General features: G+C 72.0%; 107 protein-coding genes and 1 pseudogene (2 of these 108 cut by a window edge). 55 read left to right on the forward strand and 53 right to left on the reverse strand.

Features of this window, described 5'->3' with window-relative positions; translation table 11 throughout:
- Positions 1-114, forward strand: the 3' end of a protein-coding gene (locus AB0F29_RS11255) for an acyl-CoA synthetase (protein ID WP_361870079.1). It extends 1401 nt beyond the left edge of the window; 114 of the gene's 1515 nt are visible here — the last part of the coding sequence; its start codon lies beyond the left edge, outside the window; it ends in the stop codon at positions 112-114.
- A gap of 64 nt (positions 115-178) precedes the next feature.
- On the opposite strand, the gene AB0F29_RS11260 is transcribed toward AB0F29_RS11255, so the two are convergent.
- From AB0F29_RS11260 to paaK, 4 genes are all read right to left on the reverse strand, one after another.
- Positions 179-952 carry an amino acid ABC transporter ATP-binding protein gene (locus AB0F29_RS11260; protein ID WP_361870082.1) on the reverse strand — a complete coding sequence of 258 codons (774 nt, stop codon included), beginning with the start codon at positions 950-952 and terminating at the stop codon, positions 179-181.
- Positions 949-1830, reverse strand: a complete 882-nt coding sequence (locus AB0F29_RS11265) for an amino acid ABC transporter permease (protein ID WP_361870085.1) — start codon at positions 1828-1830, stop codon at positions 949-951. Before AB0F29_RS11265 ends, AB0F29_RS11260 begins: the two co-directional genes overlap by 4 nt.
- Positions 1827-2705: an ABC transporter substrate-binding protein gene (locus AB0F29_RS11270; protein WP_361870087.1), complete on the reverse strand. Its 879-nt coding sequence runs from the start codon at positions 2703-2705 to the stop codon at positions 1827-1829. The genes AB0F29_RS11265 and AB0F29_RS11270 overlap by 4 nt, the downstream gene beginning before the upstream one ends.
- A gap of 110 nt (positions 2706-2815) precedes the next feature.
- The gene (gene paaK / locus AB0F29_RS11275) at positions 2816-4111 is read right to left on the reverse strand and encodes a phenylacetate--CoA ligase PaaK (protein WP_361870089.1); all 1296 of its coding nucleotides are present in this window, start codon (positions 4109-4111) and stop codon (positions 2816-2818) included.
- Between the two features lie 199 nt (positions 4112-4310).
- Here paaK and AB0F29_RS11280 point away from each other — a divergent pair, with 199 nt between their 5' ends.
- The 6 genes from AB0F29_RS11280 to AB0F29_RS11305 all read left to right on the forward strand — a co-directional run bounded on the left by AB0F29_RS11280 (position 4311) and on the right by AB0F29_RS11305 (position 14592).
- Positions 4311-5834 (forward strand): alpha/beta hydrolase, encoded by a 1524-nt coding sequence (locus tag AB0F29_RS11280; RefSeq protein ID WP_361870092.1) that lies wholly within the window; start codon positions 4311-4313, stop codon positions 5832-5834.
- 450 nt (positions 5835-6284) lie between these two features.
- Positions 6285-8405: a discoidin domain-containing protein gene (locus tag AB0F29_RS11285; RefSeq protein WP_361870396.1), complete on the forward strand. Its 2121-nt coding sequence runs from the start codon at positions 6285-6287 to the stop codon at positions 8403-8405.
- A 172-nt stretch (positions 8406-8577) separates the two neighbouring features.
- Positions 8578-10728, forward strand: coding sequence for a discoidin domain-containing protein (locus AB0F29_RS11290; RefSeq protein WP_361870094.1), 2151 nt, complete (start codon positions 8578-8580; stop codon positions 10726-10728).
- A 344-nt stretch (positions 10729-11072) separates the two neighbouring features.
- Positions 11073-12314, forward strand: coding sequence for a lycopene cyclase family protein (locus AB0F29_RS11295; protein WP_361870097.1), 1242 nt, complete (start codon positions 11073-11075; stop codon positions 12312-12314).
- Complete coding sequence (locus tag AB0F29_RS11300; protein ID WP_361870098.1) at positions 12311-13039, forward strand: class I SAM-dependent methyltransferase; 729 nt, start codon at positions 12311-12313, stop codon at positions 13037-13039. Before AB0F29_RS11295 ends, AB0F29_RS11300 begins: the two co-directional genes overlap by 4 nt.
- Positions 13039-14592, forward strand: a complete 1554-nt coding sequence (locus tag AB0F29_RS11305) for an NAD(P)/FAD-dependent oxidoreductase (RefSeq protein ID WP_361870399.1) — start codon at positions 13039-13041, stop codon at positions 14590-14592. Before AB0F29_RS11300 ends, AB0F29_RS11305 begins: the two co-directional genes overlap by 1 nt.
- 40 nt (positions 14593-14632) lie before the next feature.
- On the opposite strand, the gene AB0F29_RS11310 is transcribed toward AB0F29_RS11305, so the two are convergent.
- Genes AB0F29_RS11310 through AB0F29_RS11325 form a run of 4 tightly spaced genes read right to left on the reverse strand, consistent with a single transcriptional unit; the run spans position 14633 to position 19468 of the window.
- Positions 14633-15649: a DUF5914 domain-containing protein gene (locus AB0F29_RS11310; protein WP_361870101.1), complete on the reverse strand. Its 1017-nt coding sequence runs from the start codon at positions 15647-15649 to the stop codon at positions 14633-14635.
- Positions 15646-16674 (reverse strand): phytoene/squalene synthase family protein, encoded by a 1029-nt coding sequence (locus AB0F29_RS11315; RefSeq protein ID WP_361870103.1) that lies wholly within the window; start codon positions 16672-16674, stop codon positions 15646-15648. The genes AB0F29_RS11310 and AB0F29_RS11315 overlap by 4 nt, the downstream gene beginning before the upstream one ends.
- Positions 16671-18194, reverse strand: a complete 1524-nt coding sequence (locus AB0F29_RS11320) for a phytoene desaturase (RefSeq protein ID WP_361870105.1) — start codon at positions 18192-18194, stop codon at positions 16671-16673. Before AB0F29_RS11320 ends, AB0F29_RS11315 begins: the two co-directional genes overlap by 4 nt.
- Positions 18191-19468: a polyprenyl synthetase family protein gene (locus tag AB0F29_RS11325; protein ID WP_361870108.1), complete on the reverse strand. Its 1278-nt coding sequence runs from the start codon at positions 19466-19468 to the stop codon at positions 18191-18193. Before AB0F29_RS11325 ends, AB0F29_RS11320 begins: the two co-directional genes overlap by 4 nt.
- Before the next feature lie 462 nt (positions 19469-19930).
- Between AB0F29_RS11325 and AB0F29_RS11330 the strand changes: the two genes are divergently transcribed.
- A complete protein-coding gene (locus AB0F29_RS11330) occupies positions 19931-20170 on the forward strand; it encodes a hypothetical protein (protein ID WP_361870110.1) in 240 nt (79 codons plus the stop codon).
- A 421-nt stretch (positions 20171-20591) separates the two neighbouring features.
- Here the strand turns inward: AB0F29_RS11330 and AB0F29_RS11335 are convergent, their stop codons facing one another.
- Positions 20592-22214 (reverse strand): acyl-CoA synthetase, encoded by a 1623-nt coding sequence (locus tag AB0F29_RS11335; protein WP_361870112.1) that lies wholly within the window; start codon positions 22212-22214, stop codon positions 20592-20594.
- A gap of 167 nt (positions 22215-22381) precedes the next feature.
- Here AB0F29_RS11335 and AB0F29_RS11340 point away from each other — a divergent pair, with 167 nt between their 5' ends.
- The 7 genes from AB0F29_RS11340 (at position 22382) to AB0F29_RS11370 (ending at position 29050) form a co-directional block, all read left to right on the forward strand.
- Positions 22382-23182 carry a crotonase/enoyl-CoA hydratase family protein gene (locus AB0F29_RS11340; protein WP_361870114.1) on the forward strand — a complete coding sequence of 267 codons (801 nt, stop codon included), beginning with the start codon at positions 22382-22384 and terminating at the stop codon, positions 23180-23182.
- Between the two features lie 56 nt (positions 23183-23238).
- Positions 23239-24186: an OB-fold domain-containing protein gene (locus AB0F29_RS11345; protein WP_361870117.1), complete on the forward strand. Its 948-nt coding sequence runs from the start codon at positions 23239-23241 to the stop codon at positions 24184-24186.
- Positions 24187-25239, forward strand: a complete 1053-nt coding sequence (locus tag AB0F29_RS11350) for a thiolase domain-containing protein (RefSeq protein ID WP_361870119.1) — start codon at positions 24187-24189, stop codon at positions 25237-25239.
- Complete coding sequence (locus AB0F29_RS11355) at positions 25232-26398, forward strand: thiolase domain-containing protein (RefSeq protein WP_361870121.1); 1167 nt, start codon at positions 25232-25234, stop codon at positions 26396-26398. The genes AB0F29_RS11350 and AB0F29_RS11355 overlap by 8 nt, the downstream gene beginning before the upstream one ends.
- Positions 26399-26474: 76 nt before the next feature.
- Positions 26475-26975, forward strand: coding sequence for a hypothetical protein (locus AB0F29_RS11360; RefSeq protein ID WP_003971159.1), 501 nt, complete (start codon positions 26475-26477; stop codon positions 26973-26975).
- A gap of 213 nt (positions 26976-27188) precedes the next feature.
- Complete coding sequence (locus AB0F29_RS11365) at positions 27189-28436, forward strand: MFS transporter (RefSeq protein WP_361870125.1); 1248 nt, start codon at positions 27189-27191, stop codon at positions 28434-28436.
- Between the two features lie 56 nt (positions 28437-28492).
- Positions 28493-29050 carry a TetR family transcriptional regulator gene (locus AB0F29_RS11370; RefSeq protein WP_265603531.1) on the forward strand — a complete coding sequence of 186 codons (558 nt, stop codon included), beginning with the start codon at positions 28493-28495 and terminating at the stop codon, positions 29048-29050.
- A gap of 78 nt (positions 29051-29128) precedes the next feature.
- Here the strand turns inward: AB0F29_RS11370 and AB0F29_RS11375 are convergent, their stop codons facing one another.
- The 3 genes from AB0F29_RS11375 to AB0F29_RS11385 form a co-directional block, all read right to left on the reverse strand.
- Complete coding sequence (locus AB0F29_RS11375) at positions 29129-31342, reverse strand: germacradienol/geosmin synthase (RefSeq protein WP_361870127.1); 2214 nt, start codon at positions 31340-31342, stop codon at positions 29129-29131.
- 178 nt (positions 31343-31520) lie between these two features.
- A complete protein-coding gene (locus tag AB0F29_RS11380; protein ID WP_361870130.1) occupies positions 31521-32195 on the reverse strand; it encodes a transglycosylase SLT domain-containing protein in 675 nt (224 codons plus the stop codon).
- A gap of 582 nt (positions 32196-32777) precedes the next feature.
- Complete coding sequence (locus tag AB0F29_RS11385) at positions 32778-33914, reverse strand: aminoglycoside phosphotransferase family protein (RefSeq protein ID WP_361870133.1); 1137 nt, start codon at positions 33912-33914, stop codon at positions 32778-32780.
- Between the two features lie 231 nt (positions 33915-34145).
- Between AB0F29_RS11385 and AB0F29_RS11390 the strand changes: the two genes are divergently transcribed.
- On the forward strand, positions 34146-35645 hold the full coding sequence (locus AB0F29_RS11390) for a hypothetical protein (protein ID WP_361870135.1): 1500 nt from the start codon (positions 34146-34148) through the stop codon (positions 35643-35645).
- Between the two features lie 51 nt (positions 35646-35696).
- On the opposite strand, the gene AB0F29_RS11395 is transcribed toward AB0F29_RS11390, so the two are convergent.
- Complete coding sequence (locus AB0F29_RS11395) at positions 35697-37124, reverse strand: SpoIIE family protein phosphatase (RefSeq protein WP_361870137.1); 1428 nt, start codon at positions 37122-37124, stop codon at positions 35697-35699.
- 250 nt (positions 37125-37374) lie between these two features.
- A complete protein-coding gene (locus tag AB0F29_RS11400; protein ID WP_361870140.1) occupies positions 37375-38145 on the reverse strand; it encodes a dienelactone hydrolase family protein in 771 nt (256 codons plus the stop codon).
- Between the two features lie 198 nt (positions 38146-38343).
- On the opposite strand from AB0F29_RS11400, the gene rpmG reads away from it, so the two are divergent.
- Both rpmG and AB0F29_RS11410 read left to right on the forward strand, forming a co-directional pair.
- Positions 38344-38508, forward strand: a complete 165-nt coding sequence (rpmG, locus tag AB0F29_RS11405) for a 50S ribosomal protein L33 (protein ID WP_018956432.1) — start codon at positions 38344-38346, stop codon at positions 38506-38508.
- A 64-nt stretch (positions 38509-38572) separates the two neighbouring features.
- Positions 38573-38833 (forward strand): type B 50S ribosomal protein L31, encoded by a 261-nt coding sequence (locus AB0F29_RS11410; protein WP_361870144.1) that lies wholly within the window; start codon positions 38573-38575, stop codon positions 38831-38833.
- Between the two features lie 417 nt (positions 38834-39250).
- Here the strand turns inward: AB0F29_RS11410 and AB0F29_RS11415 are convergent, their stop codons facing one another.
- Positions 39251-39760, reverse strand: coding sequence for a tetratricopeptide repeat protein (locus AB0F29_RS11415; RefSeq protein WP_361870145.1), 510 nt, complete (start codon positions 39758-39760; stop codon positions 39251-39253).
- A gap of 147 nt (positions 39761-39907) precedes the next feature.
- Here AB0F29_RS11415 and AB0F29_RS11420 point away from each other — a divergent pair, with 147 nt between their 5' ends.
- A complete protein-coding gene (locus AB0F29_RS11420) occupies positions 39908-40630 on the forward strand; it encodes a VanZ family protein (RefSeq protein ID WP_361870402.1) in 723 nt (240 codons plus the stop codon).
- A gap of 112 nt (positions 40631-40742) precedes the next feature.
- Positions 40743-41573, forward strand: a complete 831-nt coding sequence (locus AB0F29_RS11425) for a DUF4389 domain-containing protein (protein WP_361870148.1) — start codon at positions 40743-40745, stop codon at positions 41571-41573.
- Here AB0F29_RS11425 and AB0F29_RS11430 read toward each other — a convergent pair.
- On the reverse strand, positions 41504-42532 hold the full coding sequence (locus AB0F29_RS11430) for a YafY family protein (RefSeq protein ID WP_361870150.1): 1029 nt from the start codon (positions 42530-42532) through the stop codon (positions 41504-41506). The two genes, AB0F29_RS11425 and AB0F29_RS11430, sit on opposite strands and share 70 nt — an antisense overlap.
- A gap of 100 nt (positions 42533-42632) precedes the next feature.
- On the opposite strand from AB0F29_RS11430, the gene AB0F29_RS11435 reads away from it, so the two are divergent.
- From AB0F29_RS11435 to AB0F29_RS11465, 7 genes are all read left to right on the forward strand, one after another.
- Positions 42633-43202: a DinB family protein gene (locus AB0F29_RS11435; protein WP_361870153.1), complete on the forward strand. Its 570-nt coding sequence runs from the start codon at positions 42633-42635 to the stop codon at positions 43200-43202.
- Between the two features lie 69 nt (positions 43203-43271).
- Positions 43272-44372 carry a winged helix DNA-binding domain-containing protein gene (locus AB0F29_RS11440; RefSeq protein ID WP_361870154.1) on the forward strand — a complete coding sequence of 367 codons (1101 nt, stop codon included), beginning with the start codon at positions 43272-43274 and terminating at the stop codon, positions 44370-44372.
- A 133-nt stretch (positions 44373-44505) separates the two neighbouring features.
- Positions 44506-45210: a DUF4230 domain-containing protein gene (locus tag AB0F29_RS11445; RefSeq protein ID WP_361870157.1), complete on the forward strand. Its 705-nt coding sequence runs from the start codon at positions 44506-44508 to the stop codon at positions 45208-45210.
- A 270-nt stretch (positions 45211-45480) separates the two neighbouring features.
- Entirely contained in the window at positions 45481-45996 is a 516-nt protein-coding gene (locus tag AB0F29_RS11450; protein WP_361870160.1) for a lytic polysaccharide monooxygenase auxiliary activity family 9 protein, read from the forward strand.
- Positions 45997-46183: 187 nt separating this feature from the next.
- The gene (locus tag AB0F29_RS11455) at positions 46184-46858 is read left to right on the forward strand and encodes a TNT domain-containing protein (protein WP_361870162.1); all 675 of its coding nucleotides are present in this window, start codon (positions 46184-46186) and stop codon (positions 46856-46858) included.
- Positions 46859-46864: 6 nt separating this feature from the next.
- Complete coding sequence (locus tag AB0F29_RS11460) at positions 46865-47098, forward strand: hypothetical protein (protein ID WP_361870165.1); 234 nt, start codon at positions 46865-46867, stop codon at positions 47096-47098.
- A gap of 160 nt (positions 47099-47258) precedes the next feature.
- The gene (locus AB0F29_RS11465; RefSeq protein ID WP_361870168.1) at positions 47259-48296 is read left to right on the forward strand and encodes an alpha/beta hydrolase; all 1038 of its coding nucleotides are present in this window, start codon (positions 47259-47261) and stop codon (positions 48294-48296) included.
- A 28-nt stretch (positions 48297-48324) separates the two neighbouring features.
- On the opposite strand, the gene AB0F29_RS11470 is transcribed toward AB0F29_RS11465, so the two are convergent.
- Positions 48325-48690, reverse strand: a complete 366-nt coding sequence (locus AB0F29_RS11470; protein ID WP_361870170.1) for a DUF1801 domain-containing protein — start codon at positions 48688-48690, stop codon at positions 48325-48327.
- Between the two features lie 83 nt (positions 48691-48773).
- Here AB0F29_RS11470 and AB0F29_RS11475 point away from each other — a divergent pair, with 83 nt between their 5' ends.
- The 3 genes from AB0F29_RS11475 to lepB all read left to right on the forward strand — a co-directional run bounded on the left by AB0F29_RS11475 (position 48774) and on the right by lepB (position 50495).
- On the forward strand, positions 48774-49283 hold the full coding sequence (locus AB0F29_RS11475) for a DUF664 domain-containing protein (RefSeq protein WP_361870173.1): 510 nt from the start codon (positions 48774-48776) through the stop codon (positions 49281-49283).
- 123 nt (positions 49284-49406) lie between these two features.
- Complete coding sequence (locus AB0F29_RS11480; RefSeq protein ID WP_361870175.1) at positions 49407-49697, forward strand: hypothetical protein; 291 nt, start codon at positions 49407-49409, stop codon at positions 49695-49697.
- Positions 49698-49790: 93 nt separating this feature from the next.
- The gene (gene lepB / locus AB0F29_RS11485) at positions 49791-50495 is read left to right on the forward strand and encodes a signal peptidase I (RefSeq protein WP_361870178.1); all 705 of its coding nucleotides are present in this window, start codon (positions 49791-49793) and stop codon (positions 50493-50495) included.
- Here the strand turns inward: lepB and AB0F29_RS11490 are convergent.
- The 6 genes from AB0F29_RS11490 to AB0F29_RS11515 all read right to left on the reverse strand — a co-directional run bounded on the left by AB0F29_RS11490 (position 50492) and on the right by AB0F29_RS11515 (position 55596).
- Complete coding sequence (locus tag AB0F29_RS11490) at positions 50492-50926, reverse strand: protein-tyrosine phosphatase family protein (protein WP_361870180.1); 435 nt, start codon at positions 50924-50926, stop codon at positions 50492-50494. The genes lepB and AB0F29_RS11490 overlap by 4 nt on opposite strands.
- Positions 50927-50987: 61 nt before the next feature.
- Positions 50988-51257, reverse strand: a complete 270-nt coding sequence (locus AB0F29_RS11495) for an HPr family phosphocarrier protein (RefSeq protein WP_361870182.1) — start codon at positions 51255-51257, stop codon at positions 50988-50990.
- A gap of 47 nt (positions 51258-51304) precedes the next feature.
- Positions 51305-53317, reverse strand: coding sequence for a fructose-specific PTS transporter subunit EIIC (locus tag AB0F29_RS11500; RefSeq protein ID WP_361870185.1), 2013 nt, complete (start codon positions 53315-53317; stop codon positions 51305-51307).
- Between the two features lie 139 nt (positions 53318-53456).
- On the reverse strand, positions 53457-54404 hold the full coding sequence (gene pfkB, locus AB0F29_RS11505; protein ID WP_361870187.1) for a 1-phosphofructokinase: 948 nt from the start codon (positions 54402-54404) through the stop codon (positions 53457-53459).
- Complete coding sequence (locus AB0F29_RS11510) at positions 54401-55162, reverse strand: DeoR/GlpR family DNA-binding transcription regulator (protein WP_361870405.1); 762 nt, start codon at positions 55160-55162, stop codon at positions 54401-54403. The genes pfkB and AB0F29_RS11510 overlap by 4 nt, the downstream gene beginning before the upstream one ends.
- A gap of 185 nt (positions 55163-55347) precedes the next feature.
- Positions 55348-55596: a DUF6296 family protein gene (locus AB0F29_RS11515; RefSeq protein WP_361870408.1), complete on the reverse strand. Its 249-nt coding sequence runs from the start codon at positions 55594-55596 to the stop codon at positions 55348-55350.
- A 197-nt stretch (positions 55597-55793) separates the two neighbouring features.
- Here AB0F29_RS11515 and AB0F29_RS11520 point away from each other — a divergent pair, with 197 nt between their 5' ends.
- Complete coding sequence (locus AB0F29_RS11520; protein ID WP_361870189.1) at positions 55794-56609, forward strand: PepSY domain-containing protein; 816 nt, start codon at positions 55794-55796, stop codon at positions 56607-56609.
- A gap of 79 nt (positions 56610-56688) precedes the next feature.
- Here AB0F29_RS11520 and AB0F29_RS11525 read toward each other — a convergent pair whose 3' ends face one another.
- The 3 genes from AB0F29_RS11525 to AB0F29_RS11535 all read right to left on the reverse strand — a co-directional run bounded on the left by AB0F29_RS11525 (position 56689) and on the right by AB0F29_RS11535 (position 60728).
- On the reverse strand, positions 56689-57993 hold the full coding sequence (locus AB0F29_RS11525) for a serine hydrolase domain-containing protein (RefSeq protein WP_361870190.1): 1305 nt from the start codon (positions 57991-57993) through the stop codon (positions 56689-56691).
- Positions 57994-58116: 123 nt separating this feature from the next.
- A complete protein-coding gene (locus tag AB0F29_RS11530; protein WP_361870193.1) occupies positions 58117-58620 on the reverse strand; it encodes a GNAT family N-acetyltransferase in 504 nt (167 codons plus the stop codon).
- 74 nt (positions 58621-58694) lie between these two features.
- Positions 58695-60728: a regulator gene (locus AB0F29_RS11535; RefSeq protein WP_361870195.1), complete on the reverse strand. Its 2034-nt coding sequence runs from the start codon at positions 60726-60728 to the stop codon at positions 58695-58697.
- A 245-nt stretch (positions 60729-60973) separates the two neighbouring features.
- On the opposite strand from AB0F29_RS11535, the gene AB0F29_RS11540 reads away from it, so the two are divergent.
- From AB0F29_RS11540 to AB0F29_RS11580, 9 genes are all read left to right on the forward strand, one after another.
- Positions 60974-61684, forward strand: coding sequence for an alpha/beta fold hydrolase (locus AB0F29_RS11540; protein WP_361870198.1), 711 nt, complete (start codon positions 60974-60976; stop codon positions 61682-61684).
- On the forward strand, positions 61681-61896 hold the full coding sequence (locus AB0F29_RS11545) for a hypothetical protein (protein ID WP_018956405.1): 216 nt from the start codon (positions 61681-61683) through the stop codon (positions 61894-61896). Before AB0F29_RS11540 ends, AB0F29_RS11545 begins: the two co-directional genes overlap by 4 nt.
- A 111-nt stretch (positions 61897-62007) precedes the next feature.
- Positions 62008-62547, forward strand: a complete 540-nt coding sequence (locus AB0F29_RS11550; protein ID WP_361870200.1) for a DUF6630 family protein — start codon at positions 62008-62010, stop codon at positions 62545-62547.
- A 163-nt stretch (positions 62548-62710) separates the two neighbouring features.
- Positions 62711-62872 carry a hypothetical protein gene (locus AB0F29_RS11555; RefSeq protein ID WP_361870202.1) on the forward strand — a complete coding sequence of 54 codons (162 nt, stop codon included), beginning with the start codon at positions 62711-62713 and terminating at the stop codon, positions 62870-62872.
- A 775-nt stretch (positions 62873-63647) separates the two neighbouring features.
- Positions 63648-65000 (forward strand): sugar ABC transporter substrate-binding protein, encoded by a 1353-nt coding sequence (locus AB0F29_RS11560; RefSeq protein ID WP_361870205.1) that lies wholly within the window; start codon positions 63648-63650, stop codon positions 64998-65000.
- Between the two features lie 7 nt (positions 65001-65007).
- Positions 65008-65976: a sugar ABC transporter permease gene (locus tag AB0F29_RS11565; protein ID WP_361870207.1), complete on the forward strand. Its 969-nt coding sequence runs from the start codon at positions 65008-65010 to the stop codon at positions 65974-65976.
- A gap of 17 nt (positions 65977-65993) precedes the next feature.
- Positions 65994-66947, forward strand: coding sequence for a carbohydrate ABC transporter permease (locus tag AB0F29_RS11570; RefSeq protein WP_361870209.1), 954 nt, complete (start codon positions 65994-65996; stop codon positions 66945-66947).
- A 163-nt stretch (positions 66948-67110) separates the two neighbouring features.
- Positions 67111-68712 carry a glycoside hydrolase family 13 protein gene (locus AB0F29_RS11575; protein ID WP_361870212.1) on the forward strand — a complete coding sequence of 534 codons (1602 nt, stop codon included), beginning with the start codon at positions 67111-67113 and terminating at the stop codon, positions 68710-68712.
- Positions 68713-68919: 207 nt separating this feature from the next.
- A complete protein-coding gene (locus AB0F29_RS11580; protein WP_361870214.1) occupies positions 68920-69585 on the forward strand; it encodes a lysophospholipid acyltransferase family protein in 666 nt (221 codons plus the stop codon).
- 27 nt (positions 69586-69612) lie between these two features.
- On the opposite strand, the gene AB0F29_RS11585 is transcribed toward AB0F29_RS11580, so the two are convergent.
- Entirely contained in the window at positions 69613-70197 is a 585-nt protein-coding gene (locus tag AB0F29_RS11585; protein ID WP_361870217.1) for a DinB family protein, read from the reverse strand.
- A gap of 254 nt (positions 70198-70451) precedes the next feature.
- On the opposite strand from AB0F29_RS11585, the gene AB0F29_RS11590 reads away from it, so the two are divergent.
- Positions 70452-71249 (forward strand): VOC family protein, encoded by a 798-nt coding sequence (locus tag AB0F29_RS11590; RefSeq protein ID WP_361870219.1) that lies wholly within the window; start codon positions 70452-70454, stop codon positions 71247-71249.
- 25 nt (positions 71250-71274) lie between these two features.
- Here the strand turns inward: AB0F29_RS11590 and AB0F29_RS11595 are convergent, their stop codons facing one another.
- From AB0F29_RS11595 to AB0F29_RS11610, 4 genes are all read right to left on the reverse strand, one after another.
- Complete coding sequence (locus tag AB0F29_RS11595) at positions 71275-72123, reverse strand: endo alpha-1,4 polygalactosaminidase (protein ID WP_361870222.1); 849 nt, start codon at positions 72121-72123, stop codon at positions 71275-71277.
- 74 nt (positions 72124-72197) lie between these two features.
- Positions 72198-73523 (reverse strand): HAMP domain-containing sensor histidine kinase, encoded by a 1326-nt coding sequence (locus AB0F29_RS11600; protein ID WP_361870225.1) that lies wholly within the window; start codon positions 73521-73523, stop codon positions 72198-72200.
- Positions 73523-74197, reverse strand: coding sequence for a response regulator transcription factor (locus tag AB0F29_RS11605; protein WP_361870228.1), 675 nt, complete (start codon positions 74195-74197; stop codon positions 73523-73525). Before AB0F29_RS11605 ends, AB0F29_RS11600 begins: the two co-directional genes overlap by 1 nt.
- A gap of 117 nt (positions 74198-74314) precedes the next feature.
- Positions 74315-75235 carry a LysR family transcriptional regulator ArgP gene (locus AB0F29_RS11610; RefSeq protein WP_361870230.1) on the reverse strand — a complete coding sequence of 307 codons (921 nt, stop codon included), beginning with the start codon at positions 75233-75235 and terminating at the stop codon, positions 74315-74317.
- A gap of 66 nt (positions 75236-75301) precedes the next feature.
- On the opposite strand from AB0F29_RS11610, the gene AB0F29_RS11615 reads away from it, so the two are divergent.
- The 3 genes from AB0F29_RS11615 (at position 75302) to AB0F29_RS11625 (ending at position 78041) form a co-directional block, all read left to right on the forward strand.
- Complete coding sequence (locus AB0F29_RS11615; RefSeq protein WP_361870232.1) at positions 75302-75913, forward strand: LysE/ArgO family amino acid transporter; 612 nt, start codon at positions 75302-75304, stop codon at positions 75911-75913.
- A 322-nt stretch (positions 75914-76235) separates the two neighbouring features.
- On the forward strand, positions 76236-77180 hold the full coding sequence (locus AB0F29_RS11620; protein WP_361870234.1) for a ScbA/BarX family gamma-butyrolactone biosynthesis protein: 945 nt from the start codon (positions 76236-76238) through the stop codon (positions 77178-77180).
- Between the two features lie 12 nt (positions 77181-77192).
- Entirely contained in the window at positions 77193-78041 is an 849-nt protein-coding gene (locus AB0F29_RS11625) for an NAD(P)H-binding protein (RefSeq protein WP_361870236.1), read from the forward strand.
- Positions 78042-78278: 237 nt separating this feature from the next.
- On the opposite strand, the gene AB0F29_RS11630 is transcribed toward AB0F29_RS11625, so the two are convergent.
- Positions 78279-79199 carry a helix-turn-helix transcriptional regulator gene (locus AB0F29_RS11630; RefSeq protein WP_361870239.1) on the reverse strand — a complete coding sequence of 307 codons (921 nt, stop codon included), beginning with the start codon at positions 79197-79199 and terminating at the stop codon, positions 78279-78281.
- Positions 79200-79361: 162 nt separating this feature from the next.
- Between AB0F29_RS11630 and AB0F29_RS11635 the strand changes: the two genes are divergently transcribed.
- Positions 79362-80402, forward strand: a complete 1041-nt coding sequence (locus AB0F29_RS11635; protein WP_361870241.1) for an NAD(P)-dependent alcohol dehydrogenase — start codon at positions 79362-79364, stop codon at positions 80400-80402.
- A 68-nt stretch (positions 80403-80470) separates the two neighbouring features.
- On the opposite strand, the gene AB0F29_RS11640 is transcribed toward AB0F29_RS11635, so the two are convergent.
- Positions 80471-80833 carry a metalloregulator ArsR/SmtB family transcription factor gene (locus AB0F29_RS11640; RefSeq protein ID WP_361870243.1) on the reverse strand — a complete coding sequence of 121 codons (363 nt, stop codon included), beginning with the start codon at positions 80831-80833 and terminating at the stop codon, positions 80471-80473.
- A gap of 137 nt (positions 80834-80970) precedes the next feature.
- Here AB0F29_RS11640 and AB0F29_RS11645 point away from each other — a divergent pair, with 137 nt between their 5' ends.
- From AB0F29_RS11645 to AB0F29_RS11655, 3 genes are all read left to right on the forward strand, one after another.
- Positions 80971-82086 (forward strand): NADH:flavin oxidoreductase/NADH oxidase, encoded by a 1116-nt coding sequence (locus AB0F29_RS11645; RefSeq protein ID WP_361870246.1) that lies wholly within the window; start codon positions 80971-80973, stop codon positions 82084-82086.
- A gap of 300 nt (positions 82087-82386) precedes the next feature.
- Positions 82387-84027 carry an alpha/beta hydrolase gene (locus AB0F29_RS11650; RefSeq protein ID WP_361870248.1) on the forward strand — a complete coding sequence of 547 codons (1641 nt, stop codon included), beginning with the start codon at positions 82387-82389 and terminating at the stop codon, positions 84025-84027.
- Between the two features lie 131 nt (positions 84028-84158).
- Positions 84159-85175 carry an alpha/beta hydrolase family protein gene (locus AB0F29_RS11655; RefSeq protein ID WP_361870251.1) on the forward strand — a complete coding sequence of 339 codons (1017 nt, stop codon included), beginning with the start codon at positions 84159-84161 and terminating at the stop codon, positions 85173-85175.
- A gap of 12 nt (positions 85176-85187) precedes the next feature.
- On the opposite strand, the gene AB0F29_RS11660 is transcribed toward AB0F29_RS11655, so the two are convergent.
- From AB0F29_RS11660 to AB0F29_RS11720, 13 genes and pseudogenes are all read right to left on the reverse strand, one after another.
- Positions 85188-86306, reverse strand: a complete 1119-nt coding sequence (locus AB0F29_RS11660) for an AI-2E family transporter (protein WP_361870254.1) — start codon at positions 86304-86306, stop codon at positions 85188-85190.
- Positions 86307-86399: 93 nt separating this feature from the next.
- Entirely contained in the window at positions 86400-88613 is a 2214-nt protein-coding gene (locus AB0F29_RS11665; RefSeq protein ID WP_361870412.1) for an AAA family ATPase, read from the reverse strand.
- Between the two features lie 175 nt (positions 88614-88788).
- Complete coding sequence (locus AB0F29_RS11670) at positions 88789-90048, reverse strand: phosphopentomutase (RefSeq protein ID WP_361870256.1); 1260 nt, start codon at positions 90046-90048, stop codon at positions 88789-88791.
- An 11-nt stretch (positions 90049-90059) separates the two neighbouring features.
- Positions 90060-91223, reverse strand: a complete 1164-nt coding sequence (locus AB0F29_RS11675; RefSeq protein ID WP_361870258.1) for a YhfX family PLP-dependent enzyme — start codon at positions 91221-91223, stop codon at positions 90060-90062.
- Positions 91224-91225: 2 nt separating this feature from the next.
- Positions 91226-92353, reverse strand: coding sequence for an aminotransferase class V-fold PLP-dependent enzyme (locus tag AB0F29_RS11680; protein ID WP_361870261.1), 1128 nt, complete (start codon positions 92351-92353; stop codon positions 91226-91228).
- A gap of 1 nt (position 92354) precedes the next feature.
- On the reverse strand, positions 92355-93311 hold the full coding sequence (locus AB0F29_RS11685; protein ID WP_361870263.1) for a phosphotriesterase: 957 nt from the start codon (positions 93309-93311) through the stop codon (positions 92355-92357).
- A 49-nt stretch (positions 93312-93360) separates the two neighbouring features.
- Positions 93361-94695, reverse strand: coding sequence for a YhfT family protein (locus AB0F29_RS11690; RefSeq protein WP_361870266.1), 1335 nt, complete (start codon positions 94693-94695; stop codon positions 93361-93363).
- A 44-nt stretch (positions 94696-94739) separates the two neighbouring features.
- Positions 94740-95096, reverse strand: a complete 357-nt coding sequence (locus AB0F29_RS11695) for a DUF2620 domain-containing protein (RefSeq protein WP_361870269.1) — start codon at positions 95094-95096, stop codon at positions 94740-94742.
- A 77-nt stretch (positions 95097-95173) separates the two neighbouring features.
- On the reverse strand, positions 95174-95560 hold the full coding sequence (locus tag AB0F29_RS11700; protein ID WP_361870272.1) for a PRD domain-containing protein: 387 nt from the start codon (positions 95558-95560) through the stop codon (positions 95174-95176).
- Between the two features lie 95 nt (positions 95561-95655).
- Positions 95656-96594 carry a GntR family transcriptional regulator YhfZ gene (yhfZ, locus tag AB0F29_RS11705; protein ID WP_361870274.1) on the reverse strand — a complete coding sequence of 313 codons (939 nt, stop codon included), beginning with the start codon at positions 96592-96594 and terminating at the stop codon, positions 95656-95658.
- A gap of 77 nt (positions 96595-96671) precedes the next feature.
- Positions 96672-96884 carry a hypothetical protein gene (locus AB0F29_RS11710; protein WP_018956374.1) on the reverse strand — a complete coding sequence of 71 codons (213 nt, stop codon included), beginning with the start codon at positions 96882-96884 and terminating at the stop codon, positions 96672-96674.
- A gap of 415 nt (positions 96885-97299) precedes the next feature.
- A pseudogene (locus AB0F29_RS11715) lies at positions 97300-97488 on the reverse strand (hypothetical protein); the annotation flags it as partial.
- A gap of 50 nt (positions 97489-97538) precedes the next feature.
- Positions 97539-98033 (reverse strand): hypothetical protein, encoded by a 495-nt coding sequence (locus AB0F29_RS11720; RefSeq protein ID WP_361870277.1) that lies wholly within the window; start codon positions 98031-98033, stop codon positions 97539-97541.
- A gap of 230 nt (positions 98034-98263) precedes the next feature.
- On the opposite strand from AB0F29_RS11720, the gene AB0F29_RS11725 reads away from it, so the two are divergent.
- Complete coding sequence (locus AB0F29_RS11725) at positions 98264-99175, forward strand: LysR family transcriptional regulator (RefSeq protein ID WP_361870280.1); 912 nt, start codon at positions 98264-98266, stop codon at positions 99173-99175.
- Here the strand turns inward: AB0F29_RS11725 and AB0F29_RS11730 are convergent.
- Positions 99164-100231, reverse strand: coding sequence for a MerR family transcriptional regulator (locus AB0F29_RS11730; protein ID WP_361870414.1), 1068 nt, complete (start codon positions 100229-100231; stop codon positions 99164-99166). The two genes, AB0F29_RS11725 and AB0F29_RS11730, sit on opposite strands and share 12 nt — an antisense overlap.
- A 93-nt stretch (positions 100232-100324) precedes the next feature.
- On the opposite strand from AB0F29_RS11730, the gene AB0F29_RS11735 reads away from it, so the two are divergent.
- A complete protein-coding gene (locus tag AB0F29_RS11735) occupies positions 100325-101857 on the forward strand; it encodes an alpha/beta fold hydrolase (protein WP_361870282.1) in 1533 nt (510 codons plus the stop codon).
- A 42-nt stretch (positions 101858-101899) separates the two neighbouring features.
- On the opposite strand, the gene AB0F29_RS11740 is transcribed toward AB0F29_RS11735, so the two are convergent.
- The gene (locus tag AB0F29_RS11740) at positions 101900-102310 is read right to left on the reverse strand and encodes an Ohr family peroxiredoxin (RefSeq protein WP_361870285.1); all 411 of its coding nucleotides are present in this window, start codon (positions 102308-102310) and stop codon (positions 101900-101902) included.
- A gap of 115 nt (positions 102311-102425) precedes the next feature.
- Between AB0F29_RS11740 and AB0F29_RS11745 the strand changes: the two genes are divergently transcribed.
- Positions 102426-102914, forward strand: a complete 489-nt coding sequence (locus tag AB0F29_RS11745; RefSeq protein ID WP_361870288.1) for a MarR family transcriptional regulator — start codon at positions 102426-102428, stop codon at positions 102912-102914.
- 27 nt (positions 102915-102941) lie between these two features.
- On the opposite strand, the gene AB0F29_RS11750 is transcribed toward AB0F29_RS11745, so the two are convergent.
- Together AB0F29_RS11750 and AB0F29_RS11755 are read right to left on the reverse strand one after the other, a co-directional pair.
- A complete protein-coding gene (locus AB0F29_RS11750) occupies positions 102942-103481 on the reverse strand; it encodes a TetR/AcrR family transcriptional regulator (RefSeq protein WP_361870291.1) in 540 nt (179 codons plus the stop codon).
- 91 nt (positions 103482-103572) lie between these two features.
- Positions 103573-105081 (reverse strand): MFS transporter, encoded by a 1509-nt coding sequence (locus tag AB0F29_RS11755; protein WP_361870293.1) that lies wholly within the window; start codon positions 105079-105081, stop codon positions 103573-103575.
- 153 nt (positions 105082-105234) lie between these two features.
- Between AB0F29_RS11755 and AB0F29_RS11760 the strand changes: the two genes are divergently transcribed.
- Complete coding sequence (locus AB0F29_RS11760) at positions 105235-105846, forward strand: hypothetical protein (RefSeq protein WP_361870296.1); 612 nt, start codon at positions 105235-105237, stop codon at positions 105844-105846.
- A gap of 81 nt (positions 105847-105927) precedes the next feature.
- Here the strand turns inward: AB0F29_RS11760 and thpR are convergent, their stop codons facing one another.
- Complete coding sequence (gene thpR, locus AB0F29_RS11765; protein ID WP_361870299.1) at positions 105928-106557, reverse strand: RNA 2',3'-cyclic phosphodiesterase; 630 nt, start codon at positions 106555-106557, stop codon at positions 105928-105930.
- A gap of 107 nt (positions 106558-106664) precedes the next feature.
- Between thpR and AB0F29_RS11770 the strand changes: the two genes are divergently transcribed.
- Positions 106665-107693, forward strand: coding sequence for an aminoglycoside phosphotransferase family protein (locus AB0F29_RS11770; protein WP_361870302.1), 1029 nt, complete (start codon positions 106665-106667; stop codon positions 107691-107693).
- Between the two features lie 23 nt (positions 107694-107716).
- Here the strand turns inward: AB0F29_RS11770 and AB0F29_RS11775 are convergent, their stop codons facing one another.
- Entirely contained in the window at positions 107717-108634 is a 918-nt protein-coding gene (locus AB0F29_RS11775) for a LysR family transcriptional regulator (protein ID WP_361870305.1), read from the reverse strand.
- Between the two features lie 156 nt (positions 108635-108790).
- Here AB0F29_RS11775 and AB0F29_RS11780 point away from each other — a divergent pair, with 156 nt between their 5' ends.
- The gene (locus tag AB0F29_RS11780; protein WP_032752572.1) at positions 108791-109402 is read left to right on the forward strand and encodes a helix-turn-helix domain-containing protein; all 612 of its coding nucleotides are present in this window, start codon (positions 108791-108793) and stop codon (positions 109400-109402) included.
- A gap of 154 nt (positions 109403-109556) precedes the next feature.
- On the opposite strand, the gene AB0F29_RS11785 is transcribed toward AB0F29_RS11780, so the two are convergent.
- Positions 109557-110693: a PQQ-dependent sugar dehydrogenase gene (locus tag AB0F29_RS11785; RefSeq protein ID WP_361870308.1), complete on the reverse strand. Its 1137-nt coding sequence runs from the start codon at positions 110691-110693 to the stop codon at positions 109557-109559.
- Between the two features lie 479 nt (positions 110694-111172).
- Here AB0F29_RS11785 and AB0F29_RS11790 point away from each other — a divergent pair, with 479 nt between their 5' ends.
- On the forward strand, positions 111173-111795 hold the beginning of the coding sequence (locus AB0F29_RS11790; protein ID WP_361870311.1) for a glycoside hydrolase family 6 protein. Its footprint extends 1498 nt past the window's final position; only the first 623 of its 2121 coding nucleotides appear in the window; its start codon is at positions 111173-111175; the stop codon falls past the right edge of the window.

Here is a 111795-nt window from a genome sequence, read left to right on the forward strand (position 1 = left end):
GCTTTCAAGGCGCCCAAGCGCGTCGTGTTCGTGGAGTCGCTCCCGCGTAACGCCAGCGGAAAGATCCTCAAGAGGCGACTGCGGGACGAACTGGGCTCGGACCGTCCTTCCTGAGACCGGCCGTTTCCTCGAACGGGCCGCGTCCTGAAGCCGGCGATCCGATCTCCCGAACCGGCCGCTACAGCCGCCCCGCCTCCACGATCCGCCGCAGGAACCGCTGGGTGCGCTCCTGGCGGGGTGCGCCGAACACCTCCTCGGGCGTGCCGCGTTCCAGTACCACCCCGGCGTCCAGGAAGCACACCTGGTCGGCGACCTCGCGCGCGAACGCCATCTCGTGGGTGGCGATGACCATCGTCATGCCGTCCTCCTTCACCTCCCGTACGAGACCCAGCACCTCGCCCACCAGTTCCGGATCCAGGGCGGCCGTGACCTCGTCCAGGAGGAGCAGCCGGGGGCGTACCGCCAGCGCCCGGACGATCGCGGCCCGCTGCTGCTGACCGCCGCTGAGCCGGTCCGGGTACTCGTCCGCCTTCGCCCCGAGCCCCAGCCGCTCCAGCAGCTCACGGGCCTCCGCCTCGGCCCGGGGCCGGGAGAGCCCGTGGACGCGGCGCGGGGCCAGCGTGATGTTCTGCAGGACGGTCAGATGAGGGAAGAGGTTGTACGCCTGGAACACCACGCCGATCCGGCGGCGCACCGCGTCCGCGTCGGCCCGGGGGTCCGTGATCTCCTCGCCCTCCAGCCAGATGGCCCCGTCGTCGATCTCCTCCAGGAGATTGGCGCAGCGCAACAGGGTCGACTTCCCGGACCCCGAAGCGCCGATCAGGGCGGTCACCGTGTGCGGGGCGACCTCCAGGTCGACGTCCCGCAGTACCGGCGACGCCCCGAACGACTTGCGGACCGCCTCCATCCGCAGTACCGGAGAGGCTGCTTCCGGGGCCGGTGTCACGCTCATACGATCCCTCCCTGGGCCCGCCGCCGGTCCATCCGGGCCGTCACCCAGTCGGTGAGCCGGGTCATCGGGATGGTCAACGCCACGAAGACCAGACCCGCGACGACGTACGGGGTGTAGTTGAAGTCCTTGCTCGCGATGATCTGCGCCGCGTACACGGCGTCCACCGCCCCGGCGATGGAGACGAGCCCGGTGTCCTTCTGGAGCGACACCAGGTCGTTCAGCAGCGGCGGCACCACCCGCCGCACCGCCTGCGGCAGCACCACGAAGCGGAGCGCCTGCCCGCCGCTCAGCCCCAGAGAACGTGCCGCCGCCCGCTGCGAGGGATGCACGGATTCGATGCCGGCCCGGAAGACCTCGGCGACGTACGCCGAATAGGTCAGCACCAGCGCGCCGCCGCCCAGCAGCACCGGATCGGTGGTCACCCCCTCCAGCCGCAGGGCGGGCACCCCGAACACCACCATCAGCAGGCAGATGATGAGCGGCAGCCCCCGGAAGAAGTCGGTGTACACGGTGGCCAGGGCCCGCACGGGGAAGAACACCGGCCCGCGCAGGGTGCGCGCCACCGCCAGCAGCAGGCCGAACACCAGGACGGCCGCACCGCACACAGCGAGCAGCCGGAGATTCAGCCACAGCCCCTCCATGACCTGCGGGAAGGCGACGCGCGCGTAATGGGCGCTGAAGAACGTCTCCTTGGTACGGGTCCAGCCGGGTGAGCCTGTGATCAGCAGGAACAACACCGCGCCCGTCACCAGGGTGCTGGTCGCGGCGATCGCGGTGGCCCGCCGGGTGCGGGCCCGCCGGTACCGCTCGCGGGCGATCCGGCGCTCGGAGGGGACGTAGCCGTCCTCGTGGACGGCCGGCGTCTTGTACAGGGTCACTTGAGCACCGGCGCGTCGACGGCCTCGGAGAGCCACTTCTTCTCCAGGGCCGCGAGCGTGCCGTCCTCCCGCAGGGCGTCCACCGCACCGCTGACACAGGAGGTGATCGTGCTCTCCCGGTCCAGGACCAGACCGAACTGCTCGGGATCACCGGCGGGCGCGGCGAACTGGCCCACCACCTCGGCCTCGGGCACCTCGGCCCCGGTGATGTAGAAGGCGGTCGGCAGGTCCACGACGATGGCGTCCACCTGACCGGTCTTCAGCGCCGATTTGGCGAAGTCGTTGCGCTGGTAGACGGCGGGCTTCTCACTCGGCTTCACCAGGTCGGTGATGAAGTCGAGGCTGGTGGTGCCCACCTGCGCGCCGAGCTTCACGTCCTTGAGGTCGGCCACCCGCGTCGCCTTCTCGGCCTTCGACGACTTCAGCGCGACGACGGCCTGGCGCACGTCGTAGTAGCCGGAGGAGAAGGCGACGGCCCTCTTCCGCTCCTCACTGATGGAGACCTGGTTGATGTCGAAGTCGAACTTCTTCGCGCCGGGCGCGAACGCGCTGTTGAACGGTGTGTGCTGCCACACCACCGCGTCGCGGCCGTAGCCGAGCCGCTTCGCCACGGCGTACGCCACCGCCGACTCGAAGCCCTTCCCGTTGGACGGTTCGTCGTCGGAGAACCAGGGGGCGTACGCGGGCTTGTCGGTGCCCACGGTCAGCTTGCCGGACACCTGGGTGGCGAGCTTGCCGGGGGCGCAGGACGCCGTCGCACCGGCGGCCCGGTCGGGTGCCTCCTCCTCCGCTTGCGGGGCACAGCCCGTGAGGGCGGCCAGGAGGGCGACGGCGGAGCAGAGGGCGGCGACCAGGGGCCGGTTGGCGAGACGCATAGCGGGAGACTGGCAGTGCCCGGCCCTCCCTGTCGAGACTTCCCGGCAGCTGTCCGCATCGTGGGAACGGGTGTTGCGGTGGTGTGAACACGCCGGTCACCGGCGCTGTCTCAGCCCGTGCCGGGCTCCCGCAGATCCACGATCCGCCGGATCTTGCCCACCGAGCGTTCCAGCGACTCCGGATCCACGATCTCGACGCTCACCGACACCCCGACGCCGTCCTTCACCGCCGCCGCTATGGCCCGCGCGGCCTTCTCCCGTTCGTCGGTCGTCGCGTCCGCCCGCGCCTCCGCGAAGACCGTCAGCGCGTCGAGCCGCCCGTGCCGGGTCAGCCGCAGTTGGAAGTGCGGGGCGACGGCCGGCGTACGCAGCACGATCTCCTCGATCTGGGTGGGGAAGAGGTTCACCCCGCGCAGGATCACCATGTCGTCGCTGCGGCCGGTGACCTTCTCCATCCGGCGGAACGTCCGCGCCGTCCCCGGCAGCAGCCGCGTCAGATCCCGGGTGCGATAGCGGATCACCGGCATCGCCTCCTTGGTCAGCGAGGTGAAGACCAGCTCCCCCTCCTCGCCGTCCGGCAACAGCTCACCGGTGAACGGGTCCACGACCTCCGGATAGAAGTGGTCCTCCCAGATGTGCAGCCCGTCCTTCGTCTCCACGCACTCCTGCGCGACCCCCGGGCCCATCACCTCGGAGAGCCCGTATATGTCGACCGCGTCGATGGCGAACCGGTCCTCGATCTCCCGCCGCATCCCCTCGGTCCACGGCTCCGCGCCGAAGATCCCGACCCGCAGGGACGTCGAACGCGGATCGACGCCCTGCCGCTCGAACTCGTCCAGCAGCGTCAGCATGTACGACGGCGTGATCATGATGATCTCCGGCCGGAAGTCCTGGATCAACCGGACCTGGCGCGCGGTCATGCCCCCGGAAGCCGGGATCACGGTGCAGCCGAGTCGCTCCGCCCCGTAGTGCGCCCCGAGCCCGCCGGTGAACAGCCCGTATCCGTACGCCACGTGCACCTTGTGGCCGGGCCGCCCGCCCGCCGCCCGGATCGAACGGGCCACCACGTCCGCCCAGGTGTCCAGGTCCCGTTCGGTGTAACCGACGACCGTCGGACGCCCCGTCGTGCCGCTGGAGGCGTGGATCCTGCGCACCTCGTGCTCCGGCACCGCGAACATCCCGAACGGGTAGTTGTCCCGCAGATCCGCCTTCACCGTGAACGGAAACCGGACCAGATCGGCGAGCGCCCGGCAGTCGTCGGGCCGAAGCCCCGCGCTGTCGAAGGCGTTCCGGTAGAAGGGGACGTTGTCGTACGCGTGGTGCAGCGTGGACCGGAGCCGCTCCAGTTGCAGGGCCTCCAGTTCGCCACGGCCGAGCCGTTCCGCCGCGTCCAGCATGGCCGTCATCAGGCCCCTTCCCTCCGGAACAGGCGACCGAGAAGTCACAGACAGGCCGCAAGGGGTCGACCGATCATTCGGTCGATCTTCCTGAGAGCAGTAATTCAGGCGGCCGGGGGTGCTGGCAAGAGGCGCGCGGCGTTCGCGGCGTATCGGCCCGCGGCGAAGTCCGGTGCGTCCGCTCACGGCTTCCTGTTTGGATGGGAGCATGCCGATCTTCTCCGCGTACGACACGACCCTGCTCGCCTATCACCTGGTGGGGGAGGGAGCGCCGCTGATCTGCCTGCCCGGCGGGCCGATGCGGGCGAGCGCGTATCTCGGTGACCTCGGCGGGCTCGGCGCCCGGCGGCAGCTCGTCCTGCTGGACCTCCGCGGCAGCGGCGACGCCGGTGTGCCCGATGACCCCTCGACGTACCGCTGCGACCGCCTCGTCGACGACGTGGAGGCACTGCGCGAACACCTGGACCTCGACCGGATCGACGTACTGGCGCATTCCGCCGGGGCCGACCTGGCCCTGCTGTACGCGGCCCGCCACCCGGACCGGCTGCGCACCCTGACCCTCGTCACGCCCAGCACCCGGGCCGTGGGCATCGAGATCAGCGACCAGGACCTGCGCGAGGCCGCCGAGCTGCGGCACGACGAGCCCTGGTACGCCGAGGCCAGGGCCGCCCAGGAGGCGCTGCTCGCCGGTGGACCGTTCGCCGAGCTGTGGCCCGCCGTCCGGCCCCTCACCTACGGCCGCTGGGACGCGACGGCCCGCGCTCACGCCGAGGCCTCCGCCGGGCAGACCAACGCGGCGGCGCGCGGCATCTACGCCGGAGAAGGGGCCTTCGATCCGGCCGCCACCGCCGGGGCCCTGCGCGCCCTGAACGTGCCGGTTCTCGTTCTCGCCGGGGAGTACGACGGCCACCCGAGCCCGGACCGGGCCACGGAGCTCGCCGCGCTCTTCCCGGGCGCCGCGTTCGTCGTCCAGCGGGGCGCCGGGCACTTCCCGTGGCTGGACGACCCGGGAGCCTTCGCCCGTACGGTGGAGGCCTTCCTCGACCCCGACATCCGTACGGTGCAGGCGGGCGGGGTCCGGCTGGCGTACCGGGTGTGGGGCGAGGAGCCGTCCCCGCCCGTCGTCCTGCTGCACGGCCGGGCGGGCTCCAGCGTGACCTGGACCCGGATCGCGGAGGACCTGGCCGCCGACCACCGTGTGTACGCCCCCGATTTCCGGGGCCACGGGCTGAGCGACTGGCCCGGCCGCTACTGCTTCGAGATGTTCCGCGACGACCTGCACGCCTTCCTGGAGGCCCGCGACCTGGCCGGCGCGACCGTCGTCGGGCACTCCATGGGCGGGGTGGCCGCCTACCTCCTGGCCCAGCGGGAACCGGGCCTGATCGGACGGCTGGTCATCGAGGACGCACCGCCCCTCCACCCGCTCGACCCGCCCCGGCCGCCCTCCGTCCGCCCGGAGGGCACGCTCGACTTCGACTGGCCCGTCGTCCCCGACATCGACGTCCAGCTGAACGACCCCGACCCGGCCGTCCGGAGACGGTTCCCGGAGATCACCGCGCCCACCCTCGTCATCGGGGGCGGCCCCACCAGCCACATCGACCAGGGGCATCTCGCGCAGTTGGTCCGGGAGATACCGGACGCCGAGCTGGCCACCATCGACGCCGGGCACCTGATCCACACGGAACGGCCCGAGGAGTTCCTCGCGGCGATCCGGTCGTTCGGGCTCGCCTGACCCGACCGCCACCCATCCCCGAATCCGGCACGGCCCGTCGCCATGCCACAGGGGCATTCCGCCCGACCGGTTGTACGACGGCGGCCGCAGGACGGTTCGCCGACACGGTCAGGCGGATGAAAGGCCGGGGAGCTGAGCCTTCCGCTGTGCGGCGCGGCCCCGGACGGCGCATCGGGGCGGCCGGTCGCCTCCTTGGTGCGCGGCCTGATCGGGAGTCAGGGCCCCGCAGAGGCAAGGACTTAATACAAGACGAAAGGAAAGTCGCGTCAGGATTCTTGACCGCGACTGACGCGACGGGCAAGGTTCCGGGAGAGCGCTCTCTCATCTCTCTGTTCGATCTCTAGGAGCCCCCGCATGCCCGCAGCTGGCATATCCCCAGCGGCCCCGGTGCCTCACGGCCCCGGCCACCGTCGCACCCCCAGACCGGCCTCCCGCGGCGTGGTCGCCGGGATGGTCATCGCCCTGGCCGCCACCCTTCTTTCCTTCGTTCCCGCCGCGAGGGCCGAGGCCGCACCCGTCCTGCTGTCCCAGGGCAAGCCGGTCACCGCCTCCAGTCAGGAGAACTACGGCACCCCGGCCACTGCGGCCGTCGACGGGAACGCCACCACCCGTTGGTCCAGCGCCGCCTCCGATCCGCAGTGGATACGCGTCGACCTCGGCGCGAGAACGAAGCTGAGCCAGGTCGTCCTGGACTGGGAAGCGGCCTACGGCAAGAGCTACCGCGTCGAGCTGTCGGCCAACGGCTCCGACTGGTCGACCGCTTACCAGACCACCGGCGGCGACGGTGGCACCGACACCCTGAACATCAGTGGCGAAGCCCGCTACGTCCGAGTGAACGGTACCGAACGCGGCACCCAGTACGGGTTCTCCCTCTGGGAGTTCAAGGTCTACGGCGAGTCCGGCGGCACCGACGGCCCGCAGCTGCCCGGCGGCGGCGACCTCGGCCCGAACGTGCACGTCTTCGACCCCTCCACGCCCGACATCCAGGCCAAACTGGACCAGGTCTTCGACGAGCAGGAGGCGGCGCACTTCGGCAACGGCCGGCACCAGTTCCTCTTCAAGCCCGGCACCTACAACAACCTGAACGCCGAGATCGGCTTCTACACCTCGATCTCCGGCCTCGGCCTCAAGCCCGACGACACCACCATCAACGGTGACGTGACCGTCGACGCGGGCTGGTTCAACGGCAACGCGACGCAGAACTTCTGGCGCTCGGCCGAGAACCTGGCGGTGAACCCGGTCAGCGGCACCAACCGCTGGGCCGTCTCGCAGGCCGCCTCCTTCCGCCGCATGCACGTCAAGGGCGGGCTCAACCTGGCCCCGAACGGCTACGGCTGGGCCAGCGGCGGCTACATCGCCGACTCCAAGGTGGACGGCCAGGTCGGCAACTACTCCCAGCAGCAGTGGTACACCCGCGACAGCTCGATCGGCGGCTGGTCCAACTCCGTCTGGAACCAGACGTTCTCGGGCGTCGAAGGCGCGCCCGCCAACGCGTTCCCCGAGCCCCGCTACACCACCCTGCAGAACACCCCGATCTCCCGTGAGAAGCCGTTCCTGTACCTGGACGGCAACACGTACAAGGTCTTCGTCCCCGAGAAGCGCACCAACGCCCGCGGCGTCTCCTGGAACGGCACCCCGCAGGGCACCTCGATCGGCCTGGACAAGTTCTACGTCGTCAAGGAGGGCGCGACCGCGGCCACCATCAACCAGGCGCTGTCGCAGGGCCTCAACCTCCTCTTCACCCCCGGCATCTACCACGTCGACCAGCCCATCAACGTCAACCGCGCGGACACGGTCGTCCTCGGCCTCGGTCTCGCGACGATCATCCCTGACGGCGGCGTCACCGCGATGAAGGTCGCCGACGTCGACGGAGTCAAGCTCGCCGGCTTCCTGATCGACGCCGGTACGGTCAACTCCCCGACCCTGCTGGAGGTCGGCCCGCAGAACTCCTCCGCGGACCACGCAGCCAACCCCACCACCGTCCAGGACGTCTACGTCCGCATCGGCGGCGCGGGCGCCGGCAAGGCCACCACCTCCATCGCCGTCCACAGCGACGACGTGATCATCGACCACACCTGGGTGTGGCGCGCCGACCACGGCGAGGGCGTCGGCTGGGAGACCAACCGCGCCGACTACGGGGTCCGGGTGTACGGCGACGACGTGCTCGCCACCGGCCTGTTCGTCGAACACTTCAACAAGAACGACGTCGAGTGGTACGGCGAGCGCGGCCGGACGATCTTCTACCAGAACGAGAAGGCGTACGACGCACCCAACCAGGCAGCCATCCAGAACGGCGACACGAAGGGCTACGCCGCCTACCGCGTCGACGACTCCGTCGACGTCCACGAGGGCTGGGGGATGGGCAGCTACTGCAACTACAACGTCGATTCGACCATCCGCCAGGACCACGGCTTCAAGGCCCCGGTGAAGCCGGGCGTGAAGTTCCACAGCCTGCTGGTGGTGTCGCTCGGCGGAATGGGCCACTACAACCACGTCATCAACAACACCGGAGCCTCCACGGTCCCGGCCGGCACCACGACCGTGCCGTCCACCCTGGTCTCCTTCCCCTGATCCGTCCACCGCGGTGAACCACCCGCGGTGGACGACCCCGGGCCGGTCCCGACCGTCGGCCCGGGGGATCCCTCGCGGTGAGGGCTCATCCGCCGACCCACTCTCCTGCGGACGGCCGCCGTCCTCCCCGACGGCGGCCGCCCGTGTTCCCCCATCCTCCTCAGGAGCCGCCATGCTGTCCCTGCGCAGACCCGCTCTCACCCTGACCCTCGGCGCACTGTTCGCCTCCTCCCTCACGCTCATCGCCGCGCCGACCGAGGCGCGCGCCGCCGATCCCCTGATCTCCCAGGGCAAGGCCGCCACCGCCTCCTCGAACGAGGGCGCCGGCCTCTCCGCCGCACAGGCCGTCGACGGCGACCTCACCGGCACCCGCTGGTCCAGCCAGTGGTCCGACCCCCAGTGGATCCGGATCGACCTCGGCAAAAGGTCAGACCTGAGCCGGGCCGTACTGACCTGGGAGGGCGCCTACGGCAAGGCCTACGAGATCCAGGCCAGCGACAACGGCACCGACTGGACCACCCTGAAGAAGGTCACCGACGGCGACGGCGGCACCGACGACCTCGCCCTCGCCGGCTCCGGCCGCTACGTCCGGATGCTCGGCACCGCGCGCCCCGGTGGATACGGCTACTCCCTCTGGGAGTTCCAGGTCTACGGCTCCCAGGGCACCACCGACCCACCGCCCGGCGGGGCCGTCAAGGTCACCGGCTCCCAGGGCGCGTGGCAGCTCACCGTCGGCGGACAGCCGTACACCGTCAAGGGCCTCACCTGGGGCCCGTCCATGGCGGACGCTCCGAAGTACATGCCCGACCTGAAGTCGATGGGCGTCAACACCGTCCGCACCTGGGGCACGGACGCCGGCACCAAGCCGCTTCTCGACGCGGCCGCCGCGAACGGCCTGCGGGTCATGAACGGCTTCTGGCTCCAGCCCGGCGGCGGCCCCGGCAGCGGCGGCTGCGCCGACTACGTCACCGACACCGCGTACAAGTCGACCATGCTCACCGAGATCGCCAAGTGGGTCGAGACCTACAAGAACCACCCCGCGACCCTCATGTGGAACGTCGGGAACGAGTCCGTCCTCGGCCTCCAGAACTGCTACAGCGGCGCGGAGCTGGAAGCCCAGCGCAACGCCTACACGACGTTCGTCAACGACGCGGCCAAGAAGATCCACTCCCTCGACGCCGACCACCCGGTGACCTCCACCGACGCGTGGACCGGCGCCTGGCCGTACTACAAGCGCAACGCACCCGACCTCGACCTGTACTCGATGAACGCCTACGGCGACACGTGCGGGGTCCAGCAGGACTGGGAGGAGGGGGGCTACACCAAGCCCTACATCATCACCGAGAGCGGCCCCGCGGGTGAGTGGGAGGTGCCCGACGACGCCAACGGTGTTCCCGACGAGCCGACCGACGTGCAGAAGCGCGACGGCTACACCAAGGCCTGGGACTGCGTCACCGGACACCGGGGCGTGGCCCTGGGCGCGACCCTCTTCCACTACGGCCTGGAGCACGACTTCGGCGGGGTGTGGTTCAACCTGATCCCCGACGGTCTCAAGCGGCTGTCGTACTACTCGGTGAAGAAGGCGTACACGGGCTCCAACGCCGGTGACAACCTGCCGCCGGTCATCACCGACATGACGGTGGCGCCGGCCGCGTCCGCCCCGGCGGGCAAGGAGTTCACCGTCCGCGCGGGCATCCGCGACCCCGAGGGCGACCAGCTCACCAACAAGATCTTCCTCAGCGGCAACTACGCCAACGGCGACAAGCGGCTCGTCCCGGCGCAGTTCAGGTCCACGGGCGACGGCACCTTCGCGGTCACCGCTCCCGAGAAGCTCGGCGTGTGGAAGGTCTACATCCAGTCCGAGGACGGGAAGGGCAACGCGGGCATCGAGACCAAGTCGGTCAAGGTCGTCGCGCCGCCGATGACCGGCACCAATGTCGCTCTCGGCAAGCCCACCACGGCGTCCAGCTCGCAGGCCTCGTACGGTGACTGCCCCTGCCCGCCGGAGCGCGCCACGGACGGGAGGGCCGACACCCGGTGGGCCAGCGACTGGAGCGACCCGCAGTGGATAGCGGTCGACCTCGGTGCGCGGATGCCGGTCCGCAACCTGCAACTGGTGTGGGACCCGGCCTACGCCAAGTCCTACGAGGTCCAGGTCTCGGACGACGGCAACGGCTGGCGCACGGTCCACACCACGACGACGGGCAATGGTGACGTCGACACCATCGCTCTGACCGAAACGGCCCGCCACGTGCGGATTCAGCTCACCGCCCGCGGCACTGGCTGGGGCTACTCACTGCACGAGTTCGGCGTCTACAGCTGATCGGGGCCGTCCAGGGGGCCGTTCCGGCGTGAGCGGCCCCCATTCCACGCAGGTTTCAGCAGGGCGTCGGCGGTCAGACGGGTGGTGCGGGGCCGGGGTGTCGGGGACACCACGGCAAGGTGCTCGCGATCGCCCGTGGAAGGCCCGGCCGGGGGCAACGAAGCCTGCCGTTCCCCGGCCAGGCCTTACCGCCACTCAGGTGGGCGCGGCCGAGCATGCCGGGTGGGGGAGGGCACCGCGGGATACGGTCGCCTGGCACCCGGCCCGCCCGGCGTTTCGATGTGAAGGACGTCGGCCCCGCTCGCCCCACGAGGGTTCGTACCCGTCCGACCGAGAGGAACGCCGTGCCCGCTGACTTCGACGTCGTGATCGTGGGAGCGGGTGCGGCCGGGATGAGCCTGGCGTACCACCTCTGCGCACCGGGCAGCGACGTACCTCTGTCGGTCGCCCTCGTCGACGCCCCGCCGGGGCCTCTGAGAGCGCCCCCGCGGACCTGGTGCTTCTGGGGGCCGCCGGGCGGGCCCTACGATCCGGTCCTGGCCGCTTCCTGGCCCCGGCTGCGCGTCCGGGCGGCCGACGGGGCCCCTACCGTGGCCCGGCTCCCGCGGCTGCGCTACAAGATGCTGCGCTCGGACGCCTTCGAGGCACTGGTCGAGGAACGGTTGTCCCGTGCACCGGACCTGTGCCGGATGGAGACGATCGCGAGTGCCGTACGCGACGACCCGTCCGGTGTCGGCGGCGAGGTCCTGACCCGGACCGCGTACGGTGAACGGGTCCTCGTGCGCGGCCGTCTCGTCTTCGACTCCCGGCCGCCCCGCCCCCTGCCCCCCGCTCGCACGACGCTGCTCCAGCATTTCACCGGCTGGTTCGTCCGCACCGAGCGTCCCGTGTTCGATCCCGGGACCGCGGACCTGATGGACTTCCGTACGCCGCAGCCCGCTCGCGGGCTCTCGTTCGGCTATGTCCTGCCGCTGGACCCGCACACCGCGCTGGTCGAGTACACCGAGTTCTCCCCTGCCCCGCTGGACACCGACGGCTACCGGCGAGCCCTGCGCCACTACACCCACGACGTGTTGCGGCTCGGGCCGCTCCAGGTCACGGCGCAGGAGCACGGTGTCATCCCCATGACGGACGGCCGCTTCCCGCACAAGCCGGGGCGCTCGGTGTATCGCATCGGCACCGCCGGAGGCGCGACCCGCCCGTCGACCGGCTACACCTTCGCGGCCGTGCAGCGACAGAGCCGTGCCGTCGCCGATCAGTTGCGCTCCGGACGCCCGCTGCGTATGCCCGCCCCGTACGGGCGTCGGGCGCGGCTGATGGACGCCGTGCTGCTGCGGGCCCTGGACAGCGGCAGGGTGGACGGCGCGGACTTCTTCACCCGCCTCTTCCGCGGCGTTCCCGGCGAGCGGCTGCTGAGCTTCATGGACGGCCGTTCGCAGCTGCGCGAGGATCTGCTCATCGGCCTGCGGACACCGATCGTCCCCATGCTGCGGACCGTCTTCGAACTCCCCTTCAGAACCCGGCGTGAACGCTCAGCGGCTCCGTCTTCCCCCGCACCGACCGCCCACGAAGGGAGCACCCCATGACCCTGTTGCGCGGTGACGCGCTGTCCGAGGCCTTCGACCACGGCTCCACCGCCTACGACCGCCTCGTCTCGGCCAGCCCCGGCTACCACGCGCACCTGCGCCGCTCCGCACGCCGACTGGGCCTGCTGGAGGAGGGAAGCGGGCTGCGCGTGCTCGACCTGGGGTGCGGAACGGGCGCTTCCACAGCCGCGCTTCTCGCTGTCGCCCCGCGCGCCCGGATCACGGGAGTCGACGCGTCCGCGGGCATGCTGGACCGCGCGACGGCCAAGAGCTGGCCGCGGGGCGTCGACTTCGCGCACCTCCGGGTCGAGGAGCTGGCCGGACGGCTGGAAGCCGGTTCCTTCGACGCGGTGTTCGCCGGTTACCTCTTCCGCAACCTCACCGACCCCGACGAGGCCCTCGACCTGGTGCGCGGCCTGCTCGTACCGGGCGGCCGCCTCGCCGTCCACGAGTACACGCTCGGCGGATCCCCCGTCCACCGTGCGGTGTGGAGCGCGGTCTGCTCGCTGATCATCCAGCCCGCCGGCCGGCTCGCCGGGGACGCCGGCCTCTACCGACACCTCCGGGACAGTGTCACGCGGTTCGACACGGCTCCCGCGTTCGCCCAGCGGCTGCGCCGGGCCGGCTTCGCCGACGTACGCGTCCTCCCGCTGCCCGGCTGGCAGACCGGGATCACCCACACCTTCGTCGGTCGCACCGCAGTCGTGCCGGGGGTACGGGCGTGATGTTCCCGCGGGACAGCGGCAGGGGACACCAGCACGGCCGGGACCGGCAGGCGGCAGTCGTGCCGGCACCGGCCGGCCGCGCCCGGTTCACGGGGCACGCTCCCGCGGTGGCGGTCGTCGGCGGCGGCATCGCGGGGATCGCGGCGGCCACCCTTCTCGCGGAACGCGGCGTGCGCGTCACCCTCTACGAGCGCGAACCGGGCCTGGGCGGGAGGTTGTCGGGGTGGCCCACCGAGCTCGCCGACGGCACCGCGGTGACGATGAGCCGCGGTTTCCACGCGTTCTTCCGCCAGTACTACAACCTCCGCGGACTTCTGCGTCGGGTCGACCCGGAGCTCGGTTCCCTGACCCGGCTGCCCGACTATCCGCTGTGGCACAGCTCCGGCCTGCGGGACAGCTTCGCCCGGGTGCCGCGCACGCCTCCGCTCAGCGCCATGGGGTTCGTCGCTCTCAGCCCCACATTCGGCCTGCGGGACCTGATCCGGATGAATCCGCGGGCGGCGGTCGGGCTGCTGGACGTGCGGGTGCCCGAGGTCTACGAACGGCTCGACGGGATCAGCGCCACCGACTTCCTCCACCGCATCCGCTTCCCGGAAGCCGCCCACCACCTGGCGTTCGAGGTCTTCTCCCGCAGCTTCTTCGCCGACCCGCGTGAACTGTCGGCCGCCGAACTGGCTCTGATGTTCCACATCTACTTCCTCGGCTCCAGCGAGGGCCTGCTCTTCGACGTGCCGGGCGAACCGTTCCCCAGGGCCCTGTGGGAACCGCTGCACCGCTACCTGGAGGTCCACGGCGTCGACGTACGGACACGGACACCGCTCCGGCGGGTCCGCCCCCTGCCCGGCGGCGGGCTGGACCTCACCACGGACGACCGCACCACCCGGTACGACGCCCTCGTCCTGGCCCTGGACAGCGGCGGCCTGCGCCGCCTCGTCGCCGCGTCCCCCGAGCTGGGCGACACCGACTGGCGCGCACGTATCGCACGGTTGCGCACCGCCCCGCCGTTCCTGGTCTCACGGCTCTGGCTCGACCGGCCCGTGGCGCACGACCGGCCCGGGTTCCTGGGCACCAGCGGCTACGGTCCGCTGGACAACGTGAGCGTCCTCGACCGCTGGGAGGGAGAGGCCGCCCGCTGGGCCCGGCGCACGAGGGGATCGGTCGTCGAGCTGCACGCGTACGCCGTCGCACCGGACGCCGACCGTTCCGCCGTACAGGACGAGGCGCTGAGACAACTGCACCGCGTCTATCCGGAGACCCGGAGCGCCCGCCGCCTGGACGAGCGCCACGAATGGCGGGCGGACTGCCCGATGTTCCCCGTGGGCGGCTACCGGGACCGGCCCGGCGTGCGCAGCCCCGACCCCACGGTCACCGTGGCCGGGGACATGGTCCGTACCGAGCTGCCCGTGGCCCTGATGGAACGCGCGGCCACCAGCGGATTCCTCGCCGCGAACGCCCTGCTCGAACGCTGGGGCGTACGGGGGCAGACGCTCTGGACCGTCCCGCGCGCCGGGCGGTCGGCCGTTCTGCGTCGGCTCGCCGCGCTGGCCGACTGACGGAGGGGCCGAGCGGAGCTCCACCGAAGGGGGCCGCCGGTCAGGCCGGGAACGTCCCCCTGTCGCGGAGTTCCCAGCGCCTCTCCGCGTACGCCAGGTCGTCCCGCCACAACCGGCCGGCCGAGGCACGCATCAGAGGGCGCAGCAGCGGAGCGGCCGCCCGGGCCACGGCGAATCCACGACGGTCCGACGCCGCGACCAGTGCCTCCGTCACGGCGGTGCGGGGCTTGCCCCGCTCGTCCGGAGCGAGGGGTGTGGCGTGGGTCTCCACGACGGACCCCGCGCCCTCGCCCTCGACGATGTGCATGACGACGGTACGGGGCTCGGGCGCCGTGAACCGCGCCCGGACCGGCACCACCAGTCGCCCGGCCACCTTGAAGGACACGTCGACGGTGAACCCGTCGTCGTCCGCCGGGCCGTCGGCGGGGGTTCCCGTCACCGTCAGGTCCACGAAGGAGTACGGGTGGAACCACGCGCCGTGCCACGGATCGAGGCGGTTGGCCACCACGTCTTCCGGCTCGCAGCGGCCTACGCCGGAGTAGACCGCCTCCACGGCGTCCCGCACCCTCGGCCGGGCGGGTAGGTACGGACGTTCCGAAGGGGGCTCACCCCCCACGCGGTCGAGCCGCACCCAGAGAAGGACCCCGTCGTCGAAGGCGGGATAGGGCTCCCATCCGGCGAACGGTTCGCCGTCCAGTACGAGGCCGTGCCAGTGGCAGACCAGCGTGCCGCAGCGGACGGGGCTGTCGCGCAGCGGCGCCCCCAGATGGGGGCACGCACCCGGACCGGTGCGCAGCTTTCCCCCGCCGTCGCGCCACGCCACCACTTCGGTGGAGCCGACCGTGACAGCGAGGACCTTCCCGGGAGGAAGGGCGCGCGAGGCGCCGATGACGTACCAATTGCCGGAAGGCCTGCTCCGCGCACGCTCCAGGGCCTCCGTGATGAGCCAGGGTTTCGCCGCGCGCCACGTGGGCGCCTGACGCTCCCACGGGACGGGCGCGCGCCGCACCCGCAAGGGAACACGCCCGGGTCGTGGGCGTCCTGCCGCCGGGCTCATACGGCCTCCTCACGCACCGGGGCCGGGGCGCCGGGCGTCCGCAGCCGGGACACTCCGTCGGACCGGACCGCCTCGACCGCGTCTGCTCGGCGCCGGCGCACCGTGCGTACGGCGACCGCCCGCACCAGCCCGTCCAGCGCCACGGCGGCCCGTCGCCGGCGCGGGACGACCGCCCGGCGGTGCAGGACCGCGTACCCGTCCGCCTCGATCGCGTCGAGGATGCCGCTGTACAGCACGAACGCCGTACGGATGCAGGGCCGCGACACCGGGGCGAGCATCGCGATGCCGGGCAGAGCGGTCCGGTAGACGGCCCGGTTGTGGGCTGCGGCGGCCCGCAGTACCTCGGTGATCCGGCTGTCCGGCATCCCCGTGCTCCGGCTCCACTCGAAGCGTTCCCGGTCCACCCCGTGCGCGGACAGCAACTCGGCCGGCAGATAGAGCCGGCCCCGGTCCAGGTCCTCGCCCACGTCCCGCAGGAAGTTGGTCAGCTGGAAGGCGATACCGAGCGCGGCCGCGTGCGGTGCCGCTTCCTCGCGCGCCACCACCGTCCCGAGCACCGGCAGCATCTGAAGGCCGATCACCGCGGCCGAACCGTGCATGTACCGGCCGAGTTCCTCGTACGAGGCGTACCCGCCGACGGTCAGGTCGCTGCGCATGGAGGACAGGAAGTCGGTGAAGTGCCGATGGTCGATGCCGTACCGGGCCGCCGTGTCGGCCAGGGCACGGATCACCGGCTCGGCGGCCCGGGACCCTCGCAGCCCCGCCTCCAGCTGGACTTCCAGGTCGAGCAGGGCGCGGGCGCGCTCCCCGGGCGTGGCTGGGGTGTCGAGATCATCGACGATGTCGTCGGCCCGGCGGGCGAAGCCGTACAGGGCGTGGACGGCCGGCCTCCGGCCGACGGGAAGGAGCCGCGTCGCGAGGAAGTAGGTCCTGCCGTGACGTGCGTTGAGGCCGCGGCAGCGGGTGTACGCGGCCCGCAGCGCGGGGTCATGGATACCTGCTGCGTCGAGTTCGTGGTCGGTCATGCGCTGGAACCTCCCGGGGCAGAACGAGGGGACCGGGCGATACGGGGGCCGGTGATCCTCTCCGCAGCCAGCTTCCCGGAGATCAGGACGGTCGGCACGCCGACGCCGGGCGTGGTGCCGCAGCCGGCGAGGACGGCGTTGACCGTGCCCCGCACCAGGTTGCGCGGCCGGAAGGGGCCGGTCTGGGGGAAGGTGTGGGCCACGGAGAAGGGGGTGCCCGCCGCATGCCCCTGTGCGGTCCAGTCGACCGGCGTGACCAGCCCCTCCTCCTCGATCGCCGCGCCGAGACCGGGCATTTCCCGGCGCTCCAGCTCGGCCAGCAGCTCGTCCCGGTAGCGGGGCCCCAGCTCCCCCCATTCCCGTACGCCGGGCCCGACCTCGGTGTTCGGGCAGGGAGCCAGCACGTAGTGGAGGTGCTTGCCCGGCGGTGCGAGAGAGGGATCGGTCGCGGTGGGCCGGGTGATGAGGAGCGAGGGGTCCGACATCAGCTTCCCGGTGCGGGTGAGTTCGTGGAAGGTGTTCTTCCAGGCCGCGCCGAAAGAGATGGTGTGGTGCGCCAGGTCCGGCCAGGTGCGATCCGTGCCCGCGTGCAGGATCACCGCGGACGGCGAGTGCCGCAGCGGCAGGGGCCGGTGCGGGCTGCGGCCGAGCAGTCGGTAGCTGATCGGGAGATCAGGGGTCAGGACGACCGCGTCGCACGGAATGTGCTCCTGGTCGGTGACGACAGCGGTGACCCGGTCACCCGAGCGCTCCAGCCGCGTCACCCTCTGCCCGTAGCGGAGGGACGCCCCGGCTTCAGCGGCCGCGTCCGCCATCGCCCGGGGCAACGCGTGCATGCCGCCCCGGGGAAAGTACACACCGGCCACCGTGTCCATGTAGGCGATCACCGCGTACGCGGCCAGCGCCCGTGCCGGCGGCACGCCCGCGTACAGCGCCTGGAAGGAGAACACCCTGCGCAGCCGTTCGTCCGATACGAAGTGCCCGATCCGCGCGTCGAGCCGGCCGAAACCCCCGAGCGCCGCGAGGCGGGCCAGGTCGGGATGGGCGAGCTGGAGCGGTGAGTCGAAGTTGGTGTCGATGAAACGGCGCATCTGCACCCGGTAAAGGCGCTCCAGCCAGATCCGCAGCCGCCGGTAGCCGACCGCCTGCCGGGCCCCCGCGAACTCCTCGACGGCGGCCTCCATCGCGGCACCGTCGGTGTGCACGTCGAGCTGGGACCCGTCGGCGAACCGCGCCCGGTAGGCGGGGGCCAGCCTGATCAGCTCCAGCCGGTCGGCCATCCGCTCCCCGACCGCGGCGAAAGCCTCCTCCACCAGATCCGGCATCGTCAGCACCGTCGGTCCGGTGTCGATACGGAAGCCTCCCGACTCCAGGAGCCCGGCCCGGCCCCCGGGCACGCCCTCCCGCTCGACGACCGTCACGCGGCGGCCCGCGCCCAGCAGGTGCAGCGCGGCGGCCAGTCCTGCCAGACCGGCACCGACCACCACCACATGGTCGACGGGCCCCTTGACCGTGATCACCCGGCATCGCCTCCTTCGGTCGTGATCAGGACCGGGAAGGCACCTGCCGCCCCGGCAGCGCCGCCGTGCGTCCCACCGGCGGTGGTGGGGGAGCGGGCGGCCCGCTCGCCGGAGACGGTGCGCAGCAGACCGAGCAGCTGGCGGCCGCCGTGTGCGTCCACGTCGACGGCCTGTCCCAGACGACGTACGGCGTGGTCGCGGAGGCGCTCCGCCTTCCGCTCCACATGGGCGCGCGCCCCCGTCACCTCGAGCACGCCGCGTACGTCCGCGAGATCCTCCTCGGTGAGATCGGCATGACCGGTGACGCGACCGAGTACCGCCAGCGCTTGTTCGTCGCCCGCCGCTTCGGCCCACCTCCGGCCGACAGCCAGCAGATAGGTCGACTTGCCCTCGCGGATATCGTCGCCGGACGGCTTCCCGGTCAGTGCCGGGTCGCCGAAGACCCCGAGCAGATCGTCCCGCAGCTGAAAGGCGATACCGGCACACCGACCGGCGGAGCGGAGAGCGTCGGTGGTCCGGTCATCGGCGCCCGCCAGGGCGGCACCGATCGCCAGAGGCCGCTCGACGGAGTACGAAGCACTTTTGAGACGGGCGGTCCGCAAGGCTTGCGCCACTGATGACCCACCGCTGACCTGGCCCCGCAGATCCAGGTACTGCCCGGCGACCATCTCGGTCCGCATGGCCCTCCACAGGGCTCCGATCCGACGACGCTGGACGGCGGACAGTACGGTCTCCGCCACCGTGTCGTCGGCCCAGACCAGGGCCAGATCACCCGCCAGCACGGCGGCCGAGGTGCCGAAGACGGTACCCCGCCCGGAATCCGGTGAGAGACCCGCGCGCTCTGCCAGCTCGATGTGCACGGCAGGCTTCCCCCGGCGGAGCCGCGAGCGGTCCATCACATCGTCATGGATCAGCGCGCAGCTCTGGATCAGTTCCAACGCCACCCCGAGCCGCAGCGCGGCCGCGGTCTCCGCCGCACCGCAGGAGCGCATCCCCCACCACAGAAGGCGGGGCCGCATCCGTTTGCCGCCCTCCAGCGTGAAGTCGGCGACCCGCTGTGCCAACTCCTCGCAGAAGGAGGCGTTGCTCCGCACCGCCTCGTCGATCCGGTCCGCCAGCACCGCCCGCGCGGTGCGCAGGACTGCGTCGACCACGTCCGAGTCCACGACCCGGGCGTCCTCGCACGGCAGGGTGTGGTCGCGGCCTCCGCCCACCTCGTGGGCCGGGCGCGAAGAATCGCCGAACGAGTCTTTCGCAGGCTGGCGACGGTCCATCTCACGCCTTTCCGAGATCAGTGGTGATGACGAACGACTCGACTACTCCGCCCGGGCGCGTACCCCGATCGCATGCCTTTGTGCGCGGCCGGTCGAAGGTTCGCGCCGCGCGAAGGCAAGCACTGATGCAGAGACGATCACGTCGGCCGCGCACTCCCGGTGGAGAAACACCCCGAACACGTCATGACGGCGGCCACCGCGCCCGAATGGCCCACGGGGACGGGGGCGCACCGGCCCGCCCCGGTAGCGGTACCGCGCAGCTCGTGGTGGTGCGACCGAGGCGTTCGACGATGTGGGCGAGTGTCCTGTGAGCCCGGGAGGAGAACACCCACGACGGGGGATACGCGGATGGGGCCGAACAGGTTCTCCTTGGCGGAACGCCCGCGTGCCGCATATGCCAACGGTTGTTTCGTCGGCCAGGTTGGTCGCACCGCACCTACCGATGACACGAAGGAGAGCGCCATGATTCGTCGTATCGCGATCACGCTGGCGGCCGTCGCCGCGGCTGGGCTCGTCGCCGCGGGACCGGCTGCCGCGCAGGGAACGAACGGCTGGGACGGCCCGGCCGGCGGCGGTCACGAGAAGATCGAGGGCGGCTGGGCCAGCGGCGAGTACCGCAACCTCGGCGGCCCGTACGGGATCACCTACATCAAGGGCGAGAAGGCCTACTTCGACGCGGAGCGCGGCTACTTCGTCCGCTGACCCGGCAGCCGGGCGCACCCGGCCGCGGATGTTCCGGAACGGGTGAGGGCCCGCCCCAGGGCGGGCCCTCACCCGTGCCATCCCGCACCGAAAGGACGGCGGGCCGGCACGGCGCCGCCTCGCGCGAGTCCTCCGGGTGAGGGCGGGGTGGATGAGAGCTTCCCCGCGTGCGGCAGCGGGAGCCGGCGGGCGGCCCGGCCCGGAGCGGTGGCGGGTGATGTTCCAGCCCTGCGGCCGCAGACGGACGGAGTCCGCGAGGGGTGGCAAGGAGGGCGCCCGCCCGGTGTGTCCCCGTGGCGCCAGGCGTCCCGAAGCTCACCCGCCCGCGGATCCCCCCGCTCTGTCATCGAGGATCGACGACGCGGTGGTGGCGATCGGCGCCGGCCGCTCCGCGGTGCGGCCCCTCGGCTCCGAGCGACCCTCAGCCCTGGTCGGCCCCCGCCGCCACCGCTTTCGCCCAGCGGTAGTCCGCCTTGCCGCTGGGTGAGCGCTGGATCCGGTCGGCGAGCACCAGCGCGCGGGGGATCTTGTAGCCGGCGAGCCGGGTCCGGCAGTGCGTCTGTATCTCGTCCAGGGTCAACGCGCGTGCGCTCTCGCGTAGTTGGACCACGGCGGCGACCCGGTTGCCCCAGCGTTCGTCGGGTACGCCCGCGACGAGCGCGTCGTACACGTCCGGATGGGACTTGAGCGCCTGCTCGACCTCCTCCGGATAGACCTTCTCGCCCCCCGTGTTGATGCACTGGGAGCCTCGGCCGAGCACGGTGACGATGCCGTCCGCGTCCACGGTCGCCATGTCGCCCAGCAGCACCCACCGCTCCTCGCCCCTGCGGAAGAAGGTGTCGGCGGTCTTGGCCGGGTCGTTGTAGTAGCCGAGCGGGACATGCCCGCGCTGGGCGATGCGGCCCGGCTCGCCCGGGGGCACCGGCTCGTACGTCACCGGATCGACCACGGCCGTACGGGCGTTGACCTGCACCCGGAAACCCTTCTCCGGTCCTGAGTCGGCGGTGGCCGTGCCGTTGAAACCGGACTCCGAGGAACCGAAGTTGTTCAGCAGCATCACGGTCGGCACGAGCGCCTGGAACTCCGCCCTCACCGAGTCCGACATGATCGCCCCGGAGCTGGAGACGGAGAACAGCGACGAGCAGTCGGTTCCGCGCAACTGCCCCTTCAGACAGTCGATCAGTGGTCGCAGCATCGCGTCGCCGACCAGCGAGACACTGGTGACCTTCTCCTTCTCGATCGTCCGGAGCACCTCGGCGGGAGAGAACTTACGGTGAACGACGACGCGTTGGCCGAAATTGAAGCCGATGAACGCGGTCAGCGTGGAGGTCCCGTGCATCAGTGGCGGGGTGGGGAAGAAGGTGATCCCCCCGCCGCCCGCGGCGACCCGTTCCGCCAGCTCCTGCGGGCTCTTCACCGGGTCGCCGGTCGGGGCGCCGCCGCCCAGGCCCGAGAAGAACAGATCCTCCTGACGCCACATCACGCCCTTCGGCATCCCGGTCGTGCCGCCCGTGTAGATGATGAACTGGTCGTCGGCCGAGCGGGGTGCGAAGCCGCGCCCGGCCTCGCCCGACGCCTCCGCCTCGGTGAACGGCACGACCGGCACGGCCGGGGGAGCGGCGGGGGCGGGCCCCACCCTGACGAGGTGGCGAAGGCCAGGGGCCTGCGGGGCGGCCGCCGCGACCCGCTCGTCGAACTCGGCGTCGAAGACCAGCGCCGCCAGGTCCGCGTCCCGGTAAAGGTAGACCAGCTCCTCTTCGACATAACGGTAGTTGACGTTCACCGGAACGATTCTCGCCTTGAGGGCTCCCAGCACCGTCTGAAGGTATTCGACCCCGTTGTAGAGGTGCAGCCCCAGGTGTTCGCCCGGCCGGATCCCCGTGTCGATCAGGTGATGGGCGATCCGGTTGGCGGCGGCGTCCAGCTGCGCGTACGTGAGCCGCCGCTCCGCGCCCGTACCGGGATGGTCGACGTACAGGAGCGCCTCGCGGTCGGGCACCGCGTCGACGACCGATTCGAACAGGTCGGCAAGGTTGTACTCCACCGTTCCTCCTGACCCCGGGTGACTGGCGACTCGGCCGTCATTAGAGCGCCGGGCGGCACAACTGGGAAGGGGCGGCGTCGAAACAATCTGACGAGCTGTCAGAAATCTATTGAACTGCGCTCCCTCCTCCTGCAACCTGTTCCAGGTCTGGAGAACAGGAGTCGGTCATGGGCGGTACGGAACACCTCACCGTGCGGCGCGAAGGCGCCACGCTGGTACTCACCTTGAACAGACCACAGGCCAGGAACGCGCTCTCGTTGCCCATGCTCGTCGGCCTGTACGACGGCTGGCTCGCGGCCGACGAGGACGACACGGTCCGCTCCGTCGTCCTGACCGGAGCGGGTGGCGCGTTCTGCGCCGGCATGGACCTCAAGGCCCTGGCGGGCGGCGGAATGGAGGGGGAGGAGTACCGGGAGCGGATGGCGGGCGACCCGGACCTCCACTGGAAGGCGATGCTGCGCCACCACCGCCCGCGCAAACCGGTGATCGCCGCCGTGGAGGGCCCCTGCGTCGCGGGCGGCACCGAGATCCTCCAGGGCACCGACATCCGCATCGCCGGATCGGGAGCCACCTTCGGGCTCTTCGAGGTCCGCCGGGGCCTCTTCCCGATCGGCGGCTCCACGGTCCGGCTGCCCCGCCAGATCCCCCGCACCCACGCCCTCGAAATGCTCCTCACCGGCCGCGCGTACACCGCCGACGAGGCCGCCGCCATCGGGCTCATCGGCAGGGTCGTGCCCGACGGAACGGCGCTGGAGGAGGCCCTCGCCGTCGCCGAACAGGTCAACGCCTGCGGGCCGCTCGCCGTCGAGGCCGTCAAGGCCTCGGTCTACGAGGGTGCGGAGCTGACCGAGGCCGAGGCGCTGGCAGCCGAACTCAAGCGCGGCTGGCCCCTGTTCGCCACCGAGGACGCCAAGGAAGGCGCGCGCGCGTTCGCCGAGAAGCGGCCGCCCGTCTACCGGCGCGCCTGAGCGCTGAGCGTGCGGCTCCTCAAGCCCTCGGCCCTCTATGCAAGGAGGCAACAGCCATGTCCGACGTCCTCAGCGCCCCGCTGGTGGTCGAATTCCCCTTCACCCGATCGCTCGGGCCCGTCCAGAGCGCCTTCCTCACCGGACTGCGCGAACGCACCGTCCTCGGAGTCCGCACGGAGGACGGCACGGTGCTCGTGCCGCCCGTGGAGTACGACCCCGTCACCGCGAACGAGATCAGCGACCTCGTCGAGGTCGCCCCCACCGGCACCGTCACCACCTGGGCGTGGAACCCGAACCCACGCCGCGACCAACCGCTCGGCACGCCCTTCGCCTGGGTGCTCGTCCGCCTCGACGGAGCCGGCACCGCGCTCCTGCACGCACTCGACGCTCCGGGCCCGGACGCCGTGCGCACCGGGATGCGCGTCCGCATCCGCTGGGCCGCGACGCGCACCGGAGCCATCACCGACATCGCCTGCTTCGAACCGTACGACGGCGAGCCCGTCAGCACCGAACCCGCCCCGCACACGGGCGAGTTCGCCGACCCCGTCACCGGCATCGTCACCCCGGCCCGCCTCGACTACGTCCACACCCCGGGCCGCGCCCAGAGCGCCTACCTCACCGCCCTCGAAGGCCACCGCACCGTCGGCGAACGCTGCCCCGCCTGCCGCAAGGTGTACGTCCCGCCGCGCGGAGCCTGTCCCACCTGCGGGGTCGCCACGGGCGAACAGGTCGAGGTCGGCCCGCGCGGCACGGTCACCACGTTCTGCATCGTCAACATCAAAGCGAAGAATCTCGACATCGAAGTCCCGTACGTATACGCCCACATCGCCCTCGACGGCGCCGACCTGGCCCTGCACGGACGCATCGCCGGAATCCCGTACGACCAGGTGCGCATGGGGCTGCGCGTGGAGCCCGTCTGGAAGGAGGGCGCCCGCCACCCGGACCACTACCGGCCCACCGGGGAGCCCGACGCCGACTACGACACGTACAAGGAGCTGGTGTAGATGCGGGACGTGGCCATCGTCGCCTTCGCCCAGACCGCACACCGGCGGCGCACCGACGAGCTCTCCGAGGTCGAGCTGCTGATGCCCGTCCTCCACGAGGTGCTCGGCGCGACCGGCCTCAAGGCGAACGAGATCGGGTTCACCTGCTCCGGCTCCGCCGACTACCTCGCCGGGCGGGCCTTCTCCTTCACCATGGCGCTCGACGGCGTCGGCGCGCATCCGCCCATCTCCGAGTCCCACGTCGAGATGGACGGGGCCTGGGCGCTGTACGAGGCCTGGGTGAAGATCCAGACCGGCGAGGCGGACACCGCGCTCGTCTACTCCTACGGAAAGTCCTCGCCCGGCCGGGTCCGCGACGTCCTCACCCGCCAGCTCGACCCCTACTACCTCGCCCCGCTCTGGCCCGACTCCGTCGCGCTCGCCGCCCTCCAGGCGCAGGCACTCATCGACGCGGGCGCCACCGACGAACCCGCACTCGCCGAGATCGCCGCCCGCAACCGCACCGCCGCCGCCGGCAACCCGCACGCCCAGCTCACCGGCGATGTTCCCGCGGGCGACTACCTCGTACGGCCGCTGCGCACCGGCGACTGCCCGCCCATCGGCGACGGGGCCGCCGCCGTGGTCCTCGCCGCCGGGGACACCGCCCGCGCCCTGTGCGCGCGGCCCGCCTGGATCCGGGGCATCGACCACCGCATCGAGGCGCACGGCCTCGGCGTCCGCGACCTCACCGACAGCCCCTCCGCCCGGCTCGCCGCAGAGCGCGCCGGAGCGTTCGAACGGCCCGTCGACACCGCGGAGTTGCACGCCCCGTTCACCTCCCAGGAGGTCGTCCTGCGCAAGGCGCTCGGGCTCGGCGACGACGTCCGCGTCAACCCCTCCGGCGGCGCGCTCGCCGCCAACCCCGTGATGGCCGCCGGACTGATCCGCCTCGGCGAGGCCGCCGCCCGCATCCACCGGGGCGAGTCCGACCGGGCGCTCGCGCACGCCACCTCCGGCCCCTGCCTGCAACAGAACCTGGTCGCCGTCCTGGAAGGGGAGAGCACCCATGCCTAAGGAGCCCGTCGCCGTCGTCGGCATCGGCCAGACCAAACACGTCGCCGCCCGGCACGACGTGTCCATCGCCGGACTGGTCCGCGAGGCCGCCGTCCGGGCACTGGAGGACGCCGGGCTGACCTGGAGCGACATCGACGCCGTCGTGATCGGCAAGGCGCCCGACTTCTTCGAGGGCGTCATGATGCCGGAGCTCTACCTCGCCGACGCCCTCGGAGCCGTCGGCAAGCCCATGCTCCGCGTCCACACAGCGGGCTCGGTCGGCGGCTCCACCGCCCTGGTCGCCGCGGGCCTCGTCGCCGCCCGTGTGCACCGCACCGTCCTCACCCTCGCCTTCGAGAAGCAGTCCGAGTCCAACGCCATGTGGGGGCTCTCCCTGCCCGTCCCCTTCCAGCAGCCGCTGCTGGCCGGAGCGGGCGGCTTCTTCGCCCCGCACGTGCGGGCCTACATGCGGCGTACCGGAGCGCCCGACGAGGTCGGATCGCTCGTCGCGTACAAGGACCGGCGCAACGCGCTGAAGAACCCCTACGCGCACCTCCACGACCACGACATCACCCTGGAGAAGGTCCGGGCCGCCCCCATGCTCTGGGACCCGATCCGCTACTCAGAGACCTGCCCCTCCTCCGACGGGGCCTGCGCCATGATCCTCACCGACCGGGAGGGCGCGGCCCGCTCGCCCCATCCGCCCGCCTGGGTCCACGGTGGGGCGATGCGGAGCGAGCCGACCCTGTTCGCGGGCAAGGACTTCGTCTCCCCGCAGGCGGGCAAGGACTGCGCGGCCGACGTCTACCAGCAGGCCCGGATCACCGACCCGCGCCGGGAGATCGACGCCGTCGAGATGTACGTGCCGTTCTCCTGGTACGAGCCGATGTGGCTGGAGAACCTCGGCTTCGCCGAGGAGGGCGAGGGGTGGAAGCTCACCGAGGCGGGCGTCACCGAACTCGACGGCGACCTCCCGGTCAACCCTTCGGGCGGTGTGCTGTCCACCAATCCCATCGGCGCGTCCGGCATGATCCGCTTCGCCGAGGCGGCCCTCCAGGTGCGGGGGAGAGCCGGGGAGCACCAGATCGACGGGGCCACCAGGGCTCTCGGCCACGCCTACGGCGGAGGGGCGCAGTTCTTCGCCATGTGGCTGGTCGGAGCGGAGCCCCCGCCCGGCTGAGGGGGAGCGGCGGGCCCGGTCCCGCGCGGCCCGGGCCCGGCTCCGCAACGTGAGCCGGGACACGTAACATGGCAGCATGTCCTTCCTCCGCCGCCGTAGCGCCGCAACACCCGCGGGCCCGGACTTCGACGTCCTGGCCATGGACCCCGGGGACTGGCCCGGCAACCTCGGCGCCGGTCTGCTCCCCGCCCCCGACGGCAGCTGTCAGGGTGTCTTCCTCCGCTACGACCTGTACGGCGGCCGTGGCCCGGCGATGATCATCGGCAATCTGCCGGAAGGCTCGCCCGCCCGCGAGACCGAGGAGGGCCAGGTCCCCTTCGAGGTGGCCCAACTGCTCCTCGCCCTGGAGAACGACGAGCCGATCGAAGTCGTCAGCTCCGAGGACGTCCCCGTCATGCAGGGCGACAACCTGCTCATCGTCCGCCGCGTCAAGCTCTCCGAGAGCCGTATCGCCTGCGTCCAGTTCGACCGCAGCGACGGTGTCCTCGTGACCATCGCCAGCTGGGACCGGCCGATCACCGACGATCTGTACACCCTGCTCAAGCCCCTGCCCGCAGAGCTGTTCCAGCAGGGCTGAAACGTCCCTGCGCAAGGCCGCCCGGATGCGTCCGGGCGGCCTTTTGCGTTGTCCGGGCGAGTATCCGGCCCTCCCAGGCGCCCGGGTGGGTGGCGGTCCGGGAAGGGGCTAGGGTAGAAAACTAAACGACTGTTCAAGTTGTAACGATCGTTCAAGTTGATTGGTCGTTCACCGCGAAGGGTCGCCCCTACGTCTGCCCACGGAGGTCCGCGCATGGCCAACCCCTACGGCGTCCTGTTCCGCACGCCCGGATCGAGGGCCTTCTCCGCCGCCGGGTTCGTCGCCCGTATGCCCCTGTCCATGGCGGGCATCGGCATCATCGCGATGGTGTCGCAGATGCGCGGTGACTACGGCCTCGCCGGAGCCGTCTCCGCCACCTTCACCCTGTCCATGGCCCTGTGCGGTCCGCGGATCTCCCGGGCGGTCGACCGACGGGGCCAGAGCCGGGTGCTGCCGCCCGTCGCCGGACTGAGCGTGATCGCGCTCGGCGGGCTGCTGCTCTGCGCCCGGTACGACGCCCCCGCCTGGACCTTGTTCGGCTGCGCGGCGGTGGCCGGCGCGATGCCCAACATGGCGGCGATGGTGCGTGCCCGCTGGACCCGCGCCCTCAAGGGCTCCGACCGGCTGCACACCGCCTACTCGCTCGAATCGGTCGTCGACGAACTCACCTTCGTCGTGGGCCCCGCGCTCTCGGTGGCGCTGTGCACCGCACTGTTCCCCGAGGCCGGGCCGTTGGCCGCCGGGGTGCTGCTGATACTCGGCGTCCTCATGTTCGTCCCGCAGAGGCGTACCGAGCCCCCCGTGGTCCGGCCGGCCGACGGCCACCCGCGAAGCGGCTCGGCGATCCGCGGCGGAGCGCTCCGTCTGCTGGCCCTCACCCTCGCGGCCGGCGGCGCCATCGTCGGCACCGTCGACGTCGTGAGTGTCTCGTTCGCCGAACAGCAGGGCTCACCCGCCGGCGCGGGAATCGTCCTCTCGGTCTACGCGGCGGGATCCGCCGTCGCCGGGCTGGTCTTCGGGACGCTCAAGCTCACGACGCCGCTGCCACGGCTGCTCGTCATCGGCACCGCCGGGACGGCGCTCACGACCCTTCCCCTGCTGCTCGTCGGGGACATCGTCTCGCTGTCCGCCGCCGTTTTCCTCCCGGGTCTCTTCTTCGCGCCTACCATGATCGTGGTGATGGGGCTGGTGGAGAGGACGGTGCCGCCCGCCGCACTCACCGAGGGCATGACCTGGGCCATCACCGGGCTCAGTGTGGGCGTCGCGTCCGGCGCCGCGGTGTCGGGAGCGATCGTCGACCGCTTCGGTGCCGGCGGTGGCTTCGTCGTCGCCGTCGCCGCGGGCGCGGCCGCCCTGCTGACGGCGTTGTGCGCCCGGCGGCCGCTGGAGCGGGGTCTTGAGGAGCGCACGGACCGCGACGCCGGGGAACCGGCCGGGGCTCCCGGCGGGCCCGCGCACTGACGGGCCCGTGCCGCCGCACTCCCGCCGTCCCATCCACCACGACGCCCGGAGGCACCGTGCACGCACCGCAGACCGACGGACGCCTGCTGAAAGGCGAGCGCCGGAAGGAGGAACTCATCGAGGCCACGCTCCAGGTGGTCGCCCGGGAAGGAGTCGCGGGAGTCAGCCACCGGGCGGTCGCGCGCGAGGCGGGCCTGCCCGCCACCGCCGCGGCGTACCACTTCACGAGCATCGACGACCTGCTCACCGGCGCGCTCACCCGCTGCATGGACCAGGACGCGGACCGCATGCTCCGGCTGGCCGAGGAGACCGACGGCGGCCCCGAGGGCATCACCGCCCTCGCGGAGCTGCTGGCGAAGGTCGTCAACGGCCCCGGACGGCTCCTCGCGGAGTACGAGCTGTACCTGCTCGCGGCCCGCCGCCCGGAGCTCCGCGGCTCCACCCGGCACTGGCTGGAGGCCATCGCCGCGTACGGCCGCCGCTACACCGACGACCCGGTCCGGGTAAGGGCGCTCAAGGGCGTCATCGACGGCTTGCTGCTCCAGGGGCTGCTGACCGACACCCCGCCGACGGCGGCGGAGTTCGAGGCGGTGCTCCGGCACGTCCTGCTCTGAGCCCCCGTCCCGTCCGCATCCGCAACGCGTCGCGGCCCGCCGTCCGTTCCTCCGTACGGCGGGCCGCGTCCCGGAGAACTATGCCGGGCTGCCCGCGAGTTGGGCCATCATCCGGGTCACCTGCGCTGCCGAGGTGCCCAGACCCGTGGGGCCGCTCAGATGCCAGGGGGTGTCGTTGCCCTGCCGCAGGTCCTCCTCACGGTAACGGCGGCAGTCCCGATGCCAGATCAGGATCCCGGCGATCCAGTGCTTGAGCTCCTGCACATAGCCCGCGAGGATCTCCCGGGCCTCGGCGTCGAGGCCGAAGTCGTCGTACAGCACCGGGAGTTCGACCTCGGCGACATGCAGGAACTGCCGCAGCCGCGAGTTCATCAGGTCGTGCACGATCGCCACGCCCGTCGGATAGTCCACGCCGAAGAAATTCTGCACGACGAGGACGCCGTTGTGCACCTCGCCCTCGTACTCGATCTCCTTCTGGTACGAGAACAGGTCGTTCATCAGGCACGCGTAGTCCGCCGCCGCGTTCTCCAGGGAACGCATCGGACCACTGCGGTAGACCTCCTCCGGGACTTTCCTGCCGTGCCCGAGCCGGCACAGGCTCATCGTCAGGTCCGAGCCGAACGTGGCGCGCCGCATCTCGATGTAGTCCACCGGATCGGGGATACGGTTCTGCGCCTGGTTCGCCAGCTCCCACAGCCAGCTCTCGGTCATCGACTCGATGGCCGTCCGGAAGGTGCGCCGCCCGCTCAGGTCCATCGGAGCGGCAGTCCTGCGCCACAGGTCGCCCAGACTCCGCTCCAGGGCGTTCACCGGCTCCGGCGTCCCCCCGCCGTCCAGCGGCATGAACAGCGACAGCCGCTCGTTGGCCAGCCGCGCCCCCGCCAGGTCCCGGGCCCGCCCGTGCACGACCGGGAACCAGTCGTCGCCGTACGTACCCCAGGCCAGCCACCCCGAGGACAGGTCCAGTTCGTCCGGGGCCGCGTCCGGATCCAGCCCCGCCGCGCACAGCGGCAGGTCGATCGCGACGAGGCGCCGCTCGTCCCAGATGTGCGAACCCGGCACGCCCGGCTGGGCCTCCAGGATGCCCATGCGCCGCGCCCAGTCGACGATCCGGACCCGGGCCCCCTCCAGATGCGGGCTCAGCGTCGTCCCGAACGGCAGGTCGAAGTCCGGCAGCAGCGAGGGGCCGACGTGCTGGTACGGCACATGGCTCTGGCTGCGGGCCCGCGCGGTCTCCGAGCGGAGTGTGAACCTGATGGAGGCGGCGGACATGCCGAAGCCGGCCACGGCCTCGCCCGCGCCGCCGCCGTTCATGTAGCGGCTGGAGCGCATGTGCCACTCGTGGCCGCCGGACTGCCAGTCCTGGAGCCCCTTGACGTACGCCAGCACGGCCGCGGTCTGCGCCGGGTCCAGGCCCTTCTCGGCGCAGAGCGGGCCGAGCTCGGTCAGCGCGGTGTTCTCGAACTGCTGGAGCCGTGAGGTCAGCAGGTCGTTGACCGCATCGGCGGCCTCCTGCGTGGAGCAGCCGAGAAACTTCTCCAGCACCAGCACGCCGTTGCTGTTCTCCCCCTCGTCCTCCACCTCACGCTGATAGGAGAAGAGGTCGTTGCGCAGATGCACCCCGTCGGAGAACGCGTCCCGCAGCACCCGCAGCGGGCGGGCGTCGGCGACCGGAGCGGGCACCTCGGCGTTGGCCGCGTACTCCACCAGACCCGCCGACCAGGGCGCGCCGCCCACTTTGCGGCGCATCTCGATGTACTCCACGGGGTTGGCGATGCGGCCCTCGTGGATGTTGGCGAGCTCCCACAGGGACTCGTTGAGGAGGTTCTCCGTCGCCTCCGCGAACCGGGCCCGCCAGGCGTCCGACATCGAGGGGACCGTACGCGCCCACAGATCCGCCAGCCCCGCCTCGACGGGATTCTCCGGCTCCGGCGTCGGGGCGCCGCGCTCCATCGGCATGAAAGCGGGCAGCCGGTCCAGATACCGCTTGCCGCCCTCCCGGTCGGGCGTGCGCTTGAAAAGTTCCAGGAAGTGGTCGTCGAAGAAGAAGACCCACACGTACCAGTCGGTGACCAGGGAGAGCGCCTCGGCCGAGCAGTCGGGGTGGGTGTAGGCGCACAGGAGGGCGTAGTCGTGCGCCTCCAGGTCCTTCTCCTCCCAGATGCCGGATCCCTCCAGCATCCCCATGGAGCGGGCCCACGCCCGGGTGTGCGTGCGTGCGGCCTCCACGTGAGGGTTGAGCCGCGCCGGATACGGAACATAGAAGTCCGGCAGTGAGAAGGGCTGTGCCATGTGCGTCAGGCCTTTCCAGAAGCCTCCACGCGGGGAAACGCGCGGACCGGTGGTGTCCGCGCAGCACTACCCTTCGGCCAGACGGAGCACGCACGACGGCGAATAGTCACATAATCGCGGCGCTGATGCGTGCTCGGAAGGCGGTCGTTCGCCAGTCGGTCGTTCGGGAGTCTGTCGCTCAGTAGGCGGAGTCGACGTTGTCGATCGAGCCGTACCGGTCCGCGGCGTAGTTGGCGGCGGCGGTGATGTTGGCGACCGGGTCGGTGAGCTTCTTCGGGGTGCCCTTGACGTGGTAGGCGTCGAAGGTGGGCTGGATCACCTGGAGGAGACCCTTGGAGGGAATGCCGTTCCGCGCGTTGATGTCCCAGTCGTTGACCGCGTTCGGGTTGCCGCTGGACTCGCGCATGATGTTGCGGTGCAGCCCCTCGTAGGAGCCGGGGATGTTCTTCTTCTTCATGATGTCGAGCGACTCGCGGATCCAGCCGTCGAGGTTGTTCGCGAATGTCTTGGGCGCGACGGCCTTGCGCTCGGTGGAACGGTTGGCGGCCTGCTTCTCGGAGCGCGCCTCCGCGGCGTCCTTCTCCGCGGTCGCCTTGCGGGCGGCCGCGGCCTTCTTCGCGGCGGCTTCCTTGGCGGCGGTCTCCTGAGCGGCCTTCTTGGCCGCCGCGTCCTTCGCCGTGGGGATGCCTGCGGCGGCGACCGGCTCCACGGAGATGGAGGACCGGGTCGCCGTGGTCTGCGCTTCGCTCGGACCGCCGGTGGCGGCTATGGCGCTGACGGAACCGGCCGCGACGAGCACGGCGGTGGCGATCTTGTGCGAGCGGGTGACGCGCAGGGTGGAGATGCGGGGCATGCGTGAGCTCTTCCTATGGGGGACGGGCTTCGCGGCCTTCGCGCCGCGTCGGCAGGAACCGGGATGTCCGGGCCGCGTTCGCCGGAGGGCGATCGACGTGGGCTCGAACTCGGTGCTTGCCGGGATCCATGGTTAGCGCTCGCCGACATAGGAAGCAATGACCGCCTTTACTACTCTTCATCGTGAGATGCCAATTTATGAGCCATATGGGCGGTTCGTTACGCCGTCCGGGAGAGCTCACGCCTACTACCGGAGGCCGTAGGTGACGTGGGTCTCGTGGCGGGCCTCACCCGGGAGGGGCCTCGGGGCGGCACAGGGTCAACGCCCGGTCACGGGGAGATACGGCACGGAAGGGGGCGCGTCGCCGCCGTACGGAGCCTCGGGCGATGCCGGCCCGGGAGCGGCGGCGTCAGCTCGACCGGGTGAGATCGGGCGACAACAAAAGGGCCCGGGAACGCACGACAGCGCGCTGCGGGACCGGTGTGTCGGCACCGGTCCCGCAGCGCGCTTCTTCTTCACAGTGGTCAGGTCACTGCGGTTCTCGGCGAGGCGGGCTGTATCCCCGCTTCGCCGTCCTGCTCCTCAGCGTGTGCCGACCGCGGCCCGCACCGCCCGCCGCGCCAGGGCGCAGTCGTCGTGCAGCCTGCGCAGCAGCAGCCGCTGCTCCTCGCCCGAGGAGAGCGCGCCGGGCCGGTCTGCCCCCGTCCCCGCCGCGGGCGCCTCGCGCATGGTGCGCTGAACCGCCGTCTCGTAGTTGCGGATCTCGCGGGTCAGCACCAGCATCAGGTTCACCAGGAACGCGTCCCGCGCGGCCGGCCCCCTGGCCTGGGCCAGCTGGCTGATCTGACGTCGAGCCACCGGGGCGTCGCCCAGCACCGCCCAGAGCGTCGCCAGGTCGTACCCCGGGAGATACCAGCCGGCGTGCTCCCAGTCGACCAGCACCGGCCCGGTCGGCGACAGCAGAATGTTGGAGAGCAGGGCGTCCCCGTGGCAGAACTGCCCCATGCCCTGCTTGCCGCCCGCGTGGGCCAGACCGTGCAGCAGCTTCTGCAGATCGCCGAGGTCACGGTCGGTGAACAGACCGAGCTCGTGGTAGCGCGCGATCCGCGACGCGTAGTCGAGCGGCGCCTCGAACAGTCCGGGCGGCGGCCGCCAGGCGTTCACCCGGGCGATCGCCCCGAGCGCGGCCCGGATGTCGGCCCTCGGCGGAGCCTCCGCCGGGTGCCGGGTGAGGGCGGCGACCCGACCGGGCATCCGCTCGATCACCAGCGTGCAGTTCTCCGGATCCGCCGCGATCAGCCGGGGCACCCGAACCGGGGGGCGGTGCCGGACGAACGCGCGGTATGCCGCTATTTCGTGCCGGAACCGCTCGGTCCACGCCGGCGAGTGGTCCAGTAAACACTTCGCGACGGCGGTGGCCCGCCCGGTCGTTCCGACGATCAAAACCGAACGGCCGCTGCGGCGCAGCACCTGGACCGGGTTGAACTCGGGGCAGATGCGCTGCACGGAGGCGATGGCCATCCTTACCTGCGCGCCCTGGGGCCCTGACAGGTCGATCCTTCCGCTGAGCGGTCCGGTGCCCGGCCCCGCGGCCCGTCGGGCCCGGCCCGGACCCTGCGCCGGTGCGCCGGCGTGAGGAGCGAGATAGGGCCCGCCACCCGCGCCCATCGGGCGGAGCGGACGGGGCGGGGCGGACACGGAGGACGATGCTGTGTACATGGGCGAGACAGATCCCTTCGTGCGCCGACAAGGTACGTGCGCCAACCCGGCCGACGGCCGTTCGGCACCCTGGGGAGTACCTAGGGCTGCCGGGCGGGGTGGCGCTTTCCTACCTGACACCGGAGCGCGGGTGGCAGACCATCTGGCGGACCCTGGCGAACCCTGGCGAATAGTCACAGCGCATCTGACAGGGGGTTAGTGTCAAGTCAGCCGAGAACCTGGGGGCTTGAAGTGACCGGAGAACCCAACACCCGCCTTTCTGACCTGTTCGGCCTGGCCGGCTGGTCCAAGGGCGAACTCGCGAGAATGGTGAACCGGCAGGCGGCGGCCATGGGCCACCCGCAGCTGGCCACCGACACCTCGCGCGTCAGGCGCTGGATCGACATGGGGGAGTCCCCCCGTGATCCCGTGCCCGAAGTGCTGGCGGCTCTGTTCACCGAGCGGCTCGGCCGTGTCGTGACCATCGAGGACCTCGGGTTCGGCCGACGCGGGCGTGTGGGGAAGCGGCGTGACTCCGGGACGGAACACGATCCCGATCAATTGCCGTGGGCGCCCGAACGGACGGCAGCGGTCCTCACCGAATTCACGGGAATGGACCTCATGCTCAACCGACGTGGCTTGGTGGTGGGTGCGGGTGCGGGTGCCGCGCTCACCGCCGGCTCAACCATCGCCGGCCCCATGCGTGACTGGCTGAACAGCGCCCCCGCTTCGGCGGCCGACGCTCCACGCGCCAACGACCCCCTGCACGCAGATCCCGCCGGTTTCGATCGGTACGAGGCCGCCCCGGTCGGCTCCGAGGAGATCGAGGCCCTGGAGCATTCGGTCGAGGTGTTCCGCGCCTGGGACGCGTCCCGGGGCGGCGGACTCCAACGCAAGGCGGTCGTGGGCCAGCTCAACGAGGTGGGCGGCATGCTCGCCTACCGCCACCCCGACCATCTCCAGCGCCGCCTGTGGGGCGTCGCCGCCAACCTCGCCGTCCTGGCGGGCTGGATGTCCCACGACGTCGGCCTCGAACCCACCGCCCAGAAGTACTTCGTCATCGCCGCCCACGCGGCTCGCGAGGGTGGCGACCGGCCGCGCGCCGGAGAGGCGCTCTCCCGGGCGGCCCGCCAGATGGTGCACCTGGGCCGCCCCGACGACGCGCTCGACCTGATGAAGCTCGCCAAATCCGGCTCGGGCGACGAGACCCTGCCCCGTACGCAGGCGATGCTGCGCACCATCGAGGCCTGGGCACAGGCGTCGATGGGCCGCGGGCAGGCCATGCGGCGCACCCTCGGCGAGGCCGAGGAGCTCTTCACCTCGGACAAGAGCGATGTGCCGCCGCCCAGTTGGATGCAGATGTTCGACGAGGCCGATATGCACGGGATGCAGGCACTGGCCTTCCGCACCCTGGCCGAGCACGACCGGGGGGCCGCGGCCGTCGCCCAGCGCCATGCCAAGCAGGCGCTGGAGCTGCGGGCCAACGGGCGCCAGAGGTCGAAGATCTTCGACTACATCTCGTTGGCCTCGGCCTGTTTCATCGCCAACGACCCCGAACAGGCCGACCGGTACGCCCGGCTCGCGCTGGTGTCGATGGGGGAGACCTCCTCGCACCGCACCTGGGACCGGCTCCGCGAAATGTACCGGCTCACCGGGCAGTTCGCCGGATACGCGGGGATCCAGGATCTGCGTGAGCAGATCGAGCTGTCGATGCCGCCGAGCCAGAAGAAGGCCAAGGACACGCAGATCTGAGCCGACGGCGCCACTCCGCGCTCCGTCACGCCCTGATACGCCCGCGCCTCCTCATGCCCCGATGCGGGCGACCAGCACGCACGCGTCGTCCAGACGCTCGGCCCCGCCGAACTCCTCGACGACGCTCCGTACGCACTCCTGTGCCGTACGGGCGTCCGCGATCCGGGGGGCGAGGGCGAGCAGCGCCTCCGGGCCCGCACCCCGGTCGCCGTGTCGCGTCAGGCCGTCGGTGTGCAGTACGAGCACGTCACCGGGGTACAGCCGTACCTCGTCCTGCTCGAAGACGACGTTGGACGCGGCGCCGAGCAGCATGCCGTCCGGCGGGGGCAGGAGCCGTCCCGAACCGTGGCGGAAGAGCAGCGGTGCGGGGTGTCCGGCCTGCGCCCAGGACAGAACGGAGGTGTCGGGGTCCCAGCGGCAGCACAGGGCGCTGCCCAGCGCGGGCTGTATCGACGTTTCGAGCACCTGGTTGAGGTGCCCCATCAGCGCGCCCGGCTCGATGCCGGCGACGGCCATGCCGCGCAGCGCTCCCAGCATCGTCGCCATCGCCGAGGTGGCGGGGATGCCGTGCCCGGTGAGGTCGCCGACGGTGAGGAGGGTGCGCCCGTCCGGCAGCTCCATGGCGTCGTACCAGTCGCCGCCGATGAGGTCGCTCGACTCGGAAGGGAGGTAGTGCGCGGCGACGTCCAGAGCCCCGGGGCCCCGCGTCGGGAGCCGCGGCGATCCGCGCCACGGAGGGAGGACGGCCTCCTGGAGCTCCACGGCCATGCGGTGCTCGGCGCGCTCGATGTGCTCCTCGTGCCGCACCGACGCGCTGTTTCTGCTCACGGCCTGTTCGCTGCGCCGCAGCTCGCTGACGTCCCGCAGGACCGCCCACATGGAGGCGGTGCAGCCCTCGGCGTCCAGGATCGGTTCGCCCGTCATATGGAGCGTGCGTGTGCGGCCGTCGGGCCGCACGATGCGGAACTCGCCGTCCATCGGCCGGCCGTCGACGAGACAGCCCGTCACCATGGCTGTCAGCACCGGCTGGTCCTCGGGCAGCAGTACGGACGGCAGGTCGTCGAGGGAGAGGGGGGTGGACCCGGGCGGCCTGCCGAAGATCTCGTACAGCTCCTCGGACCAGCAGGACTCGTCGGTGAGGAGGTTCCACTCGGCGCTGCCCACCCGGTTCAGCAGGGAACCGGCGCTCGGGCCGTCCGGGACCGTGACAGCCCGGCGGGCGTCGTCGGGGCTCCGGTCCGGCAGGCCCGCCCGGAGCTGCCCCAGATGCTCGTCGAGGTTGTCCAGGTGCTGCACGGCAAGCTCGCACAGGGCACGCTGCCAGCGCAGCTGGGGGTCGTCCTCTTCGAACAGGACGGCGTCCCGCCGTACCGCGTCCACGTCCCCGCGCAACCGACGCGTGCGGTGGATCAGGGCCTCGACGGTGTCATGCGCGGGAAGCTGTGGTGCGGGGCGGTCCGCGAAGAGGGGGGACGGCATCTCGTACTCCGATACAGGCGCGGCCTAGCCGGTTCTGAAGGGTGGATCGCTACCGACTGTCGCACAGGCCACGGCGGCCCGTAAGAGCTTTGGCAACACTCGATGGGTCCTTGCTTCTGGCATATGCCAGCGGCTCTCAGGGGTGGTGACTAATCCGAACACGCTTGCGCTTGAGGCGAGTTGACCGCCAGGGAGGGTCTGGCCGAAGTGCGCGCCAAGGGCAACAGGACCAGCGATCAGCGATCGGCGATCAACGAGGCGTCTGAGCTGAACGATGGCCCCTCTCGCGGGCGTCTCCAGAGCTCACGGGCAGGCACTCGGCGAGCAGGTCGATGATGTCGCGCCAGGCTCGCTGCGCGTGCTGCGGGTGGAAGCCGACGCCGGGGACCACGCGGTGGTCGACCGGCGGGTGGTGGAAGGCGTGCGAGGCGCCGCCGTAGACCGTGAGGCGCCAGTCGACGCCCGCGGCCTGCATCTCGGCGGTGAACGCGTTCCGTTGCGCGGGCGGCATGATGGGGTCTTCCGATCCGACCCCGGCCCACACCGGGCAGCGAATGCGCGCCGACTCGCCCGGTCGGCCCGTGGTGGTGGCGTTGACGGTCCCGATCGCGCGCAGGCTGACCCCGCCGCGCCCGAGTTCCAGCCCTATGGCGCCCCCGGTGCCGTAGCCGACGGCGGCGATCCGGTCGGGGTCGGTCCGCGGTTCGGTGCGCAACACGTCGAGCGCCGCATGGCCGATGTCCCGCATCCGGTCGGGATCGGCGAGCAGCGGCAGGCAGCGGGCCAGCATCTCCTCGGGGTCGTCCAGGTACTGCCCGCCGTGAAGGTCGAAGGCCAGTGCTGTGTAGCCCAGTTCGGCGAGAGCGTCGGCCCGGCGGCGCTCGACGTCGCTGAGCCCCATGCCCTCTGGTCCGAGCAGCACCGCGGGCCGGCGGTCGACGCCGGCCGGGAGCGCGAGGTGCCCGATCATCGTCAAACCGTCGGCCGGGTACTCGACCGTACGCGTCGTAACCGTCTCCATGAGACCGGACTGTAGTGACCGTCGGGCCCGGTCCGGCTGGTGTTCTGCCGCTGGCAGAACGGCGCGGGCAGCCCTCTGGAACACGGTGCGCGGCGGGTCGGGAATGCCGAGCGGGGGGCCCGCGTTACCCCACCAGAACGAAAACGAATCCCATTCCCGGTATGGGTGTGGGGTCGGCAGAAGCGCAGGGAGGCGCCCATGGCACGCAGCGAGACCAGGCCGGTCGTCACCCTCCGGTCCACCGTGGGAACGGGCCGGAGTTATGTGACGCGCAAGAGCCGCCGTAACAACCCCGACCGGCTGGAGCTCCGCAAGTTCGACTCCGCCGCCGGCCGGCACGTTCTGTTCCGCGAGGTCCGCTGACCGTCCGGAAGGGGTCCGTCCCCCTGTACGTCACCGCTTTCCACGGTGAGGAAGGAACGCATCCATGAAGTCCCGCATCCACCCCGTGTCCCGCCCGGTGGTCTTCCGCGACCGCGCGGCCGACGTCGCCTTCCTGACCCGCTCGACCGCCGACTCCGGCGAGCGCGTGGCGTGGGAGGACGGCAATACCTACCCCGTCATCGACGTGGAGACCTCGTCGGCGAGCCACCCGTTCTACACCGGCGGCCGCCAGGTGCTCGACACGGCGGGCCGCGTCGAGCGGTTCCGGCGCCGCTACGGCACCGGCGCGACGTCCGCGAGTTGACCGAGACCGTCCTGGCCAGGGGGGAAGCCCGGAAATCCGTGCCGTGGATCACATCCGTGGGGGCGGGTTCCCGGGAACAGGCCAGGATGGTTTATCGTTCATCTATATGTGGGAGTGAGGGGGACCGTATCCCCGGACCTCACCTGTAGCCCATGGGGAACATCGCCCCGCCGAAGCCCCATGGAGCGCTCCGCCGAGAGGCGACCGCCCTTCACGCCCGCACTCAAGCCGCCCCGGCTGGATTCCCCCGATCCGGCCGGGGCTTCCCCTTTGCCTCCCCGGGCGGGCCCGGCACGGGGACCGTCTCCAGCACAGAACACCCGAGAGCACCAGAACACCCGCGGCCATCACCACCGCGCCCAGCGCGGCCCCCGGCGTTCCCCGCGTCGTGGACGACCGCCACGGCCCCCGTACGGGTCACACGGTCTCGTCGAGGTCCTTCGCATAGTGCTCGATCGCCCGCCGGTACTGCTGGACGTACGGGTCGTTACTGGTCGTGGCCGTCAACTCCAGCAACAGCCGCATCGCCTCGTGGTGCTCGTCGGTGTTGTAGAGGGCCATCGCAAGGAAGGCCCGGAACGAGCCGTCGTCCGGGAACTCCTCGACGCCCCGGCGCAGCGTCTCCACCGCCTGCCCGTACCGCCCGAGGATCCGGTACGTACTGCCCAGTCCCAGGAGCACCCCCCTCCGATCCTCCGCGGCCAGCTCCGGATTGGCCAGAGCGCGCTCGTAATAGGGCACCGCCTCCGACTCCAGCCCCAGTGCGTCGTGGATCCACGCCGTCCGGCAGGCCACTTCCGCGTTGTCGGGGTACTCGGCGGTCAGGGCGAGGAGCCGTTCGCGTGCTTCCTCGGGACGGCCCTCCGTACGCAACCGGTCGGTCTCTTCCAGCAGGTCCAGCAGGTCCCTCTTCTTGCGTGCGTTCATGCGTACATCGTCGCAGGCGGGCATGGACAGCCGCGTGAGATTTTCGCTCCACGGGGCCGCCCGGCGTGTGTTCCGGCCGCTCGGGGGCACCCGTCGGCCATGACAGCAGAGGCGAATCCCCGTACACGCCAGGGGACATGGGTACGTGTGCTGGTGCGCGGGGCGGTCCTGACGGTGGTGCTGCTGGGACTGGTGGCGTTCTCCGTCCTCCTGGCCAAGGTGACGCTCACGCCCTCACCGGCCTCCGCGGACCTCGTCACCTCGAATCTCCGCCCCGGGCGCTCCCTGCGCCAGTACGCCGAGGACTACACCTTCCTCGCCGCGGTCAAACAGGCGGGCGGAAACCTGCTGCTCGGCGTGCCGTTCGGGCTCCTGCTGCCGTTCTTCGTGCCACGCCGCCTGCGCATGATCCGGACTACGCTGCTGACCGCCGTCGCCATGGCCCTCGTCGAACTGATCCAGGGGGCCCTGGTCGAGGGGCGCGCCTTCGACATCGACGACGTCATCCTCAACACGGCGGGCGCGCTGCTGGGCTACTTCGTGCTGGGCCGCCGGATCAGCCACCGCTACTACACCTACACCGACGACCCGGGCTCCCCCGGCGGCCCGTCGGCGGAGAAGCCCGAGGCCGAGCCGGTGCGCGCGCCGAGCCCCGCCGCGCGCACCAGGGAGGGTCGGACGAGGACCGCGGGCACGAAGACCGCGGGCACCAAGACCGGACAAGGGGCCCGGCCGAAGCCGGCGGCCGCGACCCCGGCGAAGAAGCGCGGCTCCCGCGCCGGCAGGACCGACGGCCCGGCGGGCGCCGGCCGCAGCGCCACCGGGTCCCGCTCCGTCCGCTCCCTGCTCGACCGCCTCCGCGGCCGCTGAGCACGGGCACCCGTTCGGGCCGGGCCGTTTGCGGGCGGCCCGGGGCGGACGCACGGTGGGGGCACGTCCTGCGCGCGGATGCCGTACGGATTCCCTGCCGAGGAGGAGCGACATGGCCGAAGGCCAGTGGAGCCCGGGCCGCAAGGAAGTGGATGCGGACGAGTTCCGGCCCGTCCTGGACATCGTCGAACCGGCCCGCCAGCGGCGGCTGACCGTCCTCCTGCGACTGCTGCTGCTCGTCCCGCACTTCATCGTGCTGTTCGTCCTGCACATCGCGGCGTTCTTCACCGTCATCGTGGGCTGGTTCGCGGCACTGGCGCTGGGACGGCTGCCCGACCCCGTTTTCCGCTTCCTGACCGGCGTCCTCGGCTACGACATGCGCGTCTCGGCCAGCGACATGCTGCTCATCGACCGCTACCCGCCCTTCGCCCTGACCCCGCCGGCCGACTATCCGGTGCGGATCGAGGTGCGGCCCACCTCGCTCAACCGCCTCGCGGTGCTTTTCCGCGTCTTCCTGATGATCCCGGCGGCGATCGTGCAGAGCCTCGCCGTCTACGGGTGGTGGGCGCTGGCCTTCGTCTGGTGGCTGATCACGCTGTGTCTCGGCCGGATGCCCCGGCCGCTGTTCCAGGCGACGGCGGCCACCCTGCGCTACCGGATGCGGTTCTCCGCGTACGTCATGATGCTTACCCCCGCCTACCCGAAGGGGCTGTTCGGCGACGACGACCTCGCGGTGGCCCCGGAGCGGTCGCGCTCCGCCACCCGCCCGCTGGTCCTGAGCAGCGCCGCGAAATGGCTCGTGGTGCTGTTCCTGGTGCTGGGCCTGGCGGGTCACATCGCCTCGTCCGTGACCGCCTCGACGACCGACGACACCTACGACACGCGTCTCGTCGGTTCCTGTGGGCCGGCGGGCCCTGCCCCGGCCCACGCCGCCTCGGCATAGCGTCGGGCCAATCGAGCGAAGGCGTCCCTGAGCGCGTCGGGCCCGACGACCTCGATGTCCACGTCGAACCGGCCGAGTTCGGCGGCGAGGCCCGCCCACGACCAGGCGCCCACGACCACACGACAGCGGTCCGGGCCGTGCTCCTCGACGATCCCGTCGCGGACGTGGCCGGCCACCGCGGAGGCCGGCGCGTCGAGGATCACCTCGCCGCGGCAGGGCCACGCGCCGGGTGCGTCGCCGCGCTGGAACCGGGCGGCGACGAAGGCCGCCACATCGCCTCCGGGCACCTCGCGCGGCGTGAACCGGGGACCCGTGGGAGTGCGCGGGGTGATCCGGTCCGCGCGGAAGGTCCGCCAGTCCTCGCGATCCAGGTCCCAGGCGACGAGATACCAGCGCCCGCCCCAGGTGACCAGCCGGTGCGGCTCCACCCGCCGCACCGCGGGCGGGGCATCGGCGGCGGCCGGCGCGTACGCGGGGGAGTGGTCGAAGCGCAGCACCTCGCGGGCGTGCACGGCGGTGCTCAACGCCACGAGGACCCGCGGATCGGCCTGCGGTCGCGGCGGGCCTCCCGTGCGTTCGACGGCGGTGACCCGCAGGGCGTCGACGCGGTGGCGCAGCCGGTCGGGCATGACCTGCCGGACGGTGGTGAGCGCGCGGGCCGCGGCCTCCCCGATCCCGGCGCCGGTCGCGGCGGCCGTCCGCAGCGCGACGGCGAGCGCGACGGCCTGGTCGTCGTCGAACAGCAACGGCGGCAACCGCGCGCCCGCGTCCAGCCGGTATCCGCCGTCGGGGCCCTTGAACGCCGCGATGGGATAGCCCAGCTCCCGCAGCCGGTCGACGTCACGCCGCACCGTGCGGGGGCTGACCTCCAGCCGCTCGGCCAGCAACGGGCCCGGCCAGTCCCGGCGCGCCTGGAGCAGGGAGAGCAGCGCCAGCAGTCGCGCTGAAGTCTTCGGCATGACGCCAGTATGGCCCGGGAAGAGGCCACACCCTGGCCTCTTCCCTTGCGAGGGTTGACCCGTACCGCACGACAGGAACACCGGAAGGAACCCGATCACCATGACCACGGCCACCACCTCTCCCGACCCCGAGCGCACCGACCTGCTCGCCGCCCTCGCCACCGCGCGGGCCGCCCTGATCCGCACGGTCGAGGGCCTCGGCGACGAGCAGGCCGGTGAGCGCCCGGCCGTCAGCGCGCTGTGCCTGGGCGGCCTTGTCAAGCACGTCACGGCCATGGAGGAGAGCTGGCTGAACTTCGTGACCGAGGGCCCGTCGGCGATGTCCTTCGCCCTGCCCGAAGGCGTCACCTGGGACGACCTGGCGGCCGGCACCGCCGCTGAGTACCCGAAGTGGGCGATCGAGCGGGAGAAGGAGTTCCGGATGCTGCCCGGCGAGACGACGGCCGGGGTCCTCGGCGCCTACGAGCAGGTCGCCGCCCGCAGCGAGAAGATCATCCTCGCGGTCCCCGACCTCTCGGCGACGCACCCGCTCCCCGAGGCGCCCTGGAACGAACCCGGCGGCGAGTGGAGCGTACGGCGCGTGCTGGCCCACGTCCTCACCGAGACCGCCCAGCACGCCGGGCACGCGGATATCCTGCGCGAGACGCTCGACGGGCGGCAGGCGACCTGACCACCGGCGCACCGCGCGCGGGGGCGCGCGGAGACCGACGTCGGGCGACCGAGAAGGAGAGACCACACGGTGACCGTCCTCGACAACCGGGCGCTCAACCGCGCCATGCTGGCCCGCCAGTTGCTGCTCGACCGGGCCGATCTGCCGGTCGTGGACGCCGTGGCCCACCTCTGCGGCCTCCAGGCGCAGGAACCGCAGGAGCCCTTCGTCGGCCTCTGGTCCCGGCTGACCGCCTTCGATCCGGCGGTTCTCTCGGACCTGCTGACCCGGCGCAGCGTGGTGCGTACTCATCTGATGCGACGCACGGTCCACCTCGTCGCCGCCGACGACGTCCTCGCCTGGCGGGCCCGCCACGACGCGATGCTGCGCCAACGCGTGCTCGGGGTCTACCGCGACGAGCTGAAGGAGGTCGACCTCGACTCTCTCGCCGCGGATGCCCGGGAGTTGATGGCCGACGGCGAACCCCGTACCGCGGCGGAGATCGTGCGGGCGCTCGCCGGGCGCTGGCCCGGTCCGGGGCCCCGCCCCCTCGGCGAGATGGTGGTCGCCGCTCTCGTCCCGATGGCGCAGGCACCGCCCCGGGGGCTGTGGCGGGCGAAGGGCGGGGTGCGCAACGTCGCCCTCTCCTCCTGGCTGGGCCGCCCGGTCGACCCGCCCGCCCCCGACGGCGCCGACCCGGTCGGCCAGGTACTGGTCCGGCGCTATCTGGCCGCCCACGGACCCGCCGCGACGGCCGACCTGCGCGCCTGGTCGGGCCTGGCCGGACTGCCCGGCGCGGTGGCCGCCGTACGCGACGAGCTGGTCCGCTTCCGCGACGAGCGGGGACGGGAGCTGCTCGACCTGCCCGACGCGCCGCGACCGGACCCGGACACTCCCGCTCCGGTGCGGTTCCTGCCGGCCTTCGACAACGCGATCCTCGGCTATCAGGACCGCGGCCGGATCATCGACGACGCCCACCGCGGCCTCTCGGTCGCCGGCGAGCGTGTCGTGCTGGTCGACGGCCGCGTGGCGGCCACCTGGCGTGTCACCGACGGGGTGGTCGCGGTGGAACCCCTGCGGGTCTTCTCCCGGGCCGACCGCGATGCCGTGGCCGACCAGGGGAGGGAGCTGGCGTCGTTCCTGACCGACGGCAGGAGCGATCGCGTACGGGTGGCCCCCGCGCCGGGCTGAGCGTGCCCGGCCGCCGGGCAGGTGCCCTCGTGTCTGCCCGGCCGTACCGGAACAGGCCTATTTTGTACGGTAGTTCTCTCGGGTTTCGGGAGCAGCCGGACTGAAAGCACCGGCCGTGGGTCACACGGTGAACATGACGTCCAGCGACGTAACCACAGAGCCCTCGCCGCACGGCGACAGAAAGCGCGACACCCGCCGCTCCCGTAGGTGGCCGATGGTCCTCGGCGCCGCCGCGGCCGTGCTGGTCCTGCTGTTCGCGGGCAGCCGGCTCAGCCTGCTGCCGGGTCTCGACGACCTCTTCGGCGAGGAGACGCACGACCGGTCGGGCCCCGCCGTGCTCAAGTCGATCCAGGACATGAGCGCGTACGAGGCCGCCTCGGGAAACTTCCAGGTCGTCGTCGACCTGGAGAAGGACGCGAAGTTCGTCCCCGACGCCCTGCGCGGCACCCGCACCCTGTTCGTCGGTGCGGGCATGGTCGGCGCCTCCGTCGACCTGGGCAAGCTCACCGGGAGCGGCGTCGTGGTGAACGAGGACCGCACCACGGCCGAACTCCGGCTGCCGCACGCGGTGCTGGGCAGGCCGGCCCTGGATCCCGACCGTTCCTACGCGGTGTCCAAACAGCGTGGTCTCCTCGACCGGCTGGGCGACCTCTTCTCCGACAATCCCGGCAGTGAGCAGGCGGTCAACAAGCTCGCCGTCCACCACATCTCGGAAGCGGCGAAGGAGAGCGGACTGACCGCCCGTGCGGAGAAAAATACCGCCGACATGCTGAAGGGGCTGCTCGGCTCCCTCGGCTTCGAGCGCGTCACGGTCCGGTACGGCGACGACCAGGAGTGATCGCGTCACACGGGTGGCCGCGCGGATGAGCGCGGCCACCCGCGCGGCTCGGAGGGACAGGCCGCCCACCGCGCTCCACCCTTGACGTGAACGCGTCGATGGGTATGGTCTAGTCCAAGCGCAAGGCCTTTCCGGACACCTTCATCAGGCTTGTCCGGCAAGGGACTTGAGCCCTTCGCCTCTTGGCCCCACACTCGCGAGGCCTCGCCGCCGAAGCCGGGCCCCCCACGGCCCGCCACCGCGCGGTGCGGTCTCCTGTGAAGGAGAAACATGCACGCGAAAAGGAAGACCGCACTCGCCGTCGGCGCCATGCTCGCCCCGGTCCTCGCCCTGAGCCTTCCGGCGAGCTCCGCCAGTGCCCACGGATACATCTCCAACCCGCCGAGCAGGCAGGCGCAGTGTGCCGCCGGCACGGTCAGCTGCGGTGCGATCAAGTACGAGCCGCAGAGCGTCGAGGGCCCCAAGGGGCTCACCAGCTGCAGCGGCGGAAACAGCGGCTTCGCCGAGCTGGACGATAACTCCAAGGGCTGGTCGGTCACCCCGGTGAACCGCTCCCAGCAGTTCCAGTGGAAGCTCACCGCGCGCCACTCGACCAGTACCTGGCAGTACTTCGTGGGCGGCGAGAAGATCGCCGAATTCGACGACGGCGGCGCGCAGCCCGGCGCGACCGTGAGCCACCAGGTCGACTTCGGCAACAAGACCGGCCAGCAGAAGGTGCTCGCCGTCTGGAACATCGCGGACACCCCGAACGCCTTCTACGCCTGCATCGACGTCAAGGTCGGCTAGGCACGCCGTACCGGTCGGGCTCCAGGCCCCTCCGTCCACCCACGCCCCGGTCGCGCATCGTCGCGGCCGGGGCGCGGCGCTGTTCGCGGTGGCCGGAAAACGGCATGGCGCGGAAATCTCGGGTAGTTGAGCGGTTACCCTACGTCAGCTGTTCTGATTGATCATCAGTGCTCGAGGGGACTCCTGAATGAACCGCATCCGCACCGTACTCGCCGCGCTCGGCATCACCGCCGGACTGATCTCCGCCCCGGCGGCGAGCGCCGCACCGGGGCCCGCCCGACCCGCGCCCGCCGCCGAGCGTCACGAATCCTGCACCGGAGAGTTCCGCGGCGACGCCCGCCTCGGACCCAAGTGGCTGCCGAAGAAGCGGCTCGCCCCGGTCGGCCCGCTCCTGAAGGGCTGGCAGCGCACCGGCGACCTCACGCCGAAGGACTTCCTCAAGAAGTACTGGGAAGGGCCCGCGGACACCGGCAGCTGGAAGTACCCGCCCAACGACGGCTTCGCCGAGGTGAACGGCGAGATCGACAAGGAGCCCGTGAAGCTCCGCACCGGCCAGCGCCTGGACCGCTTCGGCTCGGAGTACGGCGGCTACCTCGCCCCGGCGGGTGACGCCTACGCCGAGCGTGCCCTGCCCCCGCAGAACCTGAACACCCGTGACGCGGCCACCCCTTGCGACTACCGGGTCTACAAGGTCGCCAAGCCCTTCTGGGTCTGGCAGGGCGGCATCGCCCCGTGGTTCGAGCAGCCCGGCGGCGGCCAGCAGATCAAGCTCGACGCCGTGTTCCTCGACCCGGGCGCGGGGCAGCGGCTCAATGTGAAGTGGCTGCTGGACAACGCCTACCTGACGCCCGCGGGCGCGTAACCCGCCATGGACCGCCGGGCCTTGCAGGCCGCACTCGCCGAGGCACGGATCCCCGGCGGCTACTACCGGATCGAGGGCGTCCACGAGCCCGTTCCCACCCCGCCGGACTTCCTCTTCGTCCGGCGGGGTGGGAACGGAGTCTGGGAGACAGGGGCCTTCGAGCGTGGAACATACGAGGTCGTCGCCCGCCACCCGGACGAGGCCACCGCCTGCTCGCACCTGCTGAGCCTGCTCGTCTGAAGCCGGCCCCCGCAGCCGTGGTTTTGCCGGAACGGCAAACAACCTTGTCCGGGCGGTCGCACCGGCCGAATGATCGTGACCAGGCGGCCGGGCCCCCGGCCCGGCCGCCCGCCGAAGCGACACGACCGCCCCGCCCGCACGGGGCGCCCGAGGAGGAGCCATGCCGGAGCCCACCCCCGTACCCACGCCGTCCGCGCGTTCCGCAGACCGTGCCGCCCGACCCTCCGCCCTCCTGCCCGGCGCGACGCACCGGACGGTCGCCGTCCCCGGCGGCCGGATCCACTGCGTCGAACAGGGCACGGGCCCCCTCGTGCTCCTCGTCCACGGCTTCCCCGAGTCCTGGTACTCCTGGCGTCACCAGCTCCCCGCCCTGGCCGCGGCGGGGCACCGGGCCGTCGCCATCGACGTACGCGGCTACGGGCGTTCCTCCGCACCCGCCGCCACCGACGCCTACCGCATGCTCGCCCATGTCGCCGACAACACCGCAGTCGTCCACGCCCTCGGCGAGGAGACCGCCACGGTCGTCGGACACGACTGGGGCTCGCCCATCGCCGCGAACAGCGCCCTGCTCCGGCCGGACGTCTTCACGGCGGTCGCACTGCTGAGCGTCCCGTACACGCCCCGGGGAGGCCCCCGCCCCACCGACGGCTTCGCGGGCATCGGAGGCGAGGAGGAGTTCTACGTCAGCTACTTCCAGACCCCCGGCCGCGCCGAGGCGGAGATCGAACCGGACGTACGCGGCTGGCTCGCCGGCTTCTACGCGGGTCTCTCCGGAGACACCCCCGCCCCCGCGGACCACCCCGGCCCCTTCTTCGTACCCAAGGGCGCGCGTATGGCCGACCGCTTCCCCGCCGGTCCGCTCCCCGGCTGGCTCGACGAACGGGACCTCGACGTCTACGCCGAGGAGTTCGAACGCACCGGTCTGACCGGCGCCCTCAACCGCTACCGCAACGTCGACCGGGACTGGGAGGACCTCGCCGCCTGGGACGGCACACCCGTCGCCCAGCCGTCGATCTTCATCGGCGGCGCCCTCGACGCCTCCACCACCTGGATGTCCGACGCCATCGACGCCTACCCGCGCACCCTCCCCGGCCTGTCCGCCGCCCACATCCTCGAAGGCTGCGGCCACTGGATCCAGCAGGAACGCCCCGACGAGGTCAACCGCCTGCTGACCGACTGGCTGCACGGCCTGCGCTGAGCGGCGCCCGGCCCGCGGCGCCCCCGGGTCAGCAGGCCGTGCCGCGGGTCGCCGCCGTCGCCCGGAGCAGGTCGCGGACGAGCGTGAAGTCGATCTTGCGGGGATCGCGGAGGCGCAGGCAGCCCCTGCCCATGTCGTGGGAGGCCAGCCGGTCCGTGAACGCGTCGCGGACGTCCGTGCGCATCAGGTAGAACGAGATGTACTGCTTCTGGTCGGCGAAGGCGATCTCGCCCGTCCCGTCCCGCTCGTAGGCGGGCATTCCGTACGCCATCACCTCGCGGAATCCCGTCAGCTCCTCCCTGCACAGCGCGCGCAGCGCCGTGAGCGCCGCCCGGCGGGCCTCCGGAGCTTCGGCGAGGTACTGATCGACGTTCTGCGCCGTGCTTCGGACCATGAGCAGATCGTACGACGACACACCGCCGACCCGCCGGTGTGTCGCACCCGGGAGCAACGGGCTCCTCCGGCGAAGGTGGACGCATGAACACCGCAGGCATGCTGGCCGAAGCGTTCGACCGGATCGGGGAAGCGGTCCACGCGGCGGTCGAAGGACTCACGCCCGACGACCTCAACGCCCGCGTCGACGCGGGGGCGAACTCCATCTCCTGGCTGGTCTGGCATCTCACCCGCGTCCAGGACGACCACATCGCCGACGCCGCCGGAACCGGACAGATCTGGCTCACCGAAGGCTGGGCGGACACCTTCGGACTGCCCTTCGACGAGGCGGCTACCGGCTACGGGCACAGTACCGACGAGGTCGCCGCCGTCCGCGTGGACTCCGCCGACCCCCTGCTCGGCTACTTCGACGCCGTGCACGAGCGGACACTGGACTTCGTCACGGGGCTGGAGGGCCACGCCCTCGACCGGATCGTCGACGAGGGCTGGTCGCCCCCGGTGACGCTCGGTGTCCGGCTGATCAGCGTCATCGCCGAGGATCTCCAGCACGCGGGCCAGGCCGCCTTCGTCCGAGGGATGCTGGAACGCGCCTGAGGACCGGTGACCGGAGCAGCGGCGGGACGGGGACCACGCACACCTGTGCGTGGTCCCACCGGCGGTGCCATACTCGGAAGAAGTCGGCTGGACAGGCTTGCCATCGTCCGAAAGGTGACCGTCATGAGCTGGGCATCTTGGACGACCAGTGGTGTCTTCGCGGGAGCGGGCGGGGTGCGGACCGAGGAAGCGGGCATCCTGAGCGGCGACCTCACGGTGCATACGACCTGGTCCGACGGGCAGGCGTCGGTGGCCGTGCAGTACAGCGGGTCCTCGGACTGGTTCACCCTCACCGGCAGCCCCGTGCCGTGCCCCTCCGAGGAGGAGAGCCGCACCTTCCACCAGAGCGTGGTCGAAGCCGTCCGCGCCGGCGAGGGCGCGACGGTCCCTCCGGTCGGCGCGGGACCCGTCTGACGTCGCTCACCGCTCACCGCGCCCCATAGAGTGGATCACCGGATCCGTTCCCCCAGGGACGGGCGCGCGGTACACGGGCGAGGAGCGGTGCACATGGGGCGGGCGGGCACGCGGCGGTCGAGGACACGGAAGAACCGGCCGTTCTGGGTGGAGCTGCCGCTCCTCGTCGGTGTCGCCCTGGTGCTGGCACTGCTCATCAAGACGTTTCTGGTGCAGGCCTTCTCCATTCCCTCGGACTCCATGCAGAACACCCTCCAGCGGGGCGACCGGGTCCTCGTGGACAAGCTGACGCCCTGGTTCGGATCGGAGCCGGAGCGCGGTGAGGTGATCGTCTTTCACGACCCGTCCAACTGGCTCGCGGGCGTGCCCGTGGACCCGCCCAACACCGTGCAGAAGGTACTGAGCTTCGTCGGCGTGATGCCCTCCGCCGAGGAGAAGGACCTCATCAAGCGGGTCATCGGCGTCGGAGGCGACACCGTGGAGTGCGAGGGCGACGGGCCGGTGAAGGTCAACGGCGCCGCCCTGGACGAGCCGTACGTCTTCCCGGGCAACACCCCTTGCAGCGACGACGAGGACGGCGGCCGGTTCAAGGTCACCGTGCCCGAAGGCAAGGTCTGGGTGATGGGGGACCACCGCCAGGCCTCCGCGGACTCCCGCTACCACCAAGACGACCCGAACCAGGGGATGGTCCCGGTCGACGAGGTCGTCGGCAGGGCCGTAGTCGTCGCCTGGCCGGTCGGCCGCTGGAGCACCCTGCCGGTGCCGGGGACCTTCGACAACGTGCCCGACAGCGTTTAGCGCTGCGCGAAGTTCCGTACGTAGCGGCGCTGCCAGGGCGTCTCCACCGCCCGCGGGTGATAGCCGGCCCGGACGAACGCCACCGCCTCGTCCGCGGGGATCCCGTCCAGGACGGCGAGGCAGGCCAGCGCCGTCCCGGTGCGGCCCATTCCGCCGCCGCACGCCACCTCGACCCGCGCCCCGGCGGACCGGTCCCACACCTCGTGGAGGAGTTCCCGGGCCGCCACCCGGTCCGCCGGGAGCCGGAAGTCCGGCCACCGCAGCCACCGGGACTCCCAGGCGACCGGAGGCGGGGTACGCCCGAGGAGATATACGGCGAAGTCCGGTTCGGGGCCTGCCGGCAAGGGCTTGCGCAGACCCCGGCCGCGTACGAGCCGTCCGGAGGGGAGGGCCAGGACGGCCGGGTCGGCGGCGTTCCACGTCTCGATCATGTGTCCCAATCTAACGACGCGGCCGTCGCCGGCAGGACGTACCGCAGGGGGCGGCCCAGGATCAGATGGCGTCGAGATCCCGTGCGAGCAGCTCGGCCAGTTCCTCGACCGCCGCCCGCGCCCCGTCGCCCTCGGCGCTGAGCACCACGGTCTCCCCGTGCGGGGCGGCCAGGGCCAGCACCGCCAGCATGCTGCGGGCATCGACCGGGTCGCGGCCCTCACGGGCGATGGTCACCTTGACCGGCTGACGGGCGGCGGCCTTGACGAACAGCGACGCCGGACGGGCGTGGAGCCCGCTGCGGGAGGCTATGGCGACGGTCTGCTGGTGCATGGATCACTCCTGGGGGAAGGGACGTTCGGGAGGGGTGTGCGCGGAGTTCAGGCGGCGACGGTGACTCGGGAGCCGTCGGGGCCCGCGTCCCCGGCAGCCTCCGCCGCCGCCCTGCGCGTGCCCTTGAGGAGGACGACGAGCGCGGTCGCCACCAGCGTCCCGGCGGCGATGGCGAGCAGGTAGAGGAACGGCTCGCCGATCAGCGGGACGACGAAGACGCCGCCGTGCGGAGCGCGCAGGGTCGCGCCGAAGGCCATCGACAGGGCGCCGGTGACCGCCCCGCCCGCCATCACCGACGGGATGACCCGCAGCGGGTCGGCGGCGGCGAACGGGATCGCGCCCTCGGTGATGAACGAGGCGCCCAGCACCCAGGCCGCCCGGCCGTTCTCCCGCTCGGTCTTCGTGAACAGCCGCTTGCGTACGGTGGTGGCCAGCGCCATCGCCAGCGGCGGCACCATTCCGGCCGCCATGACCGCGGCCATCACCTTGAGGCTGCCCGGCGTCGGGTCGGCGAGACCGCCGACCGCGAAGGCGTACGCCACCTTGTTCAGCGGACCGCCCATGTCGAAGCACATCATCAGCCCGAGGACGACGCCGAGGATCACCGCGTTGGAGCCCGACAGTCCGTTCAGCCAGTCCGTGAGCGCGTTCTGCAGTGAGGCGATGGGCTTGCCGACCACGATGAACATCAGGAACCCGACGGTCGCCGACGCGATCAGAGGGATCACCAGGACCGGCATGATGCCGCGCAGGGTCGCGTGGACCGGGACCCGCTGAATGGCCATCACCACCGCACCGGCCAGCAGACCGGCGACGAGACCTCCGAGGAATCCGGCGTTCACCGTGAGAGCGATGGCCCCGCCGACGAACCCGGGCACCAGCGCCGGCCGGTCCGCCATCCCGTACGCGATGTACCCGGCCAGCACCGGGACCAGGAACCCGAAGGCCGCCGAGCCGATCTGGTTGAGCAGCGCGGCCCAGCTGTCCGCCTCGTCCCAGACGAAGTGGTCGGCTACCGACTTGACGCTCGCTATCTCGTAGCCGCCGATGGCGAACGACAGGGCGATCAACAGACCGCCCGCCGCGACGAACGGCACCATGTAGCTCACGCCGGACATCAGATACGTACGGAGCCGGACGCCGAAGCGCGCGTGATCCGCGGAGGATTCGTTCCCGTCCCCGGTCTCCATGTCTCCGCCGCTCTCGGACACGGCGGCGATCTCCCCGAGTTCCGCCTTGCGGCGGGCCTCGGCGATCAGTTCGGCGGGCCGGTTGATGCCCGCCTTGACCCCGACGTCGACCAGCGGCTTGCCGCGGAAGCGGGACTTCTCCCGGACCTCCACGTCGTGCGCCCAGATCACGGCGTCCGCCGCCGCGACGACGGCGGGGTCCAGCTTCTCGAAGCCGGCCGAACCCTGGGTCTCCACGGTCACCTCGACCCCCTCGGCGCGGCCCGCCGCGGCCAGGGACTCGGCCGCCATGTAGGTGTGGGCGATGCCGGTGGGGCAGGAGGTGACGGCGACGATCCGGAAGGGGGCGCTCGCGGCGGCTACTGCGGCTCCCGTCTCCGTCTCTGTCTTCGCCTGCTCCCGTTCCTGCTCCTGGTTCTCCTCCGGCGGCTCCTCGCCCCGGATCAGCGCGGCTACCGTCCGCGGATCCGTTCCGGCGCGCAGGGCGGCGGTGAACTCCGCGTCCATCAGCCTGCGTGCCAGGCCCGACAGGATGGTGAGGTGCTCGTCGTCGGCCCCCGACGGGGCCGCGATGAGGAAGACCAGGTCGGCCGGACCGTCGGCCGCCCCGAAGTCGATGCCCGCCCCGCTGCGCCCGAAGGCCAGCGTCGGGGCGATCACATGTTCGCTGCGGCAGTGCGGGATGCCGATGCCGCCGTCGAGGCCGGTCGGCATCTGCGCCTCGCGGGCGGCGACGTCGGCCAGGAAGCCTTCGAGATCGGTGACGCGGTGCGCGGCCACCATCCGCTCGGCGAGCGACCTCGCGGCGGCGTCCTTCGTCGTGGCGGACAGATCGAGGTCGACCAGTTCCGCGGTGATCAGCTCACTCATCGCGGTGCTCCTTGCTCGGGAACCGCCGTGCGGCGGCTCGGGGGGACGGGGCGGCGGGCTCGTACGGGCGGGGTCCGTACGGGCGTTGCGGGAATTGCGGCGGCGATGGCGGTACGGGGGGCGGTGACGGCGGTACGGGTCATGGGGCGGGCTCCGTCAGCGCGCGGTCCAGCGGCACGTCGGAGGTCGTCACGACCGACGGCAGATCGAGGTCGGCCGGGGTGGGCATGAGGCTTCCGGCCAGCTGCACGGCCGCGGCACCGTGGGCGACGGCCGAGGCGAGAGCTTCCGGGCCCTGCCCGCCCGCTGCCAGGAAGCCGGCCAGCGAGGCGTCCCCGGCACCGACATTGCTGCGCACAGTGGCGACCGGCGCGGTGGCGAAGTACGCGCCCGACGCCTCGACCAGCAACTGCCCGTCGGCGCCCAGACTCGCCAGCACCGACCTGGCCCCGCGCTCCCGCAGCTCCTCGGCGGCCTTCAGCGCGTCGCCCACCGTGGCGAGCGGCCGACCGACGGCCTCGGCGAGCTCCTGGGCATTGGGCTTGATCACGTCCGGCCCCCGGTCCAGGGCCGCGGTCAGCGCCGCTCCGGAGGCGTCCAGCGCGATGCGCGCGCCGGCCCGGTGGCTCCGCTCGACCAGCTCCGCGTACCACTGCGGCGGCAGTCCGCGCGGCAGGCTTCCGCAACAGGCGACCCAGTCGGCGGCGGCCGAGTGGGCCCGTACCGCTTCCAGGACGTCCTCCGCCTCGGCCGGACTCAGCTCGGGGCCCGCCGCGTTGACCTTGGTGAGGGTGCCGTCGGGTTCGACGAGCGTGACGTTGATCCGGGTGTTCCCGGCGATCGGCACGCCGACCGCCTCGATGCCCAGGTCGCCGAGCAGCCGGGTGAGCAGGGCGCCCTCCGGGCCGCCCATCGGGGCCACGGCGAGGGTACGGTGTCCGGCCGCGGCGACCGCGCGGGAGACGTTGACACCCTTGCCGCCCGGATCGACGCGGTCCGCCGTGGCACGCAGCACGCTGCCGCGGGTCAGCACGGGCAGCTCGTAGGTGCGGTCCAGGCTGGGGTTGGGGGTGACGGTGAGGATCACGCGCGTACTACTTCCGTGCCCCGGCTCTCGATGGAGCGGGCGTCGTCGGGGCTGAGACCCGTGTCGGTGATGAGCAGGTCCACGTCGGTGAGATCGCCGAAGCGGGCGAAGTGCTCCTGCCCGAACTTGCCGGAGTCGGCGAGCAGGACGACCCGGCGGGCCGCCTTGATCACGGCCCGCTTCACCGCGGCCTCGGCGAGGTCGGGCGTCGTCAGGCCGCTGTTGGGGGAGAAGCCGTTGGTGGCGAGGAAGACCACGTCGGCGTTGATCTCGGCGTACGAACCCAGCGCCCACGCGTCGACCGCCGCGCGGGTGCGGTGCCGGACCCTGCCGCCCACCAGATGCAGCGCGATGCCCGGGTGGTCGGCGAGACGGGCGGCCACCGGCAGGGCGTGCGTCACCACGGTCAGCGTCGCGTCGACCGGTACGGCGGCGGCGAGCCGTGCGGTCGTCGTCCCGGCGTCCACGATCACATTGCCATCGGGCGGCAGTTCGGCGAGGGCGGCCTGGGCGATGCGGTCCTTCTCGTCGGCGGCGACGACGTCGCGTTCGGCGAGACCGGGCTCGAAGCCGAGCCGCCCGACGGGGATCGCCCCACCGTGCACCCGGCGCAGCAGCCCCGCCCGGTCCAGGGTCTTGAGGTCGCGCCGGACGGTCTCGGCCGTCACCTGGAACTCCTCGGCCAGGGACAGCACGTCGACCCGTCCGCTCTCCTGGGCGAGGCGGAGGATCTCCTGCTGACGCTCCGGTGCGTACATGTGGTTTCGTTTCCGTTTCATGCCCGAGTCTGTGGTTTCGCGCTCAGGTTACGTCCGAGCTGCGGGAATGTAAACACAATCGGGCGATGTGCGGGCATGAACGGAAGGGCGAGCTCACGCGCGGACGTGTGCGCACCGCAGGGCGGGGCGCACCGTGCGGGGTGCGCCCCGCCCTGCGGGTTCGGTCACGGCGTGCGGGGTGCGTCCTCGCTCAGAGGGCGGGCCAGCAGGGGAGTGCCGGGGACCTGGTGGCCGCCGCTGGCGAGCATGCGGACTTCGCCCCGGTCGCTGATCTCGGCGCGCACGATCCCCGTCTCGTCCTCGTACACCGGGAATCCGCCGGCCCCCAGCCGGTCGGTGAGCCGCACGCGGACCACGTCGTCCGCGGCTCCGGACAGCTGGAAGATGAGCTCGTAACACTCGGTGTGCACCATGTGATCCATGACGGCCTCCGGGCCGGGCGCGGAGAATACGGCCCTGCCGCCATTGTTTCGCACCCCGGCGTCCACCGCCCGGGGAGCGACGGCCAACGGGCGGACCCGCCCGGTCGATCGGGTGACTCCCCGGTAGGACAACATGACCGATGGCCCGAAGGGCTAGGCATGCGTGCATGAGACTTGAGCCTCGACGAATGAACAGTGCCTCCTCCCGTTCCCGCACCCTCAAGACGGTCGGCGCCCTCGGCATGGCCGCCGCCACGGCTGTTCTGATGACCGGATGCGGTCAGAGCTCGGACAGCGCGACGAGCGCGGCCACCTCCGAAGCCGCGAAGGTCGTTCCGCAGAAGCAGACGACGTCGCCCTCGGCCAGTGCCCAGCTGACCGAGGACCAGCAGGAGCGGAAGAAGGTGCTCGACGCCACGAAGGTCACCTTCGACGACGCCGCCACCACCGCTGCCGGAGAGGTGGCCGGGGGCAAGCTGGTCGATCTGGACCTGGAGGGTGTGGACGACGACGACAAGGACCAGAGCCCCAGCCCGACGGGTTCCGGCAGCCCGACGGGTTCCGCCAGCCCCACGGGTTCCGCCAGCCCGACCGGCTCCGCGAGCCCGAGCGGAACCGGCACGTCCAGCCCGAGCGCGAGTCCGGGCTCCGAGGGCCCGGTCTGGGTCGCGGAGGTCGCGGAGAAGGACGGCACGGTCCACACCGTCCGGATCAACGCGGTCGACGGCAAGGTCATCGAGGCCCGGGTCGACGCCGATCAGGACGCGGACGACAAGAAGCAGACGGCCGACCGGCTCGCCCAGGCCACCCAGACCCCGCAGCAGGCCGCCAAGGTCGCCACCGAGAAGAAGAAGGGGACGGTCACCTCCGTCGGCCTCGACGACAACGACGGCAAGGGCGTCGTCTGGCAGGTCGACGTGGTCGGCTCGGACTGGAAGAAGACGACCTTCGACGTGGACGCCAAGAACGACACCATCGTCCGCGAGGAGACCGACAACGACTGACCGCCGCCCCGCCTGACCCGCGAAGGGGTACGCCGGACGCCCGGCGTACCCCTTCCGTCGTCCAACCGCGCGACAACCCTCAGTGCGCGGTTCCCGGCTTCCGCCGGTCGAGCAGCCGGCAGACGAAGTCTTCCTGGAGCTCGCGGAGCCCGGCCAGCAGCCGGGGGTTCGTCGAACTGTTCACCTGGGAGGCGAGGGAGACGGTCAGCGACCGCTTGCCGTCCTTGGTCCCGGCGGCGAACTGCGTGTAGCCGGGGAAGTTGCCGGTATGGCCGTACACGGTGCCGCAGCGCGTCGTGTACGAGAACACCGCGAGACCGGCCCTGTTGCGTCCAGGGCCGGCCGGTTCGGAGCTGCCTTCCACGAAGGACAGCTGCTGCCGGCGGACCTCGGGGCCGAGGCCCAGCCCCCCGGCGTAGCCGCGGATGAAGGCTCCCAGGTCCCGGGGTGTCGAGACGATGCCGCCCGACGCCCACACGCCCGACGCGCCGAGTACCGTGCTGACGTCCTCGGGTGCGTCCGGAGGGTCCACCGCATAGCCGTGCAGATAGGGTTCGGGCAGCCGGTAGCCCTGCGGGAGGCTGGTGTCGCGCAGGGCGAGCGGCCGGTACACGAGCTCGGCGAGGAGCTTCTCGTACCGCTGTCCCGTAGCCGCCTCGGCCATCAGCGCCACGGCGATGTTGTCGGAGTTGGAGTAGCGGTACGCCGAGCCCGGCTCGAACCGCAGCGGGTCCCCGGCGACGTAGTCCAGCAGGCGGCGTGAGTCGAAGCGTCGGCGTGGGTCGGCCGTCAGCTCGGCGATGAAGGCCGGGGCCTCGGTGTAGTCGGGCAGCCCGCTGGTGTGGTTGAGGAGCTGGCGGAGCGTCACCCGGTGCCAGGCGGCGGGGAGCCGGGGCAGCCGTCGGCCGAGCGTGTCGTCCAGGCCGAGCGCGCCCCGCTCGGCCAGCTGCAGGGCGACCGAGCCGCTGAAGGCCTTCGCCGTGCTGGCGATCCGCATGTGGTCGGTGGTCCGGGGCTGCCGCCCGGTGCCGAGCTGCGACGTACCCGCCCGGTACACCTCGCTCCGGCCGCCCGCCGTGAGGACGGCGATGGCCCCGGGCGGCCCTCCCGGAGTGTCCACGAGAGCCTTGAGCCCCCGCCGCAGCCCGGGGTCGACCGGCCCGTGCGGGCCGTCGCCGCCGCCCCCGCCCGCGTGGGCCGGGCCCGGCATCAGGCCGGCGAGCGATGCGGCCGCCAGGGCCGCGACGACGGCTCTTCGCCGCCGGGACCGACTACGGGGGCGGGGGAGCGGGGCGTCAGGGCGAGAAGGTACGGACACGGGGGCCTCCTGGGAGCGGTGGGCGTCGGGCGGAGCGGTGGCGTCCGCACCCGCGAGCCCCAGCATCGGGCGGCCGGACGAGGCTTGCCCCCGAGGTGGACCATCCGGCCGATGCCCGCCACACCGCCGACGCCGGGCAGCGCCGGTCACCCGACCGCTACCGGCCCCCGCTTCCTCCAGCGGTGCCGCTCAGTGGGCCGGGGGAGCGCCCCCGCTCAGGTCCAGGACGTACCGCCGCCCGGGACGGTCGCCGAACATGACGTCCTCCAGCGGCTCGAACCCTGAGCGCGCCAGTACCGCGCGCGATCCCGTGTTGTCCAGCGTCGTCTCCGCGCGCAGGGCGGTGAGCCCGTACTCCCGGACCGCCAGCACGCAGACCTGCTGTACCGCCCAGGTGGCCAGCCCGCGGCCCGCGGCCTTCTCCGCTATGCGATAGCCCAGCTCGGCCGAACCCTCCCGCACCTCGACGAGGTTGATCCGGCCCAGGACGCCGCCGTCGTCGTCCTCGATGACGTGGAAGTGGAGCAGCCCCGCGTCCTGCTCGGCGAGCAGCTCACGGTGCCGTTCGGCGAACGCGGCGAAGTAGTCGTCACCCCGGTCGGGAATGGACGCGGCGAAGTAGGCCCGGTTCTCCCGCTCGAAGGCGAGCAGAGCCTCGGCGTGGTCGGGACGCAGCCTGTTGATGGACGTCATACGGGGATGCTAAGTGGTGTCCCGTCGGGGTGTTCGGTGTCCAGCACCTGCATCCGGTGTCCGGGCGGCTCGGGCTATCCGGGACGTCCGCGCTCCAGGGCGCGGGCCAGGCCGCGTTCGGCGTCGCCGGCCGAGGCGCGCCGGTAGGCCCGCTCGTACGCCGAGTCGCCCGCGACCTGCCGGGCCCGGAGTTCCCACTGCTCGCGGATCGCCCCGAGCTCCGGGGTGCCCCGGTGCGGGTGGCCGATCATGCGCCAGTACGTGTGCCCGGTACCGGAGGCACGGGCCGCGGCCACTCCGTTCCCCTGCGCGGCGATGGACCCGGCGAGCAGATCGAGGCCGAGCGCTATGCCGAGGCTGTCGTGGAGCTCGCGCTTGCTCGCGAGCATCGCGCGCGCGTGGCTCTCGGCATGACGGGGGCGGCCCTGGAGAAGGTGGATGAGGGCGAGTTGGTGATCGGCGTACGCCCGTGCCCAGTGCTCGCCGAACCGCAGGCTGATCCGCTGGAGCCGCATGGCCTCCTCGTACGCCTCGTCGAGCCGGCCGAGCGCGGACAGGGCGAACAGCCGTATCACCCGGCAACGCAGCTGGGAGGGGGCGTCGGCGGGGTCGCCGTCATGGTGGCTCAGCGCGCTGTCGCTGACGGCGTACGCGGTGAGCGGTTGACCCATCATCAGGTACGTGAAGCTCATGGAGTGGGCCGCGAGCAACACCGCCTCCGGGTCCCCGTCGCGGTGTGCGGCGTGCCGGCACTCCTCGCCGGTGCGGCGCGCCGCCTCGTGGTCGCCCTGCAGGGTCAGCGTGATGCCCAGGGCCCACAGCGCCCGGGTGCGGTGAGGGCCGGCGGAGAGCGGCAGGGCGAGCACCCGCTCCAGATACGTACGGGCCTGGTGCAGATGGCCGCAGCAGCTCCAGAAGAGTCCCGCGCACCCGGCCATCTCCATCGCCATCTCCGGGTCCTCGGCCAGCAGATGGTCCAGGGCCGCGCACAGGTCCGCGTGGGTGGCGGCGATCCGGTGGTACCAGAGGACCTGCGACGGCCCGAGCCAGCCCGCGTACGCCTGGACGGCGACATGGGCGAAGTGCCGGGCGTGCCGGTCCGCGAGGAGCGCGTCCTCCGCCAGTTCGGCCAGCCACATCGCCCCGTACTCACGCAGCGTGTCCAGCATGCGGTAGCCGTCCCCGGTCCGCCGGAGCACGGACTGGTCGGCCAGACGTTCCAGGGCCGGGGCGATGGCCCCGGCCTCCAGCGGCCCGCCCGCGCACACCGCCTCCGCGTCCGGGGTGGTGATGACGTCGCGGAAGACGGAGAGCCGTGCCCACAACAGCCGCTCCAGCGGTGCGCAGAGCTCGTGGCTCCAGCCGATGGTGGTGCGCAGGGCCCGGTGGCGGCGGGGCCATACGGTGTCGTCGGTGAGCTCGTCCATACGGGAGGCCAGCCGTCCGGTGATCTCCTGCGCGCTGCTATCGCGGAGCTGGGCGCAGGCGAGTTCGACGGCGAGCGGTATGCCGTCGAGCCGACGGCAGATCTCGGCGACGGCGGCCGCGTTCCCGGGGTCGTCGAGCGAGAGGGCCGGGGCGACGGCGGCCGCGCGCTCGTGGAAGAGCCGGACGGCCTCGTCACCGTCGTCGCCCGCGGAGAGCGGGGGCACCTCGACGCACTTCTCGTCCGCCGCGCCCAACGGCTCCCTGCTGGTGGTCAGGACCGTCAGCCCCGGTGCCGAGGCGAGCAGTTCGGTCACGAGCCGCGCGCAGGGGCCGACGATCCGCTCGCAGCAGTCGAGAACGAGGAGCAGCCGTCGACCGGACAGCCATTCACCGAGTGCGGCCACGGGCCGGCGGGGGCTGTGGTCCAGCAGCCCGACGCCGTCGCAGACCGTGGTGGCGAGCAGTTGCTCGTCATGCAGATGGGAGAGGCCGGCCCACCAGACGCCGTCGGGGTAGCGGTCCCGGGCTCGCTCGGCGGTGCGCAGGGCGAGCCGACTCTTGCCGACCCCACCGGGGCCGGTGAGTGTGACCAGCCGATGCTCTCGAAGTGCCCGTTCGACGCTGACCAGTTCGTTGTCGCGTCCGACGAAGCTGGTCGTCACGACGGGGAGGTTGCCCATCACGGGGACATCCTGCCTCGCCGCGGCCCACCGCCTCCGTTCATAGCGAAAAGCAGTCAGAAACGGCCGACAATGCATCCTGTTCGATCGATAAGTGGCCTAGATCGAAAAGAGGATGGTGTGCCGGTGCCCCGACGCCCCGTTCCGGTGCTGCGAAGACAGCGGAGCGCCGGCGGCGGACGGAACGGCGGCGGACGGAACGGTGGCCGGGAGGCTCTGTCGTACCCCTGCGCTACGTTGCTGGCATGACGCAATTCGTACTGGTGGCAGGGGCCTGGCTCGGCTCGTGGGCGTGGCGCGACGTGGAGCCCGGCCTGCGCGCGGCCGGGCACGGGGTCCACCCGCTGACCCTGTCGGGCCTCGCCGAAAAACAGGAAGCGGCGGCCGGTCAGCAGACCCACGTCCAGGACATCGTCGACGCGGTCGAGCGTCTGGACCTGCGCGACGTGGTGCTGGTCGGCCACAGCTACGCGGGCATTCCGGTCGGGCAGGCCGCCGAGCAGATCGGCGACCGGCTCGCCCGCGTCGTGTTCGTCGACTCCAACGTTCCGGCCGACGGCGAGTCCTTCGTCTCCGGCTGGCCGGAGGGCCGGGCCGGCGTCGAGGCCGCCATCGCCGCCAACGGGGGCTTCTGGCCACCGCCGGCCGCCGCCGACTGCGCGGACCAGGGCCTCACCGAGAAACAGCTCGCCCGGTTCCTCGACGGCTCGACCCCCCACCCCGGCGCCACGCTCACCGAACCCGCCGTGCTGGCCCGTCCGCTGGGCCCATTGCCCGCGACGTACGTCAAGTGCCTGCTCGACGGGCCGGAGCCGAGCCCCGAGGTGACCGAGCTGCTGGCGGGTGCGCGGTGGCGGCTGGTCACGATGGACACCGGCCACTGGCCGATGTTCTCGCAGCCGGCCGAGCTCGCCCGCGTCCTGCTGCACACCGTGGGAACGGACGCCCGACGATGACGGCCTCACCCCGCCCGGAGCGGCGCTCCCCGGACGAAGCGGCCACGGAGCACCCGGAGATCACCTACATCGGATGCGCGCGTTGCGGCACCCTGATCGCGGGTCTCGACGGGCGGTACGCCTGTTCGGGCTGCGGCTGGGTCAACGAGTGGACCGAGGGCCACCGGCCCCTGCCCGAGGCCCGGCGGCGGCGCTCGGCGGAGACGGCCTAGAGAGCACGTCCGGGCCCCGCGCCCCGGCGTCCGGCCCGGCCCGCACCGCGCCTGCCGGTCCCCGCCCCGCGCCTTCCGGCGCTCTCACCCGCACTTCGAGGAGTGCACGACATGTCCGACCCGCACGACGCCGACGCGATCCGCACGGCCCTGGCCGAGATCGCCTCACTGCTCGCCCCCGCACGCCCCGCCGTGGCCGAGGAGGTGCTGCGCGCCCACGACAGTCCGCACGACTACGTGCGCGCCTTCGGGGACCGCCTGGACGGGCGGGGCATCGACGAACCGGTGGACGACCTCGCCTGGATCGCGCTCATCGACGCGCTCGACGCCCACGGTCTGCTCGCGGAGTTCGACTGGAAGGAGGACACGCCGGAGATCCGGGCCCAGCTGCGCAAGCTGGAATCAAGGCCCTCGGTGGACCCGTGGGCCCTCTGCGAGGCCGAGGAGGCGCTCCTGCCGACCGAGGAGTTCCTGCACGCCTGCGGACGCCGTTACCGGGAGATCGGTGCGGCGCTGGCCGTCCTCGACATCGAGTCCGACTGCTATCCGGTGGTGGGCCTGCGGGCGGCCCGTGCCAACGAGCTGACCGCGCTCGCCGCCCGCGCGGGCTTTCCCGTGCAGCACCTCGGCGCCGACCGTCGCAGACGGTGACAGGGCTCCGCCCGCGCCCCGGGCAGGGCGCTGGTCCAGCAGGTGCGGCAGGGTCCGCGCGCCGGAATGGAATCGCGGCCGCCGCCGCCCACCACGTACACTCGCCCCCGCCTCCGCCGACCGGCAGGGGCTTTTCGCACCAGACCGCCGGGAAAAAAATCGTATGAATTCCGCAGACAGCACCGAAGCACCGATCTACGCCGGCCTCGTGGAGGAGCACGGCGATGTGCCCGCCGAAGTACGCAGAGTGGCCGAGGAGGTCCTGCGCGAGGCCGACCGCGCCATCGACTTCGGCACGGCGCGGACGGCCGCCGCGGCACGATGAGGGCCGCTCGGGTTCCGCGGGCCGGCACTCCCGGCCGCAGCCGCCTCGCGGCGGCCATGTCCATCACAGGACGATAAACGTCCTGCAACTATTGCCATATTCTTGCGTTCGTGACGCGATGGTTTGCTGAACAGCCGTCGTCAGTGAAAGCGGGTGAGGCTGCGGTAGGCCGGGTGTCCGAACATCGCGCCCGAGGCCACCGCGGCCCCGGCCACCCCGTCGCGACCGCCCGGCGGCCGTGCTTCGGTGAGCGGTCCACGCAGGCGCGTGGAGAGCGCTCCCAGCCGGCCGCCGAGGGGTGACGGGCAGCAGGGCCGACCCCGCGCGCGTCGTCGGCCGGTCCTCCGCCCACCGGGCGGTTTCTCGCCCGTTTTCCATGGTGGCCCACGCCCTGTCGCCGATGCCCGCGCTCGTGGGCATCTCTCGCGGGCGTCGCGCGCCCCGCGGTGCGTCACCCGTCGGAGACTGCCGCACCGCCCTTGCCCCGGGGCTTCCGCCGTCCGTCCGCTTCCGTGCGGGCGGCGGCCGCCCTGCCTCGGTCCCGCGCAGCGCCCGCGGTCCACGCTCGACCCCTCGTACGGGATTCTGCCTCCACGGTTCTCCATGGTTCTCCATGGTTTCTTCCGTCGGTGGGCCCGTAGCGGGCAAGGGCTGTCAAAGATTTACGAAATCAACGTGACATCTTGCGGACATTCGTCGGCGGTGGTTGAGTGTGGCTCGCCGCACAGCTCGGGGCTGTGGGCTTCCCGCACTCCTGCCCTAGAGGGGTCCACCGATGAGAAGTTCTGTTCTTCGTCGTACCTGCGTCACCGCCGTCGCCACCGCGCTGACCATCACCGGCCTGGCCGCCTGCAGTTCCGAGAGCGACAGTGCCGCGGACGGCAAGACGCGCATCACGGTCAACTGCTGGCCCCAGCCGAGTGCGAAGATCGACCACAAGCGGTTCGACGAGGACGTCAAGACGTTCGAGAAGCAGAACCCCGGCATCGACGTCACCGCGCACGACGCCTTCCCCTGCCAGGACCCCAAGACCTTCGACGCGAAGCTGGCCGGCGGCCAGATGGAAGACGTCTTCTACACGTACTTCACCGACACCGAGCGCGTCGTCTCCATCAACCAGGCCGCGGACATCACCGAGTACGTCAAGGACCTCAAGGCGTACAAGGACATAGCCCAGCCCCTGCGCGACGCCTACACCGTCGACGGCAAGATCTACGGCATACCGCGCACCAACTACTCCATGGGCCTGCTCTACAGCAAGCCGCTCTTCGTCAAGGCCGGTCTCGACCCGGACAAGCCCCCGGCCACCTGGGAAGAGGTCCAGGCGGCGGCCAAGAAGATCGCCGCCCTCGGCGACGGCACCGTCGGCTTCGCCGAGTACAGCGCCCAGAACCAGGGCGGCTGGCACTTCACCGCCTCGATCTACTCCCAGGGCGGCACGGTCGTCAGCGAGGACGGCAAGAAGGCCACGGTCGACACCCCCGAGGGCAAGGCCGTCCTGCAGAACCTCAAGGACATGCGCTGGCGTGACAACTCCATGGGCGCCAAGCAGCTGCTCATCATCAACGACACCCTCCAGATGATGGGCTCCGGCAAGCTCGGCATGTACCTGGCCGCCCCCGACAACGTCCCGCGCATCGTCAAGGAGGCCGGCGGCGCGTACGAAGACCTCGCCTTCGCCCCGATGCCCGGCGGCAAGGGCACCCTCATGGGCGGCGACGGCTACATGTTCAACAAGAAGGCGACCCCGGAGCAGATCGAGGCCGGCCTCAAGTGGCTGGAGTGGACCTTCCTCACCCCGGGCCAGGGCTTCATGAACAACTACGCCCGCGCCGCCGAGGACAAGTCCCCGGTCGGCCTGCCCGAGCCGCGCCTGTTCACCGGCGCGACCGACGCCAAGGACCAGGAGCTGAAGAAGGCGTCCGCCAACGTCCCGGTCGAGAACTACCGGGCCTTCATCGACGGCGGCCAGCAGCTCGACATGAAGCTGGAGCCCAAGAACGGCCAGCAGATCTACGCGGTCCTCGACGGCGCCGTCTCGGCGGTCCTGACGAAGAAGGACGCGAACATCGACGCCCTGCTGAAGGACGCCCAGTCCAAGATCGACGGAATCCTGGCCCGGGGCTGAGAGAGCCATGAAGACCACGTCCCGACCCGCACCGCCCGCGAGGCCGCGGTCCGCCGGCACGACGCCTCCCCCAGGAGACGCGAGCAGGGCGGGCCGCGGGCCCCTCGGCCCGCTGCGCAGGAAGATCGCCGACCAGGCCACCGCCTACGGGTTCCTGATCGGCGGCCTGCTCTGCTTCATCCTGTTCTCCTGGTACCCGGCCGTCCGGTCGGTGATCATCGCGTTCCAGAAGTACACCCCCGGCTCCGACCCCGAATGGGTCGGCACCGCGAACTTCTCCCGCGTCTTCCAGGACCCGGAGTTCGCCGCCGCCTGGCGCAACACCCTCACCTTCACCGTGCTCGCCCTGGTCATCGGGTTCGCCATTCCGTTCGTCATGGCCCTCGTCCTCAACGAACTGCGGCACGCCAAGGCCTTCTTCCGGGTCGTCGTCTACCTCCCCGTGATGATCCCGCCGGTGGTCAGCGCCCTGCTGTGGAAGTGGTTCTACGATCCGGGCGCGGGCCTGGCCAACGAGGTGCTCGGCTTCCTCCACCTGCCGACATCGAACTGGACCAACGGCGCCGACACCGCGCTCGTCTCGCTCGTCATCGTCGCGACCTGGGCCAACATGGGCGGCACCGTCCTCATCTACCTCGCCGCCCTCCAGGGCATCCCCGGCGAGCTGTACGAGGCCGCCGAGCTGGACGGCGCGTCCGTCTGGCAGCGCGTCCGGCACGTCACGATCCCGCAGACCCGCTTCATCATCCTGATGCTGATGCTCCTCCAGGTCATCGCGACGATGCAGGTGTTCACCGAACCCTTCGTCATCACCGGTGGCGGCCCGGAGAACTCCACCGTCACGGTGCTCTACCTGATCTACAAATACGCCTTCCTCTACAACGACTTCGGCGGCGCGTCCGCCCTCAGCGTGATGCTCCTGCTGGTGCTCAGCGCCTTCTCCGCCCTGTATCTGCGACTCACCCGCACCGACTGAGAGGAGCGTCGCCCGCCATGACACAGACAGCTCCGCCCCCGGTACAGAAACCGCCCACCGTCCGCGCCAGGAAGTCCGGCGACGCCCCGGCCGAGCGGTCGTCACGTACCGTCATCTCGCCTTTGGCGCTCGCCGGGCGCCGCGGCAAGGTCGCCTACTGGTCGGTGTTCACCCTCGTCGTCCTGCTCTTCGCGTTCGCGTTCCTCTTCCCCGTCTACTGGATGGTCACGGGCGCGATGAAACCACCCGAGGAAGTGGTGCGCACCCCGCCCACCCTCGTCCCCGAGCAGTGGCGGGTGAGCGGCTACACCGACGCCTGGGACCTCATGCGGCTGCCGACCCACCTGTGGAACACGGTCGTCCAGGCGACCGGCGCCTGGGTGCTCCAGATCGTCTTCTGCACGGCCGCCGCCTACGCCCTGTCCAAGCTCAAGCCCGCCTTCGGCAACATCATCCTCGGCGGCATCCTCGCTACCCTCATGGTCCCCGTGCAGGCCCTCGTCGTACCGAAGTACCTCACCATCGCGGACATGCCGCTGATCCACGTCAACCTGCTGAACGACCCGCTGGCCATCTGGCTGCCGGCCGTCGCGAACGCCTTCAACCTCTACCTGCTCAAACGGTTCTTCGACCAGATCCCACGCGACGTCCTGGAAGCCGCCGAGATCGACGGGGCGGGCAAGCTCCGCACCCTGTGGTCCATCGTCCTGCCCCTGTCGAGACCCGTCCTCGGCGTCGTGTCGATCTTCGCGCTGGTCGCCGTGTGGCAGGACTTCCTCTGGCCCCTGATGGTCTTCTCCGACACCGACAAGCAGCCGATCAGCGTGGCGCTGGTGCAGCTCTCGCAGAACGTCCCGCTGACCGTGCTGATCGGGTCCATGGTCATCGCGAGCATCCCGATGGTCCTCATGTTCCTGGTCTTCCAGCGTCACATCATCGCCGGAATCAGCGCCGGCAGCACAAAAGGCTGACCGCGCCGGACGGCACCACCTGTGCCGCCCACCCGGACCCGCCGCCGCGCCCGGCCTTCCCGCCCCGCTCCGGGGCGGCGGCGTCAGAACCTTCCGCCCCCTGTCGCGCGGACCGGCCCACACCCCGCCGGCCACCGCGCCCCGCCCGAAAGGAACCCGCCTTATGGAAGGCAGCCAGCTTGCCGCCGACGACTGGTGGCGCTCGGCCGTCATTTACCAGGTCTACGTCCGCAGCTTCGCCGACGGCGACGGCGACGGCACCGGCGATCTGACGGGCGTGCGGTCCCGGCTGCCCTACCTGGCCGAACTCGGCGTCGACGCCCTCTGGTTCACCCCCTGGTATCTCTCCCCGATGGCGGACGGCGGGTACGACGTGGCCGACTACCGGGCCGTCGACCCCTCCTTCGGAGACCTCGCGGAAGCCGAGAAGCTCATCGCCGAAGCCCGCGAGGCGGGGATCAGGACCATCATCGACATCGTTCCCAACCACGTCTCCGACCAGCACGTCTGGTTCAGGGCCGCCCTGGCGGCGGGCCCCGGCAGCGCGGAGCGCGAACTCTTCCACTTCCGGCCCGGCCGCGGCGAACACGGCGAACTGCCCCCCAACGACTGGGAGAGCGAGTTCGGCGGGGTGCCCTGGACCCGTGTCGAGGACGGCGAGTGGTACCTCCACCTCTTCGCCACCGAGCAGCCCGACCTCAACTGGGCACATCCGGCCGTACGCCAGGAGCACGAGGACGTCCTGCGCTTCTGGTTCGAACGCGGCGTCGCCGGGGTGCGCATCGACTCCGCCGCCCTCGTCGCCAAGGACCCGGCGCTCCCGGACCTCGACGGGCACCCGGGGCCCCACCCGTACACCGACCGGGACGAACTGCACGACATCTACCGCGGCTGGCGGGCCATCGCCGACGCGTTCGGCGGCATCTTCGTCGGCGAGGTGTGGCTGCCCGACTCCGAGCGCTTCGCCCGCTACCTCCGCCCCGACGAACTGCACACCGCCTTCAACTTCACCTTCCTCAGCTGTCCCTGGGACGGCGCACTGCTGCGCCGCGCCATCGACGAGACCCTCGCCGAACACGCCCCCGTCGGAGCCCCCGCCACCTGGGTCCTCTGCAACCACGACGTCACCCGCACCGTCACCCGCTACGGCCGCGAGGACACCGGCTTCGCCTTCACGGCCAAGGCGTTCGGCGTCCCCAGCGACCTGGAGCTGGGCACCCGCCGCGCCCGCGCCGCCGCCCTCCTCTCGCTCGCCCTGCCCGGCTCCGTCTACCTCTACCAGGGCGAGGAACTGGGCCTGCCCGAGGCCGACGTACCGCTGGACCGCATCCAGGACCCCATGTACTTCCGCTCCCAGGGCCGTGCCCCCGGCCGCGACGGCTGCCGCACCCCGCTGCCCTGGGCGGCCGGCGAACCCTTCGCCGGCTTCGGCTCCACCGTCGAACCCTGGCTCCCGCTCCCCGCCGACTGGCCGGGCCGCGCGGCCGACCTCCAGGCACAGGACCCCCACTCCATGCTGGCCCTCTACCGCGAGGCCCTGCGGCTGCGGCGCACCCTGACCGCGCTGCACACCGAACCGCTGCGCTGGCTGAACGAGGAACCCGGCCTCCTGACGTTCACCCGTGGCGAGGGCCTGGTCTGCGCGGTCAACCTCGCCGAGGAACCCGCCCGGCTCCCCGCCCACACCCGGGTTCTCCTCACCAGCGGCCCCCTGGACGCCGAAGGCCGGCTGCCCCGGGACACGGCGGTGTGGCTGGCCCTCTGAACCGGTACGGCACACAGTCCGGGGTGTCCCGGCAGCCCGGGAGCGCCCCGATTGCGGGGGCGATCGACCAGGGGGCCTGAGTACCCGCACTCAGGCCCCACGCCCCGGCCGCCACGACGATGAGGGTGTGGCGGGCGAAGCCGGGAGAGGCGGACCCCGCACCGCCGTCACCACGACGGCCCCCGCCCGCCGAACCCCGGGAGAACCGTGCTCAGCCGCATCGCCGCCGCCGTCGTCCCCTGGCTCGGACGACTCACGGTCACGTCCGACCACGCCACGGCCCCGGCCGCCGGCAGCATCATCGTCGCCAACCACACCTCCCTGGCCGACCCGGGCATCGTCCTCGCCGCACTGCTGCGCCTCGGCGTCGAACCCGTCGTCATGGCCACCGCGGGGCTGTGGCGCATACCGGTCCTCGGCCGTCTCCTGGAACGCGGCGGCCACGTGCCCGTGCACCGGTACACCGACCGGGCCGCAGCCGCCCTCGACGCGGCGGCCGTCGCGCTCGGGGACGGCCGTCAGCTGCTCATCTACGGCGAAGGACGGCTGCCCAGCCGCACGGATGCGGCGGAGGCTCCGCCGGAGAGCTTCCGCAGCGGCCTCGCCCGTCTCGCTCACGTGTCCGGCGCACCCGTCGTCCCGCTCGGCCAGGCGGGAGCCCGCCGGGTGACCTCGGGCCCCCGCGTCAAGCAGATCTCCGGGCTCCTCACCGCTCCGGCGCGCCGCCCCCGGCTCCACGTCCACGTCGGCGCCCCACTGCGTCTCCCGCCGGATGTCGAGGCGGCGACCGCCACGGCCCGCGAAGCCGTCACCGCGGCCTGGCGCACCGCCGCGCACCACCTCGGCGAACCCGCGGCGCTCGCCGGGCGCTGAACGGCGACGGAACGGGGGGAGGAGCGGCTACCCGGCCTCCCGCGCCACCTCCTCCAGGCGCTGCCGGTACTCCTTCCACCACGCGCGGTCGCCCGGCGGCATGTTGTCGGTGCCGGACCGCAGTCCGACCGTCCCGTCGACGAGCTCCCGGACGATGTCGGCGTGGCCGGCGTGCCGCTGGAGGTCGGCGATCACATGGATCAGGATCTGGTGCAGCGTCACGCGGCTCCGCTCGCCGGGCCACCACCGGACGTGCCCGACCGCGTCGAGCGGCAGTTCGGCGATCGTGGCGTCCGCGTGCTCCGCCACCCGGCGGTAGAGGGCGAGGACGTCCTCGCGCGACTCGTCGGCGGTCGCCCACATGTCCTGGTTCGCCTCGGCGTCGTCGCCGAAGGCGGGCGGCGTCTCGCCGAACGGCCGACGGAACGTCTCGCCGAAGTAGCCCAGCTCCACCCCGGCGGCGTGCTTGACCAGCCCGAGGAGATTGGTGCCGGTCGGCGTCAGAGGGCGCCGGACGTCGTACTCGGAGAGCCCTTCGAGCTTCCAGAGCAGGGCGTCGCGAGCGGACTGCAGATAGTGCTGGAGGTCAGCCTTCGGCTGCGGGTCGGTCATGGGGGCAGTCTGCCACCGGGCACCGACACGCGATCCCCGCCCAGGGGCGGTCCGGGTGTGCGCACCGCACCGTTCCGGAACGCGGCCCGGGTGGCGGCGACGACCCCGGCGGCGTAGGTATGGAGCCGTGCCGTTCCAGGGACGCCCGACGCCACGGAGTGCACCGGCCTGCGGCGGCCGGTGACCAGCAGGCTCACCCGCCGGACCGGCGTCCGCGTCCGGCGGCTACCACCGGGGACGAGGAGACGATCCCGATGACCGCGGCAGAGCAGAGCACCCCGGTGCACGGGGTCCCGTGCTGGGTCAGTCTCATGACCCCGGACGTGCGGGCCACCCAGGACTTCTACGGGACCGTCCTCGGGTGGACCTTCCGCTCCGGCACACTCGGCGAGGGCTTCACCGTCGCCCACCTCGACGCCCTGCCGGTCGCGGGGATCGCCCGGATCGCCCCCGGTCTGCCCACCGCCGTCTCCTGGACCCCGTACTTCGCCGTCGATGACGCGGACGCCACAGCGGCCCGGGTCCGGGAACGGGGCGGCACCATCGCCGTCGGCCCGGTCCGGCTGGGCCCCGGGCGGGGGGCCGTGGCCGCCGACCGGGAAGGGGCCGGATTCGGCTTCTGGGAAGGCCGGACCCCGCCCTGGTCGTTCGGCCGCGACAAGCCGCCCGCCTCCATCGAACTGCGGACGAGCCACGCCTTCGACTGCGCGATCTTCTATGCCGAGGTGTTCGGCTGGGCCTCCGAGGAACCCGGCGGCTGCGAGGTCGGCTACGCGTACGAACAGGATGCGGTCGTCGTACGGCAGGGCGGCCGCACCGTGGCCACGCTGCGCGGAGGCGGCGACGCCTCGTCCCCCGACCCCCGGCTGCGCCCGCGCTGGCACGTCCGTTTCCCGGTCGCGGACGCGGAAGCGGCCACCGAGGCGGCCCGCGCGGCGGGCGGTACGGCGGGACCGTCGGTGGACTCGCCCGCCGACGGAACCGAAGCGGTGATCAGGGACCCTCACGGCGGCATCTTCACCGTCTGCGCCCAACCGCCGGACGCCCCCTGAGCCCACCCGTTCCCGGCAGCGCCCTTCAGCAGGTGCGGAACACGTACCCCGGCTGTCCGGCCGGCCGGACGTCGAGATCCCGGCGCACCACCGAGACCTTCGCCCCCACGGACGAACACGCCTTCGCGTAGTCGTCGTCGGTGTACTCGACGACGAACACCCTGTCGCCGTACGCGGAGGCGTAGGCGTCGCACTCGTCGTACCGGCCGCACTCCTCGGCGACGGCGAAGTCGAACCCGATCGTCTCCCGCTGCTCCAGCAGATCGGTGGTGTTCTTCTGGCCGATCGCCAGCCCGGCGGCGTGCGCCCTGTCGGCCAGGAGTTTCGCGAACGCCGCGTTGTGCGCCCGGGTCAGCAGACCTTTCGATCGTTCGTAGGAGTCCAGGTTGTCCGGCTCCACCGCCTGGAAACCGGACTTCGCACAGCCGTCGACCCAGCCCCCGACGATGTCCGCCAGCCGGGTGCGCCTGTCCGCGGTCGAGGTGTCGAGCAGCGCCTCGCCCCACTCCTCGTCATTGACCAGGTCGCCGTCGCCGTCGCGCAGCAGCAGATCGGGGTTGTCCTTCTCCCATCGGTCCAGCGCGTCGGGCTGGGTCTGGAAGGCGTTCACATAACAGACGTTGTACAGGCCCTCGGCCGGCTCGTCGCCACGGTCGCGGGAGACCGCCCCGACCCCGGCGGGCGGGGTGTACGCGCCGCCGATCTGGTAGTCGAAGGTCACGTCGGCCCCGGGCGGCACAACCTCGGGCGCTGCCCCCGAGGCGAAGGCGTTGGACAGCAGCAGTCCCGCTCCCGTCGCGACCGCGACACCGCCGGCCAGACCGGCGAGCGTGCTTCGGCGGCGGAGGAACGTACGGACGGCGTGCTGGGACATGCGTGACTCCCCTGAGTGGGCTTTCGAACCTGTGAGTGGGCTTTCGAACCTGCCCCCACATCATGGACGGCCGGTCATGAGCGAATCGTGAGCGCCCGCCCGACACCGCGCCGCGACCGGACGGGCGCGAGACGCAGGACGAACTCCGCGCCGCCGCCCGGGCGCGCCCGGACGGTCAGCGACCCCCGGTGGGCCTCCGCGATCCGCCGTACCAGCGAGAGACCGATCCCCGTTCCCCCGCCCGGCGAGCTGAACCGCTCCATCAGCTCCGGCAGCCGGGCCGGGGCCACTCCCGGGCCCCGGTCGGCGACCCGCACCTCCGGTCCGCGCACGGTCACCAGCAGATCGACCCCGTCCGGCGCGCCGGGGGCCCGGCCGTGTCGCACGGCGTTGTCCAGGAGGTTGCGCACAGCGACCCGCACCAGCGCGGCGTCCGCCTCGACCACCGACTCCTCCAGCCGCGACTCCAGCCGGTGCCCGCCCTCCGGCAACTCCGCGCACACCTCCTCGACGAGCTGGTCCAGGCGCAGCGGCTCCGCCCGTACGACGTCCACGGCGGCCTCCAGCCGCCCTCGGGCCAGCAGGTTCTCCACGACATCGGCCATCCGGTCCGCCGCCCGCCGGATCCGGGGCAGCTGCGCCTCCAGCCCGCCCGGAGCCCCGGCGGCCACCTCCACCGATCCGCGCATCACCGCGACCGGGGTCCGCAACTCGTGCGCCGCGTCGGCCAGCAGCCGTTCCTGCTGCTCCAGCGCCTCCCAGGCCGGCCGCATGCTCCGCCCGGAGAGGACATGCCCGGTCAGCGCGGCCAGCGCTGTCAGAGCACCGGCCCCGACGACGAGGGAGAGGACCAGACCGCGGTGCTCGGCTGCCCCCCGCGCCGGATCGCCGACCGCGACGGCCGCGCCCGCCACCTCGTCGGTGGCGTCGTGGTAGAAGGGCACGGCCAGCAGCCGGACGGGCTCTCCCGCGCGGTCGCGCGCCTCCGCCCGTACCGGCCCTTCCTCGCCCATCGCTGAACGGGTCACCGCCCGGATCGTCCCGGCCTCCACGGCGAACTGCGCGGTACGCCCCCGGAACACGGTGACCGACGCCCCGCCGGGGCGGCCCTCCACCACCAGCACCTGCGGGGTTCCCGAGGTCGCCTCGTCGTCCGCGAGCCCGTCCAGCCGGATCCGGTCGTCCTCGTAGTAGACGAGCGAGGCCGCGACGGACGCCCGGCGGCGCATCTCGTCGTACTCGGCGTCCAGCCGCGCCCGGTCGTCGGTACGGATCACCAGCCAGGACAGGCAGGCCAGCCCGGCGACGGTGATCAGGGTGTACGCGGCGGTCAGCCGTAGCCGCAGCCGGTGCAGCCGCCTCCGGGCCGGGGAGCGGGGCCGCCGTACGGGCTGCGCCATCAGGACGGCCCCGGCTCCGCCGACAGAAGGAACCCATGCCCCCGTACGGTGTGCACCAGGCCGGGGGATCCGAGCTTGCGCCGCAGCCCCGCGACCACCGCGTCGACCACGTTGGAGACCGGGTCGGCCATCTCGTCCCAGCAGTGCTCCAGCAGTCCGGCACGGGTGACGACGGCGTCCCGGTGGACCAGGAACTGCTGGAGCACGGCGTACTCCTTCGGGCTCAGCGACAGCAGTACGCCGGCGCGCCGCACCTCGTGCCGTGCCACGTCCATGACCACGTCGGAACAGCTCAAAAAGGAGGGGAGCCGGGCCGACGCCCGCCGGCTCAGGCCCCGGACGCGCAGGACGAGCTCGCGCATCGAGAACGGTTTGGCCAGATAGTCATCCGCTCCGCTCTCCAGCCCCCGCAGCCGCTCGTGCAGCGAGTCCAGGGCGGTGAGGCACAGCACGGGCACCGACCAGCCGGCCCGGCGCCTGTCCTCCAGCGGCGCGAGAGTGTCGCCGGAGGGCACCATCCGGTCCAGCACCACACAGTCGTACGCGGTCATGTGCAGCAGCACGTCCGCCTCCGGCCAGTCCGACGCGCAGTCCACGGCGAAGCCGCCGTCCCGCAGCCCGGCCGCGATCACGTCCCGCAGGTCGTCGTCGTCCTCCACCAGCAGCACACGCATCGGGAGGATGCCTCCGAGTCTTGTCCGGGGGGAGAGACCCGCCATCCTAAGGCGTCCCGCGCACCCGCACCGAGTCGCCCCATGAGGCCGGTGAGGCCTCACTGATCCGGGCGCCGGTCAGTCCGGCCAGTCGCCGTCGAGTGCCTCGGCGGCCTCCGCCGCCACCGCCTCGGCGACGGCCGCCAGGGCAGCTGATTCGAGCTTCCACTGCTGCCAGTACAGCGGAACGTCCACGGTGTGGTCTGCGGCGAGCCGCACCAGCCGGCCTTCCCTCAGCAACGGCTCCGCCTGGACCTCGGGCACCATGCCCCAGCCCATTCCCGACGCCACGGCGTTCGCGAACCCCTCCGACGTGGGTACCAGGTGGCGCCGGGCGCTCGGCCGGAGGCCGGGGACGAGCCGGCGCACGAAGGCGTCCTGCAGATCGTCGCGCCGGTCGAAGCCGATCACCGGGGCGTCGCCCATCAGCTCGTGCAACGCGGCGCCCTCCCGCCGCCCCAGCCACCGGTCGGCGAAACCGGGACTGGCCACCGGCAGATACCGCATGCGTCCCAGCCGGCGCACCGAGCAGCCCGTCACCGCCTCCGGCGACGAGGTCACCGCGGCCATCGCCAGCCCCTCCCGCAGCAGAGCGGCCGTATGGTCCTGGTCTTCCCGGCGCAGCTCGTAACAGAGTCCCAGCTCCTCCGGCACGCGCCGCAGGGCGGGCAGGAACCAGGTCGCCAGCGAATCGGAGTTCACCGCGATGGGCAGGAGCGTCGGCTCGCCCGGCCCGGACATCCCGAGGGCCGCCTGTGCGTCGTGCTCCAGCCGGGCGAGCTGGCGGGCGAAGCGCACCACCACCTCACCGGACTCGGTGGGCCGCACCGGCTTCGTGCGCATCAGCAGTACCCGGCCCGTGCGCTGCTCCAGTGCCTTCACTCGCTGGCTGACCGCCGACGGCGTCAGGCGCAGGGCGTTCGCCGCCGCGTCGAAGGTGCCCTCGTCGACCACGGCCAGCAGGGTCCGTACCTGATCGAGAGGAAGCTCGGACATCATGACTGCTAATGATAGGTAAGAATCTTTAGCTGGACACCATGATCTCTCGCTCCGTAGCGTCGCCGCATGACGAACGCTCTGACCACCGCAGCCGCCGGTTTCGGCACTGGCCTCTCCCTCATCGTCGCCATCGGAGCCCAGAACGCCCTGGTGCTGCGCCAGGGCGTCCGCCGTGACGGCGTGTTCGCGGTGGTCGGGATCTGCGCCCTGTCCGACGCGGTGCTCATCGCGCTGGGAGTCGCCGGCGTCGGCGCTCTCGTCGTGGCCTGGCCGTCGGCGCTGACGGTGGTGGGGCTGCTCGGCGGGGTGTTCCTGATCGGCTACGGTCTGCTCGCCGCGCGCCGGGTCCTGCGGCCGTCGGCCCTGCACGCGGGGGACGCTCCGGCCGCCTCGCGCCGGGGTGTGGTGCTGACCTGCCTGGCGATGACCTGGCTGAACCCGCACGTGTACCTCGACACCGTGTTCCTGCTCGGGTCCGTCGCCGCCGACCGAGGGCCGTTGCGCTGGACCTTCGGCCTCGGTGCGATCCTCGCCAGCGTGTGCTGGTTCGCCGCGCTCGGGTTCGGTGCCCGGCTGCTGAGCGGAGTCCTCGCGCGGCCCTCCGCGTGGCGGGTGCTGGACGGTCTGGTCGCCGTGACGATGATCGGCCTCGGCGCGAAGCTGGCGCTGAGCGCCTGAGCGCCTCCCGTGCCCAGCGGCGTCCCTGGACGCTCCACGCGTCCAGGGGCGAGGGCACTCACCCGGCGTACCATGCCCATGATCGCCATCTTTCGACAGGATCGGTGCCATGCGGGAAAAGGGAGCGGTTACGGCCTTTTGCGCGGTCGGCGCCTGGGGAATTCCGGTAATCGTCGCGACCCGGCAGATGCATTTCCCGGATGCCCGCGGGGTGCGGAGCCTCGTTCGGACGTGGAGAAAATAACCGACTATTCTGTATCTTGTCCTACCAGTACGCGCATCGCAGGAACGGCTCGCCACTACATGACCCCTGGGGGGAGTTATGCCCGAAGCAGCAGTCTTGATCGATCCGGTGCCGACTATGGACGTGGAGGCCGAGGTGGTGCATCCCGTGGGGATCGACATGGTGCACCGGACCAGGCCGGAGGACGCCTTTCCGCGGAACTGGGTACGCCTGGGACGCGACCGGTTCGCGGTGGAGGCGGTTCTTCCGCACGACCACCCCTTCTTCGCTCCGGTGGGTGACGACCGGCACGATCCGCTCCTGGTCGCGGAGGCGATGCGGCAGGCGGCCATGCTCGCCTTCCATGCCGGGTACGGGATCCCGCTCGGCTACCAGTTCCTGATGACGGGACTGGACTACGTCTGCCATCAGGAACATCTGGCGGTGGGGGGCGCGCCCACCGAGATCGACGTGGAGGTGTTCTGCTCCGACCTGAAGTGGCGGAGCGGGCTCCCGGCGCAGGGGCGGGTCGGCTGGGCGGTGCACCGGGACGGTCAGCTCGCCGCGACGGGGATGGGGGCGACCCGGTTCAGCACCCCCCGGGCGTACAGGCGGATGCGCGGCGACGCCCCGGCAGAGGGGATATCCATACCGGAGACCGTGCCGGTTCCGGCCGTCCTCGCGGGCCGTGCCCGCGTCGAGGACGTGGTGCTCTCGGAGACGGGGCAGGACGGAGTCTGGGAACTGCGCGTGGACACCCGGCATCCCACCCTCTTCCAGCGCCCCAATGACCATGTCCCGGGCATGTTGCTGCTGGAGGCGGCCCGCCAGGCGGCGTGCCTGGTGGCAGGGCCCGCCGGAGTCGTTCCGGTGGAGGCGAGCACCCGGTTCCACCGGTACTCCGAGTTCGGCAGCCCGTGCTGGATAGGGGCGGTGGTCCTGCCGGGGGAGGACGAGGATACGGTGACGGTCCAGGTGACAGGGCGTCAGGACGACGAGACGGTCTTCTCCACGGTCCTGTCCGGCCCCCGGGTCGACGGCTGAAAGGTTGCTCGAGTGATTCTCGTGACGGGTGCGACCGGAGCGGTGGGCCGTGAGGTCGCCGGACAGCTCGCGGAGGCCGGCCCCGTGCGGATCCTCGCGCGCCGCCCCGAGCGGCTCACCGTGCGGGGAGCAGGGGTCGAGGTCGTCGGGGGGGAGTACGGGGACCGCGCCGCTCTCGACCGGGCCCTGCGGGACGTCGCCTCGGTGTTCCTGGTGACGAACAGCCCGACGGAGCCCGACGACGAGCGGGTCGCCGCGGCGGCGGCCGCGGCGGGCGTACGCCACCTGGTCAAGCTGTCCATGATGGCGGTGGAGGAGCCGGGCGCCGACGACTTCATCACCCGGCGTCAGCGGGAGAACGAACAGGCGATCAGGGATTCGGGCGTCCCGTGGACGTTCGTGCGCCCCAGGACGTTCATGTCCAATGCCCTTTCCTGGGCCCCCGGCATCCGGTCGGCGGGAGTGGTGCGCGCCCTGTACGGCGACGCCCCCGTAGCGTGCGTCGACCCGCGCGACGTCGCCGCGGTGGCCGTCGCCGTTCTCACCGGTACGGGGCACGAGGGCAGGGCGTACGCCGTGTCCGGCCCGGAGGCGATCACCGCGCGCGAACAGACTGCCCAGCTCTCCCGGGTGCTGGGGCGGCCTCTGCGCTTCGAGGAACTGGGCGTGGACGCCGCGCGTACGGCCCTGCTGGCGAAGTATCCGCAGCTCGTCGCGGAAGCGTTCCTGGAGAGCGCCGAGCGGCAACGGGTGGGCGCGAAGGCGTCCGTGGTCCCCACGATCCAGGAACTGACGGGCCGTCCGGCGAGGCCGTTCCGGAGCTGGTCGGCCGAGCACGCGGAGGCTTTCGCACCGGAATAGGACCGCTTCGCGGGTGAACGGAGAGCCTTTGTCCCTCGCGGGCGGCAGAGAAGCGCGACTGTGCGTGTATTCCCTTTTCCCGACCGATTTTACGGCGTGCGGTGGACGCGGGCCCCGAAAAAGACCCGGGAGCCACTGCCGTATTTATCCGTACGCCGAAAAGAAGACCGGTGAGGTGAATTCGGCGACCAGATCTCCGGGTCGGGCGGGTCCGGCTCCGCCCGCTCGCCCACATCGCTAACGGCTGTCCCGCCTCGCGTCGCCGATGACGTCGACCCGGCCCGCGTCCGCTCCCCAGCTCGCCAGCAGGCGCAGGGCCTGGGCAGACTCCGAGCCCGGCTCCGCGTGGTAGGTCACCAGATGCTGCTCCTCGTCGTCCGGGAGGTTCAGCGTCTCGTACGACAGAGTCAGCTCCCCGACGAGCGGATGCCGCAGCAACTTGATGCCGTGGCCCTTCTCCTTGACGTTGTGCGTGGCCCACAACCGCCGGAACTCGTCGCTCTTGACCGAGAGTTCGCCCACCAGCGCCGACAGCTCCGGATCGTCGGGGTGGCAGCCCGCGTACAGCCGCAGATAGCTGACCATGTCCGAGGCCTTGGAGTCCCAGTCCACGAACAGGTCCCGGTAGGCGGGGGAGAGGAACACCAGCCGCGCCCAGTTCCGCTCAGCCGGCGGCAGCGCACCCCAGTCACCGAACACCGCGGCCGCCATCGGATTCCAGGCGAGGACGTCGGATCGCGCCCCGGTCACGTACGCGGGGATGCCGTCCATGCTGTCGAGCAGGTACAGCAGGCCCTTCCGTACCCGCTGCACCCTGGCCGCGCGGCGCTTCTTCCTGTGCTGCGCGGGCTTGGCCAGGTGGGTCAGATGCGCGCTTTCGGCGTCCGTGAGCCGCAGCGCACGCGCGATCGCGTCGAGCACCTCGGCCGACACATTGCGCCCGTTGCCCTGCTCCAGGCGCGTGTAGTACGCCACCGACACCCCGGCCAGCTGCGCCAGCTCCTCCCGCCGCAGACCGGGCACCCGGCGGTGCCGGCCGAACTCCGGAAGACCCACGTCCCCCGGCTGGAGCTTGGCCCTCCGGGTGCGCAGGAACTCACTCAGCTCGGCGCGCCCGTCCATCGGCTCGGGGGCGGCGGCCTCTGGTCGATCGTCCATGGCTTCCATTATTCCTGTGATTCCTGGTCACAGGAGCCTGAGCCTGTCCCCGTCAGTAGTAGGACCGCTGGACGTAGGCAAAGCGGTGACCTGGGTAAACATCCGTCGCGGCGTGATGCTGGGAGACGTTCCTACCGCATCACCCAGAGGAGAACCTCCGGCATGACCACCGTTGCCGCCTACGCCGCTCCCCGTGCCAAGGCCCCGCTGGAGCGCACCACGATCGAACGCCGCCCGGTGGGGGAGTTCGACGTGCTGATCGACATCAAGTTCGCCGGGATCTGCCACTCCGACATCCACCAGGCCCGCGACGGCTGGGGAGAGGGCATCTTCCCGATGGTGCCCGGCCACGAGATCGCCGGGATCGTCGCCGAGACCGGCCCCGGGGTCACCCGGTTCAAGGTCGGCGACCGCGTCGGCGTCGGCTGCATGGTCGACTCCTGCGGAGCGTGCGACGCGTGCCTGTCGGGCCGCGAGCAGCACTGCGCCGAGGGCAACACCCAGACGTACAACGCTCTCGACCGCGGTGGCGAGCCCACGTACGGCGGCTACTCGACGCACATCGTCGTGGCCGAGACGTTCGCCCTCTCCATCCCCGAGGGCATCGCCCTGGACGAGGCCGCGCCGCTCCTGTGCGCGGGCATCACCACCTACTCCCCGCTCAAGCGCTGGGGCGCGGGCCCGGGCAAGAAGGTCGCCGTCGTCGGCCTCGGCGGTCTCGGCCACATGGCCGTCAAGATCGCGCACGCGCTCGGCGCCGAGGTCACCGTCCTCTCCCAGTCGCTGCGGAAGAAGGACGACGGGCTCAAGCTGGGCGCCGACCACTACTACGCGACCAGCGATCCGCGGACCTTCGAGGAACTGGCCGGCACCTTCGACGTCATCCTCTCCACGGTCTCGGCCCCGCTGGACTTCGGCGCCTACCTCGCTCTGCTGCGGACCGACGGCACCCTGGTCAACGTGGGCGCCCCCGAGGAGCCGGTCTCGCTGAACCTGTTCTCCCTGATCCTGGGCAACAAGTCGATCGCGGGTTCGATGATCGGCGGGATCAAGGAGACCCAGGAGATGCTGGACTTCTGCGCCGTGCACGGGCTCGGCGCCGAGATCGAGGTGATCGGCGCGGGTCAGGTCAACGAGGCGTACGAGCGGGTCCTCGCCAGCGACGTCCGCTACCGCTTCGTCATCGACACAGCGACGATCTGAGGCTTCGGCCGCCCCCACCATGCGAACCTCCGCCCCGAGCACCCGAGGTGCTCGGGGCGGACCCGTACTCATGCGTGGTCCGGTGCTCCCGCCGACCGGCGCGCCCCTTCCAGGACGGCCGGCAGCAGCCCCGGGAAGAGCGCCTCAAGGTCGTCCTCGCGCAGCCGGCTCAGGCGGGAGGTCCCCTCGTAGCGCTGGCGGATGACGCCGGCCTCGCGCAGCACCTTGAAGTGGTGGGTGCTGGTGGACTTGCTCACCGGGAGGTCGAACGCGATACAGGCCATGTCGCTGTGCCCGTCCGCCAGCTCGCGGGCGATGCGCAGCCTGATGGGGTCGGCCAGGGCGTGCAGGACCGCTTCCAGACGGATCTCCGTCCGGAGCGGGTGGGCGGGCTGCCGCCCGGACGCGGCTCCGCGGGCTGTGGTGGACATGGGTGGCAGGCCTCCTCGGGGTCCCCATCAAAGTACGAGAATTATCGTAGTTTGACAATCGACGTACTACGAGGTCTATCGTACTTACCTTGGAGTCGCCGCCCGGCGACCGCCCCCCCCACGCGAGGAGACAACCTGTGAGCGCCCTGTTCACGCCCCTGACTCTGCGGTCCCTAGAGATCCCCAACCGTGTGTGGATGTCGCCGATGTGCATGTACTCCGCGGCCCCCGACGGGCCGGAGGCGGGCGCTCCCACGGACTTCCACCTCGCCCATCTCGCGGGTCGGGCAGCCGGAGGCGCCGGCCTCGTGATGACGGAGGCCACCGGTGTGCGCCCGGACGGCCGGATCAGCCCCTGGGACCTGGGACTGTGGAACGACCGCCAGCAGGAGGCCTTCGCCCGGATCGCCGCGGCCATCGCCTCACACGGATCGGTGCCCGCGATCCAACTCGCCCACGCCGGACGAAAGGCCTCGACCGACCGGCCCTGGCTCGCCGACCGCTATGTGCCCGAGGAGGAGGGCGGCTGGACGGCCGTCGCCCCCAGTGCCGTCGGGTTCGAGGGGCTGCCCGTGCCGCACGAGCTGACCGAGGAGGAGATCCGGCAGCTGGTGCGTGACTTCGCCGCGGCCGCCGAGCGTGCCCTCGCCGCGGGCTTCCGGGTGGTCGAGATCCACGGCGCACACGGCTACCTGATCAACTCCTTTCTCTCCCTGGCCGCCAACCGTCGCACCGACGCCTACGGCGGAAGCTGGGAGAACCGGCTGCGCTTCCCCCTCCAGGTGGTCGACGCCGTCCGCGCGGTGTGGCCGGACGATCTGCCGGTCCTCTTCCGCACCTCGGCCACCGACTGGCTGACCGAGAACCCCGAGGACCCGCGCGAGGGCTGGACCGGTGATGACACCGCCCGCCTCGCCCAGGAACTGGCCGCACACGGCGTCGATCTGCTCGACGTCTCCACCGGCGGCATCGTCCGCGACGCCGCGATCTCCGCACACCCCGGCTACCAGGTCCCCTTGGCCGAACAGGTCCGGCGGACGGCCGGCATCCCCACCTCCGCCGTGGGCCTGATCCTCGACGCCGGCCAGGCCGAGGAGATCGTCGCGGCGGGGCGGGCGGACGCGGTCATGATCGGCCGCGAGATGCTCCGCGATCCGCACTGGGCCCACCACGCCGCCGAGGCCCTGGCAGCCGGGCCCCGCTGGCCCGACCAGTACGGCTACGCCCTGGCACGCCGCCCCGCCCAGGTCTGACCGCCCACCGGGCCGGACCGGGTCGGCCCCCGGGCCTCTCCCGGCCGCCCCCGGGCCATCCTCCGGCTGCGCCTCGCCGAGGCGGCCCACGCGCAGTACCGCGCCGAAATGACGAGCCTCGCCCGGCAACTCGCCCGCGTCGAAGCCTCGCTGACGCCCGCACCCGGCACCCTGCCCCTGCGGGAGTGGACCGGCGGTCCTGGACCCGGGAACCCGACGAAGGGGGGGAGGTGACCCCCCGCCGAGTTGGGGTGCCAGCCCCAATGATCCCCAACGGTCCTTCTCCTAGCGTCTATTGATGTGAGTTACGCACAGGACGCAGAGAAGACCATCCGACCCCTGGCGGCCGCCCGCACCACCACGGCCGCCAGGACGACCGCCAGGGCCGCCGCCGCGGGCCTGGCACTGGCCCTCGCGGCGGGCATCACGGCGTCACCGGCCCTGGCCACCGCACGGCCCGGGCCGGAACCCCGTACGGTCGTACCGCCGACGACCGCCGGAGCGCTCGACCGCTATTACCACCAACCCCTGGACTGGGGCACCTGTATGAGCTCCCCGCAGGACGAGACGGGCAGAGACCTGGACAGGGCGGGCGTGCAGTGTGCCGACGTCACGGTCCCGCTGGACTACTCAGCCCCCGGGGGCCGGACGATCACGGTCGCGATATCCCGTCTGAAGGCCACGGACACCCGCCGCCGCATCGGCGCGATCCTCCTCAACAACGGCGGACCCGGCGGCCCGGCCGTGGATTCCCCGCCGATCGTCCGCACGGCGATGAAGGAGGTCGGCCCGCGCTACGACATCGTCGGCTTCGACCCACGCTTCGTCGGCCGGAGCACCCCGCTGGACTGCGGCTGGCCCGTCAGTTTCACCTGGTTCTCGGCCGGTGCGAGCCGGGCGGGCTTCGACCGCCAGGTGGCGCTGAGCAAGAGCCTGGCCGACAAGTGCCGCGCCACGAACGCCTCGGTGCTCCCGCACATCAGCACCCGCAACACAGCCAGGGACATGGACGTGATCCGGGGCGCACTGGGCGAGCGCAAGATCTCCTACCTGGGCTATTCGTACGGCACCTACCTGGGCACGGTCTACACCCAGATGTTCCCCGGCCGCTACGACCGGATGGTCCTGGACGGAGCGGTGGGTCCGGACGACTACAACCCGCGCCTGCTGAAGAACACCGTGCGCGAGAACGAGCAGGCGCTCTCCGCCTGGGCCGCCTGGACGGCCGCCCGCCACACGACGTACGGCCTGGGCCGCTCCCGTACCGCGGTGCTCTCCACCATCGACCACGTCATGGCGAAGGCGGCCCGCGCCCCGCTGACGCTCGGCACCGGCCCCGACGTCTTCCGGGTCGACGACACCCACATACCGACGCTGCTTTTCATGGGCGTGGCCGACGACGTCGACGGCTCGCGGGACCTTCTTGCCCAGCAGGTGGCGGCACTGTCCCGGGCGTCCAAGGGCCGTGAGGCTCCGTTGCCCCCGGGGTTCGCGGAGACGCTGCGTCTCCTGTTCTCCGGCGCGGGCTCCTCCTTCGGCAGCTCCCAGACGGCGATCATCTGCGGTGACGTACCGGCCCCGCGCGGGACCGAGCGCTACTGGCGCGACATCCAACGGAGCCGTGGCGCACACCCCCTGTTCGGCCCCCTCACCGAGAACATCGGCCCCTGCGCCTTCTGGGAGGCGCCACGGGAAGCCCCCACCCGTATCAGCCACGACGCCCCCGTCCTCCTGGTCGCGGCCACGGGCGACCCCCGCACCACCTACCGGAGCACCACCACCCTGCACAGCAGGCTTCCGGGCTCCAGGCTCCTCACTCTGGAGAACGCCAACCGTCACGCCCTGTACGGCGAGTACGGGAACACCTGCGTGGACACCGAGGTCAACCGCTACCTCGCGACGGGCCGGCTCCCGAAGACGGACGAGACCTGCGTGAAGTGACCCGGGGGCGGGAGACCGCCTCCCGTCGTTGTACGGGTCGCCTCCCGTCGGAGGATGCCGGGCACCCGCCCACTCCGTACCGTCCGAGGCGTCGGGCGAAGTCCGGCCGACGATGTCGGGAGGTCGCGGTGATGAGCATGGCGCGCAAGATGATCGCATGGGGCGCTGCCCTGCTGCTGCTCGTGCCCGGAACAGCGGCGGCAGCGGCCCCGCCCGGGGAACCGCCCCCGGGGATACGGGTGACGGGGGAGCGGTGGATCGGCGACCGGCTCCTCGAACTGACCGTGCGGTCGGCGGCGTTGGAGGGCGCCGGTACGGTCCGCCTGCTCACCCCGGACGGCTGGGAGGATCGCCGGCGCGGCGAGCGGTGGCCGGTCCTGTATCTGCTGGCGGGCGGCCACGGCGACCCCGAGGCCTGGACCGAGGACTACGCGGTGGAGCGGCTCCCGCACCTGCGCGACGTGCTCGTGGTCATGCCGTCGATGCCGCTCTTCGGGTTCTACAGCGACTGGTGGAACGGCGGCGCCGGCGGCGCGCCGCGCGTGGAGACCTTCCACCTCGACGAGGTGCGCCCGCTGCTGGAGCGTCTCTACGGCGCGGGGGACCGGCGGGTCGCGGCGGGGGAGTCGCAGGGCGGCTACGGCGCGCTGACCTACGCGGCACGCCGCCCCGGCCTGTTCCGCGCGGTGGCGGGCCTCAGCGGCTACGTCCATCCGCTCCAGCACCCCCGGGCGGTCCGGGCCGGACTCGGCTATCTGGGCCTGGACCGGTCCGCGCTGTGGGGCGACCCGGTGGCCCAGCGGCGGATCTGGCAGGACCACGATCCGTACTACCGGCCGGAGCGACTGCGCGGCGTCGAGGTCCACCTCTCCAGTGGCGACGGCCGGGCGGGCGTACTTGACCCGCCCGGCACGGAGCCGGATCCGCACGTCCCCGGCCTGGAGGACCCCGACGCCCCCTTCCCCGAGGACGTCCTGTCCCCGACCGAGGCCATCATGGGGGCGGAGAACCGGGCGATGGCCTCCCGGCTGCGGGCCCACGGGGTGGCGGTCACCACGCACTTCTACCGGGGCACCCACTCCCCGCCCTACTGGGAGCGCGAGTTGCGCGGGGCGCTGCCGGGGCTGCTGCGCGGCCTCGGGCGGTGAGGAGGCCGGGCCCTACGCCGACGGGACCGGTGAGCCGTCCCCGTCGGCCGGGGCCTCGGCCTGGGGGGAATCCTCCATGAGCTGCTCGCGGAGGTAGTTCCAGACCACACCGAGCAGCGCCGCCACCGGCACAGCGAGCAAGGACCCCACCACGCCGGCCAGGCTGCCGCCCAGGGTCACGGCGAGCAGGATCGTGGCCGCGTGCAGCCCCAGCCCACGGCTCTGGATCATGGGCTGGAACACATTGCCCTCCAACTGCTGCACCACGACGATGATCGCCAGTACGAGCAGAGCGTCCATCGGTCCGTTCGAGACCAACGCGATGACCACCGCCACGAATCCGGCGAACAGTGCCCCCACGATCGGCACGAACGCGCAGACGAAGGTCAGCACCGCCAGCGGCAGCACCAGCGGCACCCCCAGGATCCACAGGCCGAGCCCGATGAAGACCGCGTCCAGCAGACCGACGAACGCCTGCGACCGCACGAACGCGCCCAGGGTGTCCCAGCAGCGGGAGGCCACCTCGGGGACGTCGGTGGCGAGCCGGCCGGGAAGCTGACGGGTGAGCCACGGCAGGAAGCGCGGGCCGTCCTTGAGGAAGAAGAACATCAGGAAGATCGCCAGAACCGCCGTGACCAGCCCGTTGACCACGGTGCTCACCCCGGTGACGGCGGTGGTGACCACGCTGCCGACACTGTCCTGCAGTTGAGCGGTCGCGGTGTCCAGGGCACCGGTGATCTGGTCGTCGCCGATGTTCAGCGGCGGACCCGCCGCCCACTCGCGGACCTTGTCGATGCCCGCGACCACCCCGTCCGCCAGCTCCCCGGACTCACCCGCCACCGGCACCGCGATCAGCGCCACGATGCCCGCCCCCACGAGCAGGGAGAACACCGTCACCACCGAAGCGGCGAGCGACGGCCACCAGCCGAGCCGGCGCAGGAAACGGGCGAGCGGCCAGGTCAGCGTGGTGAGGAACAGGCCGACTATCAGCGGCCATACGACCGACCACATCCGGCCCAGCACCCACAGCGCGACTCCCGCCGCCACGAGGACCAGCAGCATCTCTGCGGAGACCCGTGCCGACGTGCGGAGAGCAGCCGCGGTCTTTGTCGAACTCAATGGCGAAGACATGGCGTTACCCTATGGCTTCGCCAACCGTGTTCCGGCCACGCCCGCGGCCCGCCGACGCCGAGCGCCACGAGGGCGGGCCGCCCGCCCCCCCCGTCAGCGCAACGCCGGGGGCAGCTCCTCCCGATGGACGATGCCCAGGCGCTGCGTGGCACGGGTGAGCGCCACATACAGATCGCTCGTGCCGAACCGGGCGGGCTCCACGACCAGCACATGGTCGAACTCCAGCCCCTTGGCCTGGCGCGGATCCAGCAGCACCACCGGGCGCGTGAGGTCGGGGGCCTCGCCCGCCGCGACGCCGTCCAGCGGGGCGGCGATCTCCTCGTGCAGCGCACGCGGCGCGATCACCGCGAGGCGCCCCTCCCGGGGCGTCAACTCCACGACGGCCCGGGCCACCTCGCCCGCCAGGTCCTCTCCGGCATCCCGCGTCCACGGCTTCTCGCCGGTCGACCGCACCGAGACGGGGGCGGTGAACGAGGGGTCCCGCTCCCGCAGGACCCCGGCCGCCAGCTCCATGATCTCCGCGGGCGTACGGTAGTTGACCTCCAGCGTGACGTGCTCGAAGCGGTCGCCGACGTACGGCCCAAGGATCTTCTCCCACGACCCGACGCCGGCCTCCTCGGACGTCTGGGCCGGGTCGCCGACCAGTGTCAGCGAGCGGCTCGGCGCCCGGCGCATCAGCAGCCGCCACGCCATCGGCGACAGCTCCTGCGCCTCGTCCACGATGATGTGCCCGAAGGCCCAGGTGCGGTCGGCGGCGGCCCGCTCGGCGGCGGTGCGGTGGTCGGCCTCCTCGTGCCGCTCCGCCATCCGCTCGGCGTCGATGATGTCGTGGGCGGCGAGGACCTCGGACTCCTCGTCCTCGAACTCGTAGCTCTCCGAGCCGCGCGACAGTTCCAGCACACCCTGCGCGTAGCCGACCCGCTCCTGACGGGCGGCCTCGGCGGCCGCCTTCTCCGCGCTGTCGTCGACGCCGAGCAGCTCGGCGGCCTCGTCGAGCAGCGGTACGTCGGCGGGCGTCCACGCCGCGCCGACGGACGGGCGCCGGATCGCGTCGGCGTCCTCGTCCGGGACGTACACCGGGTCGGCCAGATAGTCGCCGAGGAAGCCCTCGGGGGTCAGCGGCGGCCACAGCTCGTCCACCGCCGCGTGCACCTCCTTGCTCAGCGCGACGTCCCGGCCGAGCTGGGCCACGTCGTCGGGGCCGAGGAAGTTGGGCCCGCCGTAGGGGTCCGCGCCGATGCGCTCGACGAGCTGCGCGGTGAGCGCGTCGATGACGCGGAAGACGAAGTGGGGGCGGGCGAGATTGTGCGGCAGGCGGGTGTCCCTGGCCGCCTGCCGCGCCTCGTAGGCAATCTCCCAGTCCAGGACCAGGTCCCCGCCGTCCTCGTGCGGGATGACCATCGCCGCCCCGGGCTCGGGCAGCCGCTGCCGGTCGCGTACGGCCAGGGCGAGCGCCTCGGCCATCGGCTCGCCGCCCTTGACGGCCGCGGCGCGCGCGGAGTCCGTACCGGTGGCGTGCACCCCGGGGAACAGCTCCGCCTGCGTCGAGAGCAGCACCCCGGTCTCGCCCAGCGCGGGAAGCACCTCCGCGATGTAGCGCAGGAACGCCGGGTTGGGCCCCACGATGAGTACGGCCCGCTTGGCGAGCAGCTCGCGGTGCTCGTACAGCAGGAAGGCGGCCCGGTGCAGCGCGACGGCCGTCTTGCCGGTGCCGGGCCCGCCCTCGACGACGAGGACGCCCCGGTGCGGGGCCCGGATGATGCCGTCCTGCTCGGCCTGGATGGTCCGCACGATGTCGCCCATGCGTCCCGTGCGCGCGGAGCCGAGCGCCGCGAGCAGTACGGCGTCGCCGTTCGGGTCCTCGAAGCCGGTGCGGTCGCGGTCTCCCAGATCGAGAATCTCGTCGTGGAGCTCGGTGACCCTCCGGCCCTCGGTCGTGATGTGCCGGCGCCGGCGCAGACCCATCGGCGTGTGCCCCGTGGCGAGATAGAAAGGACGCGCCACCGGCGCACGCCAGTCGATCAGAACAGGGGTGTGCTCGAAGTCGTCCTCACGGATCCCGATACGGCCGATATGGTGCGCGAGCCCGTCGGAGCGGTCGATGCGCCCGAAACACAGCGAGCCGTCCACCGCGTTGAGCGCGGCGAGCAGACCCGAGCGCTCCGCGACGAGGATGTCGCGCTCCAGCCGCGCCTGCTGGCCCGTTCCGACCGGCGTCAGCGCGTGCTCGACGCCATCGGCGGCCACCCCGCGCAGGGCGTCGACCCGGGCATGGAGCCGGTCGATGAATTCCTGCTCTTCCCGCAATTCGTCGCTTTCCCGGTTTGACAAAACGGCTCCCCGCCAGATATGTTCGTCCTCATAAGGTCCCCGAGCGGGGCCTTTCTGCATGAGCGCAGAAGAATCCAATATACCCGCGATAATCCCCGGACCGCAATTGACGGTCCGGGGATTGTTCGTGCCCCGCGACTCCTGCCGACGACTACTCCCGGAGTGCGGCGGCCCGCGCCTCCCCGTCCGTGCCGATCGGTGTTCCCGCCGCCAGGTCCAGCGGGGACAGAGCCAGCGACCGGGCGGCCGTCGCACCCACGTCGGCGAGACTCCGCGCGTCCGGCAGCAGCTCCACCCCGGCCCCGCCGGGGCGGTGGATCAGCACCGGCACGTACTCCCGGGTGTGGTGCGCGTGCCCGATCGACGGGTCGTTGCCGTGGTCGCCGGTGACGATCAGCCGGTCCCCGGAGTCGGTGAGCAGTGCCAGGAGCCCGGCGAGCCCCGAGTCCACCTGTTCCAGCACCTGCCCGTACCGCCCGGTGTCCTGCTGGTGCCCCGCCAGATCCGTCTCCTGGACGTTCGCGACCACCAGGGCGTCGCCCCCGGCGCGTACCGCGTCCAGGGTGTGGGCCAGGACATCGGCGGTGCCCACGGCCGGCCGCCGGTCCGCCTGTTCGCACACCAGGATGTCGGCGGCCTTCCCCACCAGGGTGACCGGGATGCCGGCCCGCGCCGCGAGAGCGGGGAGCTGACGGGTGTGGTCGAGCGGCGCGCCCAGGTGCCGCACCTCCAGGCCGCCGTTGCGGTAGAAGCCGGTGGCCGGGGTGTCCAGCCCGACGGTGCCCCCGTCCCCGCCCCGTACGTAGGAACCGAGCGGACCGTCCGCGTGCCCGCCCACCGCGATGACCCGGGCGACCGGGGCGACCGCCCGCACCGTGCGGGCGACGGCGAGAATCCCGCCCGGACCGTCGAACGGCAGATCCTCCAGGCGCCCCGAGGCGTTCCAGTTGATCCCGGGGTCGGCCTCCAGGTTGTCATGGACCAGCACCGCCCCGTCGACCAGCAGCAGCGGCTTCCCGTCCAGCCGCTCCACCCGGTGACCGGCCGTCGTGAGCGCCTCGGTCACCTCGTCGAGGTGGTCGGCGAGCCGGGCCACGGTCACCCGGCTGAAGTCCGCGCCCATCATGGTCTGGTGGCCCGCGAAGGTGTCCGCGCCCGGGTAGCCGAGGGCGGCCAGGCCCGCCGCCACGGGCAGCCGGGTGCTTCGCGCCAGGTCCCGGTGCGGGTGGACCAGACCGAGGCCCAGCGCCCCGAGCACCGGGAGCCGCAGCGGCCGCCCGAACGCGGTGCGGGCGTGGTCGAGGACGTGCCCGCAGGTGTCGGCGGCGAGGTCGCCGGGGCGCAGGGCGCCCGCGTCGGGCATGGCGCCGACGCCGAATCCGTCGATGACGACGATGACGGTCCTGGCCATGGGATCACTCCTTACAGGGCTCGGCCGTGGGCGTCGTAGAGCCCGTTCAGCCGGGGCCTGCCGGAGGCGAGTCCGGAGACGACGGCGACGGTCGAGCGGGTGACGAAGATCTGGGTGCGGAAGGCGAGCAGCGCGGTGTCGCCCAGCCGGACGTCCGAGCCGGGCGGGGGCGCGTCGAGCAGCCGGTAGTAGTCGATGTTCTCGGCGGGGGCGTCCTGCACGCCCAGACGCGCGCCGGTGCGTGGCAGGAAGGCGCCGCGGATGTGGGAGCGCGCGTAGAACCCGCCGCCGAACAGGGCCGGGCGGCCGTCGTCGAGGGTGTGGGCGACCTCGCTGACGTACACGTACGCGGGCTTCTCGGGCTGGGACGGGTCCAGGGCGTGCAGCGGCGTGGTGCCGGTGAGGGCGTGGCCCGGCTCCCCGTGCGTCGCCCCGCGCTCGGCGAGCAACGGGAGAGACGCCATCGAGGTGGCGCTGGGCGCGCTCAGCCTCAGGTCCTGGTGCCCGCGCGCCGCCAGCAGGTCGCGGCCCTTGAGCGCCAGGTCGAAGGTGGCCGTCGCGGTGGGCAGGCCCGTCGCGGGGTCGCACAGCACGCACGGGAAGGCGGTGACGCCGGCGATCCGGACGCCCGGCAGCGCCTCGGCCGCCTCGGCGAAGACGTCCAGCCGCTCCACCGGAACCCCGCCCTCCTGCCCCGGGTAGACGACGCCCCCGGCGCCTTCGAGCCGGACAAGGACGTCCTGGACGAAGCCCAGCTCCCGGGCCGCCTCCGAGACGGCACGGGCGTTGGCCAGGTCGAAGACCGTGACGTTCTCCGGCCGCCACGCCAGCATGCCGGGCAGGGCCCGCCGGGGGATCTGGACGAGGTGGCCGAGGTTGCCCGGCCTCGCCCCGGCCGCGTGCAGGGTACGGGCCTCGGCCGGGTCGATGGCGGCGGAGCGGGGGATGTGCCGGGCGACGGCCCGGATCAGTTCGGGGTTGCGGCCGATCTGTTTGACGACGAACCACAGACCGATGCCGAGATGTTCGGCCTCGGCCGCCAGAGCCGCGGCGTTGGACTCGACGGCGTCGAGATCCATCACATACGTGTCGGGCGGGATCTCGCCACGTCGGTGCAGTGCGGCCGCGGCGTCGACGAGCTCCGGGTTGCGGGTGAGCACGGTGTCGAGAAACACGGTCAGTGGCCCTTCGGGTCGGCCATCGCGGCGAGCGAGCGGCGCAGGATGTCGATGACGAGGTCCGCGCCGGCCCGCATCGGGTTGACGCGCACGGTCCAGTCGGCCAGCTCCGGGGCGTCGTCCAGGGCGGAGCTGGACATCCGGTAGAAGAGCGGCGCGATCTCGTAGCGCGAGTTGGAGCCGACGGGGTAGGGCGCGGCGCCGAACCGGGCGGCGACGGACGGCAGTTCAGCGGCGATGGGCCGGTCCAGGCGGATCAGCAGGCAGCGGTCCTGGGCATTGGCGACCCGCACCTCCGCCACCCCGGCCACCTCACCGGCCGCGAGCCGTTCGGCGACCTCGGTCCCCACCCGGGACTGCACGGCCCACAGCATCGGTACGTGGGTGAGGGCCCGCAGCGCGTCCAGCGCCTGGTGGCCCTGGACCTGCCCGCCGCCGGAGTAGTTGTCGCGGCGGACTCCCCCGACCAGGTCGCGGGCGCCCACGACCAGGCCGACGCCCTCGGGCCCGTGGAGTTTGAACAGCGAGAAGCAGGAGGCGTCGGCGCCCAGTTCGACACCGGCGGCCGGGGTGCGCATGACGGCGTAGTTGTCGTCCACGATCGTGCGGACCCCGGCCGCCCGGCAGGCGGCGATGACCTCGGCCGGATCGTAGGAGTCGGCCAGCCGCTGCCGGGTGTGCTGGACGTACGCCCACCGGAATCGTCCGGACGCCAGAGCGGTGTCGAGCGCCGCCCGGTCGTTGAAGTCGGCCTTTGTGGTGCGTACGCCGATGCCCCGGAAGGTGACCTCGGTGGTGCGGTAGACCGGGGCCCGGTGGATGAGCAGGTCGTCGCCCGCCCGGACGACGGCGTTGAGCGCGGACCGGATCGCCCCGGTGCCCGCGCCCTGTACGAGGGCGGCGTCCTCGGCGCCGAAGAAGTCGGCCAGGACCGCCTCGACGCGGGCGGTGGTGCGGGGCCGGCCGAGGCCGGGGACGACTCCCGCGTCGGCGGAGAACAGCTGCTCTCCCTCGAAGTGCGCGGCGGTGGCCTCCAGCAGCCGGAACTGCCGGGCCGCGGCGTCCTCCAGGGCCACCGTCGGCAGCGGAAAGGTCACGGGGAGCGCGGGTGGGGGTGCGGGGCTCATGTCAGTTCTCCTCCACGGTCGCGCCGGTCAGGAAGCGCACCGGATTGCGACGGGTCAGCAGGTCGATCAGGTCGTCGTCGGCCCCGGCCGCCCGCAGCCGGGGCAGGAAGTCCGAGAAGAGGTGCCCGTACCCCTGGCCGCCCTCGCCGCGCAGATAGCCGTGGCGGGAGATGTCGCAGCTGAGCAGGGCCCGGTCGGCGTGGCCCGCCTCCAGCAGCGCGAGCAGCAGCCGCAGCCGGGTCTCGTCGCTCTGGTACGCGGACTTGCCCACGGTGTCGAACGCGACGTACGCCCCGCGCGCCGCCAGCTCCCGGTGGACGCCGGGGTCGTCCAGCAGGTCCTGGTGCCCGATGCTCACGCGGTGGGCGGGCAGCCCCTCACCGGTGAGCAGCTCCAGTTGGGCGAGGCCGCCCCGGCCGAGCTGGGCGTGCGTGGCGAGGGAGAGGCCGGTGGCCAGCGCGGCCCGTGCGCCGGCCCGCAGCACCTTGGCCTCGGCGGCGGTGGGTACGTCGCCGTGGCTGCCGATCTCTCCGAGGACGCCGGGCCGGACGCCGCTCCCGTCGATGCCGTCCTCGATCTCCCGGACGAGGATGCCGGTGAGCGCCGCCACGTCCAGGGCGTCGATCTCCGGCGTGTGGAACGGCTCGTAGTACCAGCCGGTCGCGGCGATGACGGCGACACCGGTCTCCCGGGCGATCCGGGTCAGGGTCCGCACGTCGCGCCCCATGCCGCGGCAGGTCAGCTCGACGACCAGGGCGAGGCCGTACGCCTCGTGCAGTGCGGCGAGTTCGGCGGCCACGGCCACCGCGTGGCGTTCCGGTCCGAGGACGGCCGCGCCGTCGCCCACCCGGTCCAGATCGAGGACGAGGTGCTCGTGGGCGAGGGCCGGGCCGCGTACCGAAGAGGCCCGGAGCTCTCCGGTGACGGTGCGCAGGGTGTGCGGTGCGGGGTGGTTCATCGTGGGGCCTCCTGCTCCATGTACGGCACGCCGGATCCGGGGTCGGACCTCAGCCCTTGACCGGGGTGAACAGGTCGAGCCAGTACAGGACGTTGAGGAGGACACCGCCGACGATCACCGCCGCGGGGGCCGCGGCCATCCTCACAACGGGCCGGCCCATCGACTCGTTCAGCAGGTAGAGCCCGCCGACGACGAGGATGCCGAGCCCGCCCCCCATGGCGTTGGCGGCCATCAGCGAACCGAACAGGATCGCGAGCTGGAGCGTGTCCCCGATGGCGCTGCGCAGATGCTCCGAGGAGTCCCGGACGCTCGGCAGCTTGCCGAGCACCTTGCCGATCCAGGAGAGGGCCAGCACCTCGACGGCGAACACGAGCGCACCGACGGCGGCGGCCAGGAAGGGGTTCGGCATGAGGTACCCGATCGGGTACACCAGGGTGAAGCCCGCGATGCCGTACGCGCCGGACGCCAGGGCGGTGGTCGCGATCAGCGGGATGAAGCCGAAGACCCGGTAGAAGTCGACCTGCGCCGCCTCGGCGTACTGCCCCTTCGCGATCAGGAAGCTGGTCGCCTCGCCGCCGCCGAACACATGCATCTGGGCGAGCACGCACACACCGGCGCCCAGCACCATGAACAGGGGCAGGTACTTCCGCAGCCGGGCCGCGCTGGCGCTGAAGAGGGACGCCATCGGGTCGTCCCCGCCCACCTCCTCCACGACACCCGCCGCCCGGTCGGTCCGGCGCTGCCGCAGATCCTTGGAGACGGCGAGGCCGATGAGCATCAGCACGCCCACCGCCATGGCCAGCGCACCGGCGAACATGTTGGGCCACAGCTTCATCGTCATGACGACGAGGGCCAGTTCGAGGACGCCCGCGATGCCGCCCCACGTGCGGCCGAACTGCTTGGTGATGGCGAGCACCGGGAAGAGCGTGAACAGGAAAAGGATCGGCGTCGACATCTGCTGCATCGCGGTCAGGAAGTCGACCGGGAGGTCATGGGCGATGTTGTTGGCGCCGTTCAGTCCGAAGACCACCACCGCGCCCCACGCGCCGCCGAGGACCGGGGCCAGCCACTTCTTCGGTGACAGCATCCCGAGGATGTCCGTGGGCAGGAAGAGCAGCCACGGGTTCAGTACGCCGGTGGACAGGGCCATCGGCGCGCCGAGCCCGAAGATGAACCCGGCGGAGAGCCCGAACGAGGCGGCCGTCGTCGCGCTGCGGGTGGTGCGCCCCTGGATGAAGTCCAGCAGGAAGGGGCGCACACCGTCGTTGAAGACGGCCAGCGCCATGTGCGCGATGAAAGCCGTGAGCGCGCAGAGGGCTATCACGGTCAGTTGCTGGGCCAGCGAGAAGTCGAGTTCCGCGCCGGCGGCGAGGGTGGTGCTCACGAGTCACTCCTTGGTGCCCGGGGTGATGATGAAGGAGGCCGTGATCAGCCGCGGGCCGCGATGGCGCGGGCCATCAGCGGGGCGATGACGTCGATCTGGTCCATCGAGAAGCCGAAGGCCTTCTTGCCGTCGGCGAGGAGGGCGGCGACCGCGTCCTCGGTGGGGACGCTCCGGCCGAAGGTGTGGCAGGAGGCGCTGCCCAGGAGGCCGACGAGCACGCCCAGCGACGCGCCCGCGCCGGTGTGGCAGGTGCCCAGGTAGTAGTCGGCCTGGCCGACCCGCAGCTTCATCGCGGCGTCCATGTCGCTGGAGGGAACGACATCGAGGGAATCGATGCCGAGCTTGCCGATGGCCTGGGTGACCTCGACCTTGCCGACTCCACCGGTGAGGATCTTCGTCATGGCTGTCCTGCTTTCTACGTGTTCCTGCGGGGCGTACAGACAGAGGGGCATACGGGGGGGAGGGGCGCGGCGACCGGTCAGGACGCGGCGGCGGGCGGGGAACTCCGGGTCAGTACGGCCAGGTGCATGCCGAGGAAGTTGATCTCGGACTCGGGGAGGGCGGCCCCGAGCTCCCGATCGGCCCGTGCGGCGACGGCCCTGGCGCGTGCGACCGCTTCCGGATGGTCCGCCAGCTCGGCGGCGACCTGGTCGTCGGTGAGGAACTGCTCGATCGGCTCACCGTTCAGCAGTCGGCCGATGGCCATCATGAGATGGCTGGTCAGCATGGAGGCCGTCGCCTCGGTGACGAGGTGCCCCTCGGCTTCCAGGGCGGCGAGTTCGGCGGCGACGAAGTCGGCCACCTCGGGTTTGACCTGACCGCCTTCGCGGAACAGCTGGATCCGCAGTGCGAGCTGGTCGTCCATGATCGTCCTCCTCAATCAACAATAACCGGGATTCTGTATTTTCGAGGTGTGCGGCGCTCCGGGATCATCCGCTTCGCGGCTGCCGGGCCGGCGGGTCAGTACGAGGGGACGCGCTCCCCCCGCAGTACCTCACTCTGCAGTCGCGTCACCGTCGAGAGGTCGAGCGACTCGCGGACGGCGGCGAGCGCCTTCGCCCCCTCGGTCCGGCCGATCACGGCGGCGGTGGAGTTGCGCAGCGCCAGTTCCCGGGTGACCTCGTCGCCGAGCGGCACTACATCGACGCCCAGCCCGAGCCGGTCCTGCGCCTCGTCGAGGTTCCAGACGGTCGCGTCCACCTCGTTCCGTGCGAACAGGTCGTGCAGCTGCATGTAGGAGGCCTCCCGCCACTCGATGTCCTCCCGGCCGGCGAACACCCGCTCCACGAGCATCCGCAGATCCTCCGAGGCGTGGTCGATCGCCACCCGGAGCCCCGGCGAGGCCAGGTCGACCCCGTGTCGTACGAGCATGCCGTGTGCGCCGACGTAGGTGGCGGGGCCGAGGTCGGCCACCAGTTCCACCGGGTGTTCGGCGATCAGCTGGTCGGCGGCGAAGCGCGACAGCACCACCAGGTCGACCTTGCCCTCCAGCAGGGCGGCGGTGCGGGCTCCGGCGCCCCGCATGAACGTGATCGCGAACGGTGCGCCCGCCTCCTCGAAGGCGCTGCGCAGGCCGGTCGCCAGCCCCTCGTACCTGCGCGAGTAGGGGAGCGGCATGGCCGCGAGCAGGGTTCCCAGCCCGGACAGCCGCCACAGGACGGTGCGGTCCGAGCGGACCAGGAAGGTCCCCAGGTGGCCTCGCGCGGTCGTGGAGATCGCCCCGGCGTCCTCCAGCAGCTGGAGGGCGGCCTGGACGGTTCCGTTCCCGCAGCCCAGCTCCTCGGCGAAGTCGCGCACGCGGGGCAGCCGGGTGTCCGGCTCGTGATGCAGGAGCAGGACGGCCAGCTGCCGGGCGGCGAGGCCGTTGCGCGTGAGGAGTCGGTCGTCGAGGTCGTTCACACATCAAACAGTAAACAGGATTCTGGATACTGGCAAGGGTCGTGCCGCCGGGCCTGAGGGGACGGCCAGGGGCCGGCTCAGTCCGGCAGGGGGACGCGGATCACGGGATCGAACGGGTGCTTGTTGAAACCGCTGCGCACATTGCGGCAACTCGGCGCCTGGCACATGAAGAACTCGTCGACGCTCCGGCGGCCCGTCCGGCCGCGGAGCCAGGTCTTCTCATCGGTGGTGAGGGAACGGTGCTGCTCGTCGGAATCGCACGTGTAGCAGTACATGGCGCGGGCCGGCACGGGACCTCCTGAAGCGGGCGAACTGGCAGAAGGCGAAGCATATGAGGGCGCGTCGGCCGTGGGTGGTGTAGGCGCGCCCGAACCTGTCGCTGTCGGTGTCGGGACCGCAGCGGCCCCGCCCGGAGAGCCGCCGCGGTCGGTCGCCGGCGTCAGCGGGTCAGGGTGAACGCCTGGGCCGGGGAGCCGGAGCATGGCTGCTGCGAGAGCCCGGCCCCGTCGGCTGTCGAGGAGTTGTCGACACTCAGGCCCTCGCTCCGGGCGTGCGGGTCGGACCGCGCGTCGGCCTGCCCACTGACTGGTTGCTCAGCGGTTCACCTCAAGCCTGCCGAGGCCCCGGCGAAGATCTTCCGGCAACGGGAAAGAACGCGCGAGCAGACTACTTACCAACCACCATGGACACCTTCGCCGCCCGTGGTTACAACAACGCCTCGCTGGGCCAAGGCCCGTACGCCGCGCAGCCCCGGATGCCCGGCAGCGACAGCAGGACATCCTGGCCATCGCTCGCCGAGATCGCGGGCCGGGTCGGCCTTGCCATGTCCACGGATTCCGGTGACAGGAGCCACTGGACCTGGAGGCCGTCCATGAACGCGATGATGGCGTTGGCCGGTTCGGCCCGCACGCGGCAGGCTGACCCACCGCGACCGGGCCGGTCGCCTACTCCAGACCGTTGCGTGCGGCGAGCCTCAACAGGACGCCGATCAGGGCGGGTTCGAGCCCGAGCGCCGTGAAGGTGAGTGGTTGCGCGCCCCGCCGTTCGATCTCGACGCGGTGGGAGGCCATGAGGAGGGAGGCGCTGCTCGTCCTGCGCAGACCGGTCACCTCTCGCCACACCACCGCGTCCCGTACCCCGCCGAGCGGGCCGGTGACGGCGATGCCTCCCTGGTGCAGCCGGCACTGGTTGCCGCCGCATCGCGCGCTGACGAAGCGCCACGCCAGACGCAGGCCGAACAGGACGAGGACCACGGTCGCGGCCACGGCGCCCTTGAGCAGCGCGGAGTTCGGCCTGATCCACACCAGCAGGGCGATCAGGACGACCACCAGCAGGGTGACGGTCCGCACCGCGAACTGGGCGAGCGCGCCCGCGAGCCCCACGGCGTGGTACGTGCCGATCCGCTGCCCCAACTCCGGTGCGCTCCGGGTCTGTCGCACGATGAACCGCCTTCTCGGGATGTGAAGCCACCGGCCCGCACGTCCTCGACCGATCGAGTGGCGGGCCCGGACGGCCGCGCACCGTCCCTCGGCGCCGCCGCGCACCCGACGTTATGGCCGCCCGAGACATGACACCAGCGACCGAATCGCATGGGACCCATGCGCGACCGGAATGTGATCGGGGAGGATGCCGGTGGTCGGGCGGCGAGCACGACGGCAAGGAGGAAGTCATGTGGGAGAACGAATCGCTCCGGTTGCTCGTCACCGTGGCCGAGACCGGATCGTTCACCCGGGCGGCGGCCCGGCTGGACTACACGCAGTCCGCGGTGTCCCGGCGGATCGCCGCGCTGGAACACAAGGCGGGCGGTCCGCTGCTCGTACGCCTCCCGCGAGGCGTACGGCTCACCCCCGCGGGGCGGGTGCTGCACCGGCACGCCGTGGACCTGCTCGACCGCCTGGCCCGGGCCGAGCGGGAGCTGACCGTGCTGCACGCCGGAGGCGGCGGGCCCCTGCACACCGGCGCGTTCGCCACCGCCAACATCGCACTCCTGCCGACCGCGCTGCGCGCCCTGAAGGACGCCCGGCCGGGGATCGACGTGGTGGCCGACGAGAACCCGACCGGCACGCTGATGCGGCAGCTGGCGGACGGAACGCTGGACCTCGCCGTCGTGAGCGACTATCCCTACGGCCTTCCCTCGGCCGACGGGATCACGACCACCGTGCTGTGCGAGGACGAACTGCTCGTCGCCCTCCCGCGCCGACACCCCCTGGCCGGAGACGAAGCCGTCGACCTGTACGAACTCCGCGACGAGACCTGGATCCAGAGCGCGTACGGCGACCGCCCCACGATGCTCGCCGACGCCTGCGCCCGAGCGGGCTTCACCCCGGGAAAAGTCATGCGGATCGCCGGGTGGGCGGGCAAGTTCGGCTACGCGGTCGCCGGGCTCGGCGTGGCCCTGGTCCCCTCGCTGGCGGCGCCGGCGGTGCCGGGCGAACTCGTCCTGCGCCCCCTCACCGACCCCGCCATGCGCCGGACCGTGCATGTGGCACTGCCCGACACGCCGCTCCCGGCGGCCCTGGCCCTGCGGGAGTGCCTGATCGGGGCGGTCGCGGACCAGGAACGGCCCCGCTCACCGGGATGAAACGGCTCGTGCCCCGTCCCGTACGCCCGTTCCGGGCGAGGGGGCGACGGAACCGCGCCCCTCCCGTACGTTCATGCCGTCCATCGCCCCCAACTGCGCGTCCAGGGAGGCCAGGAGCCAGTCGTGCGCGGAGCCCGGAGTCGGCTCGGGGCGGCCGCCGGGAGCACTGATCACCTCGGCCGTCAGCTCCCAGTAGCGGTCGATGCGCGGATCGGCCGCGAGCCGGCCGGCCAGTACGCGGCGGAAGGCCGCCGTGTCGGGGGCGCCGTACGTGCTCGCGTACGCGTCCACGAAACCGTCCAGCGCCTCGCCGGGACAGGGCTCCGCCTCGCGGCGCAGCTCCCCGCCCGCCAGGTCGTACGCCTCGGCGAGACCCGCGTACAGCACGGCCGACGCACGGGCCCCGGCGGCGCCGTGCGCCCGGGGCTGGCAGGAGCCGCCGCCACCACCGCCCCCGCACGGACGGGTCACGTAGGCGTGCAGCCGTGCGAAGGCGAGGACCTGGTCCGGCCGCGGGGCGTCGGGCAGGTCCGGCACCGCCGCCTCCAGGAACGCGGTGACCGACCGGGCGGGCATACGGGGCGGCAGCCACGCACGCCAGAACCGGGCCAGCGAGGCGGTGCTCGGCGGGGCGGCGACCGCACCGACCAGCCGCAGCCGGTCGGGCCGTTCGGCCGGCGGGCTCTCCTGTACCAGCCTGAGCGCGGCCTCCCGCCAGCGCAGCGCGGCGAGCTCGGAGCCCAGGGAGCGCAGCCGGCCGGCCACTGCCTCCTCCAACGCGCCACCCTCCCCGGCCCCGTCGCTGCGCCCGCTCTGCTCGTCCTGCTCGTCGAGGATGCGGCGCACCTCGGGAACCGCCAGGTCGAGGCCGCGCAGGGAGCGGATCATGCGCAGCCGCTCCACGGCCTCCGGGGCGTACCTGCGGTGCCCGCCGGCGCTGCGGGAGGCCTCCGGAAGCAGCCCTCGGTCCGAATAGAAGCGGACGGTCTTGACGCTCACGCCCGTGTGCTCGGCCAGTTCGCCGATGGTGCACAGACCGTCGTACGACGAGAACACTTGAACCTCCACCAGGGGGAGTTCCTACGGTAACGCCGAGCGCTGCCGGGAGATCGGGCCGGGGCGCGGGAGACACCGTGACGAGGAGTGACCATGACTGTATTCATCCTGGTGGCCGGGGCGTTCACCGGACCCCACGTGTGGCGGGACACCGCCGCTCGGCTGGCCGCGGACGGCGCCGAGGTACGAACGGTGGCGCTCACCGCGCTCGGCGGACGCCCCGCGGATGCCGGCGAGGCCGTCGACCTGGAGACCCATGTCGCGGACGTGCTCGCGGTGATCGACGCGGTGGCGGCGGAGGCCGCCGACCCGGAGATCGTGCTCGTCGGCCACGACTACGGCATTCACCCGGTGCTCGGTGCCGCCGACCGGAGGGCCGGGGCGATCGCCCGGATTGTCTACCTGGACGCCGGGATGCCGAGGGACGGAGTCCCCGCCCTGGCCGCAGTGCCCGACCAACGCCTGCGCGAGGAGGTGTTGGAGCGCGCCGCCGGAAACGGGGGACGGGGGCCCGGCGGTGAACTGCCGCCCCCGGCCCGGGACGCGTGGTCCCGCTGGGGGAGCGTCGCCGGTCTCTCCGGGGCGGCGCTCGACGGACTCACCGCCCTCGCGGCACCGCAGCCGCTGGGCACGCTGCTCCAGCCGTTGCGGCTCACCGGAGCCGTGGCCGACGTGCCCGTGACCGGGGTGCTGTGCACCGGCAACGGACCGGGCGTCGAGATGCTCCAGATCCTGGTGGACGTCGGCGACCCGGCGCTCCGGACACTGGCCGAGGCCCGGGTGCCCTTCCTCGAACTGCCCACCGGGCACTGGCCGATGCTGTCCTGCCCCGCCGCGCTGGCCGAGACCCTGATCGAGGCTGCGTCCGGCGGGGGGCACCGGCTGACCGCCGCCGACGCCTCCCATACGCCCGCCCATCTGCGGCCGTTCCTGCTCGACGTGCCCGAAAGGCCCCGCGAGCGGACCGGGAACACCGACCTGTACCTGCCGGACGGCCCGGGCCCGCACCCGGCCGTGGTCTTCGTGCACGGCGGCCCGGTGCCCGCCGAGGCGCGGCCCACGCCCCGGGACTGGCCGACCCTGACGGGATACGCACGCCACGTCGCGGGGCAGGGAGTCGTGGGCGTGACGCTCGACCACCGCCTGCACGCCGTGACCGACTACGAGGTGGCTGCCGCGGACGTGGCCGACGCGGTGGAGCGGGTGCGCGCCGACCCGAGGGTGGACGCGGACCGGATCGTCGTGTGGTTCTTCTCGGGCGGAGGTCCGATCGTGGCGGACTGGCTGACGGACCCGCCGCCGTGGCTGCGCTGCGTGGCCGCGAACTACCCGATCCTCGCGCCGCTGCCGTGGTGGGGGTTGGGCGACACCCGTTTCCACCCGGTCCGGGCGGTCTCCCGAGCCGGTCGCCTTCCCGTCGTGCTGGTCCGGGCGGAGCGCGAGAGTGCCGAGATCGCCGCGACGGTCGAGGAGTTCCTGACCGAGGCCGCCCGCTGCGGAGCGAACGTCGAGGTCATCGATGTACCGGAGGGGCGTCACGGCTTCGAGACCCTCGACCCGACCGACGGGGCGCGTGAGGCCGTGCACCGCGCGGTGGGCGCGGTGCTGGCCCGCTTGAAGGAGTGACGTCCCGATGCGCGTGAGAGGGGTGGCCCGGGGGCGGGGCGACTACTCGATGACCAGCTCGACGTCGATGTTTCCCCGAGTGGCCTTGGAGTACGGGCAGTAGGCGTGGGTGGCCTCGACCAGCTCGCGCCCGGCCTCGCCCGCGAGGGTGTCCGGGAGTTCCACGCGCATGACCACCGAGAGCCCGAAGCCGTCGCCGTCCTTGCCGATGGAGACCTCGGCGGTCACCGACGCGTCCTTGGTGTCGACCTTCATCTCGCGACCGACCGCGGCCATCGCGCCGGCGAAACAGGCGGCGTAGCCGGCGGCGAAGAGCTGCTCGGGGTTGGTGCCCCGGCCGTTGCCGCCGAGAGCCGGAGGCATGGCGAGGGGGAGGTCGATCTGACCGTCCGAGCTCACGGCACGGCCCTCGCGGCCGTTGGCGGTGGCGGCGGCGGTGTACAACGCGTCCATGGGTGGTGACCCTCCACTGGAGCCCCGACCGGGATGGTCGCGGCGACAGGAATAAAGATTGCACACAACTGAGTTGTGTGCAACTTAATGACGTGGTCGGCGGTACGCTGGTTCCATGACCACTGCTCCGGGCGCCTCGCCCGATCTCTCCGGCGTCCCCGACGCGGAGCTGTTGCGACTGGACCACCAGGTCTGCTTCTCGCTGCACTCCGCGTCGCGCGCGTTCGGCGGCTTCTACCGGCAGGCTCTCAAGGACCTGGGCCTCACGTACTCGCAGTACCTGGTCATGCTGGTCCTGTGGGAGTACGGCCCCCAGCCGGTCAAGGGCATCGGGGACCGCCTCCAGTTGGACTCCGGAACCCTCTCACCGCTGCTGAAGAGGCTGGAGACTGCCGGACTGGTCCGGCGAGAACGCAGCCGCCAGGACGAACGGTCCGTTCTGATCGACCTGACCGACGAGGGCGCGCGCCTGCGCGAACGCGCGCTGTCCGTCCCCCGCGGCGTGCTGGACGCCACCGGTCTGTCCCTGGACGAGGTTCTTGGGCTGCAGGACGTCCTGGGCCGTCTCGCCGCCGCCCTGGGCGAGGCCGCCGACGCCTACTGAGCCGCCGAGGGCCGGCGTGCCCGGCGGTCAGTCGTCGTGGTGGGTCAGGGCGTCGGCGATGCGATCGGCGACCGCCCGCCGCATGCCGGGGTCCAGTGGTTCCGCGGTCAGTGATTCGTACAGCCACAGGCCGTCGGCCGCGAGGCGGACGATGAACCGGTCGAGCGCGGCCGGATCCGCCGCCGCCGGGGACGGCGCCCAGCGTTCCGTCACGGCTTCCCACACGGCCGCGTGCGCGGGGTTCGTCGAGCCTTCGAGCATCAGCAGGAGCTCGGCCCGCGTGGCGCTCTGGATGGCGACCCGGGTGTAGGCGGCGAGCCGTTCCTTCCGGGTGGCCTCGGCCGCGGGCTTCCCGGCCGCCGCGACCAGGTCGGCTTCCCACTGGTCGGCCAGATGCTGGTGGATCGCCCGGACGAGGTCGTCGCGCGAGGCGAAGTGGTAGAGGAGGCCGCCCTTCGTCAGTCCTGCCTCCGCGGCGACGGAGTCGAAGGTGACGCTCTTGACGCCTTCACGTTGTACGACACGGGTGGCGGCTTCGAGGATCTGGGTCCGTTTGCTGGTGCGCATGGGTGGCTCCCGTGCCGTCGGGTCGGTGGCGTCCCGGACTCGGTGGTGTACCGAGCTCGGGGGCGTACGGAGCTGAGTGGGGTGCGGCGCTTCAGTGGTGTGCGGGGCCGGACAGGGCCGAGCCGGGGCCGTGGCGGCGCAGCAGCACGCCGGTCGCGAGGGCGCCGACGGCGAGGACGGCGGCGACCACGATCATCACGGCGAGGTACGCGCCGTCGAACGCCTCGGACGCCGCGGTGACCAGCGCGGTATTGGTCCCCGCCCCTTCGCCGGCCAGGGCGAGCGCGCTGTCGAGGCTGTCACGCGCCCGTTCGGAGACCCCGGCGGGGAGGTCGATGGTCGCGGAGTACACGGCGGTCAGCAGGCTGCCGAGGAGGGCGACCGCGACCAGGCTGCCGAACTCGTAGGAGACCTCCTCGACGGACGAGGCCATGCCCGCCCTGCGGGCGGGGACATTGCCCATGATCGCGCTGGAGGCGACGGACATGGCCGCGCCGAGTCCGCTGCCGGTGATGATCAGCCCGGTGACGAGGAGGCCCATGCTGGTGGCGAAGTTCGTGAGTACCAGCACGGTGCCGACGGCGCCCAGTGCGAGACCTCCGGCGATAAGGGGCAGCAGCCCCACCCGGTGGAGGATCGCGCCCCCGAGCATCGCGGTGGGGAACGCGCCCAGGGCGACGGCCGCGACGAGGAATCCGGCCCGCAGCGGGGTGAAGCCCTCCACGAGCTGGAAGCGCTGGGTGGTGACGAGCTGGATGCCGGCGATGGCGAAGAGGGCGAATCCGGCGGCCAGCACCCCCGCGAGGAAGGCCCGGTTGCGGAAGATCGCGAAGTCCAGCAGCGGGTAGGGCAGGCGGCGCTGACGTAGGGCGAACGTCCATCCGCCGACCACGGCCGCGAGGACGGCGGCGGCGATGACGGCCGGAGCGGGGTCGGTCTTCGCCGTCTCCTTGATCGCGATGACGAGGCCGACCAGGGCGACGAGGGCCAGGAGCGAGGAGACGAGGTCCCAGCGCTTGGAGGGGTCCGGGTCGTTCGGCGGGGCGACGAACAGTGTGGCCACGATCGCCGCGAGGACGACCGGGATGTTGATGATGAAGACCGATCCCCACCAGAAGTGCTGCAGCAGGATCCCGCTGATGATCGGCCCCAGCGCGCTGCCCACGACCGCCATGGTGCCCCAGACCGCGATGGCCATGTTGCGCTCGCGCTCGTCGTCGAAGGTGACGCGGATCAGGGCGAGGGTGGCGGGCATCATCGCGGCCGCGCCGACAGCGAGGAAGGCCCGCGCGGCGATCAGGGCCTCCGGGCTGGTGGAGAACGCCGCGACGAGCGAGGCCGCACCGAAGACCACGAGGCCGATCAGGAACATCCGACGGTGTCCCACCCGGTCACCGAGCGTGCCGCTGCCCAGGAGCAGGCCGGCCATCACGACCGGATAGGCGTTGATGATCCAGAGCCCCTCGGAGCTGCTCGCACCGAGATCCTCCACCAGCGTCGGCAGGGCCGCGTAAAGGATGGAGTTGTCCAGCGTGATCAGCAGGAGCCCCGCGCTCACCACGGTCAGGAGCAGCCAGCGCCGCTTCGTGCTGATGGTCATCCCGCATGAGCCTCACTGTGAGAACCGCCCCGAACTCCGTAACTGTACCTTACGAAAGGTACAGTTACGGAGTTCGGGTGACAGGTGAACCTGTCGAGAGCCGAAGCGACAGATTTGATTGCCGATGTGGTTGATGACAGATAAAATTGTCACATGAATGATGTGAAGGCGATCCCGACCCCTGATCAGAGCGAAGAGAACTTCTGGGCCACGGTCCTGACCCCGGTGGACCCCGCCTGGATCGAGCCCCGCGACGACGACACGTTCGCCATGGACGAGCAGGTGCTCGACGCGGTCCGGTCACTGGCGGAACGGATCTCGACGCGCGCGCTCGCCTACCGCGCGGCCGGCAAACCCTTCGACGCCGCCCTCATGGCCGCGCCCGATGTGCAGCTGGCGATGGTGCGGTCGCTTTACGAGGCCAAGCGGTCTGTCGACCGGCTGGCCGAGAGCGCGGCCACCGTCGCCGGACGCGGTGGATCCAGCTACGCGCAGCTCGGCGCGGCCTGGGGTGGCATCAAGCGTCAGTCGGCGCGTGTCAAGTGGCCGCACGCGGTGCCCAAGAAGTCCGCCAGCGAGTCCATTCCGCTTCATTACGCGGGCGGCGACGCCGTGATTCACCACGATCCGGGCGCCGACGCCTGGTGGTACACCGCCACGGGAGCGGACTTGCAGGAGGAGGAGTCGGAGGCCATCCACGGCACATCCGCCGAGGCCATCGCGCGGGCCACCGAGTTCCTGCTGTCGCACGACCGGTCCGCGTGACACGGGACCGCACGACCGGTCCGCGTGACTCGCGTGGCGCGGACCGCGACCGTGCGGCCGCCGTGGGAGCACGGCGGCCGTTCAGGTCGCGTCCGCTCCGTGGTGGAAGTCCCAGGCGTCGATGTCGCGGTAGTGGATCGGCCCCGGGCCTCGGCCGATGTTGCTGCCGACCAGATGGAGACGGGCAGCCTCCCAACTCCGGCCGGTGAACGCGGCGAGCCCCGCCGCGGCCTCCACCGTGGCCGTGTGGTCGCCCCGGCGGGACCGGGCCAGCGTCAGATGGGGCCGCAGGGGCCGCTCGGCGAAGGAAACACCGCACTCCCTGACGAGGGCGCGTACGTCGGTGGCGAGGTGGTGCAGCCCTGCGAGGTCCCCCGTGACCCCGGCCCACAGCACCCGCTCGTCGAAGTGCCCGCCGCCGTGCAGCGCCAGCCGCAGGGGACGTCGCCGCGCCGCGAGCCCGGCGAGCGGGGGCATCAAGGGCGGGACGGCGGAGACCGGCAGCTCACCGAGGAACGCCAGGGTGATGTGCCAGTCCTCGACGCGGTTCCACCGCATGCGGGGATGGGCGTCGTAGGCCGGGCGCAGCGCCTGCGCCAGCTCGTTCTTCGCGTCGTCGGGCGGGGCGAGCGCAAGGAACACGCGGGTCGTCGTGGCCCGGACGCGTCTCTCCGCAGGGGGGCCGGTCACGGCTTCGAGCGGTTCGTTCACCTGCCGTACCGTACGTGCCGGCCGTGCCCCGGCCGCGACGCGGGGCCCGATGCCGGACCCGGGCGCGGGCCGACGTCGTACCGTACGGCGCGACGCGGCCCGGAGGAGTGCCTGAACCCGCGGGCGGCACGGAGAAGAGCCGGACCGGACTGGGCGCGCCCGGACGTTCCCGGCGGCTGAGCAGCAGCCCACGCTCACGGGTGTGGCGGGTGGAGACGGCCGGGACGCCGGTGGTGGTGAAGCAGATCGTTGACGGTCCCGACGCCGACGAGCGTTACGCCCGTGAACTGGCCGCGTTGCGTCTCGCCGCCGGAGCCGACCCGGCCGTGGTGCCCGCACTCCTGGGCACCGCCCCCGACAACCGGGTGCTGGTCCTGGAACATCTGGACCACCGACCACCCTCCGGCGACTGGATCGTGGACTACGCGGCGGCACTGGCCCGGCTGCATGCCGTCGCCCGTCCCGAGCACGCCGGAGTGCTGCCCCGCTGGCAGGGCCCGGACGCCGCCGACGCAGCCTCCTTCCTCCGGCCGGCCGCCGCTCTCGACGCTCCCGTCCCTCCCGGCGTGCCCGGCGAGCTCGACGGCCTCGTGCACCGGCTCGCCCGGGCGCCCGGGCACGCCCTGCTCCACGGCGACCCGTGCCCCGGCAACGACCTGCACACCACCGGCGGGACCCGGTTCATCGACTTCGAACAGGCCTCACTGGGCAGTGGGCTGGTGGAGCTCGCCTACCTGCGCATCGGCTTCCCGACCTGCTGGTGTGTCACCGCGGCCCCGGCCCCGCTGCTGGAACGGGCGGAGACCGCCTACCGCACGGCGTGGCGCGCCGAGGCCGGCGACGAACTCCACGGCGACCTCACCGACTTCTGCGCCGGCCGGCTGATCCGGGGCGACGCCCTGGTCCCGCGGGCCAACCGCGAAGGCGCTGATCACCTGGCCCGGATCCCGGTCCGCGACTGGAAGTGGGGCACCGTGGCGGCCCGTCAACGCCTCGTCCACCGGCTCGGTGTCGTCGGCGGCATGACCGCCGGCCGCGATGGTCCGAGCGGACTGAGCACCCTCTGCGCGGACATGCGCCGGCGGATGCTCGCCCGCTGGCCCGGGCTCCGGCCCGTCCCCGCGCGACGCCCCTGACCGAGGCGGTTCGCCGCACGGCGTCAGCGGGCCCAGCCCGGTGTCCACGCGTCGGCCGGCGGCGTCGGCCGTACCTGCGCGAGGTACCTGCGCAGCGCCGCAAGGACCGGGTGCGGATTGCCCGTCCGGTACAAGAACACGTGCGGATAGACCGGAGTCGGACCCACGACAGGGATCCGCCGCAGATCGTGCGAGGCCGGCCACACGTATCGGTCCCGGGAGCCGACGAGTGTGGCCAGCGCGTCGGAGTCGGCGATCGAGTCCATCAGCGCCTCGGTCCCGAAGTCGGGCCCGACGGCGTCGATACGCAGACCGAAGTCCTCCGCGAGCCGGTCGTAGTAGGCGGCCCACTCGGTGCCCTGCTTGATGCCCGGGATCCAGATCCGGTGCCCGGCCAGGTCCGCCGGGGCCAACGACCGGGCGCAGGCCAGCGGGTGGCGCGGTCCGACGAGGAGCTGCAACGGATCGTCCAGGACGCGTTCGGCGCTGACCCCGTCGGGCAGCGCGCCCCCGGGCACGGCGCGGAAGGTCGCGTCGATCTCGCCGGCCCGCACAGCCTCGGCCGCCCCGGCCACGTTCGCGTCCGCGAGCGTCACCACGTCGAGGTCCGTGCCGGGGTGGGCCTGGTAGAAGCCGCGTACGGCCAGCGCCGGGGCGATGCGCCGGTGGAGCACGTCCACACGCAGCACCCGGTCCCCGGGGCGTACCGAGGCGACGGCCCGTTCCACGGCCCGCAGCACCTCGCGGGCGTGCGGCAGGAAGGCCTGCCCGTCCGGAGTGGGGCGCGCTCCGCGGACGAACAACGTCACCCCGAGCACGCGTTCCAGGCCCGCCACGCGCTTGGAGACGGCCTGCTGACTGATGCGCAGGTCCATGGCGGCTTCCCGGAACTGTCCGGTGTCCGCGACGGTGACGAACGTGCGCACGGCTTCGATGTCCACACCCTGAAGCCTATGCGCCCACAACCATGGGTTGTGGCTCACCGCGTATCAACAGGCGTACGTCCGCGACGTGGGCGCCTCGGGTGAGGGGACGAGGCCCAGGAGTGAGAGATCGACGCTGAGCGCGCCTTGCGCCCGTGGCATAGGCTCATGCCTATGACGCAAGAAGATGGTGAGCTGGACAGCCTGGTACGCAAACGCATCCGCGCCCTGCGCGTGGCCCAGGGCTGGTCCCTGGAAGAGCTCGCCGCCCGCGCGAAGGTCAGCCAGTCCACGCTCAGCCGCATCGAGAACGGCCGGCGCCGGCTGGCCCTGGACCAGTTGGTCACGCTCGCCCGCGCCCTGGACACCTCCCTCGACCAGCTGGTCGAGACGGCCTCCGACGACATCGTCTCCAACCCGACGGCCGACGGGGCCCACGGCCAGCTGCGGTGGCCCATCAAGGCGGAACCCGGCATGACCGTCATCCGTCAGCGCCTGACCGAGCCGCCGCCCGACAACCCCTCCCGGCTGCGCGCGCATCCGGGCCGCGAGTGGCTCGTCGTCCTCTCCGGCACCGCGATCCTGCTTCTGGGCAACCGGCGCCTGCGGATCGAGACGAACCAGGCGGCGGAGTTCCCCACGATGCTCCCGCACGCGATCGGCGCCGAGGGCGGGCCGTGCGAGCTGCTGGGCATCTTCGACCGGGACGCCCGCCGTGGCCATCAGCGCGGCGAAGGCGCGGAGAGGACGAACCGCCCGGCCCCGCCAGGGCCGAGCCTCCCGTGACGCGTGCGGGACGGCGCGTCGGAGTGCCTGACGTACGGTCGGACCACCGCCCCTGGCGTACGGCCGGACCATGGGGCGGGGGCCCGCCGATCATGACGATCGGCGGGCCCCGGGCACCGGTCCGCGCAGCTGACAGCCCGTGGGTCTCAGCGACTCACGCGGGGTCGACGCGTGAGACGGCGCCGGCGCTGCCGAGGACGTACAGCTCGCCGTCACCGCCCTCGACGAACGAGATGACCTCGCCGCCGCTGACTCCGAGGTCGCCTACGCCGGTCACCTCGCCGTTCTCCAGTTGGAGCGTACGCAGCGTGCCGTCGCAGTAGTCGCTGAACACATAGCTCCCCCGAAGGTCCGGGAGCGCGTCGCCGCGGTAGACGAATCCTCCGGTCACCGAGCAGCCGAGGCCCGTACGGTCGTACTCGTGGACCGGCGGGACGTGGTTCGCCGGCTCCGTGCCGCCCCGGAAGGGGTGGGTGCCCTCCATGGAGGACCAGCCGTAGTTCTCGCCGCCCTCGCTGTCCGCCGGGGCCCAGTCGATCTCCTCCCAGTCGCTCTGGCCGACATCGCCGATCAGCAGGTCGCCCGTGCCCGCGTCGAAGGAGAACCGCCACGGATTGCGCAGCCCGTAGGACCAGATCTCGTCCTTCGCGTTCGCGTCGTCCACGAACGGGTTGTCCGCCGGGATCGCGTACGGTTCGCCTCCGCTCGGGTCGATCCGCAGCAGCTTGCCGAGCAGCGTGTCGAGCTTCTGCCCGTTGCCGTGCGGGTCGCCGCCCGCGCCGCCGTCACCGAAGGCGATGTACAGATAGCCGTCGGGGCCGAACTTGATGTCCCCGCCGTTGTGGTTCGCGTACGGCTGCGTCTGGGTCAGGACGGTGCGCCGGCTCTCCGGCTGGAGCCGGCCGTCCTCCACGGCGAACTCGTCCACCGTGCTGGTGCCTTCGAGGTCCGTGAACGAGATGTAGAAGTGCGCGAACGTCTTGTCGAACGCGACACCCAGCAGGCCGCGTTCGCCGTCCGTGGTGGTCTCCGCGGAGATGTCGAGCACGGGTGCGCCGAGGCCTTGATCGTCCAGCACCCTTACGGTGCCCGCGCGTTCGGCGATCCACAGGGTGTCATCGGGCCCGGCCGCCCCGGCGGACGGGCTCTGGGCCCTGGCCACTTCGGTCAGGGACGCGTTCACCGGCTGAACCGGGGAGGCGGGCTCGTCGGCCGACGCCGTGGCCAACGCCAGTGACGTGACGAGGCAGAGAGTGCCGATGATCGCCGAGCTTCTGGTGCGAAATTTCACCGTGGCCTCCTGGAGGCGGCGAAGGGGGGGAGGTCACCCGGCTGCTCGAGCGGAGTTGAGTGGGGGGCACGAGCCGGCAGGCAACCTGGGTGGGGGAGTTGGGTGTGTCACCGGCTACAGGCGAGGATAGGGGGACGGACGTGGTCTGGCCTAGACCAGCGTTGCGGCGTTTTCTCCCGCGGCGGTGCTCGCGCACTCCGCGAGTCGGTAGTCGGCCAATCGTCGACGCGAACATAGCCGGGGATCTACACGTACCGCTGTTCGGTCGCTGATGGGAGCGCTCCAATGTCTTCCAACTACGCCTTCGTGCAACGTAATTGCGCTGCATCGCTTGACAGTCGTTGAATGCCACGCCAGTTTGGGAGCGCTCCCACACGCACGCTTCCCCACTCGAATCCCCTACCTCCTGAGCGTCACGGACCCCTGAACCCGTCCGTCGCCACCCCCGACGGGCGTTACGAGAGGAGCACGGAGCCGCAATGAGAAGCAGAGGCACCACCCCGCACGCACTCCGCAGAAGAGCGGCCGCCGCACTGTCCGCACTGGTCATGGGCGCCGCACTCGCGGTGGCCGTACCCGGACAGGCGTCGGCCGCCGACCGCGTCGACAACCCCTACGCGGGCGCCACCGCGTACGTGAACCCCGACTGGTCCGCCAAGGCCGCCGCCGAGCCCGGCGGCGACGTCGTCGCGGACGAGCCGTCCTTCGTCTGGATGGACCGCATCGCCGCGATCGGCGGCACACCCGGCGCGCGAGGCCTGCGCGCGCACCTCGACACGGCCGTGAGCCAGGGAGCCGACCTCTTCCAGGTCGTCATCTACAACCTCCCCGGCCGGGACTGCGCCGCCCTCGCCTCCAACGGTGAACTCGGCCCCACCGAGCTGAGCCGCTACAAGGACGACTACATCGACCCCATCGCCGGCATCCTCGGCGACCCCGCCTACGCGAGCCTGCGCATCGTCACGCTCATCGAACCGGACTCGCTGCCCAACCTGGTCACCAACGCCGGAGGGACCGCCGGCTCCACCCCCGAGTGCGCCACGATGAAGGCCAACGGCAACTACGAGAAGGGCATCGGATACGCCCTGCACACCCTGGGCGC

Origin of the sequence: Streptomyces sp. NPDC026589 (genome assembly GCF_040638385.1) — a bacterium.
Taxonomy (GTDB): Bacteria; Actinomycetota; Actinomycetes; order Streptomycetales; family Streptomycetaceae; genus Streptomyces.

What these genes read in the sequence shown, in the direction of transcription:
- AB0F29_RS11725 (WP_361870280.1), top strand. Translation starts at nt 98,264, where the DNA reads ATGTGGGAGAACGAATCGCTCCGGTTGCTCGTCACCGTGGCCGAGACC.
- AB0F29_RS11375 (WP_361870127.1), bottom strand. Translation starts at nt 31,342, where the DNA reads ATGGCACAGCCCTTCTCACTGCCGGACTTCTATGTTCCGTATCCGGCG.
- AB0F29_RS11755 (WP_361870293.1), bottom strand. Translation starts at nt 105,081, where the DNA reads ATGACCATCAGCACGAAGCGGCGCTGGCTGCTCCTGACCGTGGTGAGC.
- AB0F29_RS11560 (WP_361870205.1), top strand. Translation starts at nt 63,648, where the DNA reads ATGAGAAGTTCTGTTCTTCGTCGTACCTGCGTCACCGCCGTCGCCACC.
- AB0F29_RS11510 (WP_361870405.1), bottom strand. Translation starts at nt 55,162, where the DNA reads ATGTACGCACCGGAGCGTCAGCAGGAGATCCTCCGCCTCGCCCAGGAG.
- AB0F29_RS11425 (WP_361870148.1), top strand. Translation starts at nt 40,743, where the DNA reads ATGGCCGAAGGCCAGTGGAGCCCGGGCCGCAAGGAAGTGGATGCGGAC.
- AB0F29_RS11490 (WP_361870180.1), bottom strand. Translation starts at nt 50,926, where the DNA reads ATGATCGAGACGTGGAACGCCGCCGACCCGGCCGTCCTGGCCCTCCCC.
- AB0F29_RS11360 (WP_003971159.1), top strand. Translation starts at nt 26,475, where the DNA reads ATGTCCTTCCTCCGCCGCCGTAGCGCCGCAACACCCGCGGGCCCGGAC.
- AB0F29_RS11595 (WP_361870222.1), bottom strand. Translation starts at nt 72,123, where the DNA reads ATGTCCCAGCACGCCGTCCGTACGTTCCTCCGCCGCCGAAGCACGCTC.
- AB0F29_RS11385 (WP_361870133.1), bottom strand. Translation starts at nt 33,914, where the DNA reads ATGTACACAGCATCGTCCTCCGTGTCCGCCCCGCCCCGTCCGCTCCGC.
- AB0F29_RS11640 (WP_361870243.1), bottom strand. Translation starts at nt 80,833, where the DNA reads ATGTCCACCACAGCCCGCGGAGCCGCGTCCGGGCGGCAGCCCGCCCAC.
- AB0F29_RS11325 (WP_361870108.1), bottom strand. Translation starts at nt 19,468, where the DNA reads ATGGACCGTCGCCAGCCTGCGAAAGACTCGTTCGGCGATTCTTCGCGC.
- AB0F29_RS11475 (WP_361870173.1), top strand. Translation starts at nt 48,774, where the DNA reads ATGAACACCGCAGGCATGCTGGCCGAAGCGTTCGACCGGATCGGGGAA.
- AB0F29_RS11750 (WP_361870291.1), bottom strand. Translation starts at nt 103,481, where the DNA reads ATGCGCACCAGCAAACGGACCCAGATCCTCGAAGCCGCCACCCGTGTC.
- AB0F29_RS11590 (WP_361870219.1), top strand. Translation starts at nt 70,452, where the DNA reads ATGACCGCGGCAGAGCAGAGCACCCCGGTGCACGGGGTCCCGTGCTGG.
- AB0F29_RS11660 (WP_361870254.1), bottom strand. Translation starts at nt 86,306, where the DNA reads ATGTCTTCGCCATTGAGTTCGACAAAGACCGCGGCTGCTCTCCGCACG.
- AB0F29_RS11495 (WP_361870182.1), bottom strand. Translation starts at nt 51,257, where the DNA reads ATGCACCAGCAGACCGTCGCCATAGCCTCCCGCAGCGGGCTCCACGCC.
- AB0F29_RS11450 (WP_361870160.1), top strand. Translation starts at nt 45,481, where the DNA reads ATGCACGCGAAAAGGAAGACCGCACTCGCCGTCGGCGCCATGCTCGCC.
- AB0F29_RS11555 (WP_361870202.1), top strand. Translation starts at nt 62,711, where the DNA reads ATGAATTCCGCAGACAGCACCGAAGCACCGATCTACGCCGGCCTCGTG.
- lepB (WP_361870178.1), top strand. Translation starts at nt 49,791, where the DNA reads ATGGGGCGGGCGGGCACGCGGCGGTCGAGGACACGGAAGAACCGGCCG.
- AB0F29_RS11365 (WP_361870125.1), top strand. Translation starts at nt 27,189, where the DNA reads ATGGCCAACCCCTACGGCGTCCTGTTCCGCACGCCCGGATCGAGGGCC.
- AB0F29_RS11575 (WP_361870212.1), top strand. Translation starts at nt 67,111, where the DNA reads ATGGAAGGCAGCCAGCTTGCCGCCGACGACTGGTGGCGCTCGGCCGTC.
- AB0F29_RS11280 (WP_361870092.1), top strand. Translation starts at nt 4,311, where the DNA reads ATGCCGATCTTCTCCGCGTACGACACGACCCTGCTCGCCTATCACCTG.
- AB0F29_RS11525 (WP_361870190.1), bottom strand. Translation starts at nt 57,993, where the DNA reads ATGCTGGGGCTCGCGGGTGCGGACGCCACCGCTCCGCCCGACGCCCAC.
- AB0F29_RS11455 (WP_361870162.1), top strand. Translation starts at nt 46,184, where the DNA reads ATGAACCGCATCCGCACCGTACTCGCCGCGCTCGGCATCACCGCCGGA.
- AB0F29_RS11315 (WP_361870103.1), bottom strand. Translation starts at nt 16,674, where the DNA reads ATGACCGACCACGAACTCGACGCAGCAGGTATCCATGACCCCGCGCTG.
- AB0F29_RS11460 (WP_361870165.1), top strand. Translation starts at nt 46,865, where the DNA reads ATGGACCGCCGGGCCTTGCAGGCCGCACTCGCCGAGGCACGGATCCCC.
- AB0F29_RS11480 (WP_361870175.1), top strand. Translation starts at nt 49,407, where the DNA reads ATGAGCTGGGCATCTTGGACGACCAGTGGTGTCTTCGCGGGAGCGGGC.
- AB0F29_RS11600 (WP_361870225.1), bottom strand. Translation starts at nt 73,523, where the DNA reads ATGGCGCAGCCCGTACGGCGGCCCCGCTCCCCGGCCCGGAGGCGGCTG.
- AB0F29_RS11355 (WP_361870121.1), top strand. Translation starts at nt 25,232, where the DNA reads ATGCCTAAGGAGCCCGTCGCCGTCGTCGGCATCGGCCAGACCAAACAC.
- AB0F29_RS11610 (WP_361870230.1), bottom strand. Translation starts at nt 75,235, where the DNA reads ATGATGTCCGAGCTTCCTCTCGATCAGGTACGGACCCTGCTGGCCGTG.
- AB0F29_RS11695 (WP_361870269.1), bottom strand. Translation starts at nt 95,096, where the DNA reads ATGACGAAGATCCTCACCGGTGGAGTCGGCAAGGTCGAGGTCACCCAG.
- AB0F29_RS11380 (WP_361870130.1), bottom strand. Translation starts at nt 32,195, where the DNA reads ATGCCCCGCATCTCCACCCTGCGCGTCACCCGCTCGCACAAGATCGCC.
- AB0F29_RS11700 (WP_361870272.1), bottom strand. Translation starts at nt 95,560, where the DNA reads ATGGACGACCAGCTCGCACTGCGGATCCAGCTGTTCCGCGAAGGCGGT.
- AB0F29_RS11615 (WP_361870232.1), top strand. Translation starts at nt 75,302, where the DNA reads ATGACGAACGCTCTGACCACCGCAGCCGCCGGTTTCGGCACTGGCCTC.
- AB0F29_RS11465 (WP_361870168.1), top strand. Translation starts at nt 47,259, where the DNA reads ATGCCGGAGCCCACCCCCGTACCCACGCCGTCCGCGCGTTCCGCAGAC.
- AB0F29_RS11285 (WP_361870396.1), top strand. Translation starts at nt 6,285, where the DNA reads ATGGTCATCGCCCTGGCCGCCACCCTTCTTTCCTTCGTTCCCGCCGCG.
- AB0F29_RS11530 (WP_361870193.1), bottom strand. Translation starts at nt 58,620, where the DNA reads ATGACGTCCATCAACAGGCTGCGTCCCGACCACGCCGAGGCTCTGCTC.
- AB0F29_RS11520 (WP_361870189.1), top strand. Translation starts at nt 55,794, where the DNA reads ATGAACAGTGCCTCCTCCCGTTCCCGCACCCTCAAGACGGTCGGCGCC.
- AB0F29_RS11655 (WP_361870251.1), top strand. Translation starts at nt 84,159, where the DNA reads ATGAGCATGGCGCGCAAGATGATCGCATGGGGCGCTGCCCTGCTGCTG.
- AB0F29_RS11745 (WP_361870288.1), top strand. Translation starts at nt 102,426, where the DNA reads ATGACCACTGCTCCGGGCGCCTCGCCCGATCTCTCCGGCGTCCCCGAC.
- AB0F29_RS11605 (WP_361870228.1), bottom strand. Translation starts at nt 74,197, where the DNA reads ATGCGTGTGCTGCTGGTGGAGGACGACGACGACCTGCGGGACGTGATC.
- AB0F29_RS11305 (WP_361870399.1), top strand. Translation starts at nt 13,039, where the DNA reads ATGTTCCCGCGGGACAGCGGCAGGGGACACCAGCACGGCCGGGACCGG.
- AB0F29_RS11565 (WP_361870207.1), top strand. Translation starts at nt 65,008, where the DNA reads ATGAAGACCACGTCCCGACCCGCACCGCCCGCGAGGCCGCGGTCCGCC.
- AB0F29_RS11330 (WP_361870110.1), top strand. Translation starts at nt 19,931, where the DNA reads ATGATTCGTCGTATCGCGATCACGCTGGCGGCCGTCGCCGCGGCTGGG.
- AB0F29_RS11515 (WP_361870408.1), bottom strand. Translation starts at nt 55,596, where the DNA reads ATGGTGCACACCGAGTGTTACGAGCTCATCTTCCAGCTGTCCGGAGCC.
- AB0F29_RS11740 (WP_361870285.1), bottom strand. Translation starts at nt 102,310, where the DNA reads ATGGACGCGTTGTACACCGCCGCCGCCACCGCCAACGGCCGCGAGGGC.
- AB0F29_RS11415 (WP_361870145.1), bottom strand. Translation starts at nt 39,760, where the DNA reads ATGAACGCACGCAAGAAGAGGGACCTGCTGGACCTGCTGGAAGAGACC.
- AB0F29_RS11350 (WP_361870119.1), top strand. Translation starts at nt 24,187, where the DNA reads ATGCGGGACGTGGCCATCGTCGCCTTCGCCCAGACCGCACACCGGCGG.
- AB0F29_RS11535 (WP_361870195.1), bottom strand. Translation starts at nt 60,728, where the DNA reads ATGGGCAACCTCCCCGTCGTGACGACCAGCTTCGTCGGACGCGACAAC.
- AB0F29_RS11670 (WP_361870256.1), bottom strand. Translation starts at nt 90,048, where the DNA reads ATGGCCAGGACCGTCATCGTCGTCATCGACGGATTCGGCGTCGGCGCC.
- AB0F29_RS11760 (WP_361870296.1), top strand. Translation starts at nt 105,235, where the DNA reads ATGAATGATGTGAAGGCGATCCCGACCCCTGATCAGAGCGAAGAGAAC.
- AB0F29_RS11300 (WP_361870098.1), top strand. Translation starts at nt 12,311, where the DNA reads ATGACCCTGTTGCGCGGTGACGCGCTGTCCGAGGCCTTCGACCACGGC.
- AB0F29_RS11395 (WP_361870137.1), bottom strand. Translation starts at nt 37,124, where the DNA reads ATGCCGTCCCCCCTCTTCGCGGACCGCCCCGCACCACAGCTTCCCGCG.
- AB0F29_RS11540 (WP_361870198.1), top strand. Translation starts at nt 60,974, where the DNA reads ATGACGCAATTCGTACTGGTGGCAGGGGCCTGGCTCGGCTCGTGGGCG.
- AB0F29_RS11410 (WP_361870144.1), top strand. Translation starts at nt 38,573, where the DNA reads ATGAAGTCCCGCATCCACCCCGTGTCCCGCCCGGTGGTCTTCCGCGAC.
- AB0F29_RS11290 (WP_361870094.1), top strand. Translation starts at nt 8,578, where the DNA reads ATGCTGTCCCTGCGCAGACCCGCTCTCACCCTGACCCTCGGCGCACTG.
- paaK (WP_361870089.1), bottom strand. Translation starts at nt 4,111, where the DNA reads ATGACGGCCATGCTGGACGCGGCGGAACGGCTCGGCCGTGGCGAACTG.
- AB0F29_RS11630 (WP_361870239.1), bottom strand. Translation starts at nt 79,199, where the DNA reads ATGGACGATCGACCAGAGGCCGCCGCCCCCGAGCCGATGGACGGGCGC.
- AB0F29_RS11400 (WP_361870140.1), bottom strand. Translation starts at nt 38,145, where the DNA reads ATGGAGACGGTTACGACGCGTACGGTCGAGTACCCGGCCGACGGTTTG.
- AB0F29_RS11620 (WP_361870234.1), top strand. Translation starts at nt 76,236, where the DNA reads ATGCCCGAAGCAGCAGTCTTGATCGATCCGGTGCCGACTATGGACGTG.
- AB0F29_RS11430 (WP_361870150.1), bottom strand. Translation starts at nt 42,532, where the DNA reads ATGCCGAAGACTTCAGCGCGACTGCTGGCGCTGCTCTCCCTGCTCCAG.
- AB0F29_RS11550 (WP_361870200.1), top strand. Translation starts at nt 62,008, where the DNA reads ATGTCCGACCCGCACGACGCCGACGCGATCCGCACGGCCCTGGCCGAG.
- AB0F29_RS11345 (WP_361870117.1), top strand. Translation starts at nt 23,239, where the DNA reads ATGTCCGACGTCCTCAGCGCCCCGCTGGTGGTCGAATTCCCCTTCACC.
- AB0F29_RS11680 (WP_361870261.1), bottom strand. Translation starts at nt 92,353, where the DNA reads ATGAGCCCCGCACCCCCACCCGCGCTCCCCGTGACCTTTCCGCTGCCG.
- AB0F29_RS11585 (WP_361870217.1), bottom strand. Translation starts at nt 70,197, where the DNA reads ATGACCGACCCGCAGCCGAAGGCTGACCTCCAGCACTATCTGCAGTCC.
- rpmG (WP_018956432.1), top strand. Translation starts at nt 38,344, where the DNA reads ATGGCACGCAGCGAGACCAGGCCGGTCGTCACCCTCCGGTCCACCGTG.
- AB0F29_RS11570 (WP_361870209.1), top strand. Translation starts at nt 65,994, where the DNA reads ATGACACAGACAGCTCCGCCCCCGGTACAGAAACCGCCCACCGTCCGC.
- AB0F29_RS11270 (WP_361870087.1), bottom strand. Translation starts at nt 2,705, where the DNA reads ATGCGTCTCGCCAACCGGCCCCTGGTCGCCGCCCTCTGCTCCGCCGTC.
- AB0F29_RS11445 (WP_361870157.1), top strand. Translation starts at nt 44,506, where the DNA reads ATGACGTCCAGCGACGTAACCACAGAGCCCTCGCCGCACGGCGACAGA.
- AB0F29_RS11260 (WP_361870082.1), bottom strand. Translation starts at nt 952, where the DNA reads ATGAGCGTGACACCGGCCCCGGAAGCAGCCTCTCCGGTACTGCGGATG.
- AB0F29_RS11500 (WP_361870185.1), bottom strand. Translation starts at nt 53,317, where the DNA reads ATGAGTGAGCTGATCACCGCGGAACTGGTCGACCTCGATCTGTCCGCC.
- AB0F29_RS11780 (WP_032752572.1), top strand. Translation starts at nt 108,791, where the DNA reads ATGACGCAAGAAGATGGTGAGCTGGACAGCCTGGTACGCAAACGCATC.
- AB0F29_RS11310 (WP_361870101.1), bottom strand. Translation starts at nt 15,649, where the DNA reads ATGAGCCCGGCGGCAGGACGCCCACGACCCGGGCGTGTTCCCTTGCGG.
- AB0F29_RS11470 (WP_361870170.1), bottom strand. Translation starts at nt 48,690, where the DNA reads ATGGTCCGAAGCACGGCGCAGAACGTCGATCAGTACCTCGCCGAAGCT.
- AB0F29_RS11435 (WP_361870153.1), top strand. Translation starts at nt 42,633, where the DNA reads ATGACCACGGCCACCACCTCTCCCGACCCCGAGCGCACCGACCTGCTC.
- AB0F29_RS11545 (WP_018956405.1), top strand. Translation starts at nt 61,681, where the DNA reads ATGACGGCCTCACCCCGCCCGGAGCGGCGCTCCCCGGACGAAGCGGCC.
- AB0F29_RS11635 (WP_361870241.1), top strand. Translation starts at nt 79,362, where the DNA reads ATGACCACCGTTGCCGCCTACGCCGCTCCCCGTGCCAAGGCCCCGCTG.
- AB0F29_RS11685 (WP_361870263.1), bottom strand. Translation starts at nt 93,311, where the DNA reads ATGAACCACCCCGCACCGCACACCCTGCGCACCGTCACCGGAGAGCTC.
- AB0F29_RS11340 (WP_361870114.1), top strand. Translation starts at nt 22,382, where the DNA reads ATGGGCGGTACGGAACACCTCACCGTGCGGCGCGAAGGCGCCACGCTG.
- AB0F29_RS11735 (WP_361870282.1), top strand. Translation starts at nt 100,325, where the DNA reads ATGACTGTATTCATCCTGGTGGCCGGGGCGTTCACCGGACCCCACGTG.